Source organism: Bacteroides salyersiae WAL 10018 = DSM 18765 = JCM 12988, from assembly GCF_000381365.1.
GTDB lineage: Bacteria > Bacteroidota > Bacteroidia > Bacteroidales > Bacteroidaceae > Bacteroides > Bacteroides salyersiae.
In genome coordinates, this window is sequence record NZ_KB905466.1 from 1 (window position 1) to 115,343 (window position 115,343).

Below are 115,343 nucleotides of genomic sequence, written 5' to 3' on the forward strand. Positions count from 1 at the left end.
ATAACCTTAAACATAACCTCCGTTTGATGCTGGAAATAGAATCTTACCAAATCTTCGCTGCTGTACATAATATGATGAAATGTTCAACTAAGAATGTATAGCCATAAAATTTAAGCCCTGATTTAAGTACTAACCAAAAGTCTCCAAAAACAAAACAACCTATTGGTAACGAGCAAAAAGTACCAATTTAACTATCTGTGCATCAACACGTTTACAATTAAGACATTCAATAACAGCAAGAAATACATCAACGCTTAAACACCCATATCCACACGTACTAAAAACAGTAAAGCATTAATACAACACACAATCACTTTCAAGACATCGTAATAATTATTTCTCATTAATTTTTCTGAAGTAAATCGTTATATAATTCTATATATTTCTCAAAACACTTATCCTTGTCGAAACACTCCTCCGCTCGCTTACGACAATCTTCGGAAGAAAGAGGATACTCTTTCATCTGGTGTATGGCATTAGCAAGAGACTCAACATTACCTTGTTCGACGACAACACCAGTCTTCTCATCTATAGCTTCGGGAGAACCACCTGTACGATAGGTGATGACAGGCGTTCCACAAGCCAAGGCTTCAAGATTGACTGTCGGGAAAGTATCAGCATATGTAGGGTTGATTAGCACATCTGACTCAGAGTAGAGTTGGACCAATTCCTGCACATTCTGTGTACGCTGGATACCACAGATACCAACAGGTAGGTTCTTCACCTGATCAATAGAGAGTCCCACCATCGTAATTTCAAACTCATCCAGTGGCAACATCTCACTCAATTTATAGATGTCCAGTTCTCCCTTGTATGGCAACCACACATTTGATACAGCAATGATACGGAACTTACCCACTTTACTTTTTTTTACAGCGGTAACCGAATGCTTAAATACCGTCAAGTCCACCCCGTTATGTATTACCTCCACGTGTTTCTCCTTCAAGAACGACTCCTTCACGAAGTTACCCATCCATTCTGAACAAGGCACAATGGTCAGGTTCTTACATCCATCAAAAAGCCCCTTCTTCAGGAGGAAGTTCTCGCGCGAACGATCCACAAACCTGTTCCGCTGCACACACTTGCCACACTCCTTTTTCCACTTCATGCAGTCCTGCTGCACAAAATGATAACAATGACCAGTAAATGCCCAACAGTCATGGAACGTCCATACTACCTGTATGTCCGTCTGGTTGAGATACTCGAACAAGATGCGATAATTCAGAAAGTGATCGTGAATGTTATGCAACTGCACCACATCGGGCTTTATCTCCACTATCTGGCGCACCAGAGTTTTGGTAGCACGAACCGAGCCACGTCCCTCCATATCCAGTAATCGGTTGTAGGCAAAGTGGATGTAACTATCCATCTTCTCTCCCACTTTAATCAGCTGACTCTCCGACGGATTCATCATTCGTCCGTAGGCGATATAACTCTTCCACCCCTTCTTCATGACCGACCGTCCGATAGCCTCCGCTATCTTTCCCGTCGAGCCCCAATTGGCAGTTACATTAATCTGTATAAGTGTTGGCATGATTGTTTAATTAGAAGTCAAAATCTGTTTGAACGATTTATTATGTTTAATTAAAAAATACCGCTTAATCCTTGATAGAGTAAAAGATATCGCTCCTCTACTCTTAGAACATTTACAGAATGCATCCGAGGCTAATATTGACTCGCGTAATACTTGATATTCTGAATCAGTCAAAACCCTATTGACGCCAAATAAATACTTTACATATCCGATTAACAGATTAATTTTTTGCTCGTCACGCTTCTGAACAGAGATATTACTCCCATGTTTACGCAAACGAAGAAGACGCTTAGTACAAATATATACATTACCTAAAGACGAAATTTTGCACCACAAATCATAATCCTCAGCCACATACATATTTTTATCATAGCCACCAACTACCTCAAAAGTTTTTTTCTTAAACAATACTACAGGATGAACAATTAAAGGAAACTCCAGTACTTTTGAAAGCATAATTCCTATTCTTGAAGTTAAAAATCTTGTTGTACCAATAGATATACCATCGCTATCAATAATAGAACATTGGGACGATACTAAAACGATATCTCTTTTTATTGCCTTAACTTGTTCCTCGAAACGATATGGCTCAGCAATATCATCTCCATCCATACGGGCAATCCAATCATACTTAGCTGCTCTCACGCCAGTATTAAGTGAATCAATCAAACCAGTATTGGGTTTATCAATGAGCACAATTCTGTCATCTTTAAATGACTTAATTATATTTAAAGTACTATCGGTAGATCCATCATTTACAATAATAAACTCGAAATAAGGATAAGTTTGATCAAGAATACTTTGAATAGCTTCTGCTATGTATTTTTCATCGTTGTACGTTGATAAAACAACAGACAAGAAAATAATCTCTGTCTTCATATGATAATTCTATATGTGGTACCATTCTTCTAAACAAGGATTGAAGTCTCGTCCATTTATCCATACGGAAGGACAAACTACATTTTTACCAGCATTGTTATTAAGCCAAGCCCCCCACCAACTAAAAGTACTATTAGCTATAATATTATGCTTGCATTGAGTCATCAGATACATATCCTTATAACTATCTTTACCGAAGTTGTGTTGGATGATTTCATAATCAACATTGAATTTCTCCATAAAGTACTTGCACCATTCTGGATCGTCTGAAAAAATGAAAAACTTTGAATCCTCTACACGAGAAATGATATACTCAATCGCTGACTTGTAATAAGATTCGTTACATATATTATACATCGATTGGCTTAGATAGTCCCCACGACGAATATGTAGAGAAACTGAGTTACAAACTTTCATCATATTTGCAACCATAAGGTTTTTTTGATCAATATTATGGAATGAAAACTGCGATATTATCTTTTTCTTGATGTTAAAAAAATATCTTTCGTCAATCCAGCACCCATCTATGTAGGGTTTATATGTTGTAAAGACATCATCGCAGAATCTGCTTTCGTCTTCTCTGAATAACAAGAACGGGGCTCTGTTACTTCTTATTAATCGCGTCCATAATACGGAGTACTTATTTATCTTGTTGTGGGATATATTTAAACCAAACGCATAGTCTAACATATAGCCGTTATGCATACGGTTAAATTCGTATAAACTAATGTCAATTTTTACTCGAATACCTTTCTCCCTCATAGAACAATACAAAGCATATTGAAACATCTGGTTCCCTAAACCGCCAGACATGATAATTGTTTGTTTCATTTTTTTAAGATTTCTATAAGTGTTTGTTTCCAACCATCCCAATCGGTCATCTTCCTGTAAAGTTGTTCAGCTCCTAGAGAGACTTTTTGATATAATGAATCGTTTTGGTTAAGTTCGTTAATCTGTATCCCCATAATTTCTGGAGTATCTGCTACAAATCCATTGATACCTGATTTTATAAGTTCCGGATGAATGCCTACATTGAAAGTTAAAATTGGTTTCTTAAGTCCTAAAACTTCAAGAAGTACAAATTCTGTTGTAGAAGGCCAAATAGAAAGATTGATAACACCACGGCTTGCAGCAATTATATCACCCAAGTTGGTTTTCCAAGTGCATTCGTTTCTCATTTCAAGGATACCATTATTGACATACGGCTGCAATCCGTAGTGTTGGAGCGCATAATCAATACTCTTCTGACTTGCATAAGCAGCCACAACCTTGATATCGGGATTGCAATGAGACAAAACATCCTTCAATAGATGAATTCCTTTATCAATTCGATTCTGAGCAACAAAAACAAAATAGTCACCCATTGTTGGCACGTATTTATTCAATTTGTCCCCATTGAAATAGAGTGGAATAGTATAACAATGATCACGTGGTATCCCGTATCTCTCATAGAAGCCTACTTGTTGCTGAGAGGAAGTAATAACAGCGTCAGCTTTAATCAATTCTTTCTGCAGACGATATCGGTTGACCGTTGCATTCAGTTTCTTTAAAAAGCCAGAAATACCTCGGTTGGTATCTCGTACGCAATGCTTGCATAAAGCATATTTGAACCCGTTGTCCAAACACTTGGTACAAAGTCCATTTTCATCATTAGCATAATAATTATAGCAGAAGAAATCCTGCATGAATATTTTGGAAATGACCTTTATGCCTCTTTTGCGAGCTATTGACCAAAAGATAATATTCTTGTTGGTAACAGAACCCAGAGTATATACAACATCAGGTCGAAAGTCATCCAACACTGCCTGATAATTCTTTTTGTATTTCTTTTGAATCCAGTTTGCAAAAAATGGACACTTGTATCTGAAGTATATTGGTGTGCCATCTTCTTCCTTTTGATTTTCGGTTACCTCATCAGAGTATACTGCTACGGTACACCCAATCTCTATCAAAAGCTTCTTCGCAATTTGGGCAACATAAGCTCCTGAGAAATCTCCAAAATATGCATCAGATATGAGTAGAATCCTTTTGTTTACGTTATTCATTTCTTATGGAATTTCGACAATAATGATGTAAAAAATGTCTTATTTGTAATATACAAAGCAGATACAAAAAATATTGAGAATAAGAAAAAATATACCCCATATTCGTAGAGATTGTGATAGTTCAGATTGAGGACGTAATGTACTACCACAAACGGCAAAATAACAAACATAGATTTGACAAACTCTGCAACAAGCATCTTAACATCCAATGATAAGTACTTGCCCATGAGCTTTAAATACCAAGATATGAACAATAGACTGATAGCCAATGTTGCGAGAGGAATAGCATAAATCTGTGTAGACTGAATTATCGCCAATAATATACCAACATAAACGATGGCACACAGTATATCCAATTTCGCAGATTTGTTGATCATACCACCCGTATATAGGATATTATTACAATAGACTCGAAACTGAAAAAGGATCTTTGCTAATACGATAACAAAGAGTAACCATGTACCACCATACTTATCAAGACCAACCCAATAGTTCATGACCGGTTCAGTAAAACAGATGGAGTACAAACCTACGATAGCCAAAGTTATGGCAAAGAACTGGGTCGTTGTGTGAAATACGTTATTTATCTTTTGTTTGTCACCAGATGACAATGTCAATGAAAACAACGCAAAGAACGACCCATTGGTTTGTGAAACGAACCCACATGCCACATAACACACTTTTGAGGTAAGATCATATACTGCCGCCAATGCTGGATTCATGAAGTGCGCGATGATAAAACTTTGCGAATTACCCATTAGCACTCCAGACAACTTAGATAAAAACGGATAAATACAATCTTTTGCAAGTAATTTACTCTCTGAAATGGAATAAACAGGAGTAGGAATACTCTCTTTCTTCCATTTACGAACAATCCATAACCCTTGGAATACTAAATTTGCAATTGCACGAACCAAGTAGCTCAAGGCGATAGACACAACACCAAAGCCTAAAAACAGAAAGGCAACAAGAAATGCTATTGCAATCAATCCTGTACATGTATTAATAACACCTACTGACTTAGTATCCTGCCAAACTTGAGGAAAAGCGCCAAATAGAGATACACATATAGCAACAGATGACGCTATCAATGCAATAATATATGCAACTCTTATCTCCGAAGATACACCGTCTTCTACATTAATCCAATCTGTAATAAAAGGTGATATACATAGTCCAAGAAAAATAATTAAAAGTGCAAGAACAATAGCAGTTACTATATTGGCACCCGCTAATCTTGCATACTTTTCATTGTTATTCGATCCTATTACTACTGCCATTTTCTGAGTAATGACACTGGAAAAGCCACTCTCCAATAATCCCAACATCGCTACCATATTACCAGTAGCAAGCCACGCTCCATAAGTAGATATCGACATATAACGAAAATATATCGGCACCATCACTATACCATTAATAATTACAATGATTGCATTGATGGAATTGAACAAGTAATTATATATCGATGCTTTGTATGTATTCATTTTTTATATTAACGCCATAAAGATGAAATACTCATGTTTCCCACAAATAACAGTAGAATATTTAACAAAACAAGTATAGACAATGAATATCTAAAATACCTATTAAAAACATCGTTTACTTGCGAAAAAAACCAAGGGAGTGTAAATAGCAAACCTTCGGATACATAGCCAATATGTAATTGTTTTGTTAAAAATCCAGAAAACATAATACCTAATCCCATTACAGTCATCGCATCCAAATCCTTAAAAGATATTCTTTTCCAATTAAATATGATACAAAATAAAAATCCTAATTGGAATATGCCCATCAAGTAATCTTGAAGTTGCCATGCAAATGCAGGATTTCGTTCGACCAACGTAGGAAAAAGAGTCCAAGGAAATGGTCCAATCATTCCAAAAATGATTTTAATCGGTAAAGCTATAAAAGACATAGTATTTATGTATCCAGAATTATACTCTGCACTGTTAACTTCTGATGTTATTCCTGAAATGTAATAAAAAACAAATATCCCAACCACAAATAACAGAAGTTTCATCGATGTACCCTTGACACGATTAATTTGCCCCCAAAAGGAGGATACACCAGCAATAAACAGATATACCGTGCGCTGAACAAATGCAAATGATCCATAGAGAATAAGTGAACCTACTTTTTCTATCATGTTGCGACTTAACATAGTAAGCACCACACCAACAGATATCAACGCTATTCCAAAAGGGTCACGCCAAACAGTACCACTTAGCAGGAAAGACGGAAAAAAAGCTGTCCACAAGCGAATCTTTTTCTCCGCATCTTCATTTACAGGATAGAAATTAAGATATAAACAAACAAGATTCATTGATGTCAATAAGCAACAAAACACATTCAGTGCAGAATAGTTCAACCACTTATTTCCGAGGTAATAGAAAGGCCATGATATAATATGCCATATTTCTGGATGGGTAACTTGAAACTCATCTGCTGTCATCCAATAGAAAACACCATAAGAATTTCTTGTATCATTCAACCGACTTACAGCATCATACACAGATAAATATTCATGCCAAAAGGCACCACTTGCATCACCATTAGTCGAGAAGTAAGTAGAGTCTACAAAATACAAATAATGTAACAAACCTATTAATATCTCAACAATAAAAACAATTGCATAAAAGCGAACATAGCGATTTTCTCCTAATACTAACTTGGCACTAACAATCGTAATAATAAAGAAGCACAAGATTGACATCAGATAACTACCTATGGTTGAAGCGATTCCAAACGAGCCCAAAGCAATCGGCAGCAAGGCAAATAGTGCAAAAACAACAGTTAATTTGGTTAGATATTTACAAAATGAAGTATTGTACATATTAAAAATCAATACTGTGAAATAGCGTCAATTATGCTAAAAGAGGCCTCAAAGCCTATCGCTTCTCTTAACTTTTTGCCATCAAGTGCAAGATACTTCATACCTACGTCAGCACGCTGAACACTACCGAAGCAACCTTCCGGAACTTCTTTGCCCATGACATGATGAATAATGGTGACAATCTCCTTAACAGTAAGGGTTTCCTTGCCCTCAATGTTGTAGAGACCTGAAGGTAAGTTCTTCTCAAATGCCTCAGCCAACATACGAGGAACTTCGTTCACATGCACATATTGGCGAGTCTGATCTCCAGCAGTGAAACGGATTTCTTCACCATTGCGGATAGCATTGATAACATAAGGGATCAAGCGTTTAGGATTCTCACCTGTACCATAGATTGTTGGGATATAGAAGTGCCAATGGGTGAAGTTGTGCTTGTATGATGCTACGAACCTACTCAGCATACGCTTACTGACCGTATAATCATTAGGTACAGGACAAGTTGAGGTTAGTACGTCCTCTTCTGTAAACAAACGTTCCTCTTTGGTTTCTCCCATCTCAAACACACTACCAAAAGTCACAAAGCAACCCTTGTATTCAAGCTCCTTCAACTTATTGCAGATAGCTATAGGAGCAGTTACATTCAAGTTGTAAATGAGATTGAAACCTTCTTTCAAATTAGCCTGAATACCTGCACCAATCGTATAAATGATAATATCTGAGTTCATGAGACCAGAACAATCCAACTCAACATCCATAAGGTTTACCTTATAGAAATTATCATACTCGTGTCTTAAAGGTGCATCAAGACCATACACATCAAGCTTCCACCCCACTTGATTTGCATATTTAGCGATAGTTGCTGAAAGGAAACCATTTGTTCCCAAAATTGATATTTTCATTTTCTTATATTTAATACCTATAAGATCCAACTAAAGTATACGCTCTTTCATTTATCCTAAGAATTTCTCAATTTCCTCTACACAAAGATCATATACATTTTCTGTCTTATAACGTTTGTACCAGTCAGTGGTCAGTATTGCTGTCTGCTTCGCATTGAGACGAGGATACCACCCGAGGCGAGTTTTGACCTTGTTGATATTAAGCATCAAGAGATTTGCCTCATGGAGTGCATTAGAATTCGACACATCCTTAAGTTCGCCAAAGCCGAAGTTCTCAATGATGGCAATTGCTACCTCCCATACGGTCAACACGCTCTCCTGCTCAGGACCGAAGTTCCAGCCTTCGCAATACTCGGTTGGGTTATTCCACATCTTCTGAGCAAGCAGCATGTAGCCAGAGAGAGGTTCCAAGACATGTTCCCAAGGACGTACAGCCTTTGGCGAACGAATATCGATAACCTTGGTGGTTTCAAGCGCACGAATACAGTCTGGAATGATACGATCCTTTGCCCAATCACCACCACCAATTACGTTTCCTGCACGAACAGAAGCGAGCGAAACAGTATGTTTCTTACCATAGTCTTCCGGATTAAAGAACGAACGACGCCAGCTCTGGATAGCTACCTCACAGGCACCCTTCGAAGAAGAGTAAGGATCGTAACCACCAAATGGATCTGTTTCCACATAACCCTCTAACTGTTCACAGTTATCGTAACATTTGTCGGTAGTAACCATCACGCCAACCTTCACACTTTTAGTGGCACGAATGGCTTCCATGATGTGGACGGTGCCCATCACATTCACTTCATAAGTCTCCACAGGAATCTCGTACGAGAGACGAACAAGTGGTTGTGCTGCAAGATGGAATACAATCTCTGGCTGATACTCAACAAAGATCTGCTTCATCTTCTCACCATCGCGAATGTCGGCACGAATGTCAGCCTTGATTTTGTTGCCAATGCCAGAGAGCACAAAGTTATCGCGCTCAGAATATGGGTCAAGACCTACACCTACTACTTCAGCTCCGAGTTCATGGAGCCAAATGCAAAGCCAAGAACCTTTGAAACCAGTATGACCAGTAACGAGCACTTTCTTGCCTTTGAATAAACCGTTATATATATCAATCATAATTGTACTTTGTTATTCAATTGTGTATATTATTGTATCCTTTGGATCGTAGAGTTTATCAGTATAAGCCAAGAGGATAAAATTTTTATCGCTATTGTTCACCACTACATGAGCCACATTATTAGGAATGAAAACTGTGATAGCCTTTTCCAAAGACATCTCAATATCCAATCGTTCGTGAGTCTCCATATCCTCCAATTTGAGGATAGCCACCCCCTCAATGATAGTGAACCACTCGACAGCCTCAGGATGGTAGTGACCACCCTTTGTCTGCTTTGGTTTACCCATGGTGAGATAAACTTCTCCAGTGTGAGAAGGAATGCCTTCTTCTGTACCAGTGATGGCTTTCAAAAACCAACCTCTATCATCAGCTATCAATCGACGTTGGATGACATGAACTTTATCAATCTGAGCCATAGTATTAGATATCACCTGTTACTTTACGAGCTTCAATTGAAGGCACCTGACGATCCCAACGCTTCCAAGGTGCTTTATCCTGAGCCAAGAGATTCTCAAGCATATTCTTCTCACGAATATTGTCCATACACTGCCAAAATCCTTCATGGATGTAAGACATCAACTCACCTTTATTTGCGAGTTCTACGAGAGCAGTCTTTTCAAATACACATAAATCCCTATCAAGGAAATCAAAAACCTCAGGTTGGAGTACCATGTAACCAGCATTAATAGGAGCTCCATCGGAAGCGCTCTTCTCTCGGAAAGAACGTACAGAGTTGTTCTCACTAATATCCAACACACCTTTATCTTGAGCCATCTTGACTGCTGTCAGAGTTGCCAGTTTGCCATGACTCTTATGGAACTCAATGAGCTTGTCAATCTCCACATCGCAAACGCCATCGCCATAGGTCATGAGGAAAGGTTCATTACCTACATACTTCTGTATGCGTTTAATGCGACTACCTGTCATCGTGTTGTAGCCAGTATCAACTACCGTTACCTTCCAAGGTTCCATGTTCGTTTGGTGAACAGCCATCTCGTTCTTACCATTGCGGTAATCAAAGGTAACATCTGAGTTGTGCAGAAAGTAGTTAGCAAACCACTCCTTGATATACTCCTGCTTATAACCAGCGCAGATGATAAACTCTGTATGACCATAGTAGGCATACTCTTTCATGATGTGCCATAGGATAGGCATTCCGCCAATTTCAATCATTGGCTTTGGTTTAAACTGAGATTCCTCAGAGATACGGGAACCGAAGCCTCCAGCGAGAAGAACGACTTTCATATTGTTGAGTTTTGAATTATCCTTAAAAAACATGTATCACAACGAATGGAGTTATATCATGTGCGGAACAATCATTGAACCAAATATCCGCACGCTTTATGGAAATTGTTAACTATTTACTCGTATTGATTTTAAATGGAGAAGCATGTATGGTATCGAACCATAAGCATTAGCTCCGCCCGTGCACTAAGTACTCAATTTAGAGTATCTCCTTTGTATAGACATTTTTACGAGTGCCTATATATTGAGTTGTTAAAGATTTGACCTATTTGTTAACCATTGGCATATTGCCAATCCGATTTTATCTAAATACAGGCTGAAAAAAATCTCCGCAACTATTAAATATTTTAGTAAAAAACTTACCTAAATACTCCCAGACAGACCGTCCTTGCATCTTCACCGTACTGACGATACTGTGGTAGGTAACCGCCATCTCCCCCTCCCTTTCGTACCGCCGAAGAGAAGCATCGCGTTGCTCTGGGTAATCAAAGGGCGAGTATGTAAAAAGTCGTATTATATGACGGCCACGAAACATTACGATGAACAAGTTACCGTCATTCGGCTAACGATGAAGCTGCTCACGGATGACGGACAACACATGACTGTGCTTGCAACACATATCGGTAAACTCACGTAAGTAATAGAAACGATTTATTCTTGTGACACTCAACATAAGCTCTCCAACTTCTCTATCAGAGCCTTCAGCTACTGATAGCTTACATTCTTCCGGATTATATGAAGACCATTGGTCACGCGCAACTCCACGAGTATACGAACGGAAGAAGTCTTTGCTTCCGTCGATGATGGTTCTTGTGAATGCCTTTCCTCCTTCGGCTTTTCTTGAGACGAGGATGGAAAGCCATCCACCTTTATTTCCACTAGCTTGTTGCGCATATCCTTGTACCATTTGTAGAAGATGTTGTAAAGTACTTTGTTACGTGAACAGAACTGTTCTACAGAGATAACCTTAAACATAACCTCCGTTTGATGCTGGAAATAGAATCTTACCAAATCTTCGCTGCTGTACATAATATGATAAAATGTTCAACTGAGAATGTATAGCCATAAAATTTAAGCCCTGATTTAAGTACTAACCAAAAGTCTCCAATTTCCACCTGCAATATAAAAAGTATGTCGCAAACATTCAGTTCTCATGAGCATTTCAAAAAACGGGAGAAAAGATTCTTCAAGCTTTTACGCTTTCTGTTATGGTTATGACTCTCGTTTCCATAACCATAGCCATAACCGTAACCATAACCATAACCATAGCCATAACCATAACCATAGCCTTTATGGTCTGAAGGAACACCATTCAATATCACAGACATATTACGAAGTTGCTCCTGACGATACATATTCTCCAATTCCGGCAACTGACGACGATCCATCACACCCGAACGGACTACGAAAATGGTAAGATCGGCTACACGATTGACAATAGAAGCATCGGCAACCATACCGGCAGGAACATTGTCAACAATAATATAATCATAACGTTTACGAAGTTCTGCTATCAGACGATCAAAACGTTCGCTCAACAACAATTCGGCTGGATTGGGAGGAACAGGACCGGAGAAGATGACATCCAATTTATCATACTCCTCACTCCTACCAACGATATCGTCTAACTTATCCGTACCTCCCGAAAGATAATGCGTCAATCCCATACGGTTGGAGGAATTAGAAAAAATACCGCTCAAGGTACCTTTACGGATATCAACATCAACCAAAACAACCTTTTTGTTCGTTTGGGCAATACTCATAGCGAGGTTACTTGAAACAAAAGTCTTACCTGCCCCAGGATTCGCAGAAGTAAACATGACCACCTGTAACTTTTCAGACTTCACACGCATAAAGTCCATGTTTGTACGGATGATACGGAAAGCCTCGGAGACAGAATCACGACTGTTCTCACGGACAACAATACCATCCGAATCCTCACCCTTATTATTACCGTGACGGGGAATATTGCCTAAGAAAGGAATAGTTAAAACTTCATCCAACTCCTTACGGGTACGGACTTTGGTATCCGTCACATTCAACAACCAAAATACACCTATAGGAATAGCTAATCCTAAAACAATGGAAGCCAAGAAAATTGCCATTGTTTTAGGCGCTACCGGAGCACTGCTACCCGAGGCGGAATCTATGATACGGCCATTACTCTCCGTAATGGCCTGTGTCAAGGCATTCTCCTCACGCTTATTCAACAAGTAAAGATAAAGCTCCTCCTTGATCTTCTGCTGACGTTCCACTGTAAGCACATATTTTTGCTGGGCAGGCACGGCCTCAATGCGCTTCGTGGTCTGTACTTCCTGTTCACGAATGTTTTTCAATTGAATATTCAACCCGACAATCAGATTATCCACCGAACGGATAATCGTCTGCTTCATAGCACCTAAAGAATTGTTCAAATCCATCACAATCGGATTTTTACTGCTACTGCCTACCACCAGTTTATCACGTTTCAAAAGAATATCATTGTATTCCTTGATCTGGGATTCGACACTGTTATCCGATATACCGGTATTGGCAGGAATCAGATCCGAACTCTTTTGAGGATCCGTCAAATACTCTTTAATATATTTGGCAATACTCAACTGGTTCTCCAGACTAAGTCCCTCCTGCTGATAACGACTCGTATTGGCAAGATACATACCCGTCTCGGAAGTGATGTCCGTCAACAGATTCTCGCGTTTAAAACTTTCAATATTGGCATCCACACTACCCAATTCACGTTCGATGATAATCAGACGTTCATTAATGAATTTGGAGGTATTTACCGCTATCTGGTTCTTGTCATTGATCACATCCTCATTATAGACGGCAATAAGCATGTTCAGAATATCTTCTGCACGGGCAGTGGATACATCATCCAAAACCAAGTTGATAATAGTTGTTGTTTTACCGGCAAGAGAAACTTTCAACCTGCCGCGATACCCTTCGATGACACCCTCCAAATTGGATTTGACCACATTTACGGGCTTACCATAAAAGACATCCGTATAATATAACGTAGGAGTGATAACCATCGGACCGATCGGAGTAGAAACCGTATCATTCAGATGTACATCCAAAACTTCTTCCGAACGGACTCCCCCACCGCCTACAGCCAAAGAAAAGTCAGAAAGACGTACCGTAACAGAATCGACAGGGGTAACTACTACTTTTATAACCTGACGCTCCTCCGCCTCAGGAAAAGAAACCGTTACCGGAGCATGGGTGTAAAGTTCATCATTACGCAGGCCATTCTTCACCTTATAACTCATATCCAAATGCAAACGGCGGGCAACTTCTTCCATCAAATGACGGGATTGAAAGACAAGTACTTCATTATCCACATTACGCTTACCACCCAAAAGAGAAAGGTCAGAAAAAGCCGCCGACTCACTCATACCACCACCTTTGGAATCATCGCGGATAAGAACGGATGCCATACGGCTGTATACCTTGGAAGAAGATTTTAAATAAAAGAAAGCTACCCCACCACAGACCAGAACAGAAAGTACAAACCAGTACCAGTTAGCCAATACAAGATGGAAGATATCGCTGATATTAATTTCAGACTCCTGCTTACGGGCATCGTTGTTTTTATATTCAGTATTCATTGTTCTTTTTATATCCGGATTATTTAAACATGGTTACCATTAAAGAAGCTACGGAAGCCAATACCGAAACAGCAGACAGCCAAACACCTACAGAATTATTGGAGTTAATACGACTCTGTCCTGTCTTCGCCTTGTTAGGTTCTACATACACGATATCATTCTGCTGCAAATAGTAACAGGGAGACTGAAAAATATCAGAAGAACGAAGATCATGATAAAGAATACGACGTTTACCGTCTTTTTCACGAATAACAGCCACACGGTCACGACGGCCATAAATAGTCAAATCACCTGCCATACTCAAAGCTTCCAATAGCGTTATTCTATCACCGGAAATATCAAATGTACCCGGACGAGCCACTTCACCCATTACAGAAACTTTAAAATTCAGAAACTGAACGGTGACAATAGGATCCTTTATCAAATCCTCATTCATTAATTTCTGTTTTATCAATTCCGTCACCTGCATGCGCGTCAGTCCTTCTACATGAAGCCTGCCTAAGATGGGAAAATCAATATCACCATTCTGGTCGACAAGATAACCTAATACACGCTGTTGTCCCAAATTTTGATTTCCAATTTGGAAACTTATCAACGGCATATTAAACGGCAACGCCAGTTCCGGATCTTTACTGTTCACTAAAATAGCCAATAAATCATCCTTATGAATGATTACCTCATAATTCTTATCGATAGTTTCTTCTTTCAAAGAAGTAATATCCTGCAAGTAAAGTACCTCTTTCGGAGCAGAACAAGATGCCAACAAAGCGGTCAATCCTAACAATAAATAATATTTTAATTGCATATTCATTAAATTACTTTTTTTATTTTCCTTTGTTTTAATTAATCACCTTATCCCAGTTATTCCTCTATCTCTTCCCACGGATAGGGATTTGCCTCCATACTATCCAGTAAACCGGCTATTTCCTGCTCTTCAGTAGTCAACTCTCTCCCACCCCAACTTTTCAGAATATCATGGGCTTCACGAGACAAAGCGTCATCATACACTTCCCCATAACAATAAGTCAGCAGGCGAAGCTTCTGTAAAGAAACAGGCAGATGCGGCAGAACCTTCCAACAACAATCAAGGACCTGCTGAATATGTTCCTGCTTATTGCTATCACCGTATATAGTGGCATTATACCCCATTAATAGAGCCAGACAAACTTCCGCATCCTCTTCCGGCATAAGAGAGCCTGCTGTATTCCAAAGAGAATACAAGGTATCGCTAAGAGTGAGAACCGTACGATTTTGTCTGCAAAAATCATCAGAATAGAGAGATGCGTCTTCCTCAAAAAACAGTAATTGGTGGGCCAAACGCTGAAGCTCCAAAGCTTTCGTTGTGAATGATTCCATTATAATAATTTGATATTTTTATTCGATTGGTTTCAAATAACTTTTGGGTATTTTGATATTGGCGGTCAAAACACCCTGAATATGAATAATGACATAAGTTTTATTGGCTTCAATACCGACCTTACCTTCGATACCAGCAAATTCACCTTTCACGACTTTTACTTTACTGCCGACAACAAGAGCGCTATTATCAAAACTGACGCCGTCGGGAGAAAGATCCAATACAAAACGGAAGTCATCCATCTGCTTGTCCGGAACAACAAGCATGTTGCCGGTAAAGAGATCTTTCATATAAAAAAGCGGGATACTATACTGATTAGCCAGATCAATAGCTGTCTGCTTGGTACACTGTATAAAGATTAAATTTTTAATAAGAGGTATTTCTACCTTTTTTCGGCGATATTTCAGCTGCCTGACTACAATTCGAGTGGGAAGATAGTATTCTACATCAAGCACATTTTCTGTCCTCAATTTTTCAATCCAACTGCGAACTAAAAATTCTTGTTTATCTCTAACACGAGCAGCAAACCATTTCTTTTGTATATCAGACACTTATTATAGTTTAGTAAAAGATTAAAACCAGGATTTTGGGTGCGCTTCGCAGTTTGAACGAGACATTTTTCTCTATCAAACCGTAACTAATTCCGAAATATTTTTTATTGAACGAAACAATGATAAAACTGAAAAAGTGTTTCAATAGACGTTCGTTTAATTGAACACCTTTTTTGAAGGTATTTTATAAATAGGTATTTGTTAAATATATACATTGAAAATCTCAGTTCTATTTTCTTAATATACGTCTATTTAACAGTCGGATAAAAATAACATAGCACACAAATTATCAATTTATACAATAATGAATTTCTCCTTATTATAATACCTTTTAAAATTGTGTTCAATTAAACGAACGTCTATTGAAACACTTTTTTATTTCATCATATCACATTGTACTTCAATTGAATACTACTCCAAACATTATCTTTTCATTATATTCTCCCCCATTCATTTATCTTTATTCAAATTACTTTATTACTTTTGACGTTTTTAAATATTTTAACCATTAACAAAACAAGAACAGAGATCATGAACAAAAAAGAAAGACAAAAGGATGTAATGAAAACACTTCTGAAAGCAAGTCAACAAAACCGTTAAACACTAATAACCAAATTATTAATGAGCACAAACAGAAAGATAACAAAGAAGAGATAAAAGGTATTATTTCCAACCACGAAGACGTCATCAGATATTTAATTTCCATTTATCATCAAGGAAGTATGGGTAGAAATATCAAGACATCGCAAGCCTCACTTGCACGATTTATAGCAAAGACGGAAATACTGGGATACATTGTGGACGGGAAGTACAAGCCACTAAATATCAGCTCCATTACAAACTACATCTCCACCATCATAAACGAAGACAGGAAAGTTAAAAAAAAGGCAAAGGAATAAAGAAAAAAACGAATGAAAAAAGACAGGCATTTTCTTAATCCGTTTCAGAGACGGACAGACGTATCTTTGCCACCGCCTAAAGCTGCATAGACGCAGCAAGGTATTCATCATTAAAAATTATATCATGAAAAATTTAACAAGGACGGTATCAGAGAGCGAAGCCATGAAACGGAAATGGGAAAAACGTATTATGCAGGAAAAGAACTATTCCGAAAATACCGCCAAATGGATGGCACAACATCTGGAAGCCCTATTGGACTACATGCAATACGGACATGCCGTCATCGCATTCTACAAACAAAACGGGAAGTTCAAATTCGTGAAAGCTACGCTAAGGTATTATGAAGCGGAATTTCACAAAAAATATAATCCCGCAAACGTGGAAGCCGCAGTAGTCTATTGGGATATAGATGAACAGGGATGGAGAACATTTCAAATGGAGAATTTTCTGGAATGGAGGGTAATGGGATAAGATGTTATGGCAATAGAATATATCGGAATCAATTACTTTCCGTTACTGACGGGATTTTTCCATTGCGACAAAATAGAACTGCTCACAGCAATATTCGGGATAAAAGGGCCGTATGCGGTGATCATGTTATTGTGCAAGATTTATACGGACGGATATTATATCCCTTGGGGAAAAGAACAGTGCATGATTTTTGCAAGAAAATTAGGACCGGAATACGACAAGGAAACTATGGGAGATATCGTAAATATGCTTGTGGAAAAAGAATTTTTCGACAAGGAGAGTTACGAAAAATATGAAATTCTGACTTCAACGGAAATCCAGAAGGTGTGGATGGAAGCTACAAGCCGGAGAAAGAGGGATTTAGCCAAGCTCCCGTACCTACTGATAGAGTGTACAGACAGCAAAAGCAACAACAAAAACAACAGCAAAAATGAATGCAAAAAACAGGACGATGCAGACAATATGCAAACAGAAATGAAGCTGAACACGGAAAATGCAGACAGTGTGCAGACAGAAACGGAGTTGAATGCAGAAAATGCAGACATTTTCCGACAAAGTAAAGTAAAGCAAAGTAAAGCAGAGAAAAGTAAAGAACTTCCCCCCTCTAATCCCCCCACGGGGGAGAAGGATGGATATGAGGATAATTATGCACTCCTGCCCTTGCCCCCGGACTATACACTCGATGAACATACGCACAACTACTACGGACTGTTAGAGAACCTCAAATTGCACAAAGTGAAGGAGATCGCAGAAATTACAGCCATACTGAGACTGTCCGATTACGGCAGGAAAGGAACAGCCATATGGAAACTATTGGCAAAAACACACTGGAACAAAATTGAAGCACCGGGAAAATATATCATAAAAGTGCTTAGAAGTTCCTGATGGTCAAAAGCACAAAAATACCGGAAAAAGGCGTGCCGGAAAAAGAACAAACGGGACACAACCGATAATCGGCTATTCCGGCACGCCCATTTAAGTTGCCAAATCAGCAAGTATCAGTCAAGACTCCTTGTCATCCCGGCAAAACACATTGTTTTACCATCAGTTATCAGAAAACACATAAACCACTGTATATCAACGTATCATATAAAAGAAATCAGAAGTAAGAAAAGCAATATTTCTCTTGACAAGAAATTAATATTAACATCCTGTTAAATACTATCTTTTGTGATCAAAGAATGCATTCTTTTATACTCAAGATATGTATATCTTACACAGCAAAGACATACATCACGAAATCTTCATTAACATTGTTAAATTTACTAACGGGGGAAAAGCCTATCTTCTCATATATCCCCTACAGCATTTCCGCCAACTTCCAGGCTTGTATATGGCGTATACCTTCTTTTGACGGCAGCATCGTTTTGTCAAGAGATACCACCCACTTTTCATAATTATCCTGTATCGACTCCAGCGAAGCATACGAAGCCTGCATAGCTACCTCATTCTCCAAAGTAGAAACACACTGAATATAGATAATGCGATCGTCCTTGCGAGCCATAAAATCAATCACCTTATTGCGGTGTACACCTACATTAACCCGATATCCGGCGTGCTTCAATTCAAGACAGACATGATTCCTGAACTTCACCTCCCGTTCGCGGACAAAGAAAGGATAAAGATAATGCATAAAAGCCCAATCGTTGATATAGTAACGACAAGTGCCTAATACCACCTCTTTCGTGCGAACCTGGCAACGCTCCACGCGGTGGATAAGAAAAACATCTTCCAGATAACTGATATAATTGGCAATGGTATCGTAACTCGTCTTCCGTTTCTGCGCAGTGAAATGAGAAACGAGATTGGTGACCGATACCAACCCGGACAAATGCTCCACCAGATAAATAAGCGTATCTTCAAAAAGACGGGGATCTTTAATGCGGTAGCGCTTTACGACATCACGAAACAACGCGGTATCTTTGAGAGAGGAAACATAATTCCACTTTGACTCTTCCGACGGAAAAGCTGAAAGACGGGGCAAACCTCCCTGTTCCATATATGAAGCATAACTCTTATCCGAAACTTCTTCCGACTCCTTTTCGATATATTCGGCATAACTGAAAGGAAAGACCTCAAAACTGACATAGTGCCGGTCCGGGATTCCTTCGGTATCGCAAGGAATCATTCTTCTGTTCGAACCACTGATAAACAGTTCGCAACTATTGACGTAATCTTGTGAATGTGCACGGACAAACTCCTCCCAACCATCGATATTCTGTATTTCTTCAATGAATATATAGATCTTCCCCACGGGATGAAGCCGCTCACGATAGACGGAAAGAAGTTCTTCAAGCCCTTCACGTCCGGAAATGAACCCGGAATCGGTAAACGACCGGCTGATATACAACACGTTTCGCGCCGATACTCCTTCATCCAGCAAATGTACCATAATCTGACGCAACAAATAAGACTTGCCTGCACCACGCTGTCCGAACAACACCTTTATCAACTTGTTACCTATGTAGCCAAAGATACGGTTGGTATAGCTCTTACGGGCAAATCCTGTATCCGGAAACCGTCCGTCCCAATAATTGGAAAGAGTCAATTCATTAAAAGAATCATTCATATCAGAAAATATCTATATTAACAAATAATTATTCAAATAAAAATAAATATTACGAATTGTATAATAGAATATTCATTTATATCCGAATAATATTCAGCAAATATATATTTTTTCTATCAAATCTAAAAGATTAATCTTAAAATTAATTTTCTATCCGAAAGAAAAGCCCGAATATTGCATCGGAATAATATCACAAATCAATAAACAATTATCTATCATGAAGAAAGCTCTTATTTCGGGAATCACCGGACAGGACGGTTCATTCCTCGCGGAATTTTTATTGCAAAAAGGTTATGAAGTACACGGAATCCTCCGCCGTTCTTCTTCATTCAATACCGGACGTATCGAACATCTCTATTTTGACGAATGGGTGCGCGACATGAAACAGAAACGTACGATCAATCTGCATTATGCCGATATGACGGATTCAAGTTCACTGATACGCGTGATTCAGATGGTGCAGCCCGATGAAATATACAACCTCGCCGCCCAAAGTCACGTAAAAGTTTCTTTCGATGTTCCTGAATATACGGCAGAAGCGGATGCCATCGGTACACTGCGTATGCTCGAAGCGGTGCGTATTTTAGGTTTGGAAAAGAAAACGCGTATCTATCAGGCTTCTACATCCGAGCTATATGGCAAGGTACAGGAAGTACCCCAGAGCGAAACGACTCCTTTCTATCCGCGCAGCCCTTATGCAGTGGCCAAACAGTACGGTTTCTGGATTACCAAGAACTATCGTGAAAGCTACGGTATGTTTGCCGTAAACGGTATCCTCTTCAATCATGAAAGCGAACGCCGTGGTGAAACATTCGTAACCCGTAAAATCACATTTGCCGCCGCACGCATCGTGCAAGGCGAGCAAGACAAGCTTTATTTAGGAAACCTGGATGCCCGCCGCGACTGGGGATATGCCAAGGACTATGTGGAGTGCATGTGGCTCATCCTGCAACACGACGTTCCGGAAGATTTCGTTATCGCTACCGGAGAGATGCATACCGTACGTGAATTCTGTACGCTTGCTTTCGCCGAAGCCGGCATCAACCTGCGCTGGGAAGGCAAAGGACTGGACGAAAAAGGAATCGACACAGCTACCGGAAAGGTATTGGTAGAGGTTGATCCGAAATATTTCCGTCCGGCAGAAGTAGAACAGTTGTTGGGAAACCCCACCAAAGCAAAAACCGTATTGGGATGGGATCCTTGCAAAACTCCATTCCCGGAATTGGTGAAAATCATGGTGCGCCACGATATGAAGAAAGTACAAAAAATGATTGCAACTAAACAGGAATAAAACCGATGGATAAAAATGCAAAGATATATATAGCAGGACATCGCGGCCTCGTGGGTTCTGCTATCTGGAAAAACCTGCAAGAGAAAGGATACACCAACCTTGTAGGCCGTACTCACAAAGAGCTCGATCTGCTGGACGGAGCAGCCGTTCGCCGCTTCTTTGATGAAGAACAACCGGAATATGTATTTCTGGCTGCTGCTTTCGTAGGCGGTATCATGGCCAATAGCATCTATCGTGCCGATTTTATCTACAAAAACTTGCAAATACAGCAGAACGTGATCGGCGAAAGCTTCCGTCACCAAGTGAAAAAACTGCTTTTCTTAGGAAGCACCTGCATCTATCCGCGCGATGCGGAACAACCGATGAAAGAGGATGTGTTGCTGACTTCGCCATTGGAATATACCAATGAACCGTATGCCATCGCCAAGATCGCAGGACTGAAAATGTGTGAAAGCTTCAACCTGCAATACGGAACAAACTATATTGCCGTAATGCCCACCAACTTATACGGCCCGAACGATAACTTCGATCTGGAACGCAGCCACGTATTGCCCGCTATGATTCGCAAAATACATCTGGCTCACTGCCTGAAAGAAGATAACTGGGAGGCTGTCCGGAAAGACATGAATCTGCGCCCCGTAGAGGGTATCAGCGGAGAAAACTCCAAAGAAGAGATACTAACGATTCTGAAAAAGTACGGTATCAGCAATACGGAAGTATTATTGTGGGGAACCGGAACACCGCTACGCGAATTTCTTTGGAGCGAAGAAATGGCAGATGCCAGCGTATTCGTGATGGAACATATAGACTTCAAAGATACCTATCAGGAAGGAAGCAAAGATATCCGTAACTGCCACATCAACATCGGTACCGGCAAAGAAATAAGTATCCGTAACCTTGCCGAACTGATCGTAGAAACCGTAGGCTACAAAGGGAAACTCACCTTTGACAGTACTAAACCCGACGGAACCATGCGTAAACTTACCGACCCTTCCAAGCTGCACCAATTAGGGTGGCACCATAAAATAGAAATAGAGGAAGGGGTACGGAGGATGTATGAATGGTACTTGTTTAGTTGAAAATTGAAAGTCTTAATTTAGTTGAAAGGTGAAAGTTGAAAGTTGAAAATTAAAAGGCCTGTTTAGTTGAAAAATGAAAGTCTTAATTTAAAAGTTGATAGGCTGCATACAACGTTACAACAAATAGCGCAGCCCAACTTTCAACTCTCAACTTTCAACTTTCAACTAAATCAAGACTTTCAACTAAATCAAGACTTTCAATTTTCACCTTTCAACTAAATAAGTTTTCTATTCTCAATATAATAGCTATATTTGCACAATTTAATCTCAAATGTGCAATAAACAATGGAACAAAGTTTTATAGCTTACATTGAAAACAGTATCAAGAATAACTGGGATCTGGATGCCTTGACAGACTACAAAGGAGCCACCCTACAGTATAAAGACGTAGCCCGCAAAATCGAAAAGTTGCATATCATTTTCGAAGAAAGCGGCATTCGTAAAGGAGATAAAATAGCCGTCTGCGGGCGGAACAGTTCCCATTGGGGAGTCACCTTTCTTGCTACTTTGACTTACGGCGCAGTAATTGTCCCCATCTTACATGAGTTCAAAGCCGATAATGTACACAACATCGTCAATCACTCCGAAGCCAGATTACTCTTTGTCGGCGACATGGTATGGGAGAATCTGAACGAATCGGCCATGCCACTGTTAGAGGGTATTCTGATGATGAACGATTTCACCTTATTGGTGTCGCGCAGCCAAAAACTGACACATGCCCGTGAGCATCTCAATGAACTGTTCGGAAAGAAATATCCGAAAAATTTCCGGAAAGAACACGTGGAATACCGGAAAGACCAGCCCGAAGAGTTGGCAGTCATCAACTATACATCGGGGACTACAAGTTATTCGAAAGGGGTAATGCTCCCCTACCGCAGCCTGTGGTCGAATACAAAATTCGGTTTTGAAGTATTATCCCTGAAACCGGGTGACAGAATCGTTTCTATGTTGCCTATGGCACATATGTACGGACTGGCGTTCGAATTCTTATACGAGTTCGCCGTGGGTTGCCAGATTTACTTCCTTACCCGCATGCCGAGCCCCAAAATAATTTTCCAGGCTTTTGCCGAAGTAAAACCCAACTTAGTGGTAGCCGTACCGCTTATCATTGAAAAAATCATCAAGAAAAATATCCTGCCGAAACTGGAAACCCCGACCATGAAACTGTTGTTGAAAGTACCTATCATCAATGACAAGATCAAAGCAACCGTACGCGAGCAAATGATACAGGCTTTCGGTGGAAATTTCGAAGAGATAATCGTAGGTGGCGCCGCTTTCAATCAGGAAGTGGAGCAATTCCTCAAAATGATCGATTTCCCCTACACCGTGGGATATGGTATGACGGAATGCGGCCCGATCATCTGCTACGAAGATTGGAAACGTTTCAAGCCGGGATCATGCGGTAAAGCCGCACCACGCATGGACGTACAGGTTCTCTCATCAGACCCGGAAAATATACCGGGAGAGATTGTCTGCAAAGGACCGAACGTAATGTTGGGATATTATAAGAATGAAGAGGCTACGGAACAGGTTGTCGACAAAGACGGCTGGCTGCACACAGGTGACCTTGCCTTGAAAGATGCCGAAGGAAATATCACGATCAAAGGACGCAGCAAGAACATGCTATTAGGGCCGAGTGGTCAGAACATCTATCCGGAAGAAATTGAAGATAAGTTGAATAACCTGCCTTATGTATCGGAAAGTATCATCGTGCAGCAAAACGACAAACTCGTCGGACTGGTTTATCCGGACTTTGACGAAGCCTTTGCGCATGGATTGAAGAACGAAGACATGGAGCGTGTGATGGAAGAAAACCGGGTGGCGCTGAACGCGATGCTGCCGGCTTACAGTCAGATTTCAAAAATGAAAATATATCCGGAAGAGTTCGAAAAAACTCCGAAGAAATCGATCAAGAGATTCCTGTACCAAGAGGCTAAAGGATAAATAATTGATCAATGTGCCAATGTGCTAATGTGCCAATTAAAGAATGTGCTAATTAAATAATGGAGGGAATTGAATAATGTGTTAATGCGCTGATTACCATTCAGAATAATAGCACAGTTAATTGGCACATTGATATATTGGTGCATCGACGCATTGGCACATTGATGCATTACCTCATTGGCACATTGGCATATTGGCACATTGAAACATTATTAATTATGAGAAACAAACTGTTATTATCGGCGGCCATACTCCCGATATGTGGCATAACGGGTGAAGCCCAAGCGGCAGAAACTCAGAAACATCCCAATATCATTATGTTTCTGGTAGACGATATGGGGTGGCAAGACACCTCTCTGCCCTTTTGGACGCAACGTACACATTACAATGACATTTATGAGACGCCCAATATGGAGCGCCTGGCGGCACAAGGCATGATGTTTACGCAAGCGTATGCCTGTAGTGTAAGTTCGCCAAGCCGCGTCAGCCTGTTTACCGGAATGAATGCGGCACGACACCGGGTGACCAGTTGGACACTGCATAAAAACAAGACACACGAACAACCGGACTCTGTGCTGATATATCCGGAATGGAATGTAAACGGCATATGCCAGGAACCGGGAATAGAGCGCACCACTCAAGTGACGACATTGGCGCAAGTATTGAAAGAAAACGGCTATCACACCATACATTGTGGAAAGGCTCATTTCGGAGCCATAGATACCCCGGGAGAAGACCCGTTGAGAATGGGGTTCGAAGTGAATATAGCCGGGCATGCGGCCGGCTCTCCTGCCAGCTATTACGGAAAAGAGAATTTCGGGAATAAAACCGATAGAAAGAATCCGCCGGCTGCCGTACCGGGATTGGAGAAATATCACGGCACAGATACATTCCTTAGCGAAGCACTCACGCTGGAAGCGGAAAAGGCATTGGATGATGCACAAAAAAGCGACAAACCATTTTTTCTGTATATGGCTCATTATGCCGTACATACACCGATACAACCGGACATGCGCTTCTATCAGAAGTACATCGACAAAGGGCTGCCGCCGGTAGAAGCCGCTTATGCCACTCTTGTGGAAGGGATGGATAAAAGCTTAGGCGACCTTATGGACTATCTGGAAGAGAAGAACCTACAGGAAAACACCGTCATTCTATTTATGTCGGACAACGGCGGACTGGCCGCACATACGCGTGCCGGACAGCTCCATACACAGAACTACCCACTCAACAGTGGTAAAGGTTCTGCCTATGAAGGAGGCGTACGGGAACCGATGATCGTAAGCTGGCCGGGTACAGTAAAACCCGGAAGCAAATGCGACCGTTATCTGATGATAGAAGATTTCTTCCCTTCCATATTGGAGATAGCAGGAATATCGGACTACCAAACAATACAACAACGGGACGGCATCAGCTTTATGCCGCTACTCACCGGAAAAGGCAAGATGAAAGATAGAGATATCTACTGGCACTATCCGCATAGCTGGGGGCCTTCGGGACCGGGAATCGGCGCAACCTGTGCCATCCGTTCGGGAGACTGGAAACTGGTGTATTACTTTGATTCCGGTAAAAGGGAACTATTCAATATTCCCAACGATATCAGCGAGAAACATGATCTGGCAGCTCAAAAGCCACGCATCGTAAAACAACTGGCAGGAAAATTAAGTAACTATCTTCGTTCGGTGAACGCTCAACGACCTACATTGCGTGCAACACAACAACCTGCACCATGGCCGGACGAAATTAAATAAAAAGAAGAATGAATAAAAGAAAACTATTTCTATCCCTTGCATTGTTTTTGATGGCAGGCAGTACATTGTCTGCACAAAACAAGAGTGCAGGTATCAATCTGTCCATATGGAAGGGAGTCAGCACACAACCCGCAGACAGTGCCCAGACTACCTATTTCAATTTGGGTATCCTGTCGGCTATGAACCGGCTAAACGGTGCAGGCTTCAATGCATTCGGAAGTGTTATCAGCCACAACATGAACGGCATACAGGCATCGGGACTTGCCAATATGGTGGGTGGAAGCATGCGCGGCCTGCAACTCTCTGCAATCAGCAACATTAACGGCAACAACATGGTAGGATTCTCGGCTACGGGACTTGTCAACATCGCCGGTAACGAAAGCAAAGGAGTGTTGTTCTCCGGGCTGACCAATATCAGCGGTGACCATACTTACGGTATAATGGCAAGCGGTGTGATGAACATATCGGGCGATAAAGCCGGTGGTGCACAGCTATCCGGACTCGCCAATATCACAGGTTCTACTTTTAATGGAATAATGGCCGGAGGATTATTGAACGTAGTAGGCGAGAATCTGAACGGCGTGCAACTGACAGGGCTTGCCAATATAGTGGCTTCGCGCATGAACGGTGTGCAGATAGGTTTAGGTAACTACGCGACGAAAGTGAAAGGATTGCAAATCGGTTTGGTGAATTACTATAAAGAAGAGATGAAGGGGTTTCAGTTGGGACTTGTCAACGCCAACCCCGACACAAGAGTACAAATGATGGTCTTTGGCGGAAATGCCACCAAAATCAACATAGGTGCCCGGTTCAAGAATAAATTATTCTACACCATCGTAGGTGCCGGTACGCATTATCTCGACTTTAGCGATAAATTCTCCGCTTCATTGTTTTATCGCGGCGGTATCTGGCTGCCTTTATGGAAAGACCTGACCATCAGCGGCGATTTGGGATACCAACACATCGAAACCTTTAAAAATAAAGATTACGGTATTCCGGCGCGCCTATACGGCTTGCAGGCACGCCTGAATCTGGAATATCAGATTACAAAGAAGTTCGGTATTTTTGCAACCGGAGGTTATGGAGGAAGCCGCTATTACAACAGAGATGTCACTTATGACAAAGGAGTAATCGCAGAAGCAGGAGTCGTACTGTTTTAGAAGCCTCTCCCCAACCCTCTCCGTAGGAGAGGGAGCTGAGTCAGCTTCAGCAATCAATTAACAAATAAATAGTAGCATTTCTTCCTCCCTCTCCCACGGAGAGGGCTGGGGAGAGGCTTTCCCTTTTTACTGCTTTTCCTTTATCAACCCCGTCCTATACGCCACCAGCAATTTTTTCAAATCCTGGATTTGCGTTACCAATTCTTTTCCCTTATCCGTATCTTTCACCATCATACGTTGAGAATTAAACTCGATTACAAAAGTGGTCGATTTGATATCCTGCCCCTCTTCTATGGCTTTCTGTGTAGACTGAAACGGTTCATGCTGCACTAATTGCAGGCCGTGGGAGTGATAAACCAATGTATATCCGGCAATACCGGTTTCCGGTTGATAGGCTTTCGAGAACCCGCCATCGATCACAAGCAGCTTGCCTCCCGCTTTCATCGGCTGTTCGCCTTTGATCGTTTTTACGGGTACATGCCCGTTGATAATATGAGTATGCACACCGGTAACTCCAAATTCTTCTAAAATCCGGTCGCATATTTTTTCATTATCACGCAGCGTATAATAATATCCCTTCTTCTCTTTATGCAGTGCCTTGTCCGCAATGAAATAACGCTCAAAGGTTGCCATCTTGTCTTTATCGAACGACGGGGCATCCGGCCCACACCACATATACCAGATATAATCCATGGCGAAAAGTTTTTCTTCATCGCCGTCTTCGTCAAAATAAGCAGTACGGATCAGCTGGTCGATCTTGTCCATCAGTTTCTTACCCCAATATTCCTTTCCTCGGATATTGACACGCTTGAAACTGCCATCCTCGTTCAAAGGCACGGAAGCATGATACAAAAGGTTAGAATTACATACCAGATACATGCCGCCATAGGTAAACAGACAACGCATGTGCTTTTTCAGCTTTTCACTATTCATGAACGAATAGTGCAACTTATCTACCAGTTCTTTTTCTTCATCCGTCAGGCGATACGGATCTTTCGGATCTACTGTCGGGAAGTTCGTATCACGCATCTCGTACTCCTTACCTTCATAAACAAAAACACCGCGCTCAAAATCGATCTTCTCCAACAGCTTCCGGTTCTCCATGCCAAATTCCGGACGGCGGTTGATGATATCCGCTTCCAGTTTAAACTGAATAATCGTAATCGCCTTGTGCATCTGCGTGATGAGCCGCAAAGTCTTTTCGTTATAAGCAGAATCCGCAAAGTTCATTTTAGGAGCGAAAATAGTACAAGGATCATCGGCATAAGTATCCATGGCAAATGTAGCCAAGGGAAGAAGATTGATGCCGTATCCGTCTTCGAGCGTACCTAAGTTTCCATAACGCATGGACATACGGATGACATTTGCCATACAACTCGTATTGCCGGATGCAGCACCCATCCAGAGGATGTCGTGATTCCCCCATTGAATATCGAAATTGTGATAATCGCACAAGGTATCCATAATGATATGTGCACCGGGACCACGGTCATAGATATCTCCCACAATGTGTAGTGAGTCGATCGTGAGGCGCTGAATCAAATTGCACATGGCAATAATAAAGGCATCTGCCCGCTTGGTGGTAATGATCGTACTGATAATTACATTGATATAGGCATGCTTGTTGGGTTCGATGCTCGATTCGTGCAACAGTTCCTGGATGATATATGAGAACTCTTTAGGCAAGGACTTACGCACTTTGGAACGGGTGTACTTGGAAGATACGTTCTGGCATACCTTCACCAATTGGTTAAGGGTGATCAGATACCAATCGTCAAGGTCTTTCTCCCGCGCCTTGACCAGTTGCAGTTTCTCTTCGGGATAATAAATCAGCGTACTGATCTCTTTCTTCTCCGACTCACGGAGCGTATTGCCGAAAATTTCGTTGACTTTTCGCTTCACCGCGCCGGAAGCATTCTTCAATACATGCTGAAACGCTTCATATTCACCGTGAATGTCTGTCAGAAAATGCTCGGTGCCTTTGGGAAGATTCAAAATTGCTTCAAGGTTAATGATTTCCGTGCTGGCATCAGCAATGGTGGGAAAACTACGCGACAGCAATTGCAGGTAACGCAAGTCACTAATAATGCTTTCAGGGGTTATATTACTTTGGGCAGTCATTATATTTACGATTGAACGATTTACTATTTACAATTGAAATTACTTCTATATGGTTCTTGTTTTTCCGTTTTTTTATTCTTTCGCCATTACAGTGCGGCAATTATCAACACGGTTTCAGCCCAACAGGAACATGAGCAATATCTGGGCGATTATTACACGCAAAAACATGCACAACGGATACACTGTGGCATAAGCAACCGAGGGATTATCTCCCGGAATGGTATCATTCACATAATTCAAAGCCATCGGATTGGCCATGCTTCCACATAGCATACCGGAAACCGAGCCGAAATCTATTTTCATTATCTTAAAGGCAACGGCTCCCACGATTACCGTAGGAATAATAGTCAATCCGGCACCAAGACCAATCCATAACAGCCCTTCGGGACGAAATACAGTATCGAAGAAATGCGCTCCTGCGTCCAGTCCAAGACAAGCCAGATACATGGATAATCCTAATGCACGAAGCATCAGATTGGCACTGCGAGTGGTATAGGTAATCATATGCATACGCGGCCCGAATGTACCGATAAGGATACCTACAATAATAGGACCACCCGCCAAACCTAACTTCACCGGAGCACTGACGCCCGGAATGGAGATCGGAATGGCTCCAAGGGCCAATCCTAAAATGATACCGATAAATACAGCGACCAGATTCGGTTCTTTCAAACTCTTCACTGCATTACCCAAAACCTTTTCTACATTTTGGATAGCGGCCGCCTCTCCTACCACGGTCAACCGGTCGCCTAATTGCAGCGTCAGTTCCGGAGTAGCAAGCAATTGTACGCCCGACCGATAGACACGGCTGATATTAATGCCGTAATGGTTGCGCAAACGGAGCGCACCTAATTTTTTACCATTCAGTTCGGGGCGAGTCACTACGATACGTTGTGAGATGAGCTGACTGTCGATGGCATTCCAATCGATGTCTTCCTTATTCCAATCCGTATTTTCCTGTTCGCCGAAGAGGACGGTCAGTGCCAGTGCATCTTTCTCGGAAGTAACGACCAGCAAGCGGTCTCCCTCTTTTAAAATCTTTTCAGAGGTGGGAATACTTACATTGCCATCCCGCCACAAACGGGAAATCACAAACTTGGGATAGCTCATGTGAGCAATATCTTTAATGCTCTTATTAAAAATGGCCGGATTGTGCACTTGAAAAGCAGCAATATATGTTTTATTGTTATCGTCTTTCTCCTTGACTTCCAGATCTTGCTTACGCACCAGCGCTTTGCGAATAAGCAATACGGCAAGAATCACCCCGATCACCCCTAACGGATAAGCCACTGCACACCCCAAAGCGGGAGTACTGCTTTCCATGCCCATCTGCTTCAAGGTTTGTTGCGCCGCACCCAAGGCAGGGGTGTTGGTAGTGGCACCGCAAAGAATGCCCACCATATTCGGCAGAGAAACGCCGGTCGTATAGCTACATATCACCGTAAGCAATGTGCCCAGCAGCACTACTGCAAGCGCCAGCATATTCAACGTTACTCCACCTTTACGAAAAGAACTGAAGAAACCCGGACCGACCTGCAACCCCAAAGCATAAACAAAGATGATAAGGCCGAAACTTTCTGCATAGTTCAGCATCTGTGCATCTACCGAAAGACCGAAATGACCGGCAAGAATGCCGGCAAAAAACACGAAAGTCACTCCAAGGGATATACCGCAGATATGTATTTTGCCCAACCCCAACCCGATGGCGGATATTAGTGAAAGTACGACTACGGCCTGCAAAGCAGAATGCTCGATGAATAGACTATATAACCATTCCATAAATAATAATTATTCGACGCGTACCGATTGGCAGACGGACGCGCTATTTCGCTGCAAAGATAGGAACATTTTATGCCTGTACAAAACTTTTATGTACCCATTTCATGCTATACCAACGACGGACAAAAATAATTCCCCGGATGTTTTCGTCCAGTAAAAAAGCAACCCACATTCCACACAATCCCCAAGCCCAGTGAACACCAAACAGATAACCTCCGCCTACTGCCACGCTCCACATTACGATCAACCCCACATAGAAAGGGTAATTCACATCGCCTGCCGCCCGTAGCGCATTAGTGGCAAAAATGTTGATGGGGCGCCCTATCTCGAGAACGGTATCTATGATAAGCACAATAACTCCCATACGGATAATATCGGGATTAACAGTCAGCCAACTCAGAATGGTATGTCCGAAAACGGCAAGGATACAAGAGAGAATAAAAGTAATCATCACCGATTTTTTCATGACATACTTTCCTAACAGAAAAGCGGCACGGGGCTTCTTCTCCCCTATCAAATGGCCGATGCAGATAGCCCCTCCCTGAGCCATCGAAATACTAAACAGATAGACAAACATTATAATATTGACGCAATAGGTACGGGTGGCCAACGCTTCAACTCCCAACATATTAATAAAAAAAGTGATTACCACTTGCGAAGAGCTATAAGAAAGCTGTTCGCCGGCCGAGGGTAACCCGACCTTCATCAGATTTCTCAGTTCTATCCAGGGAAAAGGCCGGAAATAGGCCAACGGAAAGCGATGGATATGTTTGCGGAAAAGGATTATAAATAAAATCACCATCGATACTCCCCGACTGAATGCCGTCGAGATAGCAGCCCCTTCTACTCCAAGTTCGGGAAAACCGAACTTACCGAAAATCAATGAATAATTTCCTATGATATTGAGAATATTGACGACCACCGTCACAAGCATCGGATAAATGGCCTTGTTCGCACTGCGGAGGGATGCAGACAAAGTGAGAGATATCGCCTGAAAGAAAGCAAAAGCACCAACAATACGCATATAATCGGCTCCATCGGACATCAATTCCGGGCCAAGCCCCATCCATCCGAGTATAGTAGTATTCATTAAACAGAGGAAAAGGCTGATAACTCCCCCTACAACCAGATTCACCAGCAATGAGACACCTACTACCTGCACTACCTTCTTCTGGAGTTTGGCACCCAAATACTGGGAACATAAAACGGACGTCCCCAAATTGATTACCTCAAACACCAGGAATGTCAACATGATAATCTGATTGACAACTCCAACCGCAGCAACGCTGCTATCGGAATGACGGCTCAACATGATGGTATCCACCGCACCAAGCATCATTATCAGCAATGTCTCTACAAAGATAGGAGCAGCCAGCTTGACCAGCCTTCTCTTTACGCTCTCCTGTTGTATTCTGTGTGTCACCTTTACCCTTTATTTTCGGGGTGCAAAGGTATTCAAAATCAATGGAACCGTAAATTGATTTACGTCAAATAAACAACGGTCATCTCCCCCTGAATACCACATAATTATCCCAACCATCCCAATAGCCTGTCAATTGATCCCCCCAGATTCTTACTTCATCCAGATAGGAAATATCATTCGGAGCATACATCATGCGAAGAGATGATTGTGACGAGTCTTCCCAATTCCATCTGAAACGGTATTCATTTTCAGATATTCCACCATTGGGATATTGTACACGAATATAATCGATCCCGGTCCTGTCCAGATAAAAATCGATCTCCTGACGGCAGTAGTAACCATCTATATTATAATAAGATCTTACCCAAGTACGACTGCACAACTCACGCGACTTGTTGTAATAACCGCCACCTATGTTATCATCGTCATAAAAGCCATCGATTGCCACTTCACAAGCAGCCAGACTTACCATAGCCAAAACCAATAGTACCGATTTAAAATATTTCATAGTTTTTGTTTTCATAATCTTTCTTTTTAAAGTGTTTCGTATAAAACAAAAGTAGGTAAAGGTTTGATCTCTGAAAAAAGAAAAATCCTACTTTTAGCGGGGGAATAACCTAATCTTAAGCGGGAATTCTCCCTTTTCTGCTACAAAGAGTTAAGAAGACCGTATAAAATCTTAATTTATATTATAATACAATGATTTACAGTCCGATTATTTGCTATTCTATAGAAAGTACGTATATTTGCAATGTGTTTTTCATAGTATTAGATTTAAGGTTAACAAAAAGATTGGCTGTCTGGGATAGATAGCCTTTTTTTATGCCTGTAAAGTACTTATTTTTTAGATGAGTATAGCAATTATAAAGACAGAGCAGAGTACCCATCGCTTATAAACACCATTACTAAAAGAAGAAAATAGATAGTTTACAACTCCAACCTATAAATTATTTTTTCTTTAAACAGTCTTTCTTCTCATATTATCAATAAGCTCCTCCCACCCATCATAAAAAACAACTAAAAAAAATTCACTGTTTAACATTTGAAACATAGACAATTAACGATAATCAGAAAAAATAGTAGAAAAAAATCTTTCAAAAAGTTTTGCATAGTCCAAAACTTCCCCCTATATTTGCACCGCATTTGAGAGAGAATGCGGGTTCAAGGAAGTTTGGGTGAGTGGCTGAAACCACCAGTTTGCTAAACTGACGTACGGGTAACCGTACCGGGGGTTCGAATCCCCCAGCTTCCGCAAAATTCTCAAAAGAACAAAAAAGAGCTAAGTTATAAAACTTGGCTCTTTTTAAATCTCAAATCGGTGGGTTCGTCTAACGGTTAGGACACATGCCTCTCACGCATGTAATACGAGTTCGATTCTCGTACCCACTACAAAATGAAAATCAGCTCTTTAGTTAAACTAAGGGGCTTTTTTATTTATTTTCCAATATATCACTCGTATTCTATTGTATTCCGGTTTACTCTATTAAATTTGATAGCAAATAAAATCTTACGATAATCACTAAACAAAAAGAGGAGCCATTATTAAAAACAGCCCCTCTTTAACGATAATTTCAATCAAGTCCTAATTAAAAACAAGTATGGGGATAGCTTTAAAAGCCCCATACACTGCCGGCATTGTTATTTGTCCGTTCAATAAACCAGACAAATGCACTTTTTACCTTTTTCATAACTAATAATTTAACTAATACCTAAAACTAACTGTTTTTAATCAAAAAGGGGAACAATCAATGTAACATTACATATCCCCAAATCATCGGATCAGCTTGTCCGATTTTACCTAACAATCTAATTACCTTTTTCATAACTAATCTTATATTTGTGTGTACCTTTTGAAAACGATGCAAATGTAACCGGTCTGAAAATAAAACGAATTGATCTAAAGCAAAAACAAATCTTTTTATCCCTATTTATTGATTTACGTCAAGCGTTTTTGTACTTTTGCAAACACAACCCAATAATAAGATATCAGAAGACGCTATGGACATATTAAAAGAAACAGTAGACGCTGTAGTTAATTCCAGATTTCCAGAAATGAGTAAAGAAGGACGCCAGCAACTGGCAGAAGTCTTGATACGCAAAAACGTAAATAAAGGTGAGATTATCCTGAACGAGGGACAAATAGCACACGATCTGATATTTGTAGGGAAAGGTATGGTTCGCCAATTCTATTATAAAAATGGTAAAGACGTAACCGAACACTTTTCTTATGAAGGTTGTATAGTGATGTGCATCGAAAGTCTTCTCAAGCAAGAGCCCACCCGGCTGATGGTGGAAGCATTGGAACAATCGGTTATATATCTTTTTCCTTATACAGTATTGCAAAAATTACTGGAAACATGCCCGGAGATCAATCTGTTCTACAGAAAGGTGCTGGAATATTCATTGATCGTTTCACAAGTAAAAGCGGACTCCTGGCGTTTTGAAACGGCAAGAGAACGCTATAATTTATTGCTTGAACATCATCCGGAAATTATCAAGCGTGCACCTCTGTCACACATTGCTTCGTACCTGCTGATGACTCCGGAAACATTGAGCCGGGTTCGTTCGGGAGTATTATAAGCTTGCTTAGCTCCGCCTGTATTCTTTAGGAGACATACCTACATAATGCTTGAAGTATTTACCAAAGAAAGACTGATTGGCAAAATGGAGGTATTCGGCTATTTCCTGTACACTCATTTCAGAGGACTTCAATAAGGCACGAGCTTCCAAAATTACAAAATTATCAATCCACTCACCGGCCGTCTTGCCACTCACCTCTTTCACCACACCCGAAAGATGTTTAGGAGTAAGACACAGTTTATTGGCATAAAACGTCACCGAACGATCTATTTTATAATTGGCGGAAACTTCACGCATAAATTTCTCAAAAAGTTCTTCCTTCCGGCTCTTAGGGCGAATCTCATTCGCAGGCATGTGCTTGCGGCAGAAATTATAGATATCATAGAACATAGCAGCAATAATACCTTTCGCTATCTCCTTACGGAATGCATTATCTCTCATCTTTACTTTTTTCCATAAAAAAGAGTGATATTCCATCATACACTCCTGCTCCTCTTTGTTCAGAGGGATACAAGGGTGTTCTTTGATATAAAACATAAAGGAGAGCAGTTCTTTCATTTGTGTAAAAGTCCGGTCGATAAACTGTGGTGAGACAGCAATAAAAACACCGGAAAAGTCATCGCTTCTACCTAAACTTTGAATAATCTGCTCAGGAAGGGTCATCAATAAATTGCCGGCAGTCAGTTTGTATTCCTGCAAATTTATGCAAACGGTACCTTCACCGGCAAGACAAACCGCTATTACGGCCGCATTAATACGGTTTGGATATTCATCCATAGGAATATCCCAAGCATCGTTGAATATAGCAAAATCATTGTCTATAAAATCTATCTTCCGCAGTCCGTGCTCAGAAGAGATGTTCACTTGTGGGATTACTTCATTATCCATTTTATCGTATTTTTTCGCAAATATATATATAAATTCCATTAATACTATCCCATTTCTCCATTTATTAGGAAATCTGAACAATCCTAAAGATAAATTCTTTATTATCCTCTATACAATGTTCATTTTCTGATTCTTAAATAAAAAAGTGCGATGCATTCACAAGAGAATGACATCGCACTTTTCACTGGCCTGCATTACCTTTTTTGAGAATCATGCAGAAAATATCCTATCGGCATAAATCAATTCGTTATCTTAACGCCGATAAAATAAGTCCTCGGTTGCGTGGGGCCATAAAAATAGCCGGAATCACGAAATTCACCCTTATCCAGATCTTTCTGGAAACTATTAAAGATATTCTGTACCCCTGCATTCAGTTGTAATTTGATGTGGTCATGCAATATAAAGGTATAATTCAGTTTCAGATTAAGATCAAAGAACTGGGGAGTATTTTCCATACGGTCTTCATCAATATAACCGGCCATATGAGGCACAATCATTTTCCCGGTATAAGTACCCGACAAAGAAAAATCAAAATGATTCGTCGGTGCAGAAGTAAACGTGAAATATCCGTAATAATCCGGAGTACGAGGCATACGGCGGGTAGTCAGATTGGGAAGCCCCTCCTCAGTTTCCTCACGCCACACTACATCCCGGGTATAGCGGCTACGTTGTGCCGTAAATCCTAACTGGAATTGCGCTTCACGTCCGTGGGCAATCTTTGCATCGAGGTTTGCACCATACACACGGGCACCATGTGCGTTACGGCGTTCTTTAATAATATCTCCGTTTTCATCCTCACCGATATTAGTAAGCATGAATACATGACGCAAATCCGTATAAAATCCTTCAAGCAGAATATTCGCCTGCCAGTGCCCGATTGGTAAAGTCCAGTCTACAGAGCCACTATAACTGTTAGAACGTTCTTCACGAAGGTTATCGGCCAGTTTTATCTGAATGCCCTCACCTCCTACGGCTGTAACATGCAGGTCCTCGTCATAAGCCTGCGGAGCACGGAAACCGGTAGAATAAGTCAGACGTGCCTGAAATTTATCAGTAGGCTTATAAAGCAAGTTCACACGCGGACTAAAAATAAGCTTGTCAATCAGATTATGTTTATCCATACGCAATCCGACGAGCATTGCCAACTGATTCATACGCCACTCGTTTTGGATGAAAGTTCCTGCCACACGGACGTTCTGTTTCATATCACGGTGATAGCCGGTCATAACATCGTGTAACGAGTTGTCTTGATATTCGAAACCACCGGTAAAGGTTGCAGGAGCAAAGAAACAATTATCCATCTGACCTACATACATGCCACCCAACACCCAAGTCAGATCTTTTGTCTTACCATAGGCCTGGGTATTCTGTTGCGCACCGTAATAACTGTTACGATCCGTATGTTGAATAGAGCCATATAAAGACATTTTGTGTTTTGCCTCGTTCCAATAATGATCGTAACTCAAACCACCGCTATTGATAATGTGTTTGGTCTGTTCGGTAATATCCGTTTCATGCGGTTGCAAGTCAAACTTATTCCCACCACGACGGAACTCGTTGGTGGTGTGGTATTCTATATTAATACGGCTATTGTAAGACGGACGGTAGTAAGCACGCATCCCGAAAGTATTCATATTCAGTTTTCCCAATTCGGAAAAGCCGTCTCCATCAGCATCATACGGATTACGGTTGCGATATGTCTCATAAAGAGCAATACCGTAACTATTATCCTTGGCTACCAGCGAGACATTCCCCCCCATGTATTGTTCCCAAGACTTACCGTTCATGTTCGACATCATACTGGATACCTGAAAAGAGTTGCTGACAGGATCTTTTGTGATAATATTAATCGTTCCTCCCACGGCATTGGCACCAAACAAAGCCGACCCGCCGCCACGCACGACTTCTACCCGCTCGATCATATTTACCGGAATCTGTTCCAGTCCATACACCCCGGAAAGGGCACTGATAATCGGACGGCTATTTATCAATATCTGAGAATAAGGTCCCTCCAGACCATTGATACGCACTTGCGGAAAGCCACAGTTCTGACAGTTGTTTTCCACGCGAAGCCCGGACTGAAAATTCAACGACTTTGCAAGATCAGTAGAATTTACCGCCTCAAAAAGTTTGGCGCTCATCACATTGACCACTACGGGAGCCTCACGACGGTTCACTTCATTGCGATTGGCCGATACAACAACTTCATCAGTCATAAAACTTTCCTCTTCCATCTGAAAATGGAGAACGGCCGTAAAATCCTTGCTGACTGTCACACTCTTTTGCTGGGTCTTATACCCCATCGCCTGCACTTGCAAAGTATATTCACCCGGGGTAAGATGACGAAATTCAAATTGCCCCTCATCATTAGACACGGCACCCGATGCACGGTATTTATCGGGGACACTTCCTCCGTTATAACTGATAATGCGTATCGTAGCATAAGGGATATTCTCTTCGGTTCCTTTCACAATAACGTGGCCGGAAATCATATTGCCTTCCTTAATAGGATTGACGGCATAAGTAATCATGCTCAGGCACAAAAGCATGAGCAGGATGATAGATTTCTTCATTCTGATATAAAAAATAGATATGTATAATGTATAAGTAAGAAAAAATGAATATTTATCCTATTCTTACTACCGGCGGAGCACGAAGAGACACTACACGCATGTGTGTCTCCGGCATAACAGGAATATCCGTTTGCTGCTGCAAGCAGTAAAGCAACGGACGTATCGCTTCTATATGGATAGGCGCATCTGCCTCCAATGAATGAAATGAGGACAGACGGGCAATGATTACAACTTCAATTTTAGAGTGGGTATGTTTGCCATGACTGGGGTGAGAATGTACTACCATGACTCCATTTACATAGTGTACATGGGTAAACATCGTAATGCTCACCTGATATACAATAAATAGCGTCAGCAACAGAAGGGATGATAGAACTCTTTTTACACGTCTCACCTGTTATACTCTCTTTGTTTAAAATTGAAAGTGCAAAGATAAGTATTATTTGGAAGGATTTTAAATAAAAAATGACTATTTTAACAATAGATTCATAAATAGCCGCAAAGTTGTTCAAGATATTCTTTATCAATCTCATCGAACATACCCAATAACTCACTATCGATATCCAAAACTCCCCACACTTCACCTTCTTTCATCAAAGGCACTACAATCTCTGATCGTGAAAGAGAACTGCAAGCAATATGTCCCGGAAACGCATCGACATCCGGTATTACCAAAGTCCTCTTTTCCCGCCAAGCCGTCCCGCACACCCCTTTTCCTTTTCGGATACGCGTGCAAGCTATCGGCCCCTGAAAAGGTGCAAGCACCAACTCATCCTCTTTCACCAGATAAAAACCCACCCAAAAGAAATGAAAAGTTTCTTTCAAAGCCGCAGTCACATTAGCCAAATTAGCGATCAGATCTGTCTCTCCCTCAATAAGAGACTTTATCTGGGGTAATAAAGAAGCATACTGTTCTTCCTTGCTACCGGATATAATATTCAAATTCTCAGCCACGCAGTTAGTGATTAATAATTTAGTGATAAGCGATAAATGATTAGTGACAAACGGTTAGTGATAAGTGATTGGCAGGCTGCGTTATGATGCCGAATGACACTAATCACTTATCACAAAATCACTAATCACTAAATAAGTATTTATAGTCTCTTTTTGCCGCCGGCCCCGTCCAGTCTTCAGGAATAAATTTCCATTGATTCAATGCACGGGGATCGAGTGTCCCTTTCTTCTCAATATAATTCATCAGATAGAAACGGAGATCTTTGTCCGTGGAAAAGATAATACGGTCTTTTAATTGTTCTTGGGGGATACCGGCACCTTTAGTCAAAAGTTCTCCTCCCCCATTGCCACGATATGAATTCAAAGCAACTTTATATACTTTATTCAAATCGAACGGTGCGCCATCCGCCATGCTGACAACCGTGATCTTCGCTCCTTTCGGTTTGGTCACATCTACCGTATAGATTATTCCTGCTGCCGAATCAAAATTAAAACTGAAATTTTGAAACGATGCCCGATCTTCCGCTCCTTCGCGGCGTTTTTCCTTAAACCACAACAAATGATCTTGCGGAGATTTCATCTGATTGGTCCACATATAATAAGAGTCTTCAAGAATATCCTTGATTTCTTTTCCCGAGAGTGTCATCACATAGAGCATATTCTCATATTTATAAAGATTGAACATATCGCTCACATGAATATCCCCTTTCTTAATCTCCGCATCAAATGATAAAGGAGCAACCAGCGAGATGTCTGCACCGGAAATATCGAGTTGCAGCGAGTGAATGAAATCAACGAAAGCCGACGGACCGAAAAAAGCCGGGCGGGTAGAGATGTCTTCGGTAAAAGTCCCTATCTTTTTGGATACGAACTGTTCCACTGTATTGTACTGAGGAGCGAATTTCTGCATGAATTCTTCGCTGACACCATAATTCTTCGTAGCAGAAAGAACCCCTTTTATCTCTTTACTCTGCACTTTCCCGTCTTTCAGCTTTATCGTCACATCAACATTAGACACCACCGCCGCATTGCTTGCCGGATCGATAATCAATACAGAATCTCCTGCCACATTCGCAATCTTTTTGCATTCGCGCGCATGATCATGCCCCATCAATACCATATCAAATCCGGGAACATTCTTCGCAACGCTCAACGATGCATTTTCATTATATTTACCCGACATTAAAAAAGCATCCTGCCCGGCATGAAACAATCCGATAACAAGATCCGGTTTTTCCTTTTCACGGATAATTTTCATCCACTTTTTTGCAGTCTGCTCCATATCATCGAAACGCAGTCCTTTCCATAAATTCTCTGACAGCCATGCAGGAATGGCAGGCGTAATCATGCCCAATACGACTATCTTCACTCCGTCGCGTTCCATCACCTTATAAGGCTTTAAATGAGTTTCACCGGTAGCCGTATCAATAATATTGGCTCCTAATACCGGAAAGTTACATTCACTGATCCAACGGTCGAACACCCGGCGGCCGGTTTCCACATCATGATTCCCCATATTGCCCGCATCATAGCCCATGTAGTTCATCATTTCGGCACAAAGATGAGGCGAAACCGTATCTATATAATTATAATAATAAGCAGTGGGCTGCCCCTGCAAAATATCACCATTGTCCAGCAAAATAAGGTTATCTTTATAAATTTCCCGTTTTTTCCGTACAAAAGCATGAACACGCGCCAAGCTGCCGGCCCAGTCCTTTTGAGTTATAAAATTATAAGGATAATAATTACCGTGTACATCACTGGTCTGTACGATTTTCAGTTTTACTTCACGTTCCTGCGCTGTCAACGACAGAGCAAAGCCAAACAATACGACAAAAATAAAAGCAAACTTTTTCATAAAAATATCATTCAAATTCCAATATGCAACAAAACTACTCCGACACGGGCATTGAGAACACAAAGCGGGCACCTCCGGTATAATCCGGATCAACCCATATCTCTCCTCCCCATTTTTCAACGGTAAGTTTACAAATGGAAAGCCCTAATCCTGTGCCCTGTGCATATTCATTCAATTTTTCAAAACGCTCGAATACCAGTTTCTGCTTCTCTTTCGGGATTCCACAACCGGTATCGGTTACGGAAAAGAGTGCAAACTTCTGTTCCCCGTCCACCGAAAAGCCCAATGTTATAACCCCGTCTTGAGTAAACTTAGCCGCATTGGATAATAAATTAATTATAACTTGCTGCAAACGCTGCACATCCGTAGTCAATACAAAACTCTCATAATCGCTGGCAAATACAAATTTATTATTCGATTTACGGGAAAAGTCAACGGAAGTCAGCACTTGCCGGCACACTTGAATCACATCACACGCCTCACAAGTCATTTGTACTCTATCAGCTTCCAGACGAGAGAGATCGAGTATGTCATTAATCAACCGCAGCAATAAACTGGAGTTGGATTTTATAATCTCCGAATAAGATTCTCTTTCTTCATTGGAAATACCTTCGTCGGTCAACACATCAGAGAAACCTACGATAGCATTCAGAGGTGTACGGATTTCATGACTCATATTGGCCAAAAAAGCACTTTTAAGACGATTAGACTCTTCTGCACGGTCTTTTGCATCACGCAAATCGACTTCCGACCTCTCCAAGTCATCCTTCAAACGCTTGGTTCTGAAATAAAAGAAAAGAGAAACCACAAGTCCGCCTATCAAAATCATCAGGATTGCAAAAACAGCCCATATCTGATAAGTATATTGTTGATAGAACGAAACCGGCTGGTTGATAATTTCCATATCGGCAGGAAAAGACTTTACGTCCAGTTTCAGTTCTTTTACTTTCTTATAATCAAGTACGTTTTTACTGCCTATCACTTCCACATGACAAGCCGTATCATTGGGATTGGCAAATTTGCGGATAGCCTCACGAGCCATATCACGTCCCAATGGACGATAAGCAGGAATCACTCCGCCAATGGTCCAATACCCCAACCCTACCGATGCCGGAGCGAAAGCCGGAACATTAGGATTAGCTTCCATCATCATATAAGTGGCATTCCTCATAAAGTAACTCTCATTCATATCCACCCGCCAGGTTCCTACCATCACCGCCGTATGCTCCGGCAAATGGTGAAACTTATCCATAATGCTATAAATCGTATTGGAACGCCCGTCCAATAATATCAGATCGAGTCCGGGAAATTTCTTCATTTCCTCCCTGACAAGTGCCTGCATGGCAACTCCGCCATAACTGTTATCCGAAATGAAAGCGATATGACGTGTATCAGGATAAAAATGCAAAATCATACGAATATTACCTTCAATGTCATAGTCATATATAAAACCGGACTTTACCCTTCGATGCCCCAAATGATCCGAAAAGAAATCCACCGTTTCGGGCATCCATTCCTTTAAGTCAGTAGTATCTTCCGGCAGAATAACCGCATTGCGACTTGTCAGACTACACATGACAGGTATGTTTGCCACCAGCGAGTCTTCTTGTGACAAATATGCCGCCCAAGCTTCCTGCCCTAATAAAATAATGAGTTCCGGACGTTCATTTCCTTTATATCTGGAAAGTATCTGCTGCATCATCCCTTTCCATTTGGGAGATTCAGAGAAACTCTTGCAGTTCATATTCTCAATTTCTATATTGTATTTCCCGCCACATTTGGTATATTCATCCATGAAATCGGAGATGGTGACGGAAGTTTGATGAGCGGCCGGATTATAAGAGCAAATGATCAGAATAGACTGTGCATCCTGAGCTGCATAAGCCACCGCCGGCAAAAAAAAGACGATGGTAAAGAGACAGGAGAAAACATATCTGGTAAATGACAGCATAATTCTTATTGCATGTATTTTGTTGCCGCAAATATACTAAAAATTAGTATCCAATAGAAGATTAATACGTACATTTGTCAGCAAATCATTATAAAAGCAATTATGGAATTATTTCACAAAATGATTTCTGCCGCCCTGAATATATCGGAAAAGCAGATCAACAACACTCTGAATTTACTAAAAGACGGCGCTACCATCCCTTTTATCAGCCGTTACCGTAAAGAGGTAACGGGAGGCCTGGACGAAGTACAGATAGAAAATATTAAAAACCAATACGATAAACTTTGCGAAACGGCCAAACGTAAAGAAACCATCCTCAGCACGATCAGCGAGCAGGGCAAATTAACCGCCGAGCTGCAAAAACGTATCGACGATACTTGGGATACCACTGAATTGGAAGACATTTACCTGCCGTACAAACCCAAACGAAAAACCAGAGCGGAAGCTGCCCGGCAAAAAGGCCTCGAACCACTTGCCGTAACACTGATGCTGCAACGTGAAAACAACCTCGAAGCCAAAGTCGGCTCCTTCGTGAAAGGAGACGTGAAAACAATAGAAGATGCCTTGAAGGGTGCACGTGATATTATAGCCGAACAGGTGAATGAAGACGAACGAGCCCGTAACGCCATACGCAATCAGTTCAGCCGGCAAGCCGTAATCAGCGCCAAAGTAGTGAAGGGCAAAGAAGAAGAGGCAGCTAAATACCGCGATTATTTTGAGTTCTCCGAACCTCTGAAACGTTGCACTTCCCACCGCCTGCTGGCCATTCGTCGTGCAGAGTCCGAAGGAATGTTGAAAGTATCCATCAGTCCGGATGACGAGGAATGTATCGAAAGGCTCGAACGCCAGTTTGTTCGCAGCAACAACGAATGCGGCCGCCAAGTAGCAGAAGCCGTACAGGATGCATATAAGCGTTTACTCAAACCATCCATTGAAACAGAATTTGCCGCCATCACGAAAGAAAAAGCCGATGAAGAAGCCATTCGCGTGTTTGTAGAAAACCTGCGCCAACTGCTGCTCGCCCCTCCATTGGGACAAAAACGGGTATTGGCCATAGACCCCGGTTTTCGTACAGGTTGCAAGATCGTTTGCCTAGACGCACAAGGCAATCTGCTACACAATGAAAACATTTATCCGCATCCACCGGTAGAAAAGAAAAAAGAAGCAGCCGCCAAACTCCGCAAGATGGTGGAAGCTTATCAGATAGAAGCAATTGCCATCGGTAATGGTACGGCCAGCCGGGAAACGGAATATTTCGTTACCACCCAGCAGTTCGACCGTCCTTTACAGGTATTCGTTGTCAGCGAACAAGGGGCATCGATCTATTCTGCCTCCAAAATAGCACGTGATGAATTTCCGGAATATGATGTAACCGTACGCGGTGCCGTATCCATCGGACGCCGCCTTATGGACCCACTTGCCGAATTGGTAAAAATCGATCCGAAATCAATCGGTGTAGGACAATACCAACACGATGTGGACCAGAGTAAACTTAAGAAAGCACTCGACCAGACAGTGGAAAATTGCGTAAACCTGGTAGGTGTAAATCTGAATACAGCCAGCAGCCACTTGTTGACGTATATTTCGGGGCTCGGTCCGCAGTTGGCACAGAATATCGTAAACTATCGTGCGGAAAACGGTGCTTTCGGTTCACGCAAGGAGTTGATGAAAGTCCCGCGTATGGGCGCAAAGGCTTTCGAACAATGTGCCGGATTCCTCCGCATTCCACAAGCCGTGAATCCGTTGGACAATACTGCTGTACATCCCGAAAGCTATTGCATCGTAGAGCAGATGGCAAAAGATTTGAAATGCAGTGTTGCAGAATTGATCGGTAATAAAGAATTACGTACAAAAATTAATATATCGGCATACGTGACTTCCACAGTAGGCATGCCGACCTTGCAAGACATCATGCAGGAACTTGAGAAGCCGGGACGTGACCCGCGTCAGACAATCAAAGCTTTTGAATTTGATAAAAACGTGCGTACAATCGATGACCTGCGCGAGGGGATGATACTTCCCGGTATCGTAGGCAACATTACTAACTTCGGTGCCTTTGTAGACATAGGTATTAAAGAGAACGGATTGGTGCATCTCTCACAGCTTGCCGAACGTTTCATCTCTGACCCGACGGAAGTGGTGTCCATTCACCAGCATGTAATGGTAAAAATCCTAAGTGTAGATTATGCCCGAAAACGGATACAATTGACCATGATCGGTGTAGAACAAAACTAAACACGATTTCTCCATACATCAGGTAACGTCCTATATTTTTTTAGACAGAAGAACAGGAGAACAAAAAAAATGAAATCAAATATGTTCTTCTGTTCTTTTGTCTAAAAACTAAAAAGACATCTGTTTTTTTCTTTCAAAATACCAAATGATGCATCCCGTCATCAGAATCATTAATACCGTACAGATAATAGAACCTTCGAATCCAAAATCCCCCCCATTCAAAATGTTATTATCCGGAAATTGCAACTGCAACAAAGAAGAACATAGTATAGTACCGCTTACTTTATACCCCAAAACCGGCCCCTGCAGCCAATTCCAAAACAGATGCAATGAAATGGGAAACCATAAATTACGTGTATAAAGAAAAGTAACTCCTAACAGGCATCCCGCCAACACCAAATTCAATAAAGGCAAAAAGGCAACATTCGGATTGAAGAAATGCATCAAAGAGAACAAGACAGAAGAAATTCCCAAAGAAAGAAATTTATTAAGCCGTGTCCGTAATAAACGTCCCAAAATATATCCACGTACCATTATCTCTTCCGTTAAAGCAACCAGAATAAAAACACCAAAGCTACCGGCCAAATCAACCACACTCAACTGTACTCCCGTCACTTTCACCTCTCCCGATAACAACGAAAGCCCAAAACCGACACCATATAAAACCACAGCAGCCAATAATCCATACAGGATATCTCTTCCACGCCCTTTGATGCTGAGCCCCAAGTCCGATAACGGCCGATGATCAAAATACTTAAGAATAAAATATGCTGGAAGAACCGCCGCCAATAATGTGGCCGACTGAATAATCGCATACTGGGAAAGAGTAAGCGAACTCGTTCCGGGAAGTCCGATGACGATATACCCCAACATCGAAAAAACCACGGAAAGAAATAAAAATGCCACCACATAGACAGATAAGCTTACAAGCACGTGAGCCCCTTTAGATTCTTTTTTCTGAATATCTTCTTGTTCCATTTTATAAATTGTTAATCCGAAAGCAAAAATAACTATAAAAATCAAAAAGGCCGGTTCAATCTCTCTTTTTTCTGTATATTTGTCTGAATAAAACTTCAATCATGAAAATAAAACATTTATTTATAGGTATATTATTAGCTACAACAGCGCTGAACGTAGCGGCACAACCAGTTAGTAAACAATATTTTGTTCCCAAAGCAGGAACATTGATTTCTCTAATGACAGAAGACGAGGCCAATAGCATTACTCACCTCACCCTGACAGGAAAAATCAATGCAGAAGACTTCAAACACCTCCGCGACGAGTTTCAAAACTTAGAAGTACTGGATATCTCTAATGCGGAAATCAAAATGTATACCGGTAAGGGCGGAACATACCCCGATAAAATCTATGTATATATGCCCAACTTTATCCCTGCTTATGCTTTTTGCCGGGTAGAAAACGGACAAGCCAAAGGAAAGCTCTCATTGAGGAAAGTCATTCTTTCGGAAAAGACTAAAAACATAGAAGACGCCGCTTTCAAAGGTTGTGACAATCTTGCCATCTGCCAGATTAAAAAGAAAACACCGCCCAACTTGTTGCCGGAAGGATTAGCAGACAGTATTACTGCCATTTTCGTACCCTTAGGTAGTAGCGATGAATATCGTTTGAAAAACAATTGGAAATCATTCGCCTTTATTGAAGGAGAGCCACAGGAGGTCACCCTGCAAGTAGGAGCAATGGGCACATTAGAAAGTGAAATCCAAAGAGCAGGATTGCAACCCAGAGACATAAACTTCCTCACAGTAGAAGGGAAGCTGGACAATAACGACTTTAAATTGATAAGAGACTATATGCCCAATCTGGTTGCCGTAGATATATCAAAGACCAATGCCGTATCCATACCCGACTTCACCTTCTCCCAAAAAAAATATCTGCTACGGATAAAGTTACCTCACGGACTGAAAGTAATCGGACAGCGCGTATTCAGTAACTGCGGCAGATTATGCGGTACTGTAGAATTACCTCCCAGTGTGACAGCTATCGAGTTCGGTGCATTTATGGGATGTGACAATCTTCGCTACGTAGTGGCCACAGGGGACCAAATCACTACATTGGGCGACAGTCTCTTTGGCGAAGGAGGGGGTAACAAACTGATATACAAGAAATAGAATAAAGGGAGAGAAATAAAGGGAGATGGGAGAATTGAAATTCTCCCATCTCAAGTTGCTAATTTGATAAATATAAGCAGAGACCGTTTTTTGAACCGATGAGGAACCTTTGATGCGGAAAGATGATTGCAAACGACATTAATCACTGTATATCAAAGAATTAATCATTCATTTATCTAACAAATGAACTGATATTCTTTACCTGCAAGAATACGTATTTAAGACTGTGTTAAATACTATCTTTTACCATTAAGAATACGCTTCTTTATAAACAAGAAATTAATCTTCTGTGAAAGGAGAAACAATATGCCGGAAACCGGATTAACAATGTTAAAATCAGATGTGCGATTTTCCCACTGAATTCATAAGAAAATGACCGAAATACTATCGGATGAACCGGAATAATTAAAAAATAAAAAAACGAGCAAATTCTTTTTTAAGAATCCCTCGCCTCCCATAAGAAAAGCCAATAGGCTTTTCTTTTTTTGTTACCTCTTTTTTCCTGAATACTAATCTTTTCTTTACCTAAAAAACTTCAACTACCTATTATTGTTATCCTTTTCAAATCCTTTACCTCTATTTACCTATTGAAGTTCTTATTTAATACCTTAAATCTAATACCTTAAATTTTCTTTTTTACCTTTTAAACTAATAGCAATTTCCCAATTGCACTGCAAAGATACAGCTTTTTTCCGTGTCCGCAAACGGTTTTATATTTTATAACACAATTTTACGGTTATAAATCTTTCACATCGCTCAACTCAACCAGCTTATTCACAATAGCATAGATCGTTAAGCCGGCAGCACTGTGTATTTGCAATTTCTTGCTGATATTCCTACGATGAGTAATGACCGTATGTATAGATAAAAACAATTTCTCTGCTATCTCCTTATTTGTCATTCCCTTCACTACGCAAATTACGATTTCTTTCTCCCGCTGGCTAAGAGTTTCCTGTCCGTCTCCTTCATCATCGGGTGCAATATTCTGCAAACGGATAATCTTATTGGAGAGCGTTTCCAAATCATCAAAAATAGAGATGGAATCATCGTATTTACTCAATAGCGTGGCATCGATAAACGAGCTTACCAATGCCACAACCCGGATACCTTTTCCAGTTGTTTCTTCACGGAAACGAGCTACATCAAAATAATCACCGAATGTGGGATTCACTACCAATATATCGGGATATTGCGTACGCAAACAATCATGCAGGGCTTCGACGGACAAAAGCTCTACCGGCTGAATTTTCAAATTGGGCAAACGTTTCAACGCTAAAGTAAGCCCGCTACGGATAATCACAGAATTCTCGGCAACAGCTACCCGGATTGTCTCATTATTTTTCATGATCCATCATCCTCCTTTCCAAATTCAGAATAGCAGGAACAAATATATAATCCTCTACCTTGCAATGCGATTCGAGTCCCTCCTCACAAGCATAGATATCAAACAAGGCAGCATTAAGCAAATTCGTATTCGCTTTGGCCGGACAATATTTAATAATGATGTTCTTCAACTCCGTCAACTTCTCTCCCACCTGATCGTGATGTTTCGAGAAAGTGCTGATCTGATAATTTTTCGGCGCATTGTTCTGAAGCAAAGCATCTACATACTTAAATACGGTTTTTTCTTCGTATTCCATATGTTTGCGTACTTCACGCATATATTCGTCGAAAAATTTCAATATAAGAAAAGAGACATCATTTTCCGAACAATCGATGGCTTCCAGCAGCTTACGCCGAATGGCAGGCAGACAAAAATCAAGGAAATAGATGTGGGCTTGGCGCAAATAGTCTACCAATGCCGGGATAGATAACTCATCCGTTTCTCCATCCATGCGTGAAAAGCCTTCGGCCATAAAATTCACCACGACAAGAAAAGTACGGCAATCCACCCCGTTCATTTCACAAACCTCCTTCACGGTTTTATCACCGAACCCCAACGAAAGCCCAAAACGACTCATAACCTGCAATAAAGAGTAATTATCACTGATAAGATCAATCATTTTATCAGAGGGCTTGTATTTTTGTAATCTATCCATATTATACCTATTATATATTACGAGTGCAAAGAAACGGATAATTTCGCGCGCGCGCAATCCCCATTTATAGGTATTTTGGAGATTTATGAATTACGAATTCTGATTTATGAATTATTATTTACTGATAAGTATAGTCCGCCAATCACCATTTTTTAGTAATTTTGCGTTCAACTGACAAATCATAATTTATAAATCATAATTCAAATTCATTCTCATGGCAAACGAATTAGCATTGAAATACGGCTGCAATCCCAATCAAAAACCGGCCCGTATCTTCATGAAAGAAGGCGAACTGCCTATCGAAGTATTAAACGGACGCCCCGGATACATTAATCTGCTGGATGCATTCAATAGCTGGCAGTTAGTACAAGAACTGAAAGAAGCTACCGGACTTCCGGCAGCCGCATCTTTCAAGCACGTCAGTCCTGCAGGCGCCGCCGTAGCAATAGAGATGAGCGAAACACTTAAAAAGATTTATTTTGTAGACGATCTTCCGCTTTCACCTTTGGCTACTGCCTATGCCCGTGCCCGTGGTGCGGACCGTATGTCGTCTTATGGTGATTTCATCGCTTTATCCGATACCTGCGATGTAGAAACAGCCCGCCTTATCAACCGGGAAGTATCCGATGGAGTCATTGCTCCCGATTATACGCCTGAAGCATTGGAAATTTTACGCAATAAACGGAAAGGGACTTACAATATCATCAAAATAGATCTTGCATATCGCCCCGCTCCCATCGAGCATAAAGACGTTTTCGGTATTACTTTCGAACAGGGACGTAACGAACTCAAAATTGACGAAACTCTGCTGCAAGAGATGCCTACCCGGAATCAGGAAATTCCTGCTGAAGCCAAACGCGATCTGCTTATTGCCCTTATCACGCTAAAGTATACACAATCCAATTCGGTATGTTATGCAAAAGACGGACAGGCAATAGGTATCGGTGCCGGACAGCAATCACGCATTCATTGTACCCGCCTTGCCGGCAATAAAGCCGATATCTGGTATCTGCGCCAACATCCCAAAGTGATGAATCTCCCTTGGAAAGAGAAGATCCGCCGCGCCGACCGCGATAATACGATCGATATTTATATCTCCGATGACTACATGGACGTATTGACAGACGGCACATGGGAACAGTTCTTCACAGAAAAGCCAAAAGTGCTGACCCGTGAAGAAAAACGTGAATGGCTGGATACACTGACCGGTGTAGCTTTAGGTTCGGATGCGTTCTTCCCCTTTGGCGATAATATCGAACGTGCACATAAGAGCGGAGTAAACTACATAGCACAACCGGGTGGTTCCGTACGCGACGACCATGTCATCGAAACATGTGATAAATATAATATTGCCATGGCATTTACGGGTATCCGCCTGTTCCACCATTAATTGCATATATAAATAAGGTGTCGGTTTTTCATCATGCCGACACAGTCTCATCATATCCCCATTTATAATGATAACGTACGTGTTATTCCATTATAAATGGGGATTTCACATTTCATCCTTCGCCCTTATCTTTGCATTATCATAAAAAAAAGAAATTGAAAATGAGTAAGATTGGTGTTTTTTACGGTTCAACAACAGGAACCACAGAGGATGTAGCTCGCAAAATTGCAGAAAAGCTGAATGTTCCTCAAGGAGATATCCACGATGCTTCGACATTGACCGATGCATTGGTTAAAGAATACGATGTGCTGGTGCTGGGCACTTCAACTTGGGGCGCCGGTGAATTGCAGGACGACTGGTATGATGGTGTCAAGGTTCTGAAAAAGGCAGATCTTTCCCATAAATTCGTTGCTCTGTTCGGTTGCGGAGATTCCGACTCATACAGCGACACATTTTGTGACGGCATCGGTATTCTGTATGAAGATTTAAAAGATACCGGCTGTACATTTATCGGAATAACAGATACGGCCGGATATACTTTTGATGCGTCTGTAGCGGTAGTAAACGGTAAATTCGTCGGACTCCCCATTGATGAAGTGAACGAAGACAGCCAGACCGACCAACGTATCGAGCAATGGGTAGAAGGACTTAAAAAAGAAATCAACTAAAGCCAGCCTGATTTTCCCAAAAATCATGCAGGCCCAATAAACTCTAATATTTTATCACAATCTTGCATTATGGCTACCGAAAGAATCATTCCCGGCGAAGTACGGATTTTCCTAAATCATATTTACGAGTTTAAAAAAGGAGTTCGCAACATGGTGCTCTACACAATGAACCGTGAATATACAGAATTTGCCATACGCCGTCTGGAAAATCAGAATATCAGCTATACGATACAAGAAGTAGGAACGAACAAAATCAATTTGTTCTTCGGCAAACCGGAGTGTATGGAGGCCATACGCCACATTATCACTCGTCCGCTGAACCAACTGACACCTGAAGAGGATTTCATTTTGGGAGCTATGTTAGGATACGATATCTGCCAGCAATGTAAGCGATATTGTGGGAAAAAAGAAAGTATTAAGATTGCTGTTTAGCGTAGTTTTGTATGTGTTAGCTTTGTTGTATGTCTTTTTTAGCGTAGAAGCCGTTTCATTAGGGGGAACGGCTTCTTTTTTTTCATATATATTCAGTTTTATAATTACCTATTAATACTGAGACTCGTGTCAATATTCATTATTTATAGGTATTGTCCGCCTTTCCATTCGCTTCTATCTTTGCAGCCATAAAAAATTATATAAAACATGAGAAAATTAACAAGCTTATTTATTCTCTGCTTCCTGTTATCATTCGGTAAAGTCACCGCACAGGAAAAAAGCTCAGTACAAGAAGAAAAGAGCTCTTATACAGAAGAATACGACAAATTCCGTTTTGGCGGATACGGTGAAATGGCGGCAAGCTATAAAGATTATGATTTTAACCGTTTTAAACATTCCAGCGGTTCTCCGAAAAGAAACAGAGGTGAAATCTCCATTCCTCGTTTTGTATTGGCCTTTGACTACAAGTTTTCTCCCAAATGGATACTCGGTTCAGAAATTGAATTCGAATATGGAGGTACAGGAGTAGCCCGTGAAATTGAATGGTTCGAAGAAAACGGAGAATACGAAACCGAAATTGAAAAAGGCGGAGAGGTAGCTCTCGAACAGTTCCACATTACACGTCTCATCAACAAATATATCAATGTTCGTTTCGGACATATGATTTTACCGGTAGGACTAACAAATACACATCACGAACCTATCAATTTCTTCGGAGTATACCGTCCGGAAGGCGAAACAACCATCTTACCGTCAACCTGGCATGAAACCGGTGTGGCTATTTTCGGAGAAGTGGGAAAATTCGACTATGAGTTTCAAGTAGTAAACGGTCTCGATCCACAAGGATTTCGAAGTGAAGACTGGATCTCCAATGGAAAACAAGGAGCTTTTGAAATCAGTAATTTCACGAGTCCGGCTTTCGTAGGACGTATTAATTACAATGGAGTAAAAGGCTTACGTGTAGGCGTTTCGGCCTATTATAATAAAACAGCGAAAAACGGAACAAAACCGGATCGTAACAATGAATATGATTTTCCGGTAACCATATTTACCGCCGACATGCAATACAAAAGTCCGAAAAACAATCTCATCGTACGTGCCAATGCCGTATACGGGCAATTGGGAGCAAGTGCGGCACTTAGCACAATCAACAATAGTTCCTCCGGTGCTTCCGGTTATCCCAATACAACAGTTGCTAAAAACGCAGTCAGCTATGCAGCCGAAGCCGGATACAATATAGGCGCTTTCTGGGGCTCCAAAGCACCCCGAATCTATCCTTTCATGCGCTATGAATACTATAATCCGATGGAAAAAGTAGAATCAAGCAGCCAATTGGCCGACAAGCGTTTCCAATCTTCGGTTATTACTGCAGGACTAAACTATTATGCACTCCCTAATCTTGTTATAAAAGCCGATTATTCCAATCGCCGGATCGCATGGGGGAAATATAATAATGAAAATACAGTATCAGTAGGCATTGCTTACATCGGCTGGTTCATCAAGAAATAAGAGTATAATATCAAATCACAAAATTTAAAATAAAATGAAAAAGAGAAGTTTATTTCCAATCCTGTTGATAGGATTCACTTTAGGATTAACATCCTGTAATGAAGATTCTAAGAAAGAAGACATCACCACCAATCCGTTTGCCAATCTTCCGGCAGATAGTGGACAAAAACCTACCACTGAACAAATGGATGCAGCGATAGCCAATTTTGTCGATAATGTCGCAATACCGACTTATGCCGAATTAGTAAACAAAATGACTCTCTTAAAAAATGCAGTCGACAAATTCATTGCAAGTGGAACTAAAACCGACCTTGAAAATGCTTGTGATGCCTGGAGAGATGCCCGTAAGCCTTGGGAAGAAAGCGAAGCATTTCTGTTTGGAGCTGCCGACAAAAAAAGCTATGACCCAAGCTTGGATAGCTGGCCTCTCGACAAAGAAGGTATAGACCAAATTCTGGAAACAGGTAACTGGGACGCCATCGAAGGAGATGTAAATGAAGATGAAAGTGCTGTAAATCCTCCACAAAATTTACGTGGTTTCCATACTGCCGAATATCTGCTTTTCAATGAAGGTGATGCACGCGATATCGCCGACTACACCAACAACATGAAAATTTATCTACAGAAAGTAGTAACCCGTATGCTCTCTGACGTCACCAATATGCACAAAGGCTGGACAACCGGACTTCCCGGAGATGAAGATCTTCCTACGGCATACGGAGCTGCCTTGAAAGAACATAACGGCACATACGGTATCAGCAGTATTTATGTAGCTATCGAAACGATGTTGAATGACAACAACGGAATGGCTGCAATCGCCAATGAAGTAGGTACCGCCAAGATCGCCGATCCTGTAAACGCATGGAATAGCGGTGATAAAGAAGGTGGCGTACTTGCTGTGGAATCATGGTACAGCTGGAACTCACTGACAGATTATGTAGACAACATCGTCAGCATCAAAAACTGTTACTTAGGCGGACGCAATGGTGAATACAACGAAGCAGAAAGCCTTTCAGCACTCGTCAAAATCATAAATCCGACACTTGACCAATTAATTCGTCAGCAGATAGAAGATACAATGGATGCTATCAATGATATTCCCAAACCCTTCCGTAACAATCTGGGCGCAAGTGTAGAAATCAAAAAAGCACAAAATGCATGCGCTTATCTAAACACTGGTCTGGGACTCGTAAGAGGTAAACTGGCATCCAATTAATGAAATGAACGAAATACATACAATATGAAAATTAGCTTATTCATTCCCCTAAAGAATAGAGCTATCAGCACCATATGGGGATGCAGGAGCCTTACCGGAGCTTGTATCCTCTTTGGTACGTTGATAAGTTATACACTACAGAGTTGTGACAATCAACTTGATGATAAGCTTATACTGAAACCTAACGGTGAACCGGCACTCCCTGCCGAACTGTCTGCCGGATATTCTACCATATTCTCTTCATCACCAGATGCATACGACACGAATGCAGACTGGGTTACCGGAGAACTTCTGACACGCTTTAACAGAGGAGACGGCCTGTATGACGGTTCACGCGGAACAGGAAGCAACACAGGCGGAGGATTGGGACCAGTATATGCTGGATATTCCTGCGGAAGTTGCCATAAAAGTACCGGTCGTACCAAACCGGCCCTTGCCGACGGCGGTTCGGGCAACGGATTTTCGTCCATGTTAGTGTATATCAGCCGCAAAACCGGAGGATACTTCCCGGAGTACGGACGTGTATTGCACGATCAATCCATCTATGGTGTAAAAGCAGAAGGAAAAGTAAAAATAACCACTACAACACAAAAATTCCGTTTTCCGGATGGCGAAGAATACGAACTGATGACTCCGCATTACGAGATCTATCAATGGTATGCCGACAGCATTCGCCCGGAGGATTTGCGTATCAGTGTACGCCAGCCCCTACGTCATGTAGGGTTAGGCCAAATGATGGCGCTCGATCTCGACGAGTTGCAAAAAGTGGCAGCCAAAAGTAATTATCCCGAATACGGTATCAGTGGACGCCTGAATTATATCACTGAAAAGGGCGTAAAACAGATCGGATTATCGGGTAATAAAGCACAACATGCCGACCTCACCGTAGAACTCGGATTCTCATCGGATTTGGGGGTAACCAACGACCGTTATCCTCACGAAGTCTGTGAAGGTCAAAGTCAGATGATGGGATTTTCCAACTACGGGATTCAGATATCCACTGAAGACATGGAAAATGTAGATCTTTATATGCAGGCTTTGGGCGTACCCGCACGGCGCAATGTAACAGATGAAACTGTACAAAAAGGAGAGAAACTCTTCCACCAGGCAAAATGCCATTTATGTCATGTCACTACATTACACACCCGTCCAAGAGGTTCCAAACTTCTGAACAACACCCAGTTACCCTGGTTGGGCAGCCAAACGATTCATCCCTATTCCGATTTCTTATTGCACGACATGGGAACAGAACTGAATGACGATTATACCAGTGGCCTGGCTACCGGATACGAGTGGAGAACTACTCCTTTATGGGGAATCGGACTGCAGGAGACAGTTAACGGACATACTTATTTCCTGCACGACGGACGCGCCCGCAATCTAACAGAAGCTATCATGTGGCATGGCGGCGAAGGTTCTGCCTCACGCACTCTTTTCTCACGGATGAGCAAAGAAGAACGTGCTGCACTCATCACTTTTCTTGAAAGTTTATAATCAGATAAAAAACAACAACAAATGAAAAAGCATACATTTGCAGCCGCTTTATGCGGATTGCTAACCTTGACATCCACTCACCTGTCAGCACAGGAGGTAGACGATAAATATGTAGAAAACGATGTGGTATCCCTGGCAGGGAAGAAAGGATTTTCTTTCAGCACTAAAGCCGGTGATTTCCTCTTCAAACCTTATGCATTGGTACAGGCCAGTGCCTGTCTCAACCGATATGATGATCTCGGACTCGAAACTCCTTATGCCGATAACATCGCCAATACCGGTTTTGCCATTCCAAACGCCATATTGGGATTTACCGGAAAAGCATTCGGAAAAGTGACTTTCAACCTTTCCATAAATGCAGCTAAAAGCGGCGGAGCCCTGTTACAACAAGCTTGGTTTGATATTGCAATGAAAGAGTCTCTCCGAATCCGTGTAGGTAAATTCAAAACACCTTTTATGCATGCATACCTCAGCACATTGGGCGAAACCCTGTTCCCGGTACTTCCTACCTCCAGTACGGCAACAGTCGTTCTTCCCTACGATCTTCCCTATGTCAACCCCAATTTTGCCACAGGTTTCGATTTGGGTATACAGTTACATGGGTTGATCCATGGTAAATGGAATTATCAAGTAGGCATTTTCAATGGTACGGGTGCAGATGTAAACGTTGCCTCCAAAACCATGTGTGATGATCACAAATGGTTGCCAGCTTTACTCTATTCCGGACGTTTTGCCTACATGCCCAAAGGTGAAATGCCCGCTTCACAGGGTGACCCCAATAATCTGAAAAGCGATAAAATGCTAATAGGCGTATCAGCATCCTATAATGCTGAAGCAGAATCCAAGAGTAGTAGCGATCTGCGGGTCGGAGCAGAATTTGCCATGATGAAAAATCGCTTCTATCTGGCAGCCGAAGCTTATTACATGAACATGCATTTCACTAAAATCCAGAACAAATCAGATGACATGAATTTCTGGGGCGGATATGTACAGGCCGGATATTTTATCACCTCCAAACTGCAAGGTGCATTACGCTATGATTTCATGGATCGTAACGGATTAGATACCGGTGGACTGCTAAACATGCCCGCTATAGGTGTAAACTATTATTTCTTCGGAAACAATCTGAAATTACAAGTGATGTACCAATACATGGGACGTACGGGAGACAATTCTCAGAATGACCGTGATGAAGCCGGTATCGGTCTTGCCCGCCATAACGCTACTGCTATGTTGCAATTTACTTTCTAAACAAGAACAATGAATTCTATTTTAAATATAAAAAACGGTTTATATATCCTTGCCGCATTATTCATTATTTCTTGCGACGAAGGAAAAATATATCCTGATGACACAGTGGATTCAGGCCGGACAGCCACTGTTACCCTCACCTTCGACGGACTGGGAGCATGGCCTAAAAAGAATTATCTTTCACTGGCTGCCATCGGAGAAGACGGCTCAACAATCACACTGACCAAACGAATCAACAAACCGTCTAAAAGTGATCAAAAGGTAACCATCCGACTGAACAATCTAAAAGAGAATACCAAAAGCATAGATATAGCTGTTATCAGTAACGGACAAAGCTTAATCTATTCATATTACTCTTTTCCGATTGACAACTCAATGGAGACAATAACGCTTCCTATCGAAAACTTAAATCTGGCAAGTTTCGATCGGATACAAAAGCAGGTTTTCGAAACCAGTTGCATAGCATGCCATGGAGGAAGTACCCATATTTCGGGCAACCTCAACTTGACCGAAGATAAAGCTTACGCAGCATTAGTTAATGTAGAAGCTCCTTTATCTCCCGAAAAAAAGAAATATGTATCTCCCGGAAATGCAGAAGAAAGCTACTTAATAGACATTCTGGAAGACAACGAATATCATAAGGATATGTTCAACAGCACCGGTAAACAAGAAATATTAGGACTGATAAAAACCTGGATAGATGCCGGGGCTGAAAATAATTAAAACCATATGGACTATAAAAAGTATATAAACGAAGATAATAATACCATAACAGATTTATCGGAATTTATTTGTGATAACGGAGTTTCGGAATACCAGGTAATGATACACATCACCCAGCCGAACCTCACCTATCAAGAACAACTCGCCGGTATATTAAATACTTTCACCAACTTACTGACAGGTGAATTGAAAGGTGCCACTGCCGTATTCAAACGTTATTTCCTCAGCGATGCCGCCAATCAAGCGGATACGCTGCTGGCATTGACAACCGAATATTCCGATTGTGCCCTCTCCGTTGTGGAACAACCTCCTCTCAACGGTACCAAAATCGCACTGTGGGCCTATCTGCAAACCAACGTACAAACGCGTGTACTGCCCAATGGACTATTTGAATCGGTGCATGGCAATTACCGGCATTTCTGGAACGGCAGCGCTTTCAATCGTGCAGCGAACTCCGAATATCAAACGCGGCTATTGCTCAACGACTATGTAATGCAACTCATGGAACAGCAATGTACACTGGCAAACAATTGCATTCGTACTTGGTTTTTCGTACAAAATGTAGACGTAAATTACGCCGGAGTAGTAAAAGCCCGCAATGAAGTATTTGTCACACAAAATCTGACAGAACATACTCACTATATCGCCAGCACTGGTATCGGCGGCCGGCATGCCGACCCTAAGGTAACCGTGCAAATGGATAGTTATGCAGTAAAGGGTATTTCTTCCGAACAAATACAATACCTTTATGCTCCCGATCATCTTAACCCGACCTACGAATACGGAGTCAGTTTTGAAAGAGGAACTTGTGTAAAATACGGTGACCGCCGCCAAGTATTCATTTCCGGCACGGCAAGCATTAACAACAAAGGAGAGGTGGTATATCCCGGAGACATTCGTAAACAAACTCACCGGATGTGGGAAAATATAGAAGCTCTTCTAAATGAAGCCGAATGTTCATTTGATGATGTGGCACAAGCGATTGTCTATTTACGCGATCCGGCGGACCATCAAGTTGTAAAAGAAATGTTCGAACAGCATTTCCCGTGTCTACCCAAAGTTATCCTCCTTGCTCCTGTTTGCCGTCCGGGATGGCTTATAGAGATGGAGTGTATAGCAGTAAAAGCCGATCAAAATGAAAACTTCGCAAACTACTAATGAAACAATTCATAGTTAGCTGTTACTTGTTGATTATTGTATGTTTGGCTGCAACTACTTTTGTAGAGAAGGCTCAAGGAACCCCATTCGTCAATGAACATATTTATCATTCTTTCTGGTTCATTGCCCTATGGGGCATTCTGAGTTTATCGGCCTGCTGGTATCTGATCAAACAAAAGGTGTACAAACGAAAAGAGATTTTCTTACTCCACGTATCTTTTATTGTCATTCTTACAGGTGCTTGTCTCACCTATTTCACCGGACAGCAAGGCGTCATACATCTCCGCCAAGACAAGGTAACCACACAGACATTCAAAAATACGGATACACAAATGGAATATCCTCTCCCATTTGCCATAGGGTTAGACACATTCTATGTCAGTTATTATCCTGGTACGGAAGCTCCGGCAGACTATGTCAGCCGAATTTATACCGATGAAATTCCTTGCCGGAAAGCAGAAGTTTCCATGAACCGTATCTTCTCACATCACGGATACCGGTTTTATCAAAGTTCATTCGATGAAGATTTCCAGGGCACATGGCTCAGTGTCAACCATGATCCATGGGGAATTCCCGTAACCTATAGCGGATATGCCTTATTATTTATTTCAGCTTTATGGATACTCCTTTCCCCGAAAAGTAATTTTCGTCGGTTACTGAAGCATCCGTTGCTACAACGAATGGGGGTCGTTTTCCTCTTATGTTGCTGGGCCATTACAACCCAATCCAAGCCTATAAAACGAGAGGATGCAGATGTATACCGCACCAAACAAGTGATGTACAACGACCGGGTGGTACCTTTTAATACACTTGCCCGAGACTTCGTTATCAAGCTGACCGGAAAAGACAATTACCAGGGATTAAGTCCCGAACAGGTTTTGCTGGGTTGGCTCCTGTATCCGGATGAATGGCAGAACGAACCGATGATACAGATCAAGAATAAAGAGCTGCAACAACGCTTAGGATGTGGTTCTTATGCCCGCCTTACAGATTTCTTCGACCGGGAGAAAGGATATCGTTTACAGGAATACTGGAACCGCCTGCATCAAAGCGGCAAACAAGATGCATTATTAAAAGCAATCACCGAAACCGATGAAAAAATATCCCTTATCGCCATGCTGCGACAGGGGACATTGGTTCGACCGGTTCCTGATACCGGAGTCCAACGCTTGTCTGACAGAAAAATACAAGCCGAATTACTTTATAATCAGATTCCTTTTTCAGTCATTCTATATAGGATAAATCTTATGGGAGGAATATTGCTACTCCTTTGCCAATGGAGTAAGCGCCCCTTATTCCGCTTTCGAAGTTTTCGGAGAATTACTTTCTGCCTTTTATTAACCTCTTTCCTATTCCATACCTTCGGAATGATATTACGGACGTATATCAGTGGCCGCTTACCGATGAGCAACGGATACGAAACGATGCAATTTATGGCATGGATTATCATGTTGATAGCCTTGTGTCTGCAACACCGCTTTTCACTAATGGCATGTTTTGGTTTCCTTCTCTCCGGATTTACATTATTAGTGGCAAGCATCGGGCAAATGAATCCACAGATAACCCCGTTAATACCGGTACTCTCTTCACCACTGCTCAGTCTGCATGTTTCACTAATCATGATGTCGTACGCTTTACTCGGCTTTATAATGTTAAATGGCATTGCTGCCATCATCTATTTCCGGAAGAACGAAGAAGAACAGGTAGAACGCCTTACTTTACTCAGTCGTATTCTACTTTATCCTGCCACACTGATTCTGGCTCTCGGTATCTTTATCGGTGCCGTCTGGGCAAATATATCTTGGGGACGTTATTGGGCATGGGACCCTAAAGAAGTATGGGCACTAATCACACTATTGATATACGGTATCGCGTTTCATACTCAAAGCATCAAGGTTTTCCGTAAACCTATATTCTTTCATATCTTCCTGATAGCAGCTTTCACAACTGTATTGATGACCTATTTTGGAGTAAACTACTTTTTAGGAGGAATGCACAGCTACGCCAACAATTAGCCTTCAATATCCAGTATACAGGCATCCTCATCAGCTACCGTGTCAACCAGCCCCATACACTTCCGTAACAACTCCTGCCCGCTTGAAAAGATATAGCCTCTTTTCCAAAGGAGCTTAATTAAAAAAGGATGAGTAATCAACCGTATCACTCATCCTTCTTTATTTTACTTTATAAACATAAAAAGTAACTTTTAATATACCGCCACTTTCCTATCATTTACAATATACAGCCCGGCCGGCAAACTCTTTGTCGTACGACCCTCAGGAGCTTCAAACGAAAGAATCGCCCGTCCGTCAATACCATACACCTGTACCTGACAAGCAGAAAGCGTTTCAACTATCAATTCACCTTTTCCTGCATAGGCACGAAAACCGGTATCTGCTGCCGGAGCCGAAACTATACCCGTAGACAATGATGAAATATCATGTCCTGTAAAGACACATGCGCGATAATTGTTATCACCGTTATTTATCACATTCAGCGTCCAGTCACATCCCGGGAAAGTGGCTGTCCGGTTGGCATTCATTGCCGAAACAAGCAAATCACCGACCACTACGCCCCCTTGGGTCGCAGTACTGATCGAGTTTTTCAAGGGATAAGTTTTCAGGCTATTGCTTGTAAGATCCGTATCGAGTGTATAAAGATAAGAAGCGGCATACAGATCGTATCCCGGAGCCAATAGATTACCATCTTTCGGAATAATATTCTCTACCTCAGTCAGTGCGCCGTCTATCATAATACCGGCTTGTACAGCACCATTTTCTGCGTTACACTTCAAAATAAAGGCACGAAGTCCGTTGGTCTGTTTATTCGGATTTTCCAGACAAACATTCTCACCATCCATAACATTACCGTAAAAGCTACCCCCCATGTACAGTTCATTACCGGAAGCAGCCAGACACATCGGCTTCATGCGTGCCCCATCCTGTGTCACCGGATGTTCTACTGTCTGCAACAGACGCGCCCACTTTACACTTCCGTCTGCCGGAGCAATGCAAGCATAGAACAAGCAATCCTTTATACTGGGTGTCAAGCGATCGTTACCCAACATCACGGCAGACTCGCCATCCCCTTTCATATAGCCGCTAACGTACAAATTTCCATTATCAAGAACGATATTTTTGGGAATCTCGCAACTTATCACCTGTCCTTTTGTCACTACATTCCACTGTGCCGTACCTGCTTTATCCAATTTAACTACAAAAAGATCACCGCATGTTTTCTGTACATCACCATCCCAGCCCTCGGCATTACGGGGAGATGAAAGATTGGCATTCCGTCCGAAATTGATGGAAGTACGATAAGTACCCGTCAGATAGATATTATCCTCTCCATCCGCTACCATATCACGCAGATCAAAATTATCATAAAGTTTTTTCTGAGTACCACTGACGGTTACCGTTTTATAACCTACATCGATACGCTTCGTCCACTCCACTTTTCCGTCCTTACTGATCTTTGCCAACACAGGTTGATATACACCACCATACGTCTCATAATCAGGAGCATCCCATTTGACGGAAGTCTCTACCCCATCAGCATCAACCAACTGACAAACGATGTCACTTTTATAAGTCGAACGGCTCGAATGTCTCATTTTGAGAGCAATCACTACCCCGCCATCCGAAGTAGCAGCCATCGCACCATCTGAGAATTCTCCCACATTGGTATGAATCCCCCATAGCAGATGTCCGTCTGTTCCGACTTTATAAAGTGTCATGTTATAATTACCGTTTGTCTGCAGTACATCGGGTACCCCCGTACTGGTTTTCTCCGAAGCCTTTGTGCCATCAGCAATGTTATAGAAAAAATAATCCGTTGTCAGAGAGTATCCTTTACTTACACTCCCATCCGGATCATAAGAAGTTTCTTTATCACTGGAAGCAAAGTTATTCATAAGAAACACATATCCGTCTGACGATGCTTTAATTGCCTGGGGAATCTCAAGCCCCATACCATCTTGCGAAGTTACCCATTTCAATTGGGGTTCCTGTGCAGACAGGCCGGCTACAGACAACAGACCGGCCACAGCCATTGTTAGTAATTTTCTATTCATCATATTTCATAATTAAAGGATTTATAAACTAAAAGCGCGGTATCACATATTTATCCGTACCGGAAGTAAACGACAAACGTAATGGAAATACATATTTACCAATTTTCTCTGCCGCAGAAAGCTCTTCTGCAGGAAGTTCCATTGATTTAATCAACGAATAATCATCAGCATTCACTGCATAGTAAACTTCGACTTCAGGACGCGTCACACGCAATGTCCAATCGAACATATTGCCAAAAACAGCCAACGCCTCTTTCTCCGGATCAAAGGAAGGAATACCAACCTTTACTACCTCATAAGTCTTATTCCTAAGTACATAGAAAGACCGGTCGGCATCTGTCATGAAAGCCAATGTCTTCCGGTTTTTAAACTCCGTCACAAACACGTGCTTCAACTGTATCCCATCAGGCAATTCAATACTACGCACGTACGGTCTGCCTTTCATCTGTTTCAGATGAAACAATCGGCGATCGGCATCCAACAACAGATATCCTTCGTCATATTCCTTGCGCGTGGTAGGATTACCGGCTATCTCGGTGGCAGGAAAATGGAATCCTTTCTTCTCCATCGCCTCAGTAAAACGCCGGCTTTTCTCTTCGTCCACCGTATTGGAAGCCATGCGGATAAATTCAATTCCTTTTCCCGTAATACGGAAAACATCATCGGGCATCTGTAAGTCCACCCTGCCGGACATACCTTCGAGCAGAGGATAAAGTCCGATATGGGGAGCATTGATATCCGAAGGGACTACACGGAAATTAAAATTCTCCATCTGTGCCATGCGTGGTGTGACCGGCACTCCGTTGAGCGTATCCGGAAAACGTTCGTCCGACATCAATTGCCGGAAATAAAACATAGGAAGGATACTGTCAAACTGAGCTTGCGTATAAGTCCTGCCGGAAAGATCGCTACGGAGCATACCTTTATCACCCGACGGAGTCATCATGGCAAAATCTCCGATGACGGAACTATATAAAGTAAAAGGCGCTTTTGTAGAACGTGCCGTCAGGAAATTGTAACACCAGGGAAGCTGCCAGATCAGCAGACAGACGATCGTAAGTCCTAATAATAGTTGACTAAAAAGTTTCATTATCTATTCTTCTTTATTATAAATGTAATCCCTAATCTTGTTTCCCCTCTTTAAAACGTACAATAGAGAGCCATGAGAATGTTCCTGTCAGCAACGTACATACGGCAAGCCACGGCAAAAATCCATTATAAGCTTCCGGCGTAGTAGAAAGGAAAAAGATACGTAACACCAGTACAGCAACAATCAGGTTGAATATACGCCGCTTCCATGAAGGTTCCAGACAAATCCAGGACACAAGCAGATATCCGGCTATTCCGGCCAAATACCAGGGAGCAGCCGTCAACAAGATATGACGGACCAACTCGGATGCCAATATGCCTTGCAAGTAAAATCCCATCAGTACATAATTAAATCCGAAACAGACCAACAGTACGAGCAAACCGTAAAGCAACATCAGCATGACCATACGCAACTGCGAATACGGAAGATGCAGAGTCAGTTTCAAACATTTACGGTGCATCTCCGGAACAAACTGTACCACAGCCAAAAGTATTCCGGCAAGTAAGGGAATGTACTGCAATAAATCAACAAATACGGCATCCCTTTGCAGCATTACTTCCCATACATGTTCCACTCCTTTCAGTGTCACCACCCGGTTGATACGGAGCATTGAATAACCGGCAAAACCCACTGTTACTACCAAAGCCAGCAACAGATACCAACGGGTCTTGATCCATTCTTTATAAAATATAGCATTCATCTTTCAATTCTTCTCTTTCAATATTTACCGGTAAGGCCGATAAAGGCGTCTTCCAGACTCACTTTCTCACTATGCAAACCGGAATAGGGTACTCCTGTTTTTATTAAAGCATTCTCCGCTTCAGCAGGTTGAAGGAAAGAGTAGGTTTCAAGCGTCCGGCGAATCACCGAAGGATGGTAGAAACCGTCCATCTCCTGCGGCTCATAGCCTTCGGGCACAGTACACGTATAACGACGTACCGTATCCAGCAATTCCTTTACCTCCTGTTGTACCAGTATTTTCCCATAATCCATGATTATACAGTCGTCGATCAGACGTTCCATATCCTGTATAATGTGTGATGTCAGAAATACGGTTTTATTCTCCGACCGTGCATAGTCACGCAGGTAATCGGTAAACAGGCGGCGATAGCCGGGGTCGAGCCCGAGCGAAAAATCATCCAAGACCAGCAGATCGGGATTTTGCGCAAGAATCAGTCCCAATGCCACTTGTGAGCGTTGCCCGCAAGACATACGGCTGATACGCTGCCCCGGTGCGACCTTCAATTTATCCATCAGTTCATAATAGGCATCTTTCCTCCACTGTCCCGGATAAAAAGCGGCATAAAACTTCTCGATTTGGGTAATGGTCATAAACTGATATTGCACATGGCCTTCGATCAGTAGTCCGATATTCCGTCTCAAAGCAGGATCCATTGTTTGAATGTCCTGTCCGAAAATACGGCATTCACCCGAACGGGGTTTCAGATAACCACTTAGAATATTGATAGTAGTCGTCTTTCCCGTACCGTTCTTCCCCAATAATCCGAGTATACGCCCTTTGGGAACAGTAAAGCTGAGATTTTCGTATATCAGGCGTTTACCGTAGTAATGTGTAAGGTTATTACACTCTATAATTTGTTCCATCTATTTCTATATGATAATAACTAAAAGCAGAATAAAAACAATAACGGGACAAGTATCCCCGCCAATAATTCTATTCCGCCCCTTCCTATAATTCCGTTTTTTCCTTTCAGCATAAACATGCCCGAAAGAGTTATTACAATCAGAGCCACTGCAAAGATATCGGCGAAATGTGTCCACCACTGTCCGGGATTATAATGAAGTCTCGTCATACCTCCTAATATAGGACGTTTCTTCACCGATTCATAAACGGCAGCTCCGGTCTGTATATTCACTTGCAGACTGGAACCGCCTTTTAAGAATACTTTCATCACCTCTTCGCGCGGAAAGTAATGTTTGGTATAGTTACCCGCTTCTCCCAACGGTTCTAAAAGGGAGAGCACGGTTTTCTTGTTTATCTGAGCCTTTGCAGGCAAAGGCTCAGACAGAACATATTCCTGCTGTTTCACGGTGAAGTTCGGATTAATGGAATCCCGGTGATTCATCACGATCCCCGATATGGCATATATCAATACCATACCGGAGAAGAAAAATGATAAATCCCGGTGAATCACCCTACTCCACTTTCGAAAACTGCTGCTACTGAATTTCATAAGAAGAAGCTTCCACAAAATAGAATGACAGATAATCTTTACCGGTTTTGGCCTTTCTGTCGGCTATCTTCGCACGGAAATCAGCAATACGCGCTTCCGGGGTATTAGCCGTTTCACCACGTGCTTTCTTTTCGGTACTGCATCCGGCTTCGCCTTCACCATGTTGTTCGGCAGCTTTGGCCTTCAGTTGTGCTTCCCAATTCTGAAGGTAAGCCTCATCGATGCGCTGTTCTTTTAAATCGCCTGTCACACGAACAATCGAATTGACACATTTCTGATCGAACTTACCGACACTGCCACCTTCTACACGAATGGTCTGTGTATCGTCACTTCCCATTAGGAAAATCTTACGTCCGCCATGTTTACAGATATGTGTACACACACCTTCTATGGTAACCTCTTGTCCGGCAAGCTCACCGGCATTTGCCAAAAGGCTGTCTATCTCCATCGCTCCGGAAGCAACTACTTCCGTAGTCGCCCCTTCACTGTTTGCCTGCTGTTGCTTATTTCCGCAGGATGCATTGATTATACCAGCCACTGCAATAGCAGCAATTACCGTCATCTTTCTAATCTTCATTGTTTCTTGTCTTTTTATTGATTTACACTTTTATTTAACAACCACTTTATAAGAAGCATCGCCTATTTTCAATATATACAGCCCCCGTTCCAAAGGATAAGATACCGTACCGGCCTCCGCTAACTCATTTATCAGGATACGTCCGTCTGTTCCGGCTATCATTACAGAGGTTTGTTGAGGAAGTACTACATACAAAGTAGCATTAGAAGTCCACATACGAATAAAATCAGCCTCATCCTTTTCAATCCCTACACCACCTGTTTTGAAGGTAGCGGCAAGCATTACATCAGTAGCAGGCATCACAAAAGAATCATCCGTCAGTGTAGCGGGTTCTTCATTAACCGTCAGTACATCCAACTGGTAACCTTCATCCGGTGTGATGGTCAGTTTCACAGGATTACCGGCCACAGCATAGAATTCCGCTTCCTCATCCTGCGTCAACAGAACAGGTAAGGCAAGAGTACCGTTAACCATTTCCGTAGATACCGACACCTTATAAGCATCACCGGCTTTTACGCTGCTGCTTACCGGCGAGTGCTCTTCCGTATAGGTCCAGCCGGCAAGATCACTTCCCGTCGTACGATTCAAATAACCGGCATAAGCAGTCATCTCGTCAGCCAATGCTTGCGATTGTATATCTGCAATTTCAAGAGCCGTACCGGATACGTTTTCATTGGCAGCCTCGACAATACTTTCCTGACGGTAAGAACGGGTAACCACCGGATTATATCCATCACCTAAGATAGCTCCACCTTTAGCTCCGGAAACAACCTTACCCGTACTCAAACAAGCAATAACTTCTCCCTGAATGTATCCTACGATACCTCCAACTTTATCCGTACCGGAAACGGAACCGGTAGAAGAACTGTTGATAACCTTACAACCGCTACCGGCATTTCCGACCAATCCGCCGGCATAGGTAGAAGATGTAGTAATACGACAGGAGTCATTGTTACAGTTCAAGACAACCGCCTTCGAATTCAAATAACCGGCAATTGCTCCCAGATAATTAGTTCCCGTTACCGATGATTTACCGGAAATAGTGACATTGGCAATCGTATCACCGGAAACGTAGCCGAACAACCCACCATAACCGGTACCTGCATTCACAAGCATATTCTTCACACTATGGCCACGACCGTCAAAAGCACCCTTGAAATTCTTGGATGAACTACCGATAGGCAGCCAGGTAAAGGCAATTCCATCGGCATTCTCGCGAGTAAGGTCAATATCGGCTGTCAAAGCCACTTGTTTACCTGCCATCATATCACCGCCATTGTTTACTTTATCAGTAATATAAGCCAATCCGAGCGGAGTATGAATTTCATAACCGGTTTCAGTCTCGGCATAATCTGTTCCCGCTACGGCCTCAGAAGCCACTTGATCCCAACGTCTCGGAAGACTGAACAAGACTTCTACTTCCACATCACCGGTGGCAGTACGGAAATTATTCACATATTCAGTTTGTAAATCACCGTTCACGCGTAGTGCGTAGAACACATACCCTTCATCCGGAGTAGTTGCAAACTCCACAGCAGTATTCTTCTTCACAAAAATAGTAGTGGAATCCTGTGCCAATACAGCAACCGGTTTCACTAATTCATATTTTCCATGTTCGGGCTCCTTCACGCTTAAAATGTAAGCAGATGCAGCAACAGTGTTTTTAGCATCAAAATTCGGGCAGGAGTTAGCTACCTTCACCCATTGCAAATAAGAAGTCAATTCCTTGTTATTCAAATAACCGGCAAAGTTCGACATTTCCGTGACAAGAGCCGATCCGTACATCTGCTCTGCAGTAAGGGCATTTCCGCTCGTATTCATATCGGAACCGGATGTTACCGTATTTTCAAGATAATAGCAACGGGTGATTGGGCCGGGGTTGTTTTTGTTATTATTATTACCGACAATACCACCTGCATATTGCTTAACGGCAGACACCTTGGCACTGCTTACGCAGTTCTTTATTTCGGAGAACATATTGATTTGTCCCACTATACCACCGGCGGTATTTGCATCAGCAGTTACATCGCCTGTATTATAACAGTTAGCTACTAAACTCTTGCCTGTACCGGCAGTCGGTGTTTGTAAGAAGGCCACAATGCCACCGGCTGTTCCTTTAGCCGAAATAGCCCCTGTATTAAAGCAATTGTATAGAACGCATACCGCATTGTTATCTCCTAAACGGGCCGTTATTCCTCCGGCCATATTCGCTGTGGTTGTAACAGTACCAGTATTGGAACACATTGAAATAACCGTCTTCGCTCCAGTTGCATCTCCCAGAACTCCACCGACATACATAGCGGTCGAAGTCAGGTTGGCAGCATTATGGCAGTTAGTCACCAAAGTATTGGATACGGCACCCGCCACTGCTCCTAAATACGTCTGTGCAGAAGAGATACGGCTATTTTCGCCAATCTTTATATTCTTGATTTCTGCACCATCGGCTTTTCCGACCAATCCGGCATACTTCTCTGCCGTTGCATTTATATGCATATAATCAACGGTATAATCAGCTCCATCGAATATTCCGTTAAAAGGATGATCGTCTGTTCCCATCGGCATCCAGAGTAAAGTATCTCCGGCAGCATTAGGTACTCCCAAATTGATATCACTACCCAAACGGATAAATGTATTTTCACTACCTTCGCCTGCATTTACTTTGGAAGCAGCATAAGCTAATCCTTTGGCTGTATAAATTTCATAGTTTTCTCCTTCTAACTTATAGTCCGCACCGGCCTCGGCATACTGCGCCATATCTGCCCAAGTCAAGGCTTCGCCGGAATCAAACAGCAGGGTTACTTCCACATCTCTTTCGGGCATGGTAAAAGTATTGCCCTCGCTGATCTCTCCATTCAGTTTAAGCCCGGAGAATGTATATCCTGCAAAGGCTTTTACATCTAAAGTCACTTGCGTTCCGGGAGTATGATAAAATGCCTGCGCATCATCAGTTGCCAACGGATGAGTAACAAGTTCGCCCATCAGAGAAACAGCTACATTAACACGATAGGCATTCGCAGCCACATCGGCATCAGGTACCGGATACCCCTCTTCACCCAGTTTCCAGGCAGTGGCGCCAAGCACTCCTCCCGAAAGAGCATTCTCATAACCGGCATTTGCCGTGAGCTCTTTGAGCAGGGCTTCACTCTTTAACTGCTCATCAGTCAGCACAGTAAAAGCGACCCCGTTTTCACCGGATTTTCCTCCGTTATCCTTAGAATAATTACGGCTGATAAACGTATAACTGGCACTTGCCACAATACTATATCCTTTTTTATCATCCAAGCTTACCTCACCCATATTAAGGTTGTTATTCAAACGCCCGCGAATACCGGCATAATAAGAACCAGCTACCGCTTTCCCAACAATGCCACCACCACGAATTACCGAACCATAATTTGCATTGTTCAACACGCGTGAATCTTCATAAAGATAACCGACTATACCTCCTGTATAAGAATTATCTGCATCTTTTCCCGTTACTTTACCATAGTTGACGCAATTGACCACTGTATCCGCTTTATTGGTACTGGCAGTAATACCTCCCACAGAACCGGGATTACTTACTTCACCATAATTCTTACATCCTCCAATGTAGCCGCTCACATTCATACGCCCGATGATACCACCCACATAAACATTGGTTCCTCCGGGAGAAGACACTGGCATATGATTGGTACAATTCAAGATACGGCTTTTAGTCAGAAGACCGGCAACAGATCCAATCTGGGCACTTGAATTGGTGGACGTAACAGAAGAGTTGGAACCGATAACCAGATTACGGACAGTCGCGCCGCTCAAATTACCAAAAAGTCCGACAGCTTCTATCGTTCCCGATACTTGCATGCCGTCAACAGTATGTCCCTGCCCGTCAAATGTTCCTTTAAAAGGAATATCGATCTTGTGGCCTTTGATATAAAGACCGACAGGAGTCCATAAAACAGTTTCTTCACCCACCGTCTTAGCTAAACTCACATCATTACCCAACTTAATGGTTTTCCCTTCGAACGTATATTGATAAGTATTCACCAATACAGAAAGGCCGGCCAATTCTTCCGGCTTTGTCAATGTGTATTCTGTTCCTTCTTTGTGTTCGGTATACCACAAGGTATCCGGTTTCTGGCTATCATCCGTCCAGCTAATACTCTGTGCAGCTAAGGGAAGAGAAAAGGCTGTCAACATCATTCCTCCCATTAGCAATAGTAATTTTTGTTTCATACTCATTTTACTTTGTTTATTAATATAAATACAAGTTATCCATCATCTCTTTAAAAAGCGACTCCTACAGAAGCCGTCAGGCTATTTGCTGCAGAAGGCCGCGTATCGTGTCCATATACATACCGAAGCTCCAAAAACAAACCATAGGCCTTATGTCGGGAATAATCTCCCCTCATTGCTACCTGAAAACCCGCCTGATTGGCCGCCAAGTAACCATAATTGCCATATACCGGCTGATTCAACTTCTTTGCTTCTTCCGTTTCAACTGCCGGCAACTGCAATTCGGGGGTAAGGGAAGCAACATATCTTCCTCCCAACTCTCCACGCAGCAGCCAATGACCGCAAGGAAACATCGCTTTTAGCATCAACTGAGAATGCAACCGGTGAATCTCCATTTCACGACGAGGATATACATAACGGGTATTCATATCGGTATATCCTATGGAGGGAATGATTGAAAAAACAGTCCCCGACCGATACGTATATTCGTAAAAGCCCGACAGTACCCCACGACTTATCCGATTCATATACATCTCATCTTCTGCTATCTGCGGATAAATATTACCGGAAGCGTCTCCGAACAGATTCTCCGTTCCGGTACGTTTGGTAAATGCGGCTTCCAACTTCATCCCCCAACGTGAAAATCTATCTTTGCTACTACGCCAGGCAATCTCTCCTCGCAGGTCATGTTCACCGACGGATGCCATCGGCAACTCGTTGAGGGAAGAAATTATTTTATCAAAAGAGAAATGATCGTAAAGCAAAGAAACGGCAAAACCTCCCTCACCGGCATCGAAAGGTGAAAGATTCACACTTCCGCCAAAAGAACGTCCTTTATAAAACGACTTCCCTTTTGCCCCACGAAAACGATAATAATCGGTACCCAATCCGGTGAAGTGATAAATATTGGGGACTCCCAATTCGTTATAAAACTGCAAATCGTTGGTCTGTTTATACTTGCGGGCATGCAAAGAATATCCCAATGCATAATGGTTGCCGGTTTTCCAAGACATGCCGATTGTAAAATACAAATCACCCGTCAGGTTTTTGGGACGGGGATCCGCATTCCGATACTCGATATCGGCACCATAAGACCCCTCCGCACCGATGGTATAGCTTCCTTTGCGATAAGCATATCCTCCGGAGAAATAATATTGCTCGGATTTCAGATCGCCACCTACTGTATCTCCCATCACATAAGGATATAACAGCAGATAATCCGAAGTCTCATTCCAACGCCGTCCTGTTTTCTTCCCGTTCTTATAGCGGGCTTCTCCCCACAGGCTGCTATTCCCCTTACGGATAAAAGAGCGCACATCCACAAAACCCATATATCTGCCATCCCCTTCCTCCGCCAACGAAGGCTGTTCTTCATGAATATACTCTCCTCCTGCACGCAATTCATTCAGTGTCGAGGGATGCCAGACGTATTTCATTGCCGGATTATCATAAACCAAAGAGAAAAACCCGCTTTCTGCCGTCGTACCGTTACTTCGCATACGCCCGTACAAAGACAGGCTGTCGGCGTCGGCAGCATGCAGCCCTAAAAAGGAAAAGAATAAAACAGTCATTAAATAGTATCTCATGATAGATGTCGGGGTTAAAGTCATTCTTCAACGGGTTGTACTCCGTCGTATGTCAACGTTTCTGCCTTCCTACCATCGGCACTTATCGCCGTATTTTGTTCTTCGATAAGAGAAGGTATACATTCTGTATTGAAATCGTCCGTCGAGTTATCCGTATCTTGCAATACCCTGTGACCGTTCTCATCCAGATAAAGCATTTTCCGCCGGACACTCTTGAAATAACGGTCCTTATCATGATCTATCTTTCCGCAATGAGTCCATCCGGCATCTACGGTAGCCGGTAATACGTTCCATTGACGTTCTGCTTCCACACTACAATTCACTCCGTCGACAATCCAGTCGTTCGGCAGTTTATAAGCCTTCTGAGACCAGGGATAATTGCCTTGCGGACTCGATATAATGTATTCGTATTTATAAAAGAATTTTTTCAGATATTCCTCTTTCGGAACTTGCATACGCGCCAGCGCATACGAACGGAAACCGCGATTATGAAGCACAAAGACAGAAAGCGTATAGCAATACCATTTATCGAGGTTCTCCACCGTTTCACTGTCAATATCCATATTGTCCGGTGAAGTGGAGACATCATACCATTCAAAATTGGCTTCACTAAGATCAAAAGAGTTCGGATTGGCCACCTGATGGTTGATGCCGGTATCACAAATCACCATACTCTCACCGGGCTGTACCGGATGCTCCTCACCACTGCCCGGAACAACGTAAATGGCATGTACCGTCATCGTGTCCTGACGGATGTCCGGAGTATAATCATACTTCTGTGTAGAGACGAATTTGGATTCCACCAGCGCCAGACCATCGGCATACAACACATGGTCCGTGTTATTGTAGATTTTCACATACGAATCGCCATAATATTGTTTACCGCTCTCCCGTAACGTACCCGTAAAGAAAATTTCTTCGATAATAAAATCATCCTTATCAATCAGCAGATGGGTATTCATCGTTAATGACACATTCCCGGATGTAAGATTCACATTTTCCAAAGCGCCACGCAAGCGCCCTTTCACTGTACGTCCTTCATCTACATAGGTTACATCGGCTTTATAGAAACAGTTGTATAATCCCTGAGGCAATTCCGGTTTCTCTGTAGCCGGCACTTTTACAGACAATCCACTGGATATGTTCTGGAAAGTAAGGGTATCGTTCGCTATCGATGCACCGGACAGGTCGTCGGGAAGCTTCACGGTAACCCCGGTGACGGTTCTCGATACATCCTCCAATTCATTACAAGCAGTAATACCTGACAACAGAATAACAAATACCGATAAAAACAAACTCTTTTCGTACTTCATATATCGAATAATTTATTTATAAACTAAAATTCAACTCCATGCCGAAATAAGGTTCTACATTCCGGCGTACTGTCAATCCACGACTTTTAAAGTCGGGAGTATAATCTAAGAGCTTATTGGCAAAAAATGCTAAATTAAGATACTTCCCTATCTTCTTCGTAACTTTCAGATTGACATAGAAGGCCATCGGAACGGTATATTTATCAAAAGTTCCCGAACTGATGGGAATAATCAGATGTTGCAGATAAAGGTCTTCTTTCGATGCCTCCGTATAGGGATGTTCCTGTCCATCCTCTGCCCACAGGTAGCTTTCGGGCACTCCGTCACGATAAAAAGCCTGCTTGCTGGTAAACCACATGCATTGCAACGAAGTAGAAAAAATCAATCCCCACTCCGGTATTTGCGTATCGAACATCAGGTTCGTGTTAAACTGCTGATAGACATTCCCGTCGTCCCAGTTATAGATACCAATGTACGAATCGGATATCGATTGGCCATCCACCATTTCGGATACGGTGCGCGGCATACGGATACTGTTGGTGTAAGTGGAACGGAACCATGCCCCACTGAGATTTACCACCGTACGTAACGGCTTGATACGCTGTGAACGGAATTGGAATTCCACTCCCTCTTTCAGCAGACGGCTTCCATTGGTCGCTTTATTATATCCTCCCAATATTTTCTTATCAGTGTAGGGCAGATCGTCCAGTGACGGAGGTCCCTGCAAAGCCGAACCGGTAATCTTACTTGCATCGTACTCCTTATAAGCATAAGAGGTATAATTGGCCACATAGCGAAAACCGGTATTCATGGATTCGCGGAAATAGCTTACCGACAGACGATTCCCCCCATAAGTAAAGTCTGCACGCAACTCCCATTTCTTATTACGCGCCGGACGTAACTCATAGTTGGTACGGTCTTCGATATAACTTCTTATGTTGAAGCGGCTGTTCTGCTCTGGATTCAGAACATCGTAATAGCCAAGCTGCACAATGTCTTTATAATAAGCATCGGGGAAGAGATAATCGAGCGTAGGCATCTTGGTAGTCCAGCCGATACCACCCCCCAGTGCGATTTCAAGATTATGGGTTTTGCCCAGATCGATTGCAGGGAAATTCCACAATCCGTTGATACGGGGATCCAGGTAAAACTTATTATTCAGAACGTATCGTTTGTCAAGCCCGACAAGTGCCATCGCACGTATACCCCCCATTAATTCCAGCTTATGGCGACCGATTTTCGCTGTCATTATATCTTCAATAAATACACCCACATTCTGTAATGCAGGAATGTCTTTATAAGCTCGCGGACGACTACTCCATCCTCCGGCAGCCAACGGCCGGGTGAGATCGTACACTTGCCCGCGACCGAAGTTCTTCGTATAACTCCATTCACCTCCCACCTTGGCGTTATTCTTTACCGGGCCATTGGTAAATGAAAAGTCTCCTTTCAATTTGATAAAGGCGTTGAACGGTTTTCCATCCGACAGATAATCTGCCACATACTCTTTAAAAAGGAGAGTGGCATCATGTTCGCCCTCACCCGTTGTGGAAGGGACAATCATATAACGCTGCGGCGCTACCAATTTACGACGCGTCAAACGATCGAACTGTGCATTGGCAGATGTGTTCAACTCGATGCCTTTGACAGCCTTTACTTTGGGAAAAGTCCAAAGGAAGTTATTGGTCAGAGCTACCCGGTTATAGGTAGATTTATAAGTATCCGTGTTGCCGTAGTTCAGTTCGGGATCTTCTTTGGCATTATCAAACGAACCGGTATAGTCAATACCCGGAGCATAGCGCATGGTCCAGTTATCGTGGCTATAATTCCAGGTAAAACGTAGAGAGGTATTCATCCGTTTGTAGTTCACTAAATTATTACGGGGATCCGGTTTGGAATCCAGATAACCTACATCTACATTCACTACCCCATCTTCAGCACCCGGCAAGGCAAATCCCTTTCCGGCAGAGAAAAGTTTACTGTATCCGTCTGCCTTGAAACGCGCATTGAGAGGGGTCAGTTTACGCACCTTTTTTATATTGACAATTCCACTCGTAAGGTTTCCATATTCTGCGGACGGGATTCCTCTTACCACTTCCACACTTTCGATGTCGTCCGTAGAAATAGAACGCATATCTACCCCCCGGTTAACAATGTTACGGCTGCTCTCCGCCGAATTATCCGATACAGGCGAAGCTTGAAGGTTAGCATCGGTATTGATCGGAATACCGTCTACAATAAATTGCGTACCGAGTGAAGTAATGGAATAATCACTCCCGGCATCTCCTTTGGTTCCATCTGCTTTGATCACTCCCGTTTCGCGCAAAGTGATCGTATTGGCAGACCCCATATCCGGATCACGTGACATACCTCCGGGCAACAATTCCAACAAATCGGCAAAACTGGTAGGTTGCAGATGTTGCATAGCCGGACGGTCTATTTTAGAGGAAGAAACGAGTCCTTTCGACTCAGTGGCAGTAATAACGACTTCTTTCAATTGGTTATCGGAGCGTAATCCGATAGTCATATACGTGCTTTTCTTTAATTCTACCGTACGTTGTTGACGTCCGTAACCAATAAAAGAGACCGTGAGTTTATAAATGCCCGGAAAAACATCGGTTATCCGGAACGTTCCATCGTCACCGGCTATGGCCGAATAGCGGCGTGTCTCCTCACTTTCCAACAAAACGGTTGCATAAGGAAGCGTCTCATGAGTAACCGCGTCACGTATAATACCGCTAAATATTAACTTATCGGCTGTATAAGCGTTCCCTGCATATAATAATAGAAATAAAAATAAGAAACAATATCTTGTCTTTTTTTGTCTCATAAGTCCAGAACGTATTTCAAGCTACAAAAAAAGGCTAAAATAAGATAGCAGGAAATACCTATAGATTAGTATTCATTTACATTGCAGTACTTATATATAGGTAATTTTTTATCCATAACAATACAATGAATAATAATCACTTAAGATGATCAGATTCAAACAGGACAGCCGAAGAAGAAAATATCTAAAGATATAAAAAGGTAACGTTTTCCAACTAAAAATAAATAAAACGGTATGCCGGTAACCGCAAGCAGGGTATTTACCTCCACCAGGAACTATCCATACAAGCAGTATGCACCGTGCTCGATGCATCTAACCACGGTCTTCAGGAGACTTTAGCACGGTACATAAACCAAGGCCCCCGCTCACCCGGTAATGTCGAGAGGTAAAGGGTATCAATTGCCTGTGCCACCACCCCGAATGGCACATTGGCACAGTATCCTCAATAGCTAATCTTCACCCCTGCAAAAAAACTTCTGGGAGTGGCAGGACCATAAATATAGTTGGAATCCCGGTTGGCTCCACGATCGAAATCTTTCTGATAAGCCTGAAAAATGTTTTGTATACCGGCATTGAGCTGAAATACGGTCGATTTACAAAACTTAAAATCATAGGCTGCTTTTATACCGAGATCGAAGAAATCGGGGGTCATAAGAGCAACTGCCGGGCGTTCGGGCATCTCTCCCATCGCTGCATTCTCGGCAGAGATGGCGGCACGCTGTACGAGCATGCTACCGGTATATGTACCAGACAGAGCAATGGTCAGCGGTTTTATCGGCGTATAGGTAGCGGTGAAATACCCGTAAGTATTGGGAGTACGAAACATCTTTTTCTCAGCCGGTGCATCATCGTCCCACTGATACGGTTCGTCGTAACGGCTACGCTGTAAAGTTACACCGGCTTGAAACTGGAATTGTGTCAGATAAGCCAGTTTGCCTTCCAATGTCAACCCCATCACTTTGGCACCGGGACCGTTATAGCGTGTCCGCACCAATACTCCGTCTCCCCGGTCTTCATACGGACCAAGAACAAAAACATCTTTCAAGGCAGTATAAAAACCTTCTACAAGGAAATTCACCTGCCATGCACCGAAACGGCGATACATATCGGCAGAAGCACTCAGACTTTGAGATTTTTCTTCTTTCAACCCTTTGGCACGTTCGATCATAGAAACCGTACCACCGACGTTTTCAATATGCATGTCTTCATCAAAGGCTTGCGGAGCACGGAAGCCCGAAGCATAACTGAGCCGGAAGTTAACATCCTTTGTCGGGTTGAAACGCAGGTTGGCACGAGGACTAAAGATCACATGATCTACCATATTATGCTTATCCAGACGACCGCCCAGAAGAATACCCCACTTTTCGTTTTTCCACTCGTTCTGCAGAAAACCGCTATAAATATTCACCGTCTGCTCGGTATGGCGGTTGTATCCCCACATGTTATCTTCCAGATGATCACGGTTGTACTCCAATCCTGCCGTGAGATCGGCCGGCATGAAAAGACAACGCCCGAAGCTATACATGTATTGTGTGCCTCCCATCACAGTGAAATCGGTAGTCTTGCCATAGGCATTCGGATCTTGTCCGCCACCGTAATAGCTGTCCCGGTCGGTATTGGCAGCCGAAGTAAAAACACTGAAACGATGTTTCTCATTGGGTGAAAAGTAATCGAATTTCAAACTACCGCCATCAATGGCATGCTCCAGTTGCTCGGCGATATTGGCTTCATGAGGCGGACGGTTCAGCATATCTCCACCCCGGCGGAACTCTTGCAGATGATGATATTCAAAAGTAAGTTTCGAATAAGTACTGGTTTTGAAATAAGAACGGAAACCTACCGTCTGGTTCTTCAACTTCGGTAATTCGGTAAAACCGTCGCCGTCATAATCGTATCCCGAGCGATGACGGTTTTGCCCGAATATATAGACTCCCGCACGATGATCGTCGGTCACAAGAGAGAGGTTCAGAGAGGTATTGTTATCAAAAGAATTGCCCCCGCTGAAACCGGTGATCGTATGAGAAAGTTGGCCGGAATTGCGCAACGGCTCTTTTGTGATGATGTTAATCGTACCGGCAATGGCAGACGAACCGAACAGAGCCGAACCACCGCCACGCATCACCTCCACCCGTTCGATCATACTGGCAGGAATCTGTTCCAGACCGTATACTCCCGACAACGCACTGAATACGGGACGAGAGTCTATCAATATCTGCGTATAAGGACCATCCAGCCCATTAATACGAACTTGCTGGAAACCACAATTTTGGCAATTGGTCTCTACACGTACACCGGGTTGGAAATTCAACCCCTGTGAAAGCGTACTGGAATTAGTCGATTCAAACAGCTTTAAATCGACTACATTGACAAGTGTAGGCGCCATACGCCGGGTAGTCTCATTACGATTGGCAGAAACCACGACCCCATCGAGGGCAATGGCGTCTTCCTCCAGTTCGAAGTTCTCTTCCAGCGTTTTTCCTTTCTTCAGGGTCACACTGCGGGTGATGGTTTTATAGCCCACCGAACTCACTTCCATCACAAAATTCCCCTCCGGGAGGTTCTTTAGGAAATAATGCCCCGTAGCATCTGTCACAGTTCCGATAGTCGTTCCTTTAAGGGCAATTGTAATATACGGCAAATGTTCCTCACTGTTCTTATCGAGTACATGGCCGATGATATTGGCATCGGACTTTTTCAATTCGGAGTGTTCCAATGGAGCGGGTTGTCCGGACATAGCAGAGGTAAGGGCACAATACAGGCCCGCAAGAATAAATATATATTTCTTCATTTTCGTTTGTTTTTTAGGAAGTAACCGCACGGTACAGGTATAGGCGGACCGTGAAATAGCCTCATACTCCCATATAGGAACATGATAAGCATACTTCTCCCCTAACCGCCATCCGGCAGCCACTTGTTTTGAATAAATTAAGAGCAAGAATAAAACAGGCTCTCAGAGATTTTTCTTTTCCACAGACATGCGGAAGTATTTACTACAAACGAAAAGAAGGAGGTGCCCTCAATGAAACCACTCCCACACAGGGAGTTAAATGCCCCGTCCGCTGCGGACACCACAAAAGCGTACAAAGCAGTAAAGCGATGAATGAGGCAAATACAGGAAGAATACCTGCATCAGTGGTCTGAAAATGATTTAAGAAATGGATTAACTGGAACTCGACCGTAGTGTGGCTATGCTCGACCCCTTTTTTGAATGGATGGGAATGGACAATCGTTACCCCATTCACCACGTGCGAGTGAGTGAAGAGCGTAATACCTGCCATGTACGAAATAAACAGTACAGGAAGGAACCATTTCATGATATTCAAATACAGTCGTTTCATCTTGTTAGTCCCGGGGCAAAGATAAGCAGATTCATGATACAAATCAACCCTTACCGGCAATGAATCAGCATTATACCCTCCATTGGGTACAACTAAATACATCTTTTCATCATTATTAGGTATTTCGTGTTTACCGAAACCTCTCCATCTTTGCAACTAAACAATAAATAACACTCGGCGATATGCAAAAGTTGAAAAGCGACATACAAAAAACAATACTCGATGCAGCAGAATATCTTTTTATCCGTAAAGGATACAAGAATACTGCCATGCGCGAGATTGCCGCAAAAGCAGATGTAGGGCTGAGTAATATCTATAACTATTTCCCGAACAAAGACAGCTTATTCAGGTACATTTTGCAACCGGTAGTCGACGAGCTCTATACCATGCTCTACAACCACGACGTAAGCAAAGCAAATCTCGAAATGTTCACCAGCCATGATTATCAGAAGAAAGAGATAGAGTTGTATATGGCATTGGCAGGACGCTATCGCAAACAACTGAAACTGCTCCTGTTTCATGCGCAAGGCTCCTCATTGGGTAACTTCCGCGAAGATTATACCAATGAAATGACACGTGTGATAGACATCTTCTTTAAAGATCTGAAAACAAAATATCCGCATCTGAATATACAAGTCTCCAACTTCTTCGTCCATCTGAATACCGCCTGGCTATTCACTTTGCTCGAAGAACTGGTGATGCATCACATAAAGAAAGACGATATGAAAATATTTATCTCCGAATACATTGCCTTTGAAACGGCAGGATGGAAAGAGCTTATGCATGCATAAGCTCTTTTTTTTGAACGTTCCGGAACATTGTTCTTTTTTGAACGAAATCCGTATAACTATAATAATAGAATAAATATGAAAGAAAAAGTAACCATCAACGACCAAATAGCAAATACGCTATTTATTCCGCTTTACATGAGGTTTAAAGAGAGTCGCCGTCCCAACGGTATTATGAACGACCACCTCGCCTGTGAACTGATAAACCGCATCGACTATGACTTTTCACAATTCGACAAAGCTCCACTCAGCGAATTGGGCTGTGTGGTACGCGGCTGTTACTTCGATCGGAAAGTACAGGAATTCATCTTACGGGAACCTTCCCCGATAGTAGTCAATATCGGCTGTGGACTCGATACCCGTTTCCAACGAATCACAGAACGGCGCAATGCCACATTCTACGAACTCGATCTGCCGGAAGTAATCGATCTGCGAGAAGAATTTCTCCCGATAGAACCTGCCGATATTAATCTGCGCGGTTCTATGCTCGATACCGACTGGATGGATCGGTTGAAATCGAAACACCCTCAATCCCGGTTTATCTTTATCATCGAAGGAGTAGTCATGTATTTCACGAACGAACAAGTGAAATCCGTACTATCCCACCTTGCCAAGCGCTTTCCGGGCGGAGAGATTCACCTCGATGTTTGCGGGTCTATGTTCCAGAAGAAAGGAATAAAACCCGACGCATTGAAAAATAATAATGAAGCCCGTATGTTGAGCGCCATAGATAACGGACGTGTCATAGAACAATGGATACCGCAACTGAAAATGACGGATAATATCCTTTATCAAAACATCGAAAAGAAACGTTGGGGAGCATTCGGCGTATTCTGTAGGATGTTTCCGGGGCTTTCGCGTAAATTCAGTCACCTCTTAGGATATAAAATTATAGAATAATGGAAAAGAAACAAAAGAAAGGAGTCGCCCGCCTGTTTGAGATAGCGGGTGAACGAAAAGGTCTGTTGATACTGGCCGGCATCTTGTCGGCAGGAAGTGCCTGTTGCATGCTGGTTCCTTATTTATCAGTATACCAGGTAGCCAACGAACTGTTGCAAAATGCAGGAAACATCTCACAAGCAGACAGCGGACACATGATTCGATGGGGATGGATTGCCTTTGCCGGCCTGACAGGCGGATTACTGCTGTTGTATGCTTCACTAATGGCATCACACGTAGCCGCTTTCCGTATCCTGTACGGACTAAGGATAAAACTTGCCGAACATATCGGCCGGTTACCTCTTGGCTACTTAAACGGGACTTCGACCGGAGCTATCAAAAAGACAATGGAACAGAATATTGAAAAGATAGAAACATTCATCGCCCACACCATCCCCGATCTGGTGAACGTACTGGCAACGGTGGTCATCATGTTCACCTTATTCTTCACCCTCAACGGGTGGATAGCAGCAGTCTGTCTGTTGGCTATCGCATTGGGGATAGGTCTTCAATGCACCATGATGTTCGGCAAGGCCGGTCAGGAATTTATGCAGACCTACTTCGATACACAGGAAAAGATGAGCGCCTCTGCCGTGCAATATGTACGGGGAATGCCGGTAGTCAAGATATTCGGACAAAGCATCCGTTCTTTCCGGCAGTTTAATAAAGAAATCGAAGCATACAAGACCTATGCTCTGAAAGTATGCGATACCTATCAACCCGGAATGGTGGTTTTCATGGTGTTGCTCAACTCCATCGTAACTTTTATCCTGCCGGTAGGATTACTTATCCTGAGCGGGCAACCTCAAAACATCGCCTTCGCAGCCGTCTATCTCTTTTTCATCATCTTGGGGCCGGGTGTAGCAACCCCGATTTACAAATTGACTTTCCTCGGTTCGAGTACAAAAGAAATCGATGAAGGAGTAACCCGCCTTGACCGGATTTTTTCGGAAAAAACAATGCCGGAAAGCTTAAATCCTCAGAAGCCACACGGGTATGATATTACTTTTACCGACGTCAGTTTCGCCTACGAAAACAAAACGGAAGCCACCCGGACAGACGCTTTACACCATATCAACTTCACAGCCCGTGCCGGAGAAATCACAGCACTGGTAGGTCCGTCCGGTTCGGGAAAATCGACGATAGCCAATCTCATACCCCGTTTTTGGGATGTGGAGCAAGGGGAGATCAAAATAGGAGGCACTAACGTAAAGAATATTGCCACAGAGCAGTTAATGGACCTTGTGTCTTTTGTTTTCCAAGACTCATTCCTTTTCTTCGATACGATTTACGAAAACATACGCGTGGGTAATCCCCATGCTACCCGCGAACAAGTGATAGCTGCCGCACAAGCAGCACAATGTGATGAATTTATCCAACACCTCCCCAAACAATACGACACGATAATCGGAGAAGAGGGCGTCTACCTTTCCGGTGGTGAAGAACAACGCATCTCCGTAGCACGTGCCATTCTGAAAAACTCCCCTATCCTCGTACTGGATGAAGCAACCGCCTTTGCCGATCCCGAAAATGAATACAAGATGCAACTTGCCATTCAAAAACTCATCCGGGATAAGACAGTCATCATTATCGCGCACCGGCTATCATCTATCCTATCGGCCAACCGTATTGTGGTGCTGAAAGAAGGATGCGTTGTGCAACAGGGCACACACGAGGAGCTGTGCCGGCAAGAGGGCGTTTACAAAAAAATGTGGGATGCTTATACCGATGCATCTCAATGGACATTAAATAAATAAGGAGGAAAACAATAATGAATGCAATAAACAACATAACGATCGGACATCCCGAACGGTTACGCAAACCGGTAGGCTACACCATGCTGGCCAACTTGGTAAATATATTCCCTTTCATGCTTTCTATCGAAGCAGTCAACGTATTGTTCAAGGCTTACGACGGAAGCGGAACGGGACTGGATACTACCCGCCTTTGGTGGATATGCGGGCTTTTAGCTGTATACATGATTGCAATGGCTCTTGCCGAACGGGCCTCATTCCGCCATAACTTCCGTAGTGCCTACGAACTAAGCGCCGAAGGACGCATCAACCTGGCCGAACATCTGCGTAAACTTTCGTTAGGATTCTTCAGCCGGCACGATCCGGGAGACTTATCGTCCATGATGATTACCGACTTCACCATGGCAGAAACAGGTATTTCACACCATCTACCACAATTGATGGGGGCACTGGTCATGCCTATACTGGCCTTCTTCGGTCTTCTGTGGATTGACTGGCGGATGTCCCTTGCCATGTTCATAGCCTTACCGTTGGCCGTATTGGTGCTTATCTTAAGCAACCGGATACAGATCTCCTTAAGCAAAAAACAGATTCATGCCAAGATAAATGCCGGTAACCGTATGGAAGAGTATCTGTTAGGCATCCGCGTAATGAAGGCATATAACCTGTTGGGCGACCGTTTCATCCGCCTGCAAAATGCTTTTCTGGAATTAAAACGTGCCAGTATGCGCCTTGAAGCATTAATGGGACCCTTCATCCTGCTTTCTGTTACGTTAGTACGTGCCGGACTGACGTTGATGATACTTTGTGGAACCTACCTGTTATTGGGCGGGGAATTATCCGTGCTGACTTTCGTCATGTTCCTTATTGTCGGTTCACGGGTATTCGATCCTCTTACCTCGGCACTGACCAATTTCGCAGAGTTCCGCTATTTCTCTTTTGCCGGCGGACGTATACTGAATCTCATGAAAGAACCGGAAATGCAAGGCAACCGGGTATCTCCCGAAAGCGGTGATATCGTGATGGAACACGTATCCTTCGGCTATCAGAAAAAAACGGTGTTGCATGATGTATCGGTAACAATGAAAAAAGGAGCGCTTACCGCATTGGTAGGTCCCTCCGGAAGCGGCAAAAGCACTTTATTGAAGCTCTGCGCCCGTTTCTACGATCCACAAACAGGAAAAGTTTTCTTTAACGGAACAGATATATCGAAAGTGGACCCGGAATCACTGATGAAGCACATCTCTATGGTATTCCAGAATGTCTATCTCTTTCAAGACACGATAAAGAACAACATTCGTTTCGGCAAGCCCGATGCTACCGATGCCGAGATAGAAGAAGCCGCCCGAAAAGCCTGTTGCCACGATTTCATCATGAAGTTGCCCAAAGGATACGAAACTTTGGTAGGCGAAGGTGGATGTACTCTTTCCGGTGGCGAAAAGCAACGCATTTCCATCGCCCGTGCCATCCTGAAAGAAGCTCCGGTCGTACTACTTGACGAGGCTACCGCTTCTCTCGATCCGGAAAATGAAGTGGATGTTCAAAAAGCTATCAATACCCTGATTGCCGGACGTACGGTTATCGTGATAGCCCATCGATTGAAAACCATCAAAAATGCCGATAAAATCATCGTTTTGGAAGAAGGACACGTAGCAGAACAAGGTACACACCAAGAGTTACTGGATCAAAAAGGACTTTACCACCGCTTATGGTCCATACAGGAGAAAACAATGGGTTGGAAATTATAAATTGTGCTACATACATCAGTCGTTTCCAGTGTCGTACATCAATAATAAATTCATGTCGGATATTTATGTATTTTATAAAATAAAGAAATGCATATATCCCTGTAGTACTTAAGATATATTCTTTGTACACACAACATCCGGGTGTTGTAACTAATAACATCCGGATGTCTTGGATTACAACATCCGGATGTTGTGAAGGCGCAAAAAGAAGATTACTTTTTCATATATAATGACTATATTCACAAAACATTGAAAAAATTAAGATTATCATGACCGGCTCTTTAATTAATCGTTATCTTTGCAACAAGGCTTATCCCAAAAGAGTTGAACAAATAAAAGGATAAGAATTTGTTTAAATCATGAAACAATTAATAGCATGTTGCGGATTAGATTGCGAAAGTTGTGATGCCCGTATAGCCACTGTCGAAAATGACAATGAATTAAAAGAAAAAACTGCCCGGAAATGGAGTGTGATGAATAATGCTCCGGAGATTACGGCAGCAACCATAAATTGCATGGGTTGCCGTGCAGACGGAGCGAAATTTGCATATTGCAGCGAGTATTGCGAAATCCGAAAGTGCGTACAAAAGAAAGGATTCAACACTTGTGGTGACTGTATGGAATTGGATACTTGCCAGATAGTAGGTTCCATTTTTCAGCATGCACCTGCAGCAAAAGAAAATTTAAAACAATAAGACGATACATCAATCATCGTCCGACATAATAAAAACAGAAAAACAACTATGAGAACCAAAGACTGGAAAGCCATAAATACACCTCAAATACTTGTAGTAGGAGAAGATTCAAATCTGCAATGGTCCGAAACAGTAGCCAAATATGCCATGTTTGCCGATTATTACTTCCGTAATTTTCCGGAAGATCATGGAGAACGAAGTAGAAATGTAGAATCGCGCAATCTGTTTGATTATATAATGGAACTTACCGACCATCAACTGACACCGGAAGATGTATATATAACCAATCTGTGCAATGATGAAGTGGAAGCTGCACCCAAGGGAAAAAGAACATTCATCCCGGAAGAAAAAGCAGCAAAAGGCATCGAACACATCAAATGGATTTTATCAGAAAATCCTTCGATAAAATGTGTATTGGCCATGTCCTTACAAACAAACTACTGGCTTCAGAAATTGGGTTTCTATGAAAGTAATGCCGATTTTCTGCAGGCTGCCGAACCCAGACGCATCGGACAACAAAACTTTCCCCCATTTTACCAACCGGTAGACGGCAAAGCATTTATCAGTATCTGCGGCAAAATTTATGAAGCAACGGACTTTCCGGTAAAAGTATTTCCCGTTCTTCCGGCCAAAGACTATCCACTGTCCGAGCAAAACAGAGAACGTTATGCAAAAGGATTGGAACAGGTAACCAAATTTTTTAGGGAAAATAAAATTTTCCAAGAGCCTGTCTAAATATTACTCGGCATTCTTTTGAAAGTTATTTTTAAGAATCGACTGATATAGCATTTAGATTGTATTGGCAAATTATTTAAACCGTTTCAGATTGCTTTTATTAAAGACCCATTCCGTGGTATGAATTGTCTCCTGAATCAGAAGACAATTCATACCACGGTGAAAGAGAACGATTCGATAGATTAACCAATAGGTGTATCGACTTTCGATACTCTATCCGTATCCGAAAAGAGTACACAGTAGCCATGTGGTACTAACAAGAAATAATTTCTTCATCCGAATAGTCTCTGATTTTCAACTCAATCGTTTATCGTTTTTAATAAACCACCGTTGCTATGATCTGTATAAAAAGAATAAGGAAAACCATAGCAATGGGATAAACTGTCGCATAAGCTACACTCGGAATATTACTATCGACCATCGAATCGGCAGCAGCAAGTCCCGGTGTACTGGTCATTCCCCCTGTAATGGTTCCCAACAGATCGAGCACGTTAATTTTAAATGCCAGACGTCCCACAAGCACGGCGACAAGCATGGGTACGATTGTAATAGCAGCCCCAACACCGAATAACAATAAACCGCTTTCCTGGAAAGTAGCAACCAGGTTCTTTCCGGCGGAAGTACCCACTTCGGCAAGAAACAACAGCAGCCCCAACTGTCGCAATAGCTGGTTGGCAGGGCCGGACATAGACCAAAGAATAGGCCCCGTCTTACCTACTGCACTCAGCATCAACGCTACCATTAATACGCCTCCTGTCAATCCCGGAGAAAAAGAAAGACTATCTGAGAATGAGATATTGAGTTTACCGAACAAAACTCCGAGTACAATTCCCATCGCAATAGGAAAGAAATCGGTATCCGACAGTTTCTTGGCATCATTGCCCAACAAACGGGCTACTCCTTTAATGCCTTCTTTCTCGCCTACCACCATCAGCTTGTCCCCAAACTTCAAAGCCAAATCAGGAGACGGGGAAAGATCGATACCACTTCGACGGACACGCGTCACCGTACATCCGAAATTCCGTTGCAAGTTCAAATTCCCCAATTGTTTATTAATCATATCTTTCTTGGTGAGCAGCAATGATTCTATTTCCTGCGTTTTATCCAAGGGGAGCTCTCCCTCTTCACGTTTGCCGACCAGCACAGATAATTGATCCAAAGACTCCTCACTGCCCACAGCCTGAATATAATCTCCTTCGCAAAGCACCGTATGCGCCGTAGGTATTGATATTTCCTCGTCATGCTTCAAACGGGAAATAACCGCTCCTGTCATCGCACGGGCATTAATCTGCATCAAACTGCGGTTAAAAACACTTGGATTGGAAACACGGAAAATACAGGTATTCAATTCCGGAAATTGTCCGCGACGTTCTATTTCCAATCGACGTGCTTCCTGATCAAGATCGACACGCATTATCTTAGGAAGTAATTTCACAAAAAGAATAACCCCGATCACACCAAACGGATAAGCAATACCATAAGCGATGGATGCCAACGGAGAGTTCGTACTGTCGATAGCCACGGCAAGTCCAGGTGTACTGGTAAGTGCCCCGGCAATCAGTCCCACCACACTGGGAGTATCGATATCAAACAAGTACTTCAAACCGACTGCTGTGAGAGAAGCCGAACAGATAATAAGAATTGTAATCAGGATCAATGTTTTTCCTTTACTCCGAAAAGAATCGAAGAATCCGGGACCGGCCTGAATACCAATAGTAAAAATAAAAAGCACTAAGCCGAAATTGCCTAACTCTTTAGGAATAACAACTCCGAAATGTCCGAAAAGCAGGGCAATAAAAATCACTGCCGATACATCGAGCGATAGCCCCTTAATCTTAATTCTTCCCAACATGAAGCCTAACGCGACAATGAGAAAAAGCGCGAAATAAGAGGAGTTCAATAAATCAGTAAACATAGGTTTAAAAGGGTTTGTTAGTTTAGGCAGGCAAAGGTACGCAAAAAAGCCTCAATCAGCAAGTTTCTTTATCACAGGTGCTGCCTTCGCATTCAAACTCAAGAGTGACATGATGAATACCGGTATCCTCTAACACATGCCTTATAAGGTGTTTGGCCTCCTCCATATGACACATATCATCCAATACGATATGAGCGGTAAGTGCCGTCTCGGTAGTACTTAATGCCCAGGGCAGCCATATGCAGATAAGTACCTTTCACATGGAGGTCTCTCTCCTTATCCTTCATAAAGAGCCAGGCGGTAAAAGCGGTAAGACACTCCTTCCTGCCAGTTAGTTCAGAGAAAGATCCTGCAAAAAGGTAAGTCCGAAGTCTTGCAACACTTCTTCATCTGTTTGTAAAAGTACAAGTGTTTTCAACTCTTGCAATTCCGCATTTGTCAGACAGAAATAAACATTCTCCGATGAAAGCCGGAGAAATATCTTACGATTACTCATCAAGCCATGATTCATCCGAGCCGCTTCCGTCCCATTAATGCCGACTACATAATTACGAAAATGTAAAAAACCATCTTCAGTGAAACGAAAAAAAAGATTACCGAATTCAAGATGATAGACTTTGCAATGATCACAATAGGAAATCATCCCGGAACGGGTTTTATTGATTAGTTCCATAACAATAACATATATTTTGTAAGTATGAAACAAAGATAAGCCACTCTCTAAAATGCTACAATACGCATATATAGTGATTTACACCTTCTTTATTAGCATTTTTCAGGTATACCGGTATTCTCTCTCTCCCTAATTATAAGTATCATAAAGGCGGTAATACCTACAAATAGTGATTGATCATTCTTTTGTCCGTTCATAACTTTGCACTGAAAAATAAACATACAATTATGGTTACCCCGTCAAGGTCTCCCAAAAGACAGTTACATTATCGCAGAAACCTCCTACTGCTTCTTTCAATTCTGATTATTGGAATTGTCTGTCTTTGTGTTTCGTTGACAATGCACGACAAAACCAATGCTGACTGCCACTGTATCCAATGCCTGACAAATCGCATTCCGGAGGATGGAGAGTATCTCTATAATCGATATCTGCCGCTCATCAGTCTTGTATGGATCTTGCTGATATTCCTGCCAATCTATTTTCTTAGCCACAAAAAGAAATAAACCGTATCATTGACATAAATCAAAAATTCACCAAAAAGAACAGCCTTTCTTCCGTGCCTCCTATTTTTTTAATTACCTTTGCCCGCAAAATAGCACTATTTGTCTTGAGAAAACAGATATTTTTCAGAAAATATTAAACCAAAATCTAATAGCCGTGTTATAAACATCATTGTACGACTCTCCTAATGGAGATAATAGGAAAAGGTATTTGGATTTAAGGATTAATAAAGAGAATAATTTATGTTATCAGGCGAACAAGTGGAAGATATTTCCAACATAGACAGTTGCCAAGCAACAGTTACTTCCAAAGAGACGATACAAACAGTTACTGCATACACTACAAGTACGGTAGTCTCAACACCGGTACGCAGAACATTCGAAGAACAAAAGCCCTTCATTTTTGTCATTGTCGGCTTTGCTGCCTTTTACATCATCGCCCTCATTATTGCCCGGATTGTAAAAAATCAGTTGGCGCACTAATTTCAACTCTATATATAAAACAAGCCACCGGAATGACTACTAACAATATCATTCCGATGGCTGTCCCCTTTAAACACCTTTAAACAAAATGGAAAAATATGCCTCGATCTAACTAAACTAACTAACCCTTAGAGGCATATTTTTGAGGAGGCTGATCACTCAGCCTCTTTTCTATTTACGAGCCTCAGCAATGTAACCCAATGCTTCAGCACATTTAGCTGTAACATAAGCCCAATCTTCAGCAGCGACTTTATCTTTCGGGAAGAGTTTAGACCCCATACCGACACAGAATACGCCAGCCTTAATCCAAGCTGTCAGGTTCTCCTTGGTCGGTTCCACTCCACCTGTCACCATCAATTTAGACCATGCCATCGGAGCCATCAAACCTTTCACAAAATTAGGACCATACACATCTCCCGGGAATACCTTGCAAAGATCACAACCTACTTCCTGTGCAAAACCTACTTCGGATACAGAACCGCATCCCGGAGTATAAGGAACCAAACGACGATTACAAACCTTTGCTATTTCCGGGTTAAACAACGGACCCACCACAAAATTAGCACCCAACTGAATGTAAAGGGCGGCAGTAGCCGGATCAACGATAGATCCGATACCCATAGCCATATCCGGGCACTCTTTGGCAGCAAATTTCACTATTTCGGCAAATACCTCCTGAGCAAAATCACCACGATTGGTAAATTCAAAAGCACGAACACCGCCGTCATAACAAGCTTTCACTACTTTCTTTGCCACTTCTGCATCTTTATGGTAGAATACAGGTACCATGCCGGTTGAACCTATTTTATCCAACACAGCTATTTTATCAAATTTTGCCATTTCTTTTATATTTACGATTTAACAATTTACGATTGAAATTTCTTTTAATTATATAAAAAACAATACGATTAGACTTGTTTAATCTGATGAGCCTTCAAAGTAACAATTGAACTGACTATAATCTTATAGAGTTCATTAGCTTCTTGCAATAAGTCTTGCAACTTCTCTGCCTTTATCATACCACTATCCCTTATAATTTCCAACCAATGTATTGTTTCATCAAGTTCTTCTTCTACCATTTTCAGTTTATTTAAGAAATCCTTATCTGATTTACCTAAACAAGCCGCTCTATAATTAGCAGCAGGAGAAGTACCCGAGCGAACAATCTGCTTGGCAATAGCGTTTCCGGAAATCGTATTGGGCATACCATCTACCATCTTTATTATTCTCAACGAGAACATCTTAAATCGTTTTTTCAAATCTTCAGCGTCCATCAATGAAAGTAATTCCAATCGTAAATAGTAAATCGTCTAATCGTAAATAAATTTATCGTTGAACACGTCCGCTTGCATCTCCACCGGCCAGTGCTTCCACCTCTTCTACCGATACAAGATTGAAGTCACCATTGATTGTATGTTTCAGTGCAGAAGCAGCTACGGCAAATTCAAGAGCCTCGCCTTGATTCGGTTTTGTCATCAAACCGTGAATTATACCACCGGAGAATGAATCGCCCCCACCTACACGGTCAATGATCGGATCGATATCATAACGTTTTGAAGTATAGAACTCCTGCCCGTTATAGATCATCGCCTTCCAGCCATTATGAGTAGCAGAGAAAGACTCACGCAAAGTAGAGATTACATATTTAAATCCGAATTCTTTCATCATCTGCTGAAAAATACCTTTGTAGCCTTCAGCATCGGTATGACCTGCTTCAACATCAGCATCCGGTTTGAATCCCAGACAAAGTTCTGCATCTTCCTCGTTACCAATACATACATCTACGTACTTCATCAACGGTTTCATGATAGACTGTGCTTTCTCCTTTGTCCACAGTTTCTTACGGAAGTTCAAGTCCACAGAAACAGTCACACCGTGACGTTTAGCAGCCTCGCAAGCCAAACGAGTCAGTTCAGCAGCTTTATCAGAAATAGCCGGAGTAATACCAGACCAGTGGAACCAGTCAGCACCTTCCATTATAGCGTCAAAATCAAAATCAGAAGCATCTGCTTCGGCAATAGAAGAGTGAGCGCGGTCATAGATTACTTTGCTCGGACGCATAGAAGCTCCTGTTTCAAGATAATAGATACCTACGCGATCACCACCACGGGCTATAAAGTCTGTTTTAACACCATATTTGCGCAAAGCATTTACGGCAGACTGACCAATTTCGTGTTTAGGCAATTTAGATACGAAGTATGCATCGTGACCATAATTTGCACAACTTACAGCAACGTTAGCTTCACCACCACCGTATACAACATCAAAAGAGTCAGATTGAACAAAACGGGTATTACCCGGAGTTGATAATCTAAGCATGATTTCGCCTAACGTAACGACTTTCTTTCCCATAATTCTATGTTTTAATGAAATAAGTAATTAATATTATTAAGTTTCAATTTATCATTTCAAGCCCTTTTCAGCGCTTAACTCACTGATACCATGCATTGTAGTTTAACACTTATCATACATTGCATAACTTTCGTGTGCGGGCACAAAGATACAATAATTTTCGTAATTACAAAAATTGTTATATATTTGTGTCGAAAATATTAATATTATTATTGTGTACGAGCACAGTGCTATTTACTATTTGACGATTTATTTAAAGAATTTCTCATGAAAACAGAAATAATAACATCAAAATAATAAATAGCTAAATAGTAAACAGATCAATGAATAAGTTACCTGATAGAATTAGAATCAAAGATATCGCCCGTTTGGCCGATGTATCAGTAGGAACCGTAGACCGTGTCATTCATGGCCGCAGCGGAGTTTCGGAAGCAAGCCGTAAACGGGTTGAAGAAATTCTGAAGCAACTGGACTATCAACCCAATATGTATGCCAGTGCACTTGCATCCAACAAGAAATACACTTTCGCTTGCCTTTTGCCTAAACACTTGGAAGGAGAATACTGGACCGACGTAGAAAAAGGAATCAACAAAGCGCTGAGTACGTATTCGGATTTCAACACCACAGTAAAAACCACCTATTACGATCCATACGATTACCATTCTTTCGTTGATGCCAGCAACGATATTGTCGCACAGCATCCGGATGGAGTGATGGTAGCTCCCACCATACTCAAATACACCCAAATATTCATAGAGCAACTGACCGAACTGGATATACCTTATATATATATAGACTCTAACATAAAAGAAATACCACCGTTGGCTTTTTTCGGTCAAAATTCCCGCCAAAGTGGATATTTCGCCGCACGCATGCTGATGTTATTGGCAAGAGATGAAAAAGAAATCGTAATCTTCCGTAAAATACACGAAGGTATTGTGGGCTCCAACCAACAGGAAAACAGAGAAAAAGGATTCAGGCAATATATGAAAGAATATCATCCTTCGTGCAACATCCTGGAGCTCGACCTTCATGCCGAACGAAATGATGAAGATGCTCTCATGCTCGATGCTTTCTTCCAACAACATCCTACTGTGCGTAATGGAATTACATTTAATTCCAAAGTATATATCGTTGGTGAATACCTATTGAATCGCAATAAAAGCGACTTTAATCTCATCGGCTATGACCTTTTAGAACGGAATGTCGCCTGCCTTAAACAAGGTAGTGTCTATTTTCTCATTGCCCAACAACCCGAATTACAAGGATATAACGGTATTAAGGCACTATGTGACCACCTCATTTTCAAGAAAGAGGTAAATTGCATCAACTATATGCCCATCGACTTGCTGACGGTGGAAACAATCGACTATTACAGCAATAAGTAAAAGGATTTACGATTATAAATAAAAAGGACATCATGGAAACAAAGTTTTTAAAAATCAATCCTGCTGACAATGTAGCCGTAGCTATTGTCAACCTGCCTGCAGGAGAAAGTCTTTCAGTGGACGGTATCGACATCACCCTAAACGAAGATGTGCCCGCCGGACATAAATTTGCTTTGAAAGACTTCGCCGAAGGAGAAGATATCATCAAATACGGTTATCCTATCGGCCATGCCAAAATGGCAAAAAGGCAAGGTGACTGGATGAATGAAAATAACATAAAAACCAACCTTGCAGGACTGTTGGAATATACCTACAATCCGATACAGGTATCACTCGATATTGCTCGAAAAGATCTCACTTTCAAGGGGTATCGCCGTAAAAACGGAGATGTCGGTATACGTAATGAGATATGGATTATCCCCACTGTAGGTTGCGTAAACGGTATTATCAATCAATTAGCCGAAGGATTACGCCGTGAAACACAAGGTAAAGGCGTAGATGCGATTGTCGCCTTCCCTCACAATTATGGCTGTTCACAGCTGGGCGACGACCACGAAAACACGAAAAAAATTCTTCGTGACATGGTGCTTCATCCCAATGCGGGTGCCGTATTAGTCGTTGGATTGGGATGCGAAAACAACCAACCGGATGTATTCCGCGAATTCTTGGGTGATTACGATCAAGATCGTGTAAAGTTCATGGTTACCCAGAAAGTAGGTGATGAATATGAAGAAGGAATGGATATTCTTCGTGAATTATATGCTAAAGCAGTGAAAGACGAGCGCACCGAAGTTCCCCTGTCCGAACTGCGCGTAGGATTAAAATGTGGCGGTTCTGACGGTTTCTCCGGTATTACGGCAAATCCGTTATTGGGTATGTTCTCCGACTTCCTCATAGCACAAGGCGGAACCAGCGTGTTGACGGAAGTACCGGAAATGTTTGGTGCAGAAACAATCCTAATGAATCGCTGCCGTAACAAAGAATTGTTCGAACAGACTGTCAAGTTGATCAATGATTTCAAAGAATACTTCCTGTCTCATGGTGAACCTGTAGGTGAAAACCCGTCACCGGGAAATAAAGCCGGCGGTATTTCCACTTTAGAGGACAAAGCTTTGGGATGTACACAAAAATGTGGAAAAAGCTATGTAGAAGGTGTATTGTCCTATGGAGAACGTTTACAGGTCAAAGGACTTAACTTGTTATCGGCCCCCGGAAATGACTTGGTAGCTGCTACTGCATTGGCCTCTTGCGGATGCCATATGGTATTATTTACCACCGGACGTGGAACTCCTTTCGGTACTTATGTCCCCACAATGAAGATATCTACCAATTCAACTCTGGCAAAAAACAAGCCGGGATGGATCGATTTCAATGCCGGTGTGATTGTTGAAAATGAACCGATGGAAAAAACATGTGAACGTTTCATCGATTACATCATTAAAGTGGCAAGCGGAGAATTCGTTAACAACGAAAAGAAAGGATATCGTGAAATTGCTATATTCAAGACAGGAGTAACGCTGTAAAAAAGAAGCTAAAAGTTAGAAGTCAGGAGCCGGTAGTCAAAATCAGAAGCATGTAGCACGCAGACATAAACATGCTGAGTTGATTTTAGCTATCGGCTACTATTTTTTTATATTGATCACTTAGCGTCCGCCAACCACTAACTACTAACTACTAACTACTATCTGCTAACTTCTATCTTCTTATTATTATCTTTGCACTCCAAATACAAGTACAATTCAAAGAATGAACGAAGAAAAGAATATAAAAAGAGCATCCGGCTGGTGGGCACTTAGTCCTCTACTTGTTTTTCTATGCCTATACTTGGCTACTTCAATTATCGTCAACGATTTTTATAAAGTACCCATCACTGTCGCATTCTTAGTATCCTCATGCTACGCTATCGCTATAACAAAAGGACTAAAGCTGGATCAACGAATATACCAGTTCTCCGTTGGCGCTTCAAACAAAAACATCATGCTCATGGTTTGGATCTTTATTCTTGCCGGAGCTTTTGCCCAAAGCGCCAAACAAATGGGTGCCATCAATGCAACAGTAAACCTCACTCTACATATACTTCCGGACAACCTACTTTTAGCAGGTATCTTTATAGCTTCCTGCTTCATTTCGCTCTCTATCGGTACCAGTGTAGGAACAATCGTAGCTCTTACTCCGGTCGCTACCGGATTGGCACAAAGAACAGGAATAGATCTCCCTTTCATGGTAGCCATCGTAGTAGGCGGTTCTTTCTTTGGCGATAACCTGTCATTCATCTCCGACACCACCATCGCCTCTACCAAAACACAAGGTTGTGTAATGCGCGACAAGTTCCGGGTAAACTCCATGATCGTAGTCCCAGCCGCACTCATAGTACTGGGCATTTATATCTTTCAAGGATTATCAGTCATTGCTCCGGCACAAACACAGGAAATCGAATGGCTTAAGGTCATACCCTATCTCGTTGTATTGGGAACAGCCATCGCCGGTATCAATGTAATGATCGTCCTTCTTCTCGGTATCATCAGTACAGCTATTATCGGAATTCCCACGGGCAGTTTCAGTATATTCGAATGGTTTGGCGCAATGGGTAGTGGCATCACCGGAATGGGCGAACTTATCATCATCACCCTATTGGCAGGAGGCATGCTTGAAACAATCCGCTATAACGGAGGAATCGATTTCATTATTGAAAAACTCACACGTCATGTCAATGGTAAACGTGGTGCCGAACTAAGTATTGCCGCCTTGGTAAGTATCGCCAACCTTTGCACAGCCAACAACACCATCGCCATTATCACTACCGGCCCGATTGCTAAAGACATTGCCGGAAAATTTAATCTCGACCGCCGAAAAGTAGCCAGCATTCTCGACACCTTCTCCTGCTTTATACAAGGTATCATTCCTTACGGAGCGCAACTTCTTATGGCAGCCGGATTAGCCAATATCTCCCCCATCAGTATCGTTGGAAATTTGTATTATCCTTTTACGATGGGAACATTTGCATTATTAGCCATTCTTTTCCGCTATCCACGCCGGTATTCATAAAAACAGAAAATGCCATCATACTGCGATTTCGATTTTAGAAACAGAACCACTGCCTTGTTTCTTTAATCGAAAAACCTCGTTTATATCCATAGCAAAAATCAAAATTCGCATCAGAAATTCATTCATAACTTTTAGATTTATAGCACTTTATTACAAATTCCAAGTTCACTGATTTAAAAATATTATCTATCTTTGTGCCCTCCAAACAACAGTAATAGAAAAATATGCTAAATCATAATTCCGACAAGTTCACCCGACTAACTTCCATGGCGCAGATTGGTTGGTTTGAAGTTAATTTAAAAACCCAACAATACACTTTATCAGAATTTGTTACGGATCTTCTATGTCTCGAAAAGAAGACAGTCGGTTTTAATGATTTGTATCATCTGGTTCACGAAGATTATCGCGAACATTTAAAAGAAGAATTTAAAGTCCTTCACAGCCAACGCATATTCGAACAGATTTTCCCTATCCACACAAAATATGGAATGAATTGGGTACAACTGAAAATGGAATCCGATTCAGATATCGGCCAGGCAAATATCCACTGGTTCGGTTATATCAGATGTCTCGATGATATTGAAAGCACTGAAAAAGGATTGGGCAATAAAGAAGAACTAAATAAATTACTTTATCGCCAAATAAGTATATCACATTCTCTATTGTCATTTCTGCAAACAGACGATATTTCCGATACAATCCGGGAAATTCTGAAAGATATATTGATACAATTCAATGGAGACCGGACTTACATATTTGAAATATTCCCGGAAGAAAAGATTCAAAACTGCATTTATGAAATAACAGCAGAAAATGTATCTGAAGAACAGGAGTCACTCCAAAATATTCTGTTCGATGAATCCTCGTGGTGGAACGAGCAGATATCCGGTCAGAAAGCCATTATTTTAAATACACTCGATGCCATGCCTCCGGAAGCAAGATATCACAGAGAAATTTTAGAACGCCAAGATATAAAATCTCTCATGGTTGTCCCATTGCTATCCAAGAAAAGGGTATGGGGATATATGGGTATAGACATCATTAAGCAATGTCGTAATTGGAGCAATGCCGATTATCAATGGTTCACTTCATTGGCAAATATCATCAGCATTTGTATTGAATTACATAAATCCGAGCAAAAAGCCATAGAAGAACAGCAAATATTACAGCATAAAGAAGAGGTGCTCAATAACATTTTCCAAAACTTACCGGCCGGCATCGAATTATACGATAAGGACGGTTATCTGACAGAAATCAACGATAAAGAACTCGAGATGTTCGGTATCGGGAACAGAGAAGACGTATTAGGAGTAAACCTGTTTTCCAACCCTAACATACCAGACAATATTAAAGACAACCTCAGAAGACAGGAAGATGCTTTTTTCAACACAAACTATAACTTTTCCAACATAAACGATTATTATCCTTCTTTGAAAAAAGAGACCATCAATATAGTGACCAAAGCTACGGCATTGCGTGACTCTAAAAACAATTTCACAAACTACTTACTCATCAATGTAGATACCACAGAGGCTGCATCTGCCCGTTCGAAGATAAAAGAATTCGAAACCCTGTTCGCCCTTATAGGCGATTATGCAAAAGTCGGGTATGCCGTATTCGATGCTTTAAGCCGTGATGGTTATGCCCTTAGTAGCTGGTATGATAATATCGGTGAAAAAGACGGAATTCCCCTCCCCGAAGTTATAGGTGTTTATCGGAATGTGCATCCCGATGACCGGGCAGTTTTAAAGGAGTTTGTAGGTAATGTCAAACAAGGACATACTACCTGCCTGCGTAAAGACATACGTATCAAAAGAGCATCCGGTAACTATTCCTGGACCAGCGTCAACGTACTTGTAAGAGATTTCCGCCCTCAGGACGGAATCATTGAAATGGTCTGTGTCAACTATGATATCACTCCACTGAAACAAACGGAACAAAAACTTATCATTGCCCGGGATAAGGCCGAACAGTTAGACCGGTTAAAATCAGCTTTCTTAGCTAACATGAGTCATGAAATCCGTACTCCCCTCAATTCGATTGTCGGTTTCTCGACTTTACTGACCGAAACGGATGATTTAGAAGAACGCGCAGAATATATCAGCATCATACAAAGGAATAACGAACTATTGTTACAACTGATTTCAGATATATTGGATCTTTCCAAAATTGAAGCCGGTACATTCGATTTTGTAAAAGAGAGATTTGAGATTGAACAAGCCTGCCAAGAGATTGTACAAGAGCTCAAAGCAAAACCCCAAAAAGGAGTAACACTTCTTTTCGAATCGCATGCTTCACCCTGCCATATATATAGTGACAAGAACCGATTTACTCAAGTCCTCACAAACTTCATCAATAATGCCATCAAATTTACCTCACAAGGCAACATCACCGTAGGTTATGAAATAACATCCGACAATGCAATAAAAATCTATGTACATGATACCGGGTTAGGAGTTCCCAAAGAAAAGCTCGACAATATATTCGACCGTTTTGTGAAGTTAAACACCTTTGCTCAAGGTACCGGAATCGGATTATCGATCTGCAAAAGCATCATTACACAAATGGGAGGTGAAATAGGAGTCGAATCGGTCGTGAATGAAGGTTCGTGCTTTTGGTTCACACTTCCCTTGCAACAAGGGAAGTGAACTTTGAAAATTAATTGATTCATTTCCAAAATGTTAATTTCATCATAAGATATATATTTAAGTAAAACATTTCTTATCTTTATTCAGCTAAACATTCTTTTCTTATATTTAAATCAATACTTTTAATGAAAAAATGCGTCATTATAATCCTTGCCTTTTTATATATAATACAAGGAACTGCAAAAGATACCCGAGAAATAATCATACGTGGTGACAGTGCTTTCCCACCTTATGAATTTATAAACGACAAAGGAGAACCGGATGGTTTTAATATTGATCTAACCCGTGCCATTATGGACGAATTGAAGCTACCCTACGACCTGCAACTGGAAGATTGGCCGGATATACTTCAGCAATTCGAAAAGGGGGAAATCGATCTGATTACCGGCATGGCAAAGTTCGAATCTCCTCAAAACGGCCCGTCCAAACTGAGCAAAGCCCACAGCTATATAAACTACAAATTCGTCTGCCGGAAAGATGCCCTTATCCAACATACAAAGGATTTATCACACAAAAACGTTATCGTACAAAGGTATGCCCTACCTCATAAAAAGTTAAAAGACATGGGATATGATTCCCATCTTATTCCGGTTGACAATATGATGGAAGGATTGAATATGCTATCCGAAGGTAAAGGTGATATGGCAATATGCCTTGACAACATGGCGCAATACATAATTTACAAAGACGGACTAACCAATCTTAGTATTATAGATTCCGAATGGCCATTACAAGAATATTGCTTTGTAGGTACTGACACCCAATTATTAGAACAAATAAACTCAGCCCTTCTGAAATTGAAGAAAAACGGAGTATATGACCGGATACATGTGAAATGGTTGGGAGAAAAGCCGACATTCAGTATTCCTACATGGTTATATTTCCTTTTGGGGGCTCTATTACTCACCGCACTATTGCTATCCATCTTCGTCACAATCTATAAAAAAAGAGCCCAAAAGGGAGAAATTCTACTTAAAGAAGAAAATGAAAAACTCAATGCTTTATTACTCGAAAACAAAAATTTTCTAAACCGATATCAGACAGTATTCAATACTACTCTGGTGGGACTAAGCTACTATGATAAAAAAGGTATATTGGTAAGCGTCAATGATGAGATGGCCAGATTATTTCAAATGGATAACAAAAACAAATTGCTGAAAGAACAACTATCCATATATGCGAACCCTGTTTTGCGAAATCACGGTATTATAGACGAGCAAAACCAAATTCACGAATTTCATGGTATATTAAAATACGACATGCGTAAAGAGCAATGTCCGCAATACTTCGCCCGCTTTACCCCTTTCGATCAGATATTCTACTTCAAAATGGATGTTACACCCATAAAAGACCAGGAAGGAGAGCTTATCGGTATTTTAATTACAGCCATAGACCGGACGGCCGAGGAAAAACATGAACGGCAAATGGCCGAACAAGAAGCAAAACTCAATATGGCAATGAATGCAGGCAATGTCACTGCATGGATTTACGAACTGCACACACAAGAGTTCATGTTACGCGGCAATATGCGCACTGAAAAAGGACTCAATATGGAGAAGTATTTAGGCATGCTCCATCCGGACGATCGCATAATACAAAAAGAGCTATTCGATACAATCTTACATGGACAAAAAGAATCAGCGGAAACCGTATTCCGTTATATGCACGAAGACGGTACTTATCACTACTACGATAGTCGTATGATATCCAAAAAAGAAGAAGACACTGTGACAGCCATATTGGGAACCCAGAAAGATATAACACAAGAAGTACTTAACAACAAAATTCTGAATGACACGATTGAAAAACTCCGTTTCGCCATTCAGACGGCAGGTATGGCCATGTGGGAATATAATTGTGACACACAACTGTTCACCACATATAATGAACCGGTAGCAGATTACAAGGACGGTGCAGTAATCTCCATGAGCACTTACGACTGTTATTCACAAAAAGACGACGAAAATCTGGAACTAATTGAAAAAGCAGCGGGTATCGTAAAAGACAGGAAGGATGAATCTTACAACTTCATTGTAAAAATGAAGACCAAATACGATTCGGATTGGCAGTATTGTACAGTACGCGGTGTCCCTATGGAGAAAGATAAAAATGGAACGGTCATAAAGTATCTGGGTGTCAGATTAAATATCACCGAACAAATCAATTATCAGAAATTTTTGGAACGGGAAAAAGAAACCGCCCAACAAGCCGATAAGCTGAAATCTGCATTTTTAGCAAATATGAGCCATGAAATCCGTACTCCGTTGAATGCCATCGTAGGCTTCTCCGAACTGCTTCAAACCACAGAAGACGTTAATATGCGAAAGGAGTTTATGAATATCATCAACAATAACAACGAACTGCTGTTAAGGCTTATCGGTGATATTCTGGACCTGTCGAAGATAGAATCGGGACTTATGGAATTAAAGTTGGAATCTTTCGATTTGGCAGATGCATACAAAGAAACCTTTATGGCTCTGAAGCAACGATGTACTAATCCCGAAGTAGAGTTCATCGGCCATAATCCCTACAAGAGTTGCCTGGTAAAACTGGATAAAAACCGTCTGGTGCAGGTAGGAACGAATTTTATCACCAACGCTATAAAACACACTGACAGAGGTCGCATCACTATGGGATACAGTTACATTGACGGAGGCATAAAATTATATGTAGAAGATACCGGACATGGTATACCGAAAGAAAAACAGCACAAGCTATTCCAACATTTTGCCAAGCTCGACGACTTCACGCAAGGTACCGGTTTAGGATTAGCCATTTGTAAAGCAATCACTGATGCACAAGGTGGTAAGATCGGTATGGAAAGTGACGAAGGAAAAGGAAGTAAGTTTTGGGCCTGGTTTCCTTGTGAAGCAGAAATTGAGAGATATGAGGAAACGGAAGAAATTGCAGAGGATATCCTAAGAATGGGGCATAATCCGACTCTTAGCACTTCACAGGAGTCTTGTACCAATGATGTTCAGAAGAAATCCATATTAGTAGCCGAAGATATCGACAGTAATTATATGCTGGTAAAAGCCCTCCTTAAAACATCTGAATTAACCCGTGCCTATACAGGTAAAGAAGCGGTGGAACTTGCATCAAGCCATCATTATGATGCCATTCTGATGGATATGAAGATGCCGGTTATGGGTGGTTTGGAAGCTACCCGGGAAATACGGAAATTCGATACGGAAACTCCTATCATCGCCGTTACTGCCAACGCTTTCGAGTTCGACAGAGAAGAAGCCATGAGGGCAGGATGCAATACGTTCATAACGAAACCCCTCAACAAAAAAGAATTGAAAGAAGTATTAGGTGACTAAGAAGCTGTTTAAATTTTGCTCAGTATTATTCTTAAGAGAAAAAATTAAACAGTCTCTAAGAATTAAGTGATTTTATTTTATGTAAATGGAAATATCTCTTCATAAACAGAATATAAATAACGCTTAAAAGCAGTATAGTTCCCCCCATATACCAATATCCATTATCTTGAAACAAAAAATATCCGATTATCACCAATGCCTGTACCAGCATGTATACAGATGAAACCACCACATGAGGGATCTTCAGTTCATTCGCCATAATCTGATACAGATGCTTCCGGTGTGGCAAACCGATATTCTCATGAAGCATCAGGCGATGGATTATCGTCAGTACACTATCCACACCGTATACGGCCAACAGGATAATCCAACTGAAATCCTCCGTCCGGATAACTAACTTGCCGATAAAGAACAGCAGAACGAATGCAATGCAGACAGAACCGACATCACCGGCAAAACACTTGGCACGTTTCCGGAAATTGAAGAAGTTGAAAACAAAGACACTGCAAAGCACCGTCAGAATAAAATCCTGTTCTACGAAAGAAACGACCGCCTCATTGATATAAGCAAGGGCTACGAGAACAACCAATGAATATCCGCCGGTGATGCCATTGATGCCATCCATGAAATTGTAGGCATTGATGATACCCGTACAAACGATCAATGCCACAAAAAGCGTCCACCAGGGGAGTGAAAACAACCCCCATTGATAAAACATCAAAGCCATGGCGGAGAAATGAAACACCAGTCGGAGTACTTGTGAAGTGGAACGGATGTCGTCTACAAAGCTGATAAAGGTGATCAATGTCAAGGCAAGCATAAACCAGGGGTATTCAAAATGACTCGTCAGAAAATAAGCCAATACACCAAAATAAAAGATGATCCCTCCACCACGCAAAGTAATGCGGGTGTGAGAACTACGTTCATTCGGCTTGTCGATGATATTACATTTATCAGCGATGCGGAAATAAAAAAGTTCTGCAAGGAAGAGCAGAACTAAGATGATTAGATAATACACAGTCTTATATATTTAAAAAGTATCTTCGATCATGGAAATAATAAAAGAGCCAATCATCTGATTATAAACGGATAATCTTGACCCGATCACAAATCACTCAAACGATTGTATGGTCTTTATCAAGCCCTCTTTGGCAGTCACCGGCATTTTTTCAATGCCCAATGCGTTCTTTATTTTGGCATTACTAACCACATAATTCTCCGTCAGCTTCCGAAGACGCTCCTTGTTTAAAGGCAGATGCAGTAAGCTTCCAAGCCCGGCGAAACCTTCCATCAAACTTTTATTTATTTTCCAGATATGCGGTTGCTTGCCCATAGCCTCACAAATGGTAGCAATCAATTCATTCGTAGACATCGCTTCATCGTCTCCCATGTGATAGATACCGCCCGGAACAGCTTTCGTCAGCAATCCTTCTATCACATAACAAAGGTTATCGATCGAAGTAAACGAACGGCGGTTCTCAAAACTGCCCAATGGCCAGGGAATACCTTTCTTCACCACATTATAAAGCAGATTCAGATTTCCCTTATTCCCAGGCCCATGAATCATGCAGGGACGGAGAATATACACTTGCCTATCCAACCCCAAACGACCAGACTGACCAACAGCACCACAAACTTCTCCTGCTCCCTTCTCAATTTTCCCTTCTCCCTTTAATATGTATTCCTCCGCCTTAATTTTACTCTCGCCGTAAGGACCTACCGGAGCAGGAACGACATCCTCCGTCAGTATATCCCCCACCACACTGTCGGCAGCAGCTTTCACTGAACTGAAGAAAATAAATTTCTTGGAAGAGGACTCTAAGAAGAAATCGAATATCTTCCGAGTCAGACCGGTATTGATATCAAAATAGGCTTGAGCCACCGATTCGTTCTTGGTATCGTGAGCTTTACCGGCAAGATGGATGATGGCGTCAAACTGAGGAAAGTGGTGCAATGGGAAAGATGTTGGTTCAATATCTTTCCAAGAAAAAGTTTTCACCACACCGTCTTTCACCGGTGTAACAATATCCAAACCGTAAAGGGTGTGCCTGCCTTTCAAAGAAGAAACAAGATTGGAACCTACAAAACCATGAATGCCGGTAATCAAAATATTCATTGCGCGATATATTATTTTCCGATACAGTAATATGAAAAACCTATTTTCTGAAGTTCCTTCTTGTCATAGATATTACGCCCGTCAAAAACAACCGGTTTCTTCATCGTCTTTTTTAACACTCCCCAACTCGGCATACGAAATTCTTTCCATTCAGTTACCAAAAGTAAAGCATCCGCATTGAGTGCAGCATCATACATATCGGTGGCGTAATTCACCTTATTACCTATTTTGCGTTGGCATTCCTGCATAGCAACCGGATCGTAGACCGTCACAATTCCACCGGCTGCTACAATATTATCTATCAAGACCAGAGCCGGCGCCTCACGCATATCATCCGTTTCGGGCTTAAAGGCCAATCCCCAGAGAGTAATTTTTTTTCCGGCCAGTTTCCCATCATAATGCTTTGTAAGTTTTTCAAAAAGTATATTTTTCTGAACTTCATTGACTTCCTCTACAGCTTTCAACACCCGCATCGTATATCCATTTTTATCAGCCGTCTTTATCAATGCCTTTACATCTTTGGGAAAACACGATCCTCCGTAACCACACCCCGGATACAAAAACTTACTACCAATACGGCTGTCTGCACCGATACCTTTACGAACCATATTCACATCCGCTCCTACCAACTCACACAAGTTTGCAATATCATTCATAAAACTGATACGGGTAGCCAACATTGAATTCGCAGCATACTTTATCATCTCCGCACTGGGTACGTCTGTAAAAATCAAACGATAATTATTCATCATAAACGGCTTATACAGTCGTTCCATAATACTCTTAGCCTCCTCGGATTCTACTCCTACCACGACACGGTCAGGTTTCATAAAATCATCAATGGCATTTCCTTCTTTCAAAAACTCCGGATTAGAAGCTACATCAAAATCAATGGCAACATTACGTTTGTCCAGTTCTTCCTGAATAGCGGCTTTTACCTTTTGGGCCGTACCGACAGGAACCGTACTCTTCGTAACCACAAGGACATATTTTTTCATATTTTGTCCAATGGTACGAGCTACTTCAAGTACATAACGCAAATCAGCACTACCATCTTCATCGGGAGGTGTACCTACCGCACTAAATACAACTTCAACCTCATCCAGACAGGAAGCCAACGAGGTAGTAAACTTCAAACGCCCGGCATTATAATTACGATGAACCATATCTTCCAGTCCCGGCTCATAAATTGGAATAATTCCTTTTTTCAAATTCTCGATCTTAGATTCCATCACATCTACACAAGTGACATCCACTCCCATCTCCGAGAAACAGGTTCCTGTTACCAAACCCACATAACCAGTTCCAACAATTGCTATTTTCATATTTCTTTGATTTGAAATTTTAGTATTTACAAATGATAAAAAGAACGATACCAATCTACCGTTTCCTTTACTCCCTCTTCAATCTCTTTATCGGGCTTAAAACCCAACTCTTTCTGTAATGCAGTGGTATCCGCATTCGTCTGATATACATCCCCGGGCTGCATCGGCAGATATATCTTTTCCGCAGCATATCCGATTGCCTTTTCTATGGCCTGAATAAAATCCATCAGCTTTACAGGATGAGAATTCCCAATATTATAAATCTTATAAGGAGCTTTGGATGTACTCGGATCCGGCTCTTCCGGATTCCATGAAGAATTGGATTGCGGAATTGAATCAACCACCCGTAATACTCCCTCCACAATATCATCTATGTATGTAAAATCACGAAGCATATCCCCATTATTAAACACCTTAATCGGACGCTTGTGTAAAATAGCATCCGTAAACAAAAAAGGAGACATATCCGGCCTCCCCCAAGGGCCGTATACAGTGAAAAAGCGAAGTCCGGTAGATGGAATGTTATACAGATGGCTGTATGCATGTGTCATCAGTTCATTCGATTTTTTAGTTGCGGCATATAAACTTACCGGATGAGCAATACTATCTTTTTCAGAGAAAGGCACTTTGCCATTCAGTCCATAAACACTGCTGGAACTTGCGTATACCAGATGCTTTATTTTATAATGCCGGCATCCCTCGAGTACATTAAGAAAACCGTCAACATTGCTTTCCACATAAGCATACGGGTTTTCGATTGAATAACGTACACCTGCCTGTGCCGCCAAATTTATTACAACATCAAACTTCCCATTGGCAAAGAGCATTTGCATGGCCTGTTTATCTTCCAGATTCATCCTCACAAAACTAAAAAGAGAATAAGTGCTGCTCGAAACAAACTTATACCATTCAATATCCTCCCGGGAAACACCCAACGTGACAAGACGTCCGTATTTTAAATTTATGTCATAATAAGAATTGATATTGTCCAATCCCGTTACTTCGTCACCACGTAACAAAAGGCGCTTACAAACGTAAGAACCGATAAAACCGGCAGCACCGGTAACTAATACTTTCATAAATTTCCGGTCATTAAAATCTCATAAATCTCCAAATGTTTTGCGATAACATTTTCTATCGAAAAATCTTTTTCTGCCAAACATCTCGAGTTCTTACCCATTTTTTGTCTCAATGCCTTATCTTCAATCAAAATTTCCAACCGGTCCGCCAAGGTTTCACTATCTTGCACCGGAATCAAATACCCATTGTATCCCTCTATCACAGTCTCCTTACAACCTATAGAATCCGTTGTTATAATAGGTCTTCCCACGGCAGTCGCCTCTATTAATGATTTTGGCAATCCTTCTTTATAATAAGACGGAAAAGCTACTATATGGCAGTCTTTTAACAAGCTCAATACATCCGTCCGATATCCCAACCATTGGATATACTCTCCATCACACACTCTTTTTAAATCTTCCTCTTTTATCGCTTTCGGATTGTCATCCAACCCTCCACAAAGCAGAAATTGAACCTTATCCCGATATTTCTCTTTCAGTTTTATAGCAGCATCCGTAAGAATAAAAATTCCTTTCTCCATAATCATACGTGCCGTCAATAGAACTCTTATCTTGCCGCTTTCCGGTTCCGGAGTATAACAGAATTGCTGTAAATTCACACCAGATCCTTTAATCATATACGCTTGTTCCTCTCTTATTATGTGGTGTTTCCGAAATAGAAATTTATCTTCACCATTTTGGAAAATAACGGCGAGATTACTGCGATGATGAGAAAATCGAAGGACTTTCGGAAGTATTTTCGAAATCACAGACCGATTCTCTTCCGAGAAGAAAATCCCTAAGCCACTTACAGCATTTACCACCCCACGAACACGAGATAGTTTTGCAGCCAATGTTCCCCAAAGTATTGTTTTAAGCCCCACATGGTGCACGATATCCGGCTTTTCATGGCGATATAAATTATAAAGGAACCAGCAAGTGCACAGTTCCTCTCTAATATTCTGCCCCGAGCGATTCATCGGCAAGTCGATCACCTGTAATCCAAGAGCTTCAATATCTTTTTTCTTTCCGGTATCTTTGGTTACAATAGTGACGTTATAACCAGCTTTTTGAGCTTCTAATGCAATATCTTTACGATGTGAAAGGAAGAACCAATCAACATTGACAACAACAAATAGTTTAAACATCACGGAACAAGGTTTTGTATATTTCTAATCACTTACTATAAAATCGGATTATTCTTGCCGGATTACCAGCAACAATACAATTATCAGGAATGTCTTTCACCACAACACTGCCTGCCCCAACAATTACATTATCGCCAATATGAATATTGCCGATAATAACTACATTGGCACCTAAATTTACATTATTACCGATTATAGGCCTTCCATTATTTTTAGCCCCCAAAGTAGTACAATGCCTACAGGAAAAATTATTACCGATAGATTCCGCATTTAAAATGGTAGCATAAGGATGAGCCAATAAAAAACCTCCCCCCATCTTCAATGTATCAGAAATAATAAAATATCTGTCACCTTTTCTATACCAACCTATCATGAGAGAAGCTATTGGTCCAAGGCGATAATAAAAGAGTGATCTAAAATATGCATTGTTATGTAAAAAGTACAAAGTACCCCAGAAAGGGGATAGCCTTATTTTCAAAGAGGGTAACATAGCTGCGACATCCGAAAAAAGTAATAGCCGCATATCTTTTTTTATTAAAAATAAAAGATGAGGAATATATATAAATGAAAAAAAAATGGCCATACAAAATCTCACCAAATCTCTACAGTATTTTTTTCTATCCGTATCCATCATTTACCCCAGATTAAATATCTCGTTTTTTTCAGTACGGCTCTAAATAATGCAATACAATAAACTAAATAAGCCTGAAACTTTCCTCCTCCATTTAAGCAGATTACTTTCATTATTTCAGTTTTTTTCTTTTTCAGACTATCGGAAGTTGCCCCTCCGATCCGAAATAATGTTATATCATAATCTATATACAAAAACGAAGCTCCCTTATCATAGAATCGAATCAATAAGTCTTTATCCATTTGATATTTCAAATCAATACGATAGGCCCCATACAGTTCATAAGCATCTTTTCTAATAAAAGTACCTGGATGTGCCACACGGATATTAAAAGAGACCAATGGAAACTTCATGGAAGGTATATCTCTCCATTTAGAGTCACTATTTTCATCATAAACAACAACATTTCCTCTATATACATCCACGTTCTTATCATAGCATTCGGCCAACTTGAATAAAGCACCAGGAAGCAATAAATCATCAGAATTTATAATTCCTACTATCTCACCTGTAGCTCGTTTTATCCCTTTATTAAAAGCATCGCTAATTCCTTTATCTTTTTCAGATATCGTATAAGATATTTGACTCGCATATTTATCTATTATTTCTAAAGTTCCATCAATCGAGCCACCATCAATAACTAAATATTCAATATTAGGATAATCTTGGGAAAGTATGCTTTTTATTGTTTCTTCTAAAGTTCTCTCACTATTTAGAGTTACAGTTATTATCGATATTTTGGGATAAAAATTTAATTTATTCCTCGACTCCATACTTTCTTCTCCGTCTATCATATTCATATTTACAATGCCATAATTCATACTTATATTTCCCTTTTGACGATTTATACATTTCGATACGAGCCATTAGTGGATAGAAAAAATCTACAATAGAACAATACAATTTAGAATGAGTAACTTTATAATAATATCTCTCACTATTATAAAACCACAATGCTTTTCTTTCGATATTACTTATACTCTGACTCTCCAAATGTTGTATTCTTGCCGTTGGTATCGATAAAATATCATATCGTTTACTCCTTATTCTATAACACAATTCGGTTTCCTCACAATACATAAAAAAGCCGGGATCAAAAGCTCCTGTTTCTTTCAATACCGAAGCCTTTACCATCAAATCCGCACCAATGATAAAAGCTACGCGACGTTTACGATCTGTGTAATTATGCAAGCGTTCTTTACCATAATATAATTTTAACGGTAATCTAAAAAAGTCAAATATAGAAGGAAAAAAAAGACTGTAAGATGTTGTCGGATTCATTGCTGCATTATATAAATTACCACCACAAGCTCCCACTTTCGAATTTGTATCCAAAGCGTCAGACAATATTTTTATGGCATTATTTAGCAATACCGTATCTGGATTCAAGAATAAAATATTACGACCTTTTGCCACCTTGACTCCTTCGTTATTGGCCCTGCCGAATCCTACATTTTGAGACAACCCTATATATACAACCTTATCTGCATATTTTTCATACAAAATAGATTTAGAACCGTCTTGCGAATCGTTATCTACAACTATTATTTCAAATGTAATTTCTGTTGTACAAGAAAACACTGAATCAATAGCTGCAAGCAATAAATCCGCAGTCTTGTAATTAACTATGATAACCGAAACATCCATTATTCCAAAATCTTATTTTTGTGCAACACATATTTATAGAAATCATATATGGCAGACACATATTGTTCTTCAGAATACAGATGAGCAACTGTATCTTGCGCCGCCTTTATCATAGGAAAATATGTTACGACCCCATTCTCCATTATCTGATTAAACAGCGATGCCAATTCATTTATAGAAGAAAATCTTAAACCGATCTCTCTTTGAGAAAAAAGCAGACCATTATCAAATTGCTCTTTAGTACCCGCCGTATTTCTTCCAATCACTAAACACCCTGCAAACATAGCCTCTGCTGTTACGCGACCAAAAGCCTCCGCTTTGGAAGCAACTACCAGTGCAAGAGCTTTATGCATTAGAGTTTTCACTTTATCAGATGCAACACCTCCCATAAAAATAATTACGCTTTCCAATCCAGATAAGATCACTTTATTTTGCAACTCATCATGTAGTTTACCATCGCCTACAACAATAAGTTTACATGTATTTGTATTGGCATATTTTCTCTGTTTGCAAAATAAAATATATGCATCAATAATATCATGTATCCCTTTAGCTTCATCCAATAAGCCCACATAAAGAAAATAGTTCTCTTTAGATTCTTCAAAATGCAAATCCTCTGATCGGGCAATTCCATTATAAATAATCCGATTGTTATCAGTTTTTTTTATATAGTCAGCTATATCTTTGGTTATTGAAATTGAATAACTTTTACTAATTGCCCGATTTAACCATTTTCTTGAAGGTATAGGTTTTAGCCCATAGTCTTTCTCCAAGTATTCACGAACATGCCAGATATGAGGTATTTTTAGATTACGTGCTACAAAATATCCATATGGAATTGCTGATGTATTCGTATGAATAATATCAGGGGAATATTGTTTTGCAAGCTTTCTTATTTTCCATGTCGAAACTATATATCCTCTGATAATATGTAGCCATCTGGGAAAATATAACAATTTATTCAGAACAGAATTCAACCTCGGATAAGACGCCATCCGATAGTATATCGTTTCGTGCCGAACCCCCAATATATCCAATTCATGGTATAACAATTTATGTTCTATTGGAGATACGACCAAAACCTCAACTTTCTTACTGATAATACCATTTAATAAAGACAATAAAGATTTACTACTACCACTAATAAATGATTCGGGAGAGTAGGCCGTTAGTATAAGTATCTTCATTTCAAACTATATTTCATCACAATTTTTCTTTTCTTAAAGCTGTAAAAAGTCATAATTCCAATAAATGCCAAAGCATACATTTTTTGAATATGCCAAGTGAATATCATATGCATAAGCACAAAAAACAGATAAAATAACAAACAATACAAGGGAACTGAAAAAGATTTATAAAAACGCTTTATCAATAATCTAAAGAAAATTCCAAATAAGAACGGAAATATGAAAATCCCCAATACACCAAAATCAAGATAATGATAAATTGCATTTGTATATGCGTAATTAGCTACCGTATCTTCCCCAACAGAAATCCAACTATCCTGAAAAAAATCAGTTGTATTTTCAGATACCAACGAAATTGTTATACCAAATTTCTTTAATATAATCCATGCATACCTGTTTAAACCATCAAAAGTAGATAAACCATACTGATACCCTATTTTATCCAAATATTGATTACTCAAAGCATAGTCAAACAATCGGAAGGGTAACAAAGAATAAGTGATAAACTGCTTATTCAATTCCTCGCTTCCATGGATAATCGCCTCCATATTAAAAGTAAAATAACCACTCCTCATTGCTGTAATCCAACTCATCATTATATAAGCTAAAAGAATCAGAATAACAATAAGAAGGTATGCAAATTTTGATACTTTTATTTTTGCAACATGGAAAATATCCCTACATATAAAATAACAGAATAATAGAGCCATGAAAAACACTAAAAAAGATGCACGACCTCCTCCTATCAAAGAATAAAGAACTAAAAACAACAGAAAAAGAAATATCTTTCCCCACCGTCTATAACATAATATCATGTAAGCAGATATTGCACATAAAGAGTAAAATAGCGGAGGACAAAGAAAAGAATATATCTGAAAAAAAATGTTACCTTGGTTTTCTTTAGCTATCAAAGATATTGCATCAACCCTACTATCCAAAAGAAATAACAAAGAGGCATATTGTCTATAAATATTAGTACATACTAGAATACCCAACAACACAATACCCAAAAAGAATTTACTATTAATAATCTTTTGCATTGTAGACAAAACCGACACATTTTCCGTTACCAAACAAGATACTTGTAAAGGAGAAATATGAATACAAGAAAATCCGATCAAAAAAGACATTACGTTTAGTATTAACAAAAAATACGCATATGATGAAACTTCATATAGTCCATACGGATTGTATATAGAAAATAACAAAGCTAAGAACCAGTATCCTACAAATGATAATATAATCCACTTTGATAAATGATCTTTTATAAAAAACTGAATAAATAATAAAGCCAATATAAAAACAAAAAACACTCCGTACAACATATTCAAATTATCCTTTCATATACTTTAGCCATTTCATTGATCCGCTTCCTCTGCGTTCTATATAATGAATGATACGACATTGAACCCAATAACATATTATAGCCAATAAATACAAAAACGCCCATTTTACCATCCAATTATCCAAATAAGAGTTTACAACTCCTACAAAAGGGATATGCCATAAATAAAGCCAAATGGTATTTCGACCTATAAAAGAAGGAACGTTCAAATATCTATTAGAAATTAACGATATTGGGATTTTCTTCAATAATATCCAAATTAAAAGACTCATCAATCCACCATATAACAGGAAATAAGAACGAGGAGGATATTTGTATATAGGAGAAAGACAAATAGGAGTTCCCTTTTCTATCATCCAATAAGAAAAAGCAAACAAATTTGCCAACAGGAAAGAAAGAAAAAAGACTTTTAATATTTTATTAGAAGTTTTTTTTGCACGCAATCCTAATAGAAACATAAAAGAATATGACATATACAATATATACTCACCCAATATTGACGATAATTTATACGAAGCTATTTCCCTAAAAAGAATAACCAATAATTCTTGCCCTACCAATATCAATAATAACAGCAAAAAAAATGACTTTATAGAAACTATACGATTATTAATATACTGCAAAATAGGAGTCAATAACATGAGTATTAAAAACACTCTCAAAATCCAGACAAAACCGATACCATACATTAAAAGATAACTGGAGAGAATTGTTTTTAAACCATATTCCACACTAATAATGCGGAAAGAAAACAGAATATAAGCAATAATAAAATAAAAAGAAAGAAAAATATATGTAGGAACCAATAACCTTAAAACCCTTTTTTTAATATAGGGCCAATAATCTTTCAAATCAATACCCCGTTCAGACATCACCAATCCTGAAACAAAAATTATTAATGGAACATCAAAACAGCGAAGTTGCAAAATAAAAAAAGGCGGATTCACATGAGCTAAAAAAATCAGTGAAAGGCTAATAAAACGCGCAAAGTCTATTGTCTGCTCTCTCTTAATACAATCATTTGCCATATTTCATCGGATATATATGTTTCAATATTCTTTCGCTCAA

General features: G+C 41.5%; 92 protein-coding genes, 2 tRNA genes and 1 pseudogene (1 of these 95 running past the window's edge). 35 read left to right on the forward strand and 60 right to left on the reverse strand.

All coding sequences use genetic code 11. The annotated features are described in order from the left end of the window. Positions 1-343: 343 nt before the first annotated feature. The 15 genes from HMPREF1532_RS00005 to HMPREF1532_RS00075 form a co-directional block, all read right to left on the reverse strand. On the reverse strand, positions 344-1,534 hold the full coding sequence (locus tag HMPREF1532_RS00005; protein ID WP_005923038.1) for a glycosyltransferase: 1,191 nt from the start codon (positions 1,532-1,534) through the stop codon (positions 344-346). 6 nt (positions 1,535-1,540) lie between these two features. Beyond that, positions 1,541-2,413 carry a glycosyltransferase gene (locus tag HMPREF1532_RS20500; protein ID WP_005923042.1) on the reverse strand — a complete coding sequence of 291 codons (873 nt, stop codon included), beginning with the start codon at positions 2,411-2,413 and terminating at the stop codon, positions 1,541-1,543. Positions 2,414-2,422: 9 nt separating this feature from the next. After that, entirely contained in the window at positions 2,423-3,244 is an 822-nt protein-coding gene (locus HMPREF1532_RS00015) for an alpha-1,2-fucosyltransferase (RefSeq protein ID WP_005923045.1), read from the reverse strand. Next, on the reverse strand, positions 3,241-4,458 hold the full coding sequence (locus HMPREF1532_RS00020) for a glycosyltransferase family 4 protein (protein ID WP_005923048.1): 1,218 nt from the start codon (positions 4,456-4,458) through the stop codon (positions 3,241-3,243). Before HMPREF1532_RS00020 ends, HMPREF1532_RS00015 begins: the two co-directional genes overlap by 4 nt. Next, positions 4,455-5,942 carry a lipopolysaccharide biosynthesis protein gene (locus HMPREF1532_RS00025; protein ID WP_005923051.1) on the reverse strand — a complete coding sequence of 496 codons (1,488 nt, stop codon included), beginning with the start codon at positions 5,940-5,942 and terminating at the stop codon, positions 4,455-4,457. The genes HMPREF1532_RS00020 and HMPREF1532_RS00025 overlap by 4 nt, the downstream gene beginning before the upstream one ends. 8 nt (positions 5,943-5,950) lie before the next feature. Continuing rightward, positions 5,951-7,291 (reverse strand): hypothetical protein, encoded by a 1,341-nt coding sequence (locus HMPREF1532_RS00030; RefSeq protein ID WP_005923054.1) that lies wholly within the window; start codon positions 7,289-7,291, stop codon positions 5,951-5,953. Between the two features lie 8 nt (positions 7,292-7,299). Further along, positions 7,300-8,190 carry an NAD-dependent epimerase/dehydratase family protein gene (locus HMPREF1532_RS00035; protein WP_005923064.1) on the reverse strand — a complete coding sequence of 297 codons (891 nt, stop codon included), beginning with the start codon at positions 8,188-8,190 and terminating at the stop codon, positions 7,300-7,302. Positions 8,191-8,241: 51 nt separating this feature from the next. After that, on the reverse strand, positions 8,242-9,318 hold the full coding sequence (gene rfbG, locus HMPREF1532_RS00040; protein WP_005923067.1) for a CDP-glucose 4,6-dehydratase: 1,077 nt from the start codon (positions 9,316-9,318) through the stop codon (positions 8,242-8,244). A 12-nt stretch (positions 9,319-9,330) separates the two neighbouring features. Next, positions 9,331-9,735 carry a polysaccharide biosynthesis C-terminal domain-containing protein gene (locus HMPREF1532_RS00045; protein WP_005923069.1) on the reverse strand — a complete coding sequence of 135 codons (405 nt, stop codon included), beginning with the start codon at positions 9,733-9,735 and terminating at the stop codon, positions 9,331-9,333. 4 nt (positions 9,736-9,739) lie between these two features. After that, a complete protein-coding gene (gene rfbF / locus HMPREF1532_RS00050) occupies positions 9,740-10,564 on the reverse strand; it encodes a glucose-1-phosphate cytidylyltransferase (protein WP_005923071.1) in 825 nt (274 codons plus the stop codon). A 562-nt stretch (positions 10,565-11,126) separates the two neighbouring features. Beyond that, entirely contained in the window at positions 11,127-11,471 is a 345-nt protein-coding gene (locus tag HMPREF1532_RS21175) for a hypothetical protein (RefSeq protein ID WP_005923073.1), read from the reverse strand. Between the two features lie 244 nt (positions 11,472-11,715). After that, the gene (locus tag HMPREF1532_RS00060) at positions 11,716-14,172 is read right to left on the reverse strand and encodes a GumC family protein (protein ID WP_005923075.1); all 2,457 of its coding nucleotides are present in this window, start codon (positions 14,170-14,172) and stop codon (positions 11,716-11,718) included. A 19-nt stretch (positions 14,173-14,191) separates the two neighbouring features. Beyond that, the gene (locus tag HMPREF1532_RS00065; protein WP_005923077.1) at positions 14,192-14,983 is read right to left on the reverse strand and encodes a polysaccharide biosynthesis/export family protein; all 792 of its coding nucleotides are present in this window, start codon (positions 14,981-14,983) and stop codon (positions 14,192-14,194) included. Between the two features lie 50 nt (positions 14,984-15,033). Then, entirely contained in the window at positions 15,034-15,528 is a 495-nt protein-coding gene (locus tag HMPREF1532_RS00070; RefSeq protein WP_005923079.1) for a UpxZ family transcription anti-terminator antagonist, read from the reverse strand. Between the two features lie 18 nt (positions 15,529-15,546). After that, the gene (locus HMPREF1532_RS00075; protein WP_005923082.1) at positions 15,547-16,080 is read right to left on the reverse strand and encodes a UpxY family transcription antiterminator; all 534 of its coding nucleotides are present in this window, start codon (positions 16,078-16,080) and stop codon (positions 15,547-15,549) included. 722 nt (positions 16,081-16,802) lie between these two features. Between HMPREF1532_RS00075 and HMPREF1532_RS21425 the strand changes: the two genes are divergently transcribed. The 3 genes from HMPREF1532_RS21425 to HMPREF1532_RS00085 all read left to right on the forward strand — a co-directional run bounded on the left by HMPREF1532_RS21425 (position 16,803) and on the right by HMPREF1532_RS00085 (position 18,336). After that, positions 16,803-16,979 (forward strand): hypothetical protein, encoded by a 177-nt coding sequence (locus tag HMPREF1532_RS21425; RefSeq protein WP_167556074.1) that lies wholly within the window; start codon positions 16,803-16,805, stop codon positions 16,977-16,979. Between the two features lie 124 nt (positions 16,980-17,103). Continuing rightward, positions 17,104-17,451 (forward strand): SH3 beta-barrel fold-containing protein, encoded by a 348-nt coding sequence (locus HMPREF1532_RS00080; protein WP_005923085.1) that lies wholly within the window; start codon positions 17,104-17,106, stop codon positions 17,449-17,451. Positions 17,452-17,457: 6 nt separating this feature from the next. Continuing rightward, a complete protein-coding gene (locus HMPREF1532_RS00085) occupies positions 17,458-18,336 on the forward strand; it encodes a DUF4373 domain-containing protein (RefSeq protein WP_005923089.1) in 879 nt (292 codons plus the stop codon). 415 nt (positions 18,337-18,751) lie between these two features. Here HMPREF1532_RS00085 and HMPREF1532_RS00090 read toward each other — a convergent pair whose 3' ends face one another. Further along, a complete protein-coding gene (locus HMPREF1532_RS00090; RefSeq protein ID WP_005923092.1) occupies positions 18,752-20,020 on the reverse strand; it encodes an ATP-binding protein in 1,269 nt (422 codons plus the stop codon). 217 nt (positions 20,021-20,237) lie between these two features. Between HMPREF1532_RS00090 and gmd the strand changes: the two genes are divergently transcribed. The 5 genes from gmd to HMPREF1532_RS00115 all read left to right on the forward strand — a co-directional run bounded on the left by gmd (position 20,238) and on the right by HMPREF1532_RS00115 (position 27,245). Continuing rightward, positions 20,238-21,311 (forward strand): GDP-mannose 4,6-dehydratase, encoded by a 1,074-nt coding sequence (gene gmd, locus HMPREF1532_RS00095; RefSeq protein ID WP_005923095.1) that lies wholly within the window; start codon positions 20,238-20,240, stop codon positions 21,309-21,311. 5 nt (positions 21,312-21,316) lie between these two features. Then, positions 21,317-22,390, forward strand: coding sequence for a GDP-L-fucose synthase family protein (locus tag HMPREF1532_RS00100; RefSeq protein WP_005923098.1), 1,074 nt, complete (start codon positions 21,317-21,319; stop codon positions 22,388-22,390). Positions 22,391-22,675: 285 nt separating this feature from the next. Continuing rightward, a complete protein-coding gene (locus HMPREF1532_RS00105) occupies positions 22,676-24,334 on the forward strand; it encodes an AMP-binding protein (RefSeq protein ID WP_005923101.1) in 1,659 nt (552 codons plus the stop codon). Positions 24,335-24,552: 218 nt separating this feature from the next. Beyond that, the gene (locus HMPREF1532_RS00110) at positions 24,553-26,085 is read left to right on the forward strand and encodes a sulfatase (RefSeq protein ID WP_005923104.1); all 1,533 of its coding nucleotides are present in this window, start codon (positions 24,553-24,555) and stop codon (positions 26,083-26,085) included. A 50-nt stretch (positions 26,086-26,135) separates the two neighbouring features. Next, positions 26,136-27,245 carry an LA_2272 family surface repeat-containing protein gene (locus HMPREF1532_RS00115; protein ID WP_244266421.1) on the forward strand — a complete coding sequence of 370 codons (1,110 nt, stop codon included), beginning with the start codon at positions 26,136-26,138 and terminating at the stop codon, positions 27,243-27,245. A gap of 126 nt (positions 27,246-27,371) precedes the next feature. Here HMPREF1532_RS00115 and HMPREF1532_RS00120 read toward each other — a convergent pair whose 3' ends face one another. From HMPREF1532_RS00120 to HMPREF1532_RS00135, 4 genes are all read right to left on the reverse strand, one after another. After that, entirely contained in the window at positions 27,372-29,366 is a 1,995-nt protein-coding gene (locus tag HMPREF1532_RS00120) for a fructose-bisphosphatase class III (protein ID WP_005923110.1), read from the reverse strand. 114 nt (positions 29,367-29,480) lie between these two features. After that, positions 29,481-31,145: a putative transporter gene (locus HMPREF1532_RS00125; RefSeq protein WP_005923113.1), complete on the reverse strand. Its 1,665-nt coding sequence runs from the start codon at positions 31,143-31,145 to the stop codon at positions 29,481-29,483. Positions 31,146-31,215: 70 nt separating this feature from the next. Next, positions 31,216-32,568 (reverse strand): MATE family efflux transporter, encoded by a 1,353-nt coding sequence (locus HMPREF1532_RS00130; protein WP_005923116.1) that lies wholly within the window; start codon positions 32,566-32,568, stop codon positions 31,216-31,218. Between the two features lie 79 nt (positions 32,569-32,647). Continuing rightward, positions 32,648-33,091, reverse strand: coding sequence for a hypothetical protein (locus HMPREF1532_RS00135; RefSeq protein WP_005923119.1), 444 nt, complete (start codon positions 33,089-33,091; stop codon positions 32,648-32,650). A 642-nt stretch (positions 33,092-33,733) separates the two neighbouring features. On the opposite strand from HMPREF1532_RS00135, the gene HMPREF1532_RS00140 reads away from it, so the two are divergent. From HMPREF1532_RS00140 to HMPREF1532_RS00150, 3 genes are all read left to right on the forward strand, one after another. Continuing rightward, a tRNA-Ser gene (locus HMPREF1532_RS00140) sits at positions 33,734-33,820 on the forward strand. 65 nt (positions 33,821-33,885) lie between these two features. After that, positions 33,886-33,957, forward strand: a tRNA-Glu gene (locus tag HMPREF1532_RS00145). A 609-nt stretch (positions 33,958-34,566) separates the two neighbouring features. After that, positions 34,567-35,148 carry a Crp/Fnr family transcriptional regulator gene (locus HMPREF1532_RS00150; protein WP_005923124.1) on the forward strand — a complete coding sequence of 194 codons (582 nt, stop codon included), beginning with the start codon at positions 34,567-34,569 and terminating at the stop codon, positions 35,146-35,148. Between the two features lie 6 nt (positions 35,149-35,154). Here the strand turns inward: HMPREF1532_RS00150 and HMPREF1532_RS00155 are convergent, their stop codons facing one another. The 6 genes from HMPREF1532_RS00155 to HMPREF1532_RS00180 all read right to left on the reverse strand — a co-directional run bounded on the left by HMPREF1532_RS00155 (position 35,155) and on the right by HMPREF1532_RS00180 (position 43,372). Beyond that, positions 35,155-36,036, reverse strand: a complete 882-nt coding sequence (locus tag HMPREF1532_RS00155) for an AraC family transcriptional regulator (RefSeq protein ID WP_005923127.1) — start codon at positions 36,034-36,036, stop codon at positions 35,155-35,157. Between the two features lie 239 nt (positions 36,037-36,275). After that, positions 36,276-38,609 carry a TonB-dependent receptor gene (locus tag HMPREF1532_RS00160; RefSeq protein ID WP_044093984.1) on the reverse strand — a complete coding sequence of 778 codons (2,334 nt, stop codon included), beginning with the start codon at positions 38,607-38,609 and terminating at the stop codon, positions 36,276-36,278. A 52-nt stretch (positions 38,610-38,661) separates the two neighbouring features. Next, positions 38,662-39,003 carry a hypothetical protein gene (locus HMPREF1532_RS00165; RefSeq protein WP_005923129.1) on the reverse strand — a complete coding sequence of 114 codons (342 nt, stop codon included), beginning with the start codon at positions 39,001-39,003 and terminating at the stop codon, positions 38,662-38,664. Positions 39,004-39,095: 92 nt separating this feature from the next. Next, complete coding sequence (locus HMPREF1532_RS00170; RefSeq protein WP_005923130.1) at positions 39,096-39,563, reverse strand: GAF domain-containing protein; 468 nt, start codon at positions 39,561-39,563, stop codon at positions 39,096-39,098. Positions 39,564-39,684: 121 nt separating this feature from the next. Beyond that, positions 39,685-41,421, reverse strand: a complete 1,737-nt coding sequence (locus HMPREF1532_RS00175; RefSeq protein ID WP_005923131.1) for a bifunctional metallophosphatase/5'-nucleotidase — start codon at positions 41,419-41,421, stop codon at positions 39,685-39,687. Positions 41,422-41,455: 34 nt separating this feature from the next. Further along, positions 41,456-43,372 carry a sensor histidine kinase gene (locus HMPREF1532_RS00180; protein WP_005923132.1) on the reverse strand — a complete coding sequence of 639 codons (1,917 nt, stop codon included), beginning with the start codon at positions 43,370-43,372 and terminating at the stop codon, positions 41,456-41,458. Positions 43,373-43,474: 102 nt separating this feature from the next. Here HMPREF1532_RS00180 and HMPREF1532_RS00185 point away from each other — a divergent pair, with 102 nt between their 5' ends. Then, positions 43,475-45,607: a Tex family protein gene (locus HMPREF1532_RS00185; RefSeq protein ID WP_005923133.1), complete on the forward strand. Its 2,133-nt coding sequence runs from the start codon at positions 43,475-43,477 to the stop codon at positions 45,605-45,607. 108 nt (positions 45,608-45,715) lie between these two features. Here HMPREF1532_RS00185 and HMPREF1532_RS00190 read toward each other — a convergent pair whose 3' ends face one another. After that, positions 45,716-46,585 carry a CPBP family intramembrane glutamic endopeptidase gene (locus HMPREF1532_RS00190; RefSeq protein ID WP_005923134.1) on the reverse strand — a complete coding sequence of 290 codons (870 nt, stop codon included), beginning with the start codon at positions 46,583-46,585 and terminating at the stop codon, positions 45,716-45,718. Between the two features lie 101 nt (positions 46,586-46,686). Between HMPREF1532_RS00190 and HMPREF1532_RS00195 the strand changes: the two genes are divergently transcribed. Continuing rightward, the gene (locus tag HMPREF1532_RS00195) at positions 46,687-47,736 is read left to right on the forward strand and encodes a leucine-rich repeat protein (protein ID WP_005923135.1); all 1,050 of its coding nucleotides are present in this window, start codon (positions 46,687-46,689) and stop codon (positions 47,734-47,736) included. Between the two features lie 736 nt (positions 47,737-48,472). On the opposite strand, the gene HMPREF1532_RS00200 is transcribed toward HMPREF1532_RS00195, so the two are convergent. Together HMPREF1532_RS00200 and HMPREF1532_RS00205 are read right to left on the reverse strand one after the other, a co-directional pair. Next, on the reverse strand, positions 48,473-49,081 hold the full coding sequence (locus HMPREF1532_RS00200; RefSeq protein WP_005923136.1) for a response regulator transcription factor: 609 nt from the start codon (positions 49,079-49,081) through the stop codon (positions 48,473-48,475). Further along, complete coding sequence (locus HMPREF1532_RS00205; protein ID WP_025819322.1) at positions 49,071-49,775, reverse strand: hemerythrin domain-containing protein; 705 nt, start codon at positions 49,773-49,775, stop codon at positions 49,071-49,073. The genes HMPREF1532_RS00200 and HMPREF1532_RS00205 overlap by 11 nt, the downstream gene beginning before the upstream one ends. A 214-nt stretch (positions 49,776-49,989) precedes the next feature. Here HMPREF1532_RS00205 and HMPREF1532_RS00210 point away from each other — a divergent pair, with 214 nt between their 5' ends. The 10 genes from HMPREF1532_RS00210 (at position 49,990) to HMPREF1532_RS00255 (ending at position 61,631) form a co-directional block, all read left to right on the forward strand. Beyond that, positions 49,990-51,165 (forward strand): phosphoribosylaminoimidazolecarboxamide formyltransferase, encoded by a 1,176-nt coding sequence (locus HMPREF1532_RS00210; RefSeq protein ID WP_005923139.1) that lies wholly within the window; start codon positions 49,990-49,992, stop codon positions 51,163-51,165. A 161-nt stretch (positions 51,166-51,326) separates the two neighbouring features. After that, positions 51,327-51,833 (forward strand): flavodoxin FldA, encoded by a 507-nt coding sequence (fldA, locus tag HMPREF1532_RS00215; protein ID WP_005923140.1) that lies wholly within the window; start codon positions 51,327-51,329, stop codon positions 51,831-51,833. Between the two features lie 69 nt (positions 51,834-51,902). Then, positions 51,903-52,265 carry a DUF2023 family protein gene (locus HMPREF1532_RS00220; protein WP_025819321.1) on the forward strand — a complete coding sequence of 121 codons (363 nt, stop codon included), beginning with the start codon at positions 51,903-51,905 and terminating at the stop codon, positions 52,263-52,265. A gap of 207 nt (positions 52,266-52,472) precedes the next feature. Further along, positions 52,473-53,774 carry a hypothetical protein gene (locus HMPREF1532_RS00225; protein ID WP_005923145.1) on the forward strand — a complete coding sequence of 434 codons (1,302 nt, stop codon included), beginning with the start codon at positions 52,473-52,475 and terminating at the stop codon, positions 53,772-53,774. A 34-nt stretch (positions 53,775-53,808) separates the two neighbouring features. Further along, entirely contained in the window at positions 53,809-54,990 is a 1,182-nt protein-coding gene (locus tag HMPREF1532_RS00230) for an imelysin family protein (RefSeq protein ID WP_005923148.1), read from the forward strand. Positions 54,991-55,014: 24 nt separating this feature from the next. Beyond that, positions 55,015-56,484, forward strand: coding sequence for a di-heme oxidoredictase family protein (locus HMPREF1532_RS00235; RefSeq protein ID WP_005923151.1), 1,470 nt, complete (start codon positions 55,015-55,017; stop codon positions 56,482-56,484). 21 nt (positions 56,485-56,505) lie between these two features. Next, complete coding sequence (locus HMPREF1532_RS00240; RefSeq protein ID WP_005923154.1) at positions 56,506-57,735, forward strand: porin; 1,230 nt, start codon at positions 56,506-56,508, stop codon at positions 57,733-57,735. 9 nt (positions 57,736-57,744) lie between these two features. After that, on the forward strand, positions 57,745-58,458 hold the full coding sequence (locus HMPREF1532_RS00245; RefSeq protein WP_005923157.1) for a hypothetical protein: 714 nt from the start codon (positions 57,745-57,747) through the stop codon (positions 58,456-58,458). 6 nt (positions 58,459-58,464) lie between these two features. Then, positions 58,465-59,616: a Rid family hydrolase gene (locus HMPREF1532_RS00250; RefSeq protein ID WP_005923160.1), complete on the forward strand. Its 1,152-nt coding sequence runs from the start codon at positions 58,465-58,467 to the stop codon at positions 59,614-59,616. Next, positions 59,616-61,631, forward strand: coding sequence for a cytochrome c biogenesis protein CcsA (locus tag HMPREF1532_RS00255; protein ID WP_005923162.1), 2,016 nt, complete (start codon positions 59,616-59,618; stop codon positions 61,629-61,631). The genes HMPREF1532_RS00250 and HMPREF1532_RS00255 overlap by 1 nt, the downstream gene beginning before the upstream one ends. Before the next feature lie 191 nt (positions 61,632-61,822). Here HMPREF1532_RS00255 and HMPREF1532_RS00260 read toward each other — a convergent pair whose 3' ends face one another. The 12 genes from HMPREF1532_RS00260 to HMPREF1532_RS00315 all read right to left on the reverse strand — a co-directional run bounded on the left by HMPREF1532_RS00260 (position 61,823) and on the right by HMPREF1532_RS00315 (position 80,808). After that, positions 61,823-63,691: a hypothetical protein gene (locus HMPREF1532_RS00260; protein ID WP_224202922.1), complete on the reverse strand. Its 1,869-nt coding sequence runs from the start codon at positions 63,689-63,691 to the stop codon at positions 61,823-61,825. Positions 63,692-63,716: 25 nt separating this feature from the next. Continuing rightward, entirely contained in the window at positions 63,717-64,778 is a 1,062-nt protein-coding gene (locus tag HMPREF1532_RS00265) for a DUF4857 domain-containing protein (protein ID WP_005923166.1), read from the reverse strand. Between the two features lie 31 nt (positions 64,779-64,809). Continuing rightward, positions 64,810-65,478 carry a hypothetical protein gene (locus tag HMPREF1532_RS00270; RefSeq protein ID WP_005923169.1) on the reverse strand — a complete coding sequence of 223 codons (669 nt, stop codon included), beginning with the start codon at positions 65,476-65,478 and terminating at the stop codon, positions 64,810-64,812. A gap of 17 nt (positions 65,479-65,495) precedes the next feature. After that, the gene (locus tag HMPREF1532_RS00275; protein ID WP_005923172.1) at positions 65,496-66,383 is read right to left on the reverse strand and encodes an ABC transporter ATP-binding protein; all 888 of its coding nucleotides are present in this window, start codon (positions 66,381-66,383) and stop codon (positions 65,496-65,498) included. Between the two features lie 20 nt (positions 66,384-66,403). Further along, entirely contained in the window at positions 66,404-66,973 is a 570-nt protein-coding gene (locus HMPREF1532_RS00280; RefSeq protein WP_005923175.1) for a PepSY-associated TM helix domain-containing protein, read from the reverse strand. Then, a complete protein-coding gene (locus HMPREF1532_RS00285; protein ID WP_005923178.1) occupies positions 66,960-67,550 on the reverse strand; it encodes a hypothetical protein in 591 nt (196 codons plus the stop codon). Before HMPREF1532_RS00285 ends, HMPREF1532_RS00280 begins: the two co-directional genes overlap by 14 nt. A 30-nt stretch (positions 67,551-67,580) precedes the next feature. Further along, positions 67,581-71,765 (reverse strand): InlB B-repeat-containing protein, encoded by a 4,185-nt coding sequence (locus HMPREF1532_RS00290; RefSeq protein ID WP_244266395.1) that lies wholly within the window; start codon positions 71,763-71,765, stop codon positions 67,581-67,583. Between the two features lie 50 nt (positions 71,766-71,815). Next, positions 71,816-73,351, reverse strand: coding sequence for a DUF6850 family outer membrane beta-barrel protein (locus tag HMPREF1532_RS00295; RefSeq protein ID WP_005923183.1), 1,536 nt, complete (start codon positions 73,349-73,351; stop codon positions 71,816-71,818). A 20-nt stretch (positions 73,352-73,371) separates the two neighbouring features. Beyond that, the gene (locus HMPREF1532_RS00300) at positions 73,372-74,664 is read right to left on the reverse strand and encodes a DUF4876 domain-containing protein (RefSeq protein WP_005923186.1); all 1,293 of its coding nucleotides are present in this window, start codon (positions 74,662-74,664) and stop codon (positions 73,372-73,374) included. Positions 74,665-74,680: 16 nt separating this feature from the next. Then, positions 74,681-77,494, reverse strand: a complete 2,814-nt coding sequence (locus tag HMPREF1532_RS00305) for a TonB-dependent receptor (protein WP_005923189.1) — start codon at positions 77,492-77,494, stop codon at positions 74,681-74,683. A 442-nt stretch (positions 77,495-77,936) separates the two neighbouring features. Beyond that, positions 77,937-80,282, reverse strand: a complete 2,346-nt coding sequence (locus HMPREF1532_RS00310; RefSeq protein WP_005923194.1) for a TonB-dependent receptor — start codon at positions 80,280-80,282, stop codon at positions 77,937-77,939. 202 nt (positions 80,283-80,484) lie between these two features. Then, positions 80,485-80,808 (reverse strand): hypothetical protein, encoded by a 324-nt coding sequence (locus HMPREF1532_RS00315; protein ID WP_081791225.1) that lies wholly within the window; start codon positions 80,806-80,808, stop codon positions 80,485-80,487. A 206-nt stretch (positions 80,809-81,014) separates the two neighbouring features. Between HMPREF1532_RS00315 and HMPREF1532_RS00320 the strand changes: the two genes are divergently transcribed. The 6 genes from HMPREF1532_RS00320 (at position 81,015) to HMPREF1532_RS00345 (ending at position 87,491) form a co-directional block, all read left to right on the forward strand. Beyond that, complete coding sequence (locus HMPREF1532_RS00320; protein ID WP_005923199.1) at positions 81,015-81,623, forward strand: TetR/AcrR family transcriptional regulator; 609 nt, start codon at positions 81,015-81,017, stop codon at positions 81,621-81,623. 75 nt (positions 81,624-81,698) lie between these two features. Further along, positions 81,699-82,520 carry a class I SAM-dependent methyltransferase gene (locus HMPREF1532_RS00325; RefSeq protein ID WP_005923201.1) on the forward strand — a complete coding sequence of 274 codons (822 nt, stop codon included), beginning with the start codon at positions 81,699-81,701 and terminating at the stop codon, positions 82,518-82,520. Continuing rightward, positions 82,520-84,316: an ABC transporter ATP-binding protein gene (locus HMPREF1532_RS00330; protein WP_005923203.1), complete on the forward strand. Its 1,797-nt coding sequence runs from the start codon at positions 82,520-82,522 to the stop codon at positions 84,314-84,316. The genes HMPREF1532_RS00325 and HMPREF1532_RS00330 overlap by 1 nt, the downstream gene beginning before the upstream one ends. Before the next feature lie 14 nt (positions 84,317-84,330). Further along, positions 84,331-86,061, forward strand: a complete 1,731-nt coding sequence (locus tag HMPREF1532_RS00335) for an ABC transporter ATP-binding protein (RefSeq protein WP_005923205.1) — start codon at positions 84,331-84,333, stop codon at positions 86,059-86,061. A 359-nt stretch (positions 86,062-86,420) separates the two neighbouring features. Further along, complete coding sequence (locus HMPREF1532_RS00340; RefSeq protein ID WP_005923207.1) at positions 86,421-86,756, forward strand: DUF3795 domain-containing protein; 336 nt, start codon at positions 86,421-86,423, stop codon at positions 86,754-86,756. 48 nt (positions 86,757-86,804) lie between these two features. After that, positions 86,805-87,491, forward strand: a complete 687-nt coding sequence (locus tag HMPREF1532_RS00345) for a hypothetical protein (protein ID WP_005923209.1) — start codon at positions 86,805-86,807, stop codon at positions 87,489-87,491. A 316-nt stretch (positions 87,492-87,807) separates the two neighbouring features. Here the strand turns inward: HMPREF1532_RS00345 and HMPREF1532_RS00350 are convergent, their stop codons facing one another. The 4 genes and pseudogenes from HMPREF1532_RS00350 to HMPREF1532_RS21185 form a co-directional block, all read right to left on the reverse strand. Beyond that, a complete protein-coding gene (locus HMPREF1532_RS00350; protein WP_005923211.1) occupies positions 87,808-89,406 on the reverse strand; it encodes an aspartate:alanine exchanger family transporter in 1,599 nt (532 codons plus the stop codon). A gap of 55 nt (positions 89,407-89,461) precedes the next feature. After that, positions 89,462-89,720 (reverse strand): annotated as a pseudogene (locus tag HMPREF1532_RS21655) (hypothetical protein); the annotation flags it as partial. Between the two features lie 17 nt (positions 89,721-89,737). Further along, entirely contained in the window at positions 89,738-90,079 is a 342-nt protein-coding gene (locus tag HMPREF1532_RS00355; RefSeq protein WP_309005423.1) for a DUF6686 family protein, read from the reverse strand. A gap of 293 nt (positions 90,080-90,372) precedes the next feature. Beyond that, positions 90,373-90,570: a hypothetical protein gene (locus tag HMPREF1532_RS21185; RefSeq protein ID WP_129648259.1), complete on the reverse strand. Its 198-nt coding sequence runs from the start codon at positions 90,568-90,570 to the stop codon at positions 90,373-90,375. Positions 90,571-90,822: 252 nt separating this feature from the next. Here HMPREF1532_RS21185 and HMPREF1532_RS00360 point away from each other — a divergent pair, with 252 nt between their 5' ends. Next, positions 90,823-91,062 carry a hypothetical protein gene (locus HMPREF1532_RS00360; protein ID WP_005923215.1) on the forward strand — a complete coding sequence of 80 codons (240 nt, stop codon included), beginning with the start codon at positions 90,823-90,825 and terminating at the stop codon, positions 91,060-91,062. A 171-nt stretch (positions 91,063-91,233) separates the two neighbouring features. On the opposite strand, the gene HMPREF1532_RS00365 is transcribed toward HMPREF1532_RS00360, so the two are convergent. The 3 genes from HMPREF1532_RS00365 to HMPREF1532_RS00375 form a co-directional block, all read right to left on the reverse strand. After that, positions 91,234-91,902: a bifunctional 4-hydroxy-2-oxoglutarate aldolase/2-dehydro-3-deoxy-phosphogluconate aldolase gene (locus tag HMPREF1532_RS00365; protein ID WP_005923218.1), complete on the reverse strand. Its 669-nt coding sequence runs from the start codon at positions 91,900-91,902 to the stop codon at positions 91,234-91,236. Positions 91,903-91,970: 68 nt separating this feature from the next. Beyond that, positions 91,971-92,336 (reverse strand): four helix bundle protein, encoded by a 366-nt coding sequence (locus HMPREF1532_RS00370; RefSeq protein ID WP_025819311.1) that lies wholly within the window; start codon positions 92,334-92,336, stop codon positions 91,971-91,973. 52 nt (positions 92,337-92,388) lie between these two features. Continuing rightward, the gene (locus HMPREF1532_RS00375) at positions 92,389-93,414 is read right to left on the reverse strand and encodes a sugar kinase (protein ID WP_005923224.1); all 1,026 of its coding nucleotides are present in this window, start codon (positions 93,412-93,414) and stop codon (positions 92,389-92,391) included. A 323-nt stretch (positions 93,415-93,737) separates the two neighbouring features. On the opposite strand from HMPREF1532_RS00375, the gene HMPREF1532_RS00380 reads away from it, so the two are divergent. The 5 genes from HMPREF1532_RS00380 (at position 93,738) to HMPREF1532_RS00400 (ending at position 103,818) form a co-directional block, all read left to right on the forward strand. Then, a complete protein-coding gene (locus HMPREF1532_RS00380) occupies positions 93,738-94,802 on the forward strand; it encodes a LacI family DNA-binding transcriptional regulator (RefSeq protein ID WP_005923227.1) in 1,065 nt (354 codons plus the stop codon). A gap of 32 nt (positions 94,803-94,834) precedes the next feature. Continuing rightward, positions 94,835-96,325, forward strand: coding sequence for a UxaA family hydrolase (locus tag HMPREF1532_RS00385; RefSeq protein WP_005923230.1), 1,491 nt, complete (start codon positions 94,835-94,837; stop codon positions 96,323-96,325). 223 nt (positions 96,326-96,548) lie between these two features. Continuing rightward, complete coding sequence (locus tag HMPREF1532_RS00390; RefSeq protein WP_005923233.1) at positions 96,549-97,847, forward strand: Na+/H+ antiporter NhaC family protein; 1,299 nt, start codon at positions 96,549-96,551, stop codon at positions 97,845-97,847. A gap of 224 nt (positions 97,848-98,071) precedes the next feature. Continuing rightward, positions 98,072-100,495, forward strand: a complete 2,424-nt coding sequence (locus HMPREF1532_RS00395; RefSeq protein WP_005923239.1) for a sensor histidine kinase — start codon at positions 98,072-98,074, stop codon at positions 100,493-100,495. Positions 100,496-100,620: 125 nt separating this feature from the next. Beyond that, entirely contained in the window at positions 100,621-103,818 is a 3,198-nt protein-coding gene (locus HMPREF1532_RS00400; protein WP_005923242.1) for a response regulator, read from the forward strand. A 55-nt stretch (positions 103,819-103,873) separates the two neighbouring features. On the opposite strand, the gene HMPREF1532_RS00405 is transcribed toward HMPREF1532_RS00400, so the two are convergent. The 12 genes from HMPREF1532_RS00405 to HMPREF1532_RS00460 all read right to left on the reverse strand — a co-directional run. Then, positions 103,874-104,836, reverse strand: a complete 963-nt coding sequence (locus tag HMPREF1532_RS00405) for an MraY family glycosyltransferase (RefSeq protein ID WP_005923244.1) — start codon at positions 104,834-104,836, stop codon at positions 103,874-103,876. Positions 104,837-104,929: 93 nt separating this feature from the next. After that, positions 104,930-105,934: an NAD-dependent epimerase/dehydratase family protein gene (locus HMPREF1532_RS00410; protein ID WP_005923247.1), complete on the reverse strand. Its 1,005-nt coding sequence runs from the start codon at positions 105,932-105,934 to the stop codon at positions 104,930-104,932. Between the two features lie 11 nt (positions 105,935-105,945). Beyond that, positions 105,946-107,259, reverse strand: a complete 1,314-nt coding sequence (locus tag HMPREF1532_RS00415; RefSeq protein WP_005923249.1) for a UDP-glucose dehydrogenase family protein — start codon at positions 107,257-107,259, stop codon at positions 105,946-105,948. A gap of 26 nt (positions 107,260-107,285) precedes the next feature. Continuing rightward, on the reverse strand, positions 107,286-108,338 hold the full coding sequence (locus HMPREF1532_RS00420; RefSeq protein WP_005923251.1) for an NAD-dependent epimerase: 1,053 nt from the start codon (positions 108,336-108,338) through the stop codon (positions 107,286-107,288). After that, positions 108,335-109,465 carry a glycosyltransferase family 4 protein gene (locus HMPREF1532_RS00425; RefSeq protein WP_005923253.1) on the reverse strand — a complete coding sequence of 377 codons (1,131 nt, stop codon included), beginning with the start codon at positions 109,463-109,465 and terminating at the stop codon, positions 108,335-108,337. Before HMPREF1532_RS00425 ends, HMPREF1532_RS00420 begins: the two co-directional genes overlap by 4 nt. Positions 109,466-109,493: 28 nt before the next feature. Further along, positions 109,494-110,099, reverse strand: coding sequence for a serine acetyltransferase (locus tag HMPREF1532_RS00430; protein WP_229034332.1), 606 nt, complete (start codon positions 110,097-110,099; stop codon positions 109,494-109,496). Then, entirely contained in the window at positions 110,096-110,890 is a 795-nt protein-coding gene (locus tag HMPREF1532_RS00435; RefSeq protein ID WP_005923258.1) for a glycosyltransferase family 2 protein, read from the reverse strand. Before HMPREF1532_RS00435 ends, HMPREF1532_RS00430 begins: the two co-directional genes overlap by 4 nt. Beyond that, positions 110,853-111,743, reverse strand: coding sequence for a glycosyltransferase family 2 protein (locus HMPREF1532_RS00440; protein WP_005923261.1), 891 nt, complete (start codon positions 111,741-111,743; stop codon positions 110,853-110,855). The genes HMPREF1532_RS00435 and HMPREF1532_RS00440 overlap by 38 nt, the downstream gene beginning before the upstream one ends. Continuing rightward, positions 111,743-112,930, reverse strand: coding sequence for a glycosyltransferase family 4 protein (locus HMPREF1532_RS00445; RefSeq protein WP_005923263.1), 1,188 nt, complete (start codon positions 112,928-112,930; stop codon positions 111,743-111,745). The genes HMPREF1532_RS00440 and HMPREF1532_RS00445 overlap by 1 nt, the downstream gene beginning before the upstream one ends. Beyond that, positions 112,927-114,255, reverse strand: coding sequence for an O-antigen polymerase (locus tag HMPREF1532_RS00450; protein WP_005923265.1), 1,329 nt, complete (start codon positions 114,253-114,255; stop codon positions 112,927-112,929). The genes HMPREF1532_RS00445 and HMPREF1532_RS00450 overlap by 4 nt, the downstream gene beginning before the upstream one ends. Positions 114,256-114,262: 7 nt before the next feature. After that, positions 114,263-115,303 carry an acyltransferase family protein gene (locus HMPREF1532_RS00455; protein ID WP_005923267.1) on the reverse strand — a complete coding sequence of 347 codons (1,041 nt, stop codon included), beginning with the start codon at positions 115,301-115,303 and terminating at the stop codon, positions 114,263-114,265. Next, positions 115,293-115,343 carry the 3' portion of an MATE family efflux transporter gene (locus HMPREF1532_RS00460; protein WP_005923269.1) on the reverse strand. Its footprint extends 1,560 nt past the window's final position, so only the last 51 of its 1,611 coding nucleotides appear in the window; its start codon lies beyond the right edge, outside the window — the gene reads right to left on this strand; the stop codon is at positions 115,293-115,295. Before HMPREF1532_RS00460 ends, HMPREF1532_RS00455 begins: the two co-directional genes overlap by 11 nt.

Coding starts and splice junctions, on each gene's coding strand:
- HMPREF1532_RS00115 (WP_244266421.1), top strand. CDS start 26,136: ATGGCAGGCAGTACATTGTCTGCACAAAACAAGAGTGCAGGTATCAAT.
- HMPREF1532_RS00195 (WP_005923135.1), top strand. CDS start 46,687: ATGAAAATAAAACATTTATTTATAGGTATATTATTAGCTACAACAGCG.
- HMPREF1532_RS00340 (WP_005923207.1), top strand. CDS start 86,421: ATGAAACAATTAATAGCATGTTGCGGATTAGATTGCGAAAGTTGTGAT.
- rfbG (WP_005923067.1), bottom strand. CDS start 9,318: ATGATTGATATATATAACGGTTTATTCAAAGGCAAGAAAGTGCTCGTT.
- HMPREF1532_RS00390 (WP_005923233.1), top strand. CDS start 96,549: ATGAACGAAGAAAAGAATATAAAAAGAGCATCCGGCTGGTGGGCACTT.
- HMPREF1532_RS00375 (WP_005923224.1), bottom strand. CDS start 93,414: ATGGGAAAGAAAGTCGTTACGTTAGGCGAAATCATGCTTAGATTATCA.
- HMPREF1532_RS00325 (WP_005923201.1), top strand. CDS start 81,699: ATGAAAGAAAAAGTAACCATCAACGACCAAATAGCAAATACGCTATTT.
- HMPREF1532_RS00080 (WP_005923085.1), top strand. CDS start 17,104: ATGAAAAATTTAACAAGGACGGTATCAGAGAGCGAAGCCATGAAACGG.
- HMPREF1532_RS00350 (WP_005923211.1), bottom strand. CDS start 89,406: ATGTTTACTGATTTATTGAACTCCTCTTATTTCGCGCTTTTTCTCATT.
- HMPREF1532_RS00105 (WP_005923101.1), top strand. CDS start 22,676: ATGGAACAAAGTTTTATAGCTTACATTGAAAACAGTATCAAGAATAAC.
- HMPREF1532_RS00100 (WP_005923098.1), top strand. CDS start 21,317: ATGGATAAAAATGCAAAGATATATATAGCAGGACATCGCGGCCTCGTG.
- HMPREF1532_RS00440 (WP_005923261.1), bottom strand. CDS start 111,743: ATGGATGTTTCGGTTATCATAGTTAATTACAAGACTGCGGATTTATTG.
- HMPREF1532_RS00285 (WP_005923178.1), bottom strand. CDS start 67,550: ATGAAGATTAGAAAGATGACGGTAATTGCTGCTATTGCAGTGGCTGGT.
- HMPREF1532_RS00135 (WP_005923119.1), bottom strand. CDS start 33,091: ATGAAAACAAAAACTATGAAATATTTTAAATCGGTACTATTGGTTTTG.
- HMPREF1532_RS00360 (WP_005923215.1), top strand. CDS start 90,823: ATGTTATCAGGCGAACAAGTGGAAGATATTTCCAACATAGACAGTTGC.
- HMPREF1532_RS00430 (WP_229034332.1), bottom strand. CDS start 110,099: ATGATGGATACGGATAGAAAAAAATACTGTAGAGATTTGGTGAGATTT.
- HMPREF1532_RS00150 (WP_005923124.1), top strand. CDS start 34,567: ATGGACATATTAAAAGAAACAGTAGACGCTGTAGTTAATTCCAGATTT.
- HMPREF1532_RS00425 (WP_005923253.1), bottom strand. CDS start 109,465: ATGTTTAAACTATTTGTTGTTGTCAATGTTGATTGGTTCTTCCTTTCA.
- HMPREF1532_RS00455 (WP_005923267.1), bottom strand. CDS start 115,303: ATGGCAAATGATTGTATTAAGAGAGAGCAGACAATAGACTTTGCGCGT.
- HMPREF1532_RS00065 (WP_005923077.1), bottom strand. CDS start 14,983: ATGAATATGCAATTAAAATATTATTTATTGTTAGGATTGACCGCTTTG.
- rfbF (WP_005923071.1), bottom strand. CDS start 10,564: ATGAAAGTCGTTCTTCTCGCTGGAGGCTTCGGTTCCCGTATCTCTGAG.
- HMPREF1532_RS00395 (WP_005923239.1), top strand. CDS start 98,072: ATGCTAAATCATAATTCCGACAAGTTCACCCGACTAACTTCCATGGCG.
- HMPREF1532_RS00005 (WP_005923038.1), bottom strand. CDS start 1,534: ATGCCAACACTTATACAGATTAATGTAACTGCCAATTGGGGCTCGACG.
- HMPREF1532_RS00300 (WP_005923186.1), bottom strand. CDS start 74,664: ATGAAGTACGAAAAGAGTTTGTTTTTATCGGTATTTGTTATTCTGTTG.
- HMPREF1532_RS00175 (WP_005923131.1), bottom strand. CDS start 41,421: ATGAAAAAGTTTGCTTTTATTTTTGTCGTATTGTTTGGCTTTGCTCTG.
- HMPREF1532_RS00015 (WP_005923045.1), bottom strand. CDS start 3,244: ATGAAACAAACAATTATCATGTCTGGCGGTTTAGGGAACCAGATGTTT.
- HMPREF1532_RS00270 (WP_005923169.1), bottom strand. CDS start 65,478: ATGAATGCTATATTTTATAAAGAATGGATCAAGACCCGTTGGTATCTG.
- HMPREF1532_RS00030 (WP_005923054.1), bottom strand. CDS start 7,291: ATGTACAATACTTCATTTTGTAAATATCTAACCAAATTAACTGTTGTT.
- HMPREF1532_RS00190 (WP_005923134.1), bottom strand. CDS start 46,585: ATGGAACAAGAAGATATTCAGAAAAAAGAATCTAAAGGGGCTCACGTG.
- HMPREF1532_RS00245 (WP_005923157.1), top strand. CDS start 57,745: ATGAATTCTATTTTAAATATAAAAAACGGTTTATATATCCTTGCCGCA.
- HMPREF1532_RS00155 (WP_005923127.1), bottom strand. CDS start 36,036: ATGGATAATGAAGTAATCCCACAAGTGAACATCTCTTCTGAGCACGGA.
- HMPREF1532_RS00200 (WP_005923136.1), bottom strand. CDS start 49,081: ATGAAAAATAATGAGACAATCCGGGTAGCTGTTGCCGAGAATTCTGTG.
- HMPREF1532_RS00120 (WP_005923110.1), bottom strand. CDS start 29,366: ATGACTGCCCAAAGTAATATAACCCCTGAAAGCATTATTAGTGACTTG.
- HMPREF1532_RS00335 (WP_005923205.1), top strand. CDS start 84,331: ATGAATGCAATAAACAACATAACGATCGGACATCCCGAACGGTTACGC.
- HMPREF1532_RS00400 (WP_005923242.1), top strand. CDS start 100,621: ATGAAAAAATGCGTCATTATAATCCTTGCCTTTTTATATATAATACAA.
- HMPREF1532_RS00320 (WP_005923199.1), top strand. CDS start 81,015: ATGCAAAAGTTGAAAAGCGACATACAAAAAACAATACTCGATGCAGCA.
- gmd (WP_005923095.1), top strand. CDS start 20,238: ATGAAGAAAGCTCTTATTTCGGGAATCACCGGACAGGACGGTTCATTC.
- HMPREF1532_RS00240 (WP_005923154.1), top strand. CDS start 56,506: ATGAAAAAGCATACATTTGCAGCCGCTTTATGCGGATTGCTAACCTTG.
- HMPREF1532_RS00290 (WP_244266395.1), bottom strand. CDS start 71,765: ATGAAACAAAAATTACTATTGCTAATGGGAGGAATGATGTTGACAGCC.
- HMPREF1532_RS00025 (WP_005923051.1), bottom strand. CDS start 5,942: ATGAATACATACAAAGCATCGATATATAATTACTTGTTCAATTCCATC.
- HMPREF1532_RS00020 (WP_005923048.1), bottom strand. CDS start 4,458: ATGAATAACGTAAACAAAAGGATTCTACTCATATCTGATGCATATTTT.
- HMPREF1532_RS00275 (WP_005923172.1), bottom strand. CDS start 66,383: ATGGAACAAATTATAGAGTGTAATAACCTTACACATTACTACGGTAAA.
- HMPREF1532_RS00410 (WP_005923247.1), bottom strand. CDS start 105,934: ATGAATATTTTGATTACCGGCATTCATGGTTTTGTAGGTTCCAATCTT.
- HMPREF1532_RS00045 (WP_005923069.1), bottom strand. CDS start 9,735: ATGGCTCAGATTGATAAAGTTCATGTCATCCAACGTCGATTGATAGCT.
- HMPREF1532_RS00365 (WP_005923218.1), bottom strand. CDS start 91,902: ATGGCAAAATTTGATAAAATAGCTGTGTTGGATAAAATAGGTTCAACC.
- HMPREF1532_RS00385 (WP_005923230.1), top strand. CDS start 94,835: ATGGAAACAAAGTTTTTAAAAATCAATCCTGCTGACAATGTAGCCGTA.
- HMPREF1532_RS00305 (WP_005923189.1), bottom strand. CDS start 77,494: ATGAGACAAAAAAAGACAAGATATTGTTTCTTATTTTTATTTCTATTA.
- HMPREF1532_RS00180 (WP_005923132.1), bottom strand. CDS start 43,372: ATGCTGTCATTTACCAGATATGTTTTCTCCTGTCTCTTTACCATCGTC.
- HMPREF1532_RS00260 (WP_224202922.1), bottom strand. CDS start 63,691: ATGATGAATAGAAAATTACTAACAATGGCTGTGGCCGGTCTGTTGTCT.
- HMPREF1532_RS00085 (WP_005923089.1), top strand. CDS start 17,458: ATGGCAATAGAATATATCGGAATCAATTACTTTCCGTTACTGACGGGA.
- HMPREF1532_RS00415 (WP_005923249.1), bottom strand. CDS start 107,259: ATGAAAATAGCAATTGTTGGAACTGGTTATGTGGGTTTGGTAACAGGA.
- HMPREF1532_RS00160 (WP_044093984.1), bottom strand. CDS start 38,609: ATGAAGAAATCTATCATCCTGCTCATGCTTTTGTGCCTGAGCATGATT.
- HMPREF1532_RS00220 (WP_025819321.1), top strand. CDS start 51,903: ATGGCTACCGAAAGAATCATTCCCGGCGAAGTACGGATTTTCCTAAAT.
- HMPREF1532_RS00255 (WP_005923162.1), top strand. CDS start 59,616: ATGAAACAATTCATAGTTAGCTGTTACTTGTTGATTATTGTATGTTTG.
- HMPREF1532_RS00345 (WP_005923209.1), top strand. CDS start 86,805: ATGAGAACCAAAGACTGGAAAGCCATAAATACACCTCAAATACTTGTA.
- HMPREF1532_RS21175 (WP_005923073.1), bottom strand. CDS start 11,471: ATGGTACAAGGATATGCGCAACAAGCTAGTGGAAATAAAGGTGGATGG.
- HMPREF1532_RS00265 (WP_005923166.1), bottom strand. CDS start 64,778: ATGAAACTTTTTAGTCAACTATTATTAGGACTTACGATCGTCTGTCTG.
- HMPREF1532_RS00235 (WP_005923151.1), top strand. CDS start 55,015: ATGAAAATTAGCTTATTCATTCCCCTAAAGAATAGAGCTATCAGCACC.
- HMPREF1532_RS00380 (WP_005923227.1), top strand. CDS start 93,738: ATGAATAAGTTACCTGATAGAATTAGAATCAAAGATATCGCCCGTTTG.
- HMPREF1532_RS00125 (WP_005923113.1), bottom strand. CDS start 31,145: ATGGAATGGTTATATAGTCTATTCATCGAGCATTCTGCTTTGCAGGCC.
- HMPREF1532_RS00035 (WP_005923064.1), bottom strand. CDS start 8,190: ATGAAAATATCAATTTTGGGAACAAATGGTTTCCTTTCAGCAACTATC.
- HMPREF1532_RS00070 (WP_005923079.1), bottom strand. CDS start 15,528: ATGGAATCATTCACAACGAAAGCTTTGGAGCTTCAGCGTTTGGCCCAC.
- HMPREF1532_RS00310 (WP_005923194.1), bottom strand. CDS start 80,282: ATGAAGAAATATATATTTATTCTTGCGGGCCTGTATTGTGCCCTTACC.
- HMPREF1532_RS00230 (WP_005923148.1), top strand. CDS start 53,809: ATGAAAAAGAGAAGTTTATTTCCAATCCTGTTGATAGGATTCACTTTA.
- HMPREF1532_RS00225 (WP_005923145.1), top strand. CDS start 52,473: ATGAGAAAATTAACAAGCTTATTTATTCTCTGCTTCCTGTTATCATTC.
- HMPREF1532_RS00280 (WP_005923175.1), bottom strand. CDS start 66,973: ATGAAATTCAGTAGCAGCAGTTTTCGAAAGTGGAGTAGGGTGATTCAC.
- HMPREF1532_RS00420 (WP_005923251.1), bottom strand. CDS start 108,338: ATGAAAGTATTAGTTACCGGTGCTGCCGGTTTTATCGGTTCTTACGTT.
- HMPREF1532_RS00205 (WP_025819322.1), bottom strand. CDS start 49,775: ATGGATAGATTACAAAAATACAAGCCCTCTGATAAAATGATTGATCTT.
- HMPREF1532_RS00185 (WP_005923133.1), top strand. CDS start 43,475: ATGGAATTATTTCACAAAATGATTTCTGCCGCCCTGAATATATCGGAA.
- HMPREF1532_RS00370 (WP_025819311.1), bottom strand. CDS start 92,336: ATGGACGCTGAAGATTTGAAAAAACGATTTAAGATGTTCTCGTTGAGA.
- HMPREF1532_RS00295 (WP_005923183.1), bottom strand. CDS start 73,351: ATGAGATACTATTTAATGACTGTTTTATTCTTTTCCTTTTTAGGGCTG.
- HMPREF1532_RS00315 (WP_081791225.1), bottom strand. CDS start 80,808: ATGAAATGGTTCCTTCCTGTACTGTTTATTTCGTACATGGCAGGTATT.
- HMPREF1532_RS00250 (WP_005923160.1), top strand. CDS start 58,465: ATGGACTATAAAAAGTATATAAACGAAGATAATAATACCATAACAGAT.
- HMPREF1532_RS00090 (WP_005923092.1), bottom strand. CDS start 20,020: ATGAATGATTCTTTTAATGAATTGACTCTTTCCAATTATTGGGACGGA.
- HMPREF1532_RS21425 (WP_167556074.1), top strand. CDS start 16,803: ATGGGTAGAAATATCAAGACATCGCAAGCCTCACTTGCACGATTTATA.
- HMPREF1532_RS00210 (WP_005923139.1), top strand. CDS start 49,990: ATGGCAAACGAATTAGCATTGAAATACGGCTGCAATCCCAATCAAAAA.
- HMPREF1532_RS20500 (WP_005923042.1), bottom strand. CDS start 2,413: ATGAAGACAGAGATTATTTTCTTGTCTGTTGTTTTATCAACGTACAAC.
- HMPREF1532_RS00445 (WP_005923263.1), bottom strand. CDS start 112,930: ATGAAGATACTTATACTAACGGCCTACTCTCCCGAATCATTTATTAGT.
- fldA (WP_005923140.1), top strand. CDS start 51,327: ATGAGTAAGATTGGTGTTTTTTACGGTTCAACAACAGGAACCACAGAG.
- HMPREF1532_RS00330 (WP_005923203.1), top strand. CDS start 82,520: ATGGAAAAGAAACAAAAGAAAGGAGTCGCCCGCCTGTTTGAGATAGCG.
- HMPREF1532_RS00060 (WP_005923075.1), bottom strand. CDS start 14,172: ATGAATACTGAATATAAAAACAACGATGCCCGTAAGCAGGAGTCTGAA.
- HMPREF1532_RS00450 (WP_005923265.1), bottom strand. CDS start 114,255: ATGTTGTACGGAGTGTTTTTTGTTTTTATATTGGCTTTATTATTTATT.
- HMPREF1532_RS00435 (WP_005923258.1), bottom strand. CDS start 110,890: ATGATAGACGGAGAAGAAAGTATGGAGTCGAGGAATAAATTAAATTTT.
- HMPREF1532_RS00110 (WP_005923104.1), top strand. CDS start 24,553: ATGAGAAACAAACTGTTATTATCGGCGGCCATACTCCCGATATGTGGC.
- HMPREF1532_RS00355 (WP_309005423.1), bottom strand. CDS start 90,079: ATGGAACTAATCAATAAAACCCGTTCCGGGATGATTTCCTATTGTGAT.